The organism is Flavobacterium praedii (assembly GCF_026810365.1).
GTDB lineage: Bacteria > Bacteroidota > Bacteroidia > Flavobacteriales > Flavobacteriaceae > Flavobacterium > Flavobacterium praedii.
Window position 1 is genome coordinate 2,624,335 of record NZ_CP113948.1, and the last position, 115,343, is coordinate 2,739,677.

General features: G+C 33.3%; 106 protein-coding genes and 1 riboswitch (2 of these 107 only partly in view). Of the genes, 46 read left to right on the plus strand and 60 right to left on the minus strand.

The window, feature by feature from the left end; all coding sequences use genetic code 11:
* A protein-coding gene (locus tag OYT91_RS11300) for a LacI family DNA-binding transcriptional regulator (protein WP_281238038.1) crosses the window boundary here: on the minus strand, window positions 1-948 show its 5' portion. The gene continues 72 nt to the left of window position 1, outside the view; 948 of the gene's 1,020 nt are visible here — the first part of the coding sequence; the start codon lies at window positions 946-948; its stop codon lies beyond the left edge, outside the window.
* Window positions 949-1,297: 349 nt separating this feature from the next.
* Between OYT91_RS11300 and rplM the strand changes: the two genes are divergently transcribed.
* From rplM to tsf, 4 genes are all read left to right on the plus strand, one after another.
* Window positions 1,298-1,753, plus strand: coding sequence for a 50S ribosomal protein L13 (gene rplM / locus OYT91_RS11305; protein ID WP_111409710.1), 456 nt, complete (start codon window positions 1,298-1,300; stop codon window positions 1,751-1,753).
* Entirely contained in the window at window positions 1,753-2,139 is a 387-nt protein-coding gene (gene rpsI / locus OYT91_RS11310; RefSeq protein ID WP_281238039.1) for a 30S ribosomal protein S9, read from the plus strand. The genes rplM and rpsI overlap by 1 nt, the downstream gene beginning before the upstream one ends.
* 242 nt (window positions 2,140-2,381) lie before the next feature.
* The gene (gene rpsB / locus OYT91_RS11315) at window positions 2,382-3,176 is read left to right on the plus strand and encodes a 30S ribosomal protein S2 (RefSeq protein WP_269221705.1); all 795 of its coding nucleotides are present in this window, start codon (window positions 2,382-2,384) and stop codon (window positions 3,174-3,176) included.
* A 136-nt stretch (window positions 3,177-3,312) separates the two neighbouring features.
* Window positions 3,313-4,137, plus strand: a complete 825-nt coding sequence (gene tsf, locus OYT91_RS11320) for a translation elongation factor Ts (RefSeq protein WP_281238040.1) — start codon at window positions 3,313-3,315, stop codon at window positions 4,135-4,137.
* Between the two features lie 369 nt (window positions 4,138-4,506).
* Here tsf and OYT91_RS11325 read toward each other — a convergent pair whose 3' ends face one another.
* A complete protein-coding gene (locus tag OYT91_RS11325; protein ID WP_269221703.1) occupies window positions 4,507-5,748 on the minus strand; it encodes an MFS transporter in 1,242 nt (413 codons plus the stop codon).
* Window positions 5,749-5,984: 236 nt separating this feature from the next.
* On the opposite strand from OYT91_RS11325, the gene OYT91_RS11330 reads away from it, so the two are divergent.
* The 11 genes from OYT91_RS11330 (at window position 5,985) to OYT91_RS11380 (ending at window position 15,884) form a co-directional block, all read left to right on the plus strand.
* Window positions 5,985-7,043 carry a Ppx/GppA phosphatase family protein gene (locus tag OYT91_RS11330; RefSeq protein ID WP_281238041.1) on the plus strand — a complete coding sequence of 353 codons (1,059 nt, stop codon included), beginning with the start codon at window positions 5,985-5,987 and terminating at the stop codon, window positions 7,041-7,043.
* Window positions 7,044-7,302: 259 nt separating this feature from the next.
* Window positions 7,303-7,980 (plus strand): hypothetical protein, encoded by a 678-nt coding sequence (locus OYT91_RS11335; protein WP_269221701.1) that lies wholly within the window; start codon window positions 7,303-7,305, stop codon window positions 7,978-7,980.
* Window positions 7,980-8,552 carry a DNA-3-methyladenine glycosylase I gene (locus OYT91_RS11340; RefSeq protein WP_281238042.1) on the plus strand — a complete coding sequence of 191 codons (573 nt, stop codon included), beginning with the start codon at window positions 7,980-7,982 and terminating at the stop codon, window positions 8,550-8,552. Before OYT91_RS11335 ends, OYT91_RS11340 begins: the two co-directional genes overlap by 1 nt.
* A 71-nt stretch (window positions 8,553-8,623) precedes the next feature.
* Window positions 8,624-8,719: riboswitch (TPP riboswitch) on the plus strand.
* Window positions 8,720-8,782: 63 nt separating this feature from the next.
* A complete protein-coding gene (thiS, locus tag OYT91_RS11345) occupies window positions 8,783-8,989 on the plus strand; it encodes a sulfur carrier protein ThiS (protein WP_281238043.1) in 207 nt (68 codons plus the stop codon).
* Between the two features lie 240 nt (window positions 8,990-9,229).
* Window positions 9,230-11,053, plus strand: coding sequence for a phosphomethylpyrimidine synthase ThiC (gene thiC / locus OYT91_RS11350; protein ID WP_281238044.1), 1,824 nt, complete (start codon window positions 9,230-9,232; stop codon window positions 11,051-11,053).
* Window positions 11,054-11,124: 71 nt separating this feature from the next.
* A complete protein-coding gene (locus tag OYT91_RS11355; RefSeq protein ID WP_281238045.1) occupies window positions 11,125-11,736 on the plus strand; it encodes a thiamine phosphate synthase in 612 nt (203 codons plus the stop codon).
* A complete protein-coding gene (locus OYT91_RS11360; RefSeq protein ID WP_281238046.1) occupies window positions 11,709-12,464 on the plus strand; it encodes a hydroxymethylpyrimidine/phosphomethylpyrimidine kinase in 756 nt (251 codons plus the stop codon). Before OYT91_RS11355 ends, OYT91_RS11360 begins: the two co-directional genes overlap by 28 nt.
* Window positions 12,457-13,095 carry a thiamine phosphate synthase gene (locus OYT91_RS11365; RefSeq protein ID WP_281238047.1) on the plus strand — a complete coding sequence of 213 codons (639 nt, stop codon included), beginning with the start codon at window positions 12,457-12,459 and terminating at the stop codon, window positions 13,093-13,095. The genes OYT91_RS11360 and OYT91_RS11365 overlap by 8 nt, the downstream gene beginning before the upstream one ends.
* A complete protein-coding gene (locus tag OYT91_RS11370; protein WP_281238048.1) occupies window positions 13,082-13,852 on the plus strand; it encodes a thiazole synthase in 771 nt (256 codons plus the stop codon). Before OYT91_RS11365 ends, OYT91_RS11370 begins: the two co-directional genes overlap by 14 nt.
* A 118-nt stretch (window positions 13,853-13,970) precedes the next feature.
* Complete coding sequence (gene thiH, locus OYT91_RS11375; protein WP_281238049.1) at window positions 13,971-15,128, plus strand: 2-iminoacetate synthase ThiH; 1,158 nt, start codon at window positions 13,971-13,973, stop codon at window positions 15,126-15,128.
* A gap of 45 nt (window positions 15,129-15,173) precedes the next feature.
* On the plus strand, window positions 15,174-15,884 hold the full coding sequence (locus OYT91_RS11380; RefSeq protein WP_281238050.1) for a HesA/MoeB/ThiF family protein: 711 nt from the start codon (window positions 15,174-15,176) through the stop codon (window positions 15,882-15,884).
* Between the two features lie 137 nt (window positions 15,885-16,021).
* Here OYT91_RS11380 and aat read toward each other — a convergent pair whose 3' ends face one another.
* The 3 genes from aat to OYT91_RS11395 form a co-directional block, all read right to left on the minus strand.
* Entirely contained in the window at window positions 16,022-16,660 is a 639-nt protein-coding gene (aat, locus tag OYT91_RS11385) for a leucyl/phenylalanyl-tRNA--protein transferase (RefSeq protein WP_281238051.1), read from the minus strand.
* Window positions 16,661-16,765: 105 nt separating this feature from the next.
* Window positions 16,766-17,140, minus strand: a complete 375-nt coding sequence (locus OYT91_RS11390) for a DUF3127 domain-containing protein (RefSeq protein WP_269221690.1) — start codon at window positions 17,138-17,140, stop codon at window positions 16,766-16,768.
* Between the two features lie 32 nt (window positions 17,141-17,172).
* A complete protein-coding gene (locus OYT91_RS11395; protein ID WP_281238052.1) occupies window positions 17,173-18,048 on the minus strand; it encodes a flavin reductase family protein in 876 nt (291 codons plus the stop codon).
* A gap of 254 nt (window positions 18,049-18,302) precedes the next feature.
* Here OYT91_RS11395 and OYT91_RS11400 point away from each other — a divergent pair, with 254 nt between their 5' ends.
* Entirely contained in the window at window positions 18,303-19,448 is a 1,146-nt protein-coding gene (locus OYT91_RS11400; protein WP_281238053.1) for a sensor histidine kinase, read from the plus strand.
* A 4-nt stretch (window positions 19,449-19,452) separates the two neighbouring features.
* On the opposite strand, the gene OYT91_RS11405 is transcribed toward OYT91_RS11400, so the two are convergent.
* The 3 genes from OYT91_RS11405 to greA form a co-directional block, all read right to left on the minus strand.
* Window positions 19,453-20,619, minus strand: coding sequence for a transglutaminase domain-containing protein (locus OYT91_RS11405; protein ID WP_281238054.1), 1,167 nt, complete (start codon window positions 20,617-20,619; stop codon window positions 19,453-19,455).
* A 77-nt stretch (window positions 20,620-20,696) separates the two neighbouring features.
* Window positions 20,697-21,086, minus strand: a complete 390-nt coding sequence (locus OYT91_RS11410; protein WP_281238055.1) for an HIT family protein — start codon at window positions 21,084-21,086, stop codon at window positions 20,697-20,699.
* A 168-nt stretch (window positions 21,087-21,254) separates the two neighbouring features.
* Window positions 21,255-21,731, minus strand: a complete 477-nt coding sequence (greA, locus tag OYT91_RS11415) for a transcription elongation factor GreA (RefSeq protein WP_269221686.1) — start codon at window positions 21,729-21,731, stop codon at window positions 21,255-21,257.
* Window positions 21,732-22,008: 277 nt separating this feature from the next.
* On the opposite strand from greA, the gene OYT91_RS11420 reads away from it, so the two are divergent.
* Window positions 22,009-22,422 carry a Rieske (2Fe-2S) protein gene (locus OYT91_RS11420; RefSeq protein WP_281238056.1) on the plus strand — a complete coding sequence of 138 codons (414 nt, stop codon included), beginning with the start codon at window positions 22,009-22,011 and terminating at the stop codon, window positions 22,420-22,422.
* Window positions 22,423-22,678: 256 nt separating this feature from the next.
* Here the strand turns inward: OYT91_RS11420 and OYT91_RS11425 are convergent, their stop codons facing one another.
* The 8 genes from OYT91_RS11425 to OYT91_RS11460 form a co-directional block, all read right to left on the minus strand.
* Window positions 22,679-23,239, minus strand: a complete 561-nt coding sequence (locus tag OYT91_RS11425) for a hypothetical protein (RefSeq protein ID WP_281238057.1) — start codon at window positions 23,237-23,239, stop codon at window positions 22,679-22,681.
* A 43-nt stretch (window positions 23,240-23,282) separates the two neighbouring features.
* Complete coding sequence (locus OYT91_RS11430; protein ID WP_281238058.1) at window positions 23,283-23,813, minus strand: hypothetical protein; 531 nt, start codon at window positions 23,811-23,813, stop codon at window positions 23,283-23,285.
* 172 nt (window positions 23,814-23,985) lie between these two features.
* Window positions 23,986-26,268 (minus strand): TonB-dependent receptor, encoded by a 2,283-nt coding sequence (locus tag OYT91_RS11435; RefSeq protein ID WP_281238059.1) that lies wholly within the window; start codon window positions 26,266-26,268, stop codon window positions 23,986-23,988.
* A 234-nt stretch (window positions 26,269-26,502) separates the two neighbouring features.
* The gene (arfB, locus tag OYT91_RS11440; RefSeq protein WP_281238060.1) at window positions 26,503-26,904 is read right to left on the minus strand and encodes an alternative ribosome rescue aminoacyl-tRNA hydrolase ArfB; all 402 of its coding nucleotides are present in this window, start codon (window positions 26,902-26,904) and stop codon (window positions 26,503-26,505) included.
* Between the two features lies 1 nt (window position 26,905).
* A complete protein-coding gene (locus OYT91_RS11445; protein WP_281238061.1) occupies window positions 26,906-29,032 on the minus strand; it encodes a DUF4301 family protein in 2,127 nt (708 codons plus the stop codon).
* Window positions 28,981-29,616: a nicotinamide riboside transporter PnuC gene (gene pnuC / locus OYT91_RS11450; protein ID WP_281238062.1), complete on the minus strand. Its 636-nt coding sequence runs from the start codon at window positions 29,614-29,616 to the stop codon at window positions 28,981-28,983. The genes OYT91_RS11445 and pnuC overlap by 52 nt, the downstream gene beginning before the upstream one ends.
* A 21-nt stretch (window positions 29,617-29,637) precedes the next feature.
* Window positions 29,638-30,378, minus strand: a complete 741-nt coding sequence (locus OYT91_RS11455; RefSeq protein ID WP_281238063.1) for a phosphoglycerol geranylgeranyltransferase — start codon at window positions 30,376-30,378, stop codon at window positions 29,638-29,640.
* A 66-nt stretch (window positions 30,379-30,444) separates the two neighbouring features.
* On the minus strand, window positions 30,445-31,101 hold the full coding sequence (locus tag OYT91_RS11460) for a 4'-phosphopantetheinyl transferase family protein (RefSeq protein WP_281238064.1): 657 nt from the start codon (window positions 31,099-31,101) through the stop codon (window positions 30,445-30,447).
* A gap of 280 nt (window positions 31,102-31,381) precedes the next feature.
* Between OYT91_RS11460 and ahcY the strand changes: the two genes are divergently transcribed.
* Window positions 31,382-32,698, plus strand: coding sequence for an adenosylhomocysteinase (gene ahcY / locus OYT91_RS11465; RefSeq protein WP_281238065.1), 1,317 nt, complete (start codon window positions 31,382-31,384; stop codon window positions 32,696-32,698).
* A gap of 366 nt (window positions 32,699-33,064) precedes the next feature.
* A complete protein-coding gene (locus OYT91_RS11470) occupies window positions 33,065-35,389 on the plus strand; it encodes a patatin-like phospholipase family protein (RefSeq protein WP_281238066.1) in 2,325 nt (774 codons plus the stop codon).
* Between the two features lie 116 nt (window positions 35,390-35,505).
* On the opposite strand, the gene rpmA is transcribed toward OYT91_RS11470, so the two are convergent.
* Window positions 35,506-35,766, minus strand: a complete 261-nt coding sequence (gene rpmA, locus OYT91_RS11475) for a 50S ribosomal protein L27 (RefSeq protein ID WP_269221678.1) — start codon at window positions 35,764-35,766, stop codon at window positions 35,506-35,508.
* 22 nt (window positions 35,767-35,788) lie between these two features.
* Entirely contained in the window at window positions 35,789-36,217 is a 429-nt protein-coding gene (gene rplU, locus OYT91_RS11480; protein ID WP_269221677.1) for a 50S ribosomal protein L21, read from the minus strand.
* 260 nt (window positions 36,218-36,477) lie between these two features.
* On the opposite strand from rplU, the gene OYT91_RS11485 reads away from it, so the two are divergent.
* Both OYT91_RS11485 and OYT91_RS11490 read left to right on the plus strand, forming a co-directional pair.
* Window positions 36,478-37,803, plus strand: a complete 1,326-nt coding sequence (locus OYT91_RS11485; protein WP_281238067.1) for a M16 family metallopeptidase — start codon at window positions 36,478-36,480, stop codon at window positions 37,801-37,803.
* Between the two features lie 12 nt (window positions 37,804-37,815).
* Window positions 37,816-39,864 carry a M16 family metallopeptidase gene (locus OYT91_RS11490; protein WP_281238068.1) on the plus strand — a complete coding sequence of 683 codons (2,049 nt, stop codon included), beginning with the start codon at window positions 37,816-37,818 and terminating at the stop codon, window positions 39,862-39,864.
* 210 nt (window positions 39,865-40,074) lie between these two features.
* Here OYT91_RS11490 and OYT91_RS11495 read toward each other — a convergent pair whose 3' ends face one another.
* Window positions 40,075-40,941: a DMT family transporter gene (locus OYT91_RS11495; protein ID WP_281238069.1), complete on the minus strand. Its 867-nt coding sequence runs from the start codon at window positions 40,939-40,941 to the stop codon at window positions 40,075-40,077.
* A 108-nt stretch (window positions 40,942-41,049) separates the two neighbouring features.
* On the opposite strand from OYT91_RS11495, the gene OYT91_RS11500 reads away from it, so the two are divergent.
* On the plus strand, window positions 41,050-41,430 hold the full coding sequence (locus tag OYT91_RS11500) for a heavy-metal-associated domain-containing protein (protein WP_281238070.1): 381 nt from the start codon (window positions 41,050-41,052) through the stop codon (window positions 41,428-41,430).
* A gap of 72 nt (window positions 41,431-41,502) precedes the next feature.
* Here the strand turns inward: OYT91_RS11500 and gldD are convergent, their stop codons facing one another.
* The 5 genes from gldD to mutY all read right to left on the minus strand — a co-directional run bounded on the left by gldD (window position 41,503) and on the right by mutY (window position 46,480).
* Window positions 41,503-42,066 carry a gliding motility lipoprotein GldD gene (gldD, locus tag OYT91_RS11505; RefSeq protein WP_281238071.1) on the minus strand — a complete coding sequence of 188 codons (564 nt, stop codon included), beginning with the start codon at window positions 42,064-42,066 and terminating at the stop codon, window positions 41,503-41,505.
* Between the two features lie 7 nt (window positions 42,067-42,073).
* Entirely contained in the window at window positions 42,074-43,369 is a 1,296-nt protein-coding gene (locus tag OYT91_RS11510; RefSeq protein ID WP_281238072.1) for a gliding motility-associated protein GldE, read from the minus strand.
* A gap of 23 nt (window positions 43,370-43,392) precedes the next feature.
* Window positions 43,393-43,833, minus strand: a complete 441-nt coding sequence (locus OYT91_RS11515) for a single-stranded DNA-binding protein (RefSeq protein ID WP_281238073.1) — start codon at window positions 43,831-43,833, stop codon at window positions 43,393-43,395.
* Window positions 43,834-43,971: 138 nt separating this feature from the next.
* Entirely contained in the window at window positions 43,972-45,141 is a 1,170-nt protein-coding gene (locus OYT91_RS11520; RefSeq protein WP_281238074.1) for a hypothetical protein, read from the minus strand.
* 301 nt (window positions 45,142-45,442) lie between these two features.
* Complete coding sequence (mutY, locus tag OYT91_RS11525) at window positions 45,443-46,480, minus strand: A/G-specific adenine glycosylase (RefSeq protein ID WP_281238075.1); 1,038 nt, start codon at window positions 46,478-46,480, stop codon at window positions 45,443-45,445.
* Between the two features lie 133 nt (window positions 46,481-46,613).
* Here mutY and OYT91_RS11530 point away from each other — a divergent pair, with 133 nt between their 5' ends.
* The 5 genes from OYT91_RS11530 (at window position 46,614) to OYT91_RS11550 (ending at window position 51,739) form a co-directional block, all read left to right on the plus strand.
* Window positions 46,614-46,904 (plus strand): HU family DNA-binding protein, encoded by a 291-nt coding sequence (locus OYT91_RS11530; RefSeq protein WP_035634379.1) that lies wholly within the window; start codon window positions 46,614-46,616, stop codon window positions 46,902-46,904.
* Between the two features lie 391 nt (window positions 46,905-47,295).
* Window positions 47,296-48,840 (plus strand): Rne/Rng family ribonuclease, encoded by a 1,545-nt coding sequence (locus OYT91_RS11535; RefSeq protein WP_281238076.1) that lies wholly within the window; start codon window positions 47,296-47,298, stop codon window positions 48,838-48,840.
* Window positions 48,841-49,117: 277 nt separating this feature from the next.
* A complete protein-coding gene (locus OYT91_RS11540; protein ID WP_281238077.1) occupies window positions 49,118-49,840 on the plus strand; it encodes a phosphatase PAP2 family protein in 723 nt (240 codons plus the stop codon).
* Entirely contained in the window at window positions 49,827-50,204 is a 378-nt protein-coding gene (locus OYT91_RS11545) for a GtrA family protein (protein ID WP_269221669.1), read from the plus strand. Before OYT91_RS11540 ends, OYT91_RS11545 begins: the two co-directional genes overlap by 14 nt.
* Complete coding sequence (locus OYT91_RS11550; RefSeq protein ID WP_281238078.1) at window positions 50,204-51,739, plus strand: ArnT family glycosyltransferase; 1,536 nt, start codon at window positions 50,204-50,206, stop codon at window positions 51,737-51,739. Before OYT91_RS11545 ends, OYT91_RS11550 begins: the two co-directional genes overlap by 1 nt.
* Window positions 51,740-51,753: 14 nt before the next feature.
* On the opposite strand, the gene pbpC is transcribed toward OYT91_RS11550, so the two are convergent.
* From pbpC to OYT91_RS11570, 4 genes are all read right to left on the minus strand, one after another.
* Complete coding sequence (gene pbpC, locus OYT91_RS11555) at window positions 51,754-54,129, minus strand: penicillin-binding protein 1C (protein ID WP_281238079.1); 2,376 nt, start codon at window positions 54,127-54,129, stop codon at window positions 51,754-51,756.
* Between the two features lie 133 nt (window positions 54,130-54,262).
* Window positions 54,263-54,853 carry a transposase gene (locus OYT91_RS11560; protein ID WP_281238080.1) on the minus strand — a complete coding sequence of 197 codons (591 nt, stop codon included), beginning with the start codon at window positions 54,851-54,853 and terminating at the stop codon, window positions 54,263-54,265.
* Window positions 54,854-54,981: 128 nt separating this feature from the next.
* Window positions 54,982-60,648, minus strand: coding sequence for an alpha-2-macroglobulin family protein (locus tag OYT91_RS11565; RefSeq protein WP_281238081.1), 5,667 nt, complete (start codon window positions 60,646-60,648; stop codon window positions 54,982-54,984).
* Window positions 60,649-60,961: 313 nt separating this feature from the next.
* Complete coding sequence (locus tag OYT91_RS11570; protein ID WP_281238082.1) at window positions 60,962-61,405, minus strand: nucleoside deaminase; 444 nt, start codon at window positions 61,403-61,405, stop codon at window positions 60,962-60,964.
* An 84-nt stretch (window positions 61,406-61,489) separates the two neighbouring features.
* Here OYT91_RS11570 and OYT91_RS11575 point away from each other — a divergent pair, with 84 nt between their 5' ends.
* Together OYT91_RS11575 and OYT91_RS11580 are read left to right on the plus strand one after the other, a co-directional pair.
* Complete coding sequence (locus OYT91_RS11575) at window positions 61,490-63,271, plus strand: 1-deoxy-D-xylulose-5-phosphate synthase (RefSeq protein WP_281238083.1); 1,782 nt, start codon at window positions 61,490-61,492, stop codon at window positions 63,269-63,271.
* 42 nt (window positions 63,272-63,313) lie between these two features.
* On the plus strand, window positions 63,314-64,321 hold the full coding sequence (locus tag OYT91_RS11580; protein WP_269221662.1) for a DUF3078 domain-containing protein: 1,008 nt from the start codon (window positions 63,314-63,316) through the stop codon (window positions 64,319-64,321).
* 56 nt (window positions 64,322-64,377) lie between these two features.
* Here OYT91_RS11580 and OYT91_RS11585 read toward each other — a convergent pair whose 3' ends face one another.
* From OYT91_RS11585 to OYT91_RS11630, 10 genes are all read right to left on the minus strand, one after another.
* Window positions 64,378-67,038 (minus strand): T9SS-dependent M36 family metallopeptidase, encoded by a 2,661-nt coding sequence (locus OYT91_RS11585; protein WP_281238084.1) that lies wholly within the window; start codon window positions 67,036-67,038, stop codon window positions 64,378-64,380.
* 94 nt (window positions 67,039-67,132) lie between these two features.
* Window positions 67,133-68,476 (minus strand): dGTP triphosphohydrolase, encoded by a 1,344-nt coding sequence (dgt, locus tag OYT91_RS11590; RefSeq protein ID WP_281238085.1) that lies wholly within the window; start codon window positions 68,474-68,476, stop codon window positions 67,133-67,135.
* A gap of 149 nt (window positions 68,477-68,625) precedes the next feature.
* Entirely contained in the window at window positions 68,626-69,105 is a 480-nt protein-coding gene (locus OYT91_RS11595) for an RDD family protein (RefSeq protein ID WP_281238086.1), read from the minus strand.
* A 137-nt stretch (window positions 69,106-69,242) separates the two neighbouring features.
* The gene (locus OYT91_RS11600) at window positions 69,243-69,956 is read right to left on the minus strand and encodes an AAA family ATPase (RefSeq protein WP_281238087.1); all 714 of its coding nucleotides are present in this window, start codon (window positions 69,954-69,956) and stop codon (window positions 69,243-69,245) included.
* Between the two features lie 28 nt (window positions 69,957-69,984).
* Window positions 69,985-70,284 carry a hypothetical protein gene (locus tag OYT91_RS11605; RefSeq protein WP_281238088.1) on the minus strand — a complete coding sequence of 100 codons (300 nt, stop codon included), beginning with the start codon at window positions 70,282-70,284 and terminating at the stop codon, window positions 69,985-69,987.
* Window positions 70,284-70,490, minus strand: a complete 207-nt coding sequence (locus OYT91_RS11610) for an addiction module protein (RefSeq protein WP_269221657.1) — start codon at window positions 70,488-70,490, stop codon at window positions 70,284-70,286. Before OYT91_RS11610 ends, OYT91_RS11605 begins: the two co-directional genes overlap by 1 nt.
* A gap of 216 nt (window positions 70,491-70,706) precedes the next feature.
* Window positions 70,707-73,088, minus strand: coding sequence for a ribonucleoside-diphosphate reductase subunit alpha (locus OYT91_RS11615; RefSeq protein WP_281238089.1), 2,382 nt, complete (start codon window positions 73,086-73,088; stop codon window positions 70,707-70,709).
* 289 nt (window positions 73,089-73,377) lie between these two features.
* Window positions 73,378-74,355, minus strand: a complete 978-nt coding sequence (locus OYT91_RS11620; RefSeq protein ID WP_281238090.1) for a ribonucleotide-diphosphate reductase subunit beta — start codon at window positions 74,353-74,355, stop codon at window positions 73,378-73,380.
* A gap of 259 nt (window positions 74,356-74,614) precedes the next feature.
* Window positions 74,615-75,187, minus strand: a complete 573-nt coding sequence (locus OYT91_RS11625; RefSeq protein ID WP_269221655.1) for a DUF3109 family protein — start codon at window positions 75,185-75,187, stop codon at window positions 74,615-74,617.
* Window positions 75,188-75,279: 92 nt separating this feature from the next.
* Entirely contained in the window at window positions 75,280-76,080 is an 801-nt protein-coding gene (locus OYT91_RS11630; RefSeq protein WP_281238091.1) for a hypothetical protein, read from the minus strand.
* Window positions 76,081-76,292: 212 nt separating this feature from the next.
* On the opposite strand from OYT91_RS11630, the gene OYT91_RS11635 reads away from it, so the two are divergent.
* The 3 genes from OYT91_RS11635 (at window position 76,293) to OYT91_RS11645 (ending at window position 77,802) form a co-directional block, all read left to right on the plus strand.
* Entirely contained in the window at window positions 76,293-76,868 is a 576-nt protein-coding gene (locus OYT91_RS11635) for a MarC family protein (RefSeq protein WP_269221653.1), read from the plus strand.
* 122 nt (window positions 76,869-76,990) lie between these two features.
* Window positions 76,991-77,194: a hypothetical protein gene (locus OYT91_RS11640; protein WP_269221652.1), complete on the plus strand. Its 204-nt coding sequence runs from the start codon at window positions 76,991-76,993 to the stop codon at window positions 77,192-77,194.
* Window positions 77,195-77,196: 2 nt separating this feature from the next.
* On the plus strand, window positions 77,197-77,802 hold the full coding sequence (locus OYT91_RS11645) for an FAD-dependent oxidoreductase (protein WP_281238092.1): 606 nt from the start codon (window positions 77,197-77,199) through the stop codon (window positions 77,800-77,802).
* 31 nt (window positions 77,803-77,833) lie between these two features.
* Here the strand turns inward: OYT91_RS11645 and OYT91_RS11650 are convergent, their stop codons facing one another.
* From OYT91_RS11650 to OYT91_RS11660, 3 genes are all read right to left on the minus strand, one after another.
* Window positions 77,834-79,429 carry a S41 family peptidase gene (locus OYT91_RS11650; RefSeq protein ID WP_281238093.1) on the minus strand — a complete coding sequence of 532 codons (1,596 nt, stop codon included), beginning with the start codon at window positions 79,427-79,429 and terminating at the stop codon, window positions 77,834-77,836.
* A 152-nt stretch (window positions 79,430-79,581) separates the two neighbouring features.
* Window positions 79,582-80,013, minus strand: a complete 432-nt coding sequence (locus OYT91_RS11655) for a deoxycytidylate deaminase (protein WP_281238094.1) — start codon at window positions 80,011-80,013, stop codon at window positions 79,582-79,584.
* Window positions 80,014-80,016: 3 nt separating this feature from the next.
* Entirely contained in the window at window positions 80,017-80,610 is a 594-nt protein-coding gene (locus tag OYT91_RS11660) for a HupE/UreJ family protein (RefSeq protein WP_281238095.1), read from the minus strand.
* A gap of 187 nt (window positions 80,611-80,797) precedes the next feature.
* On the opposite strand from OYT91_RS11660, the gene OYT91_RS11665 reads away from it, so the two are divergent.
* Window positions 80,798-81,229, plus strand: coding sequence for a TerB family tellurite resistance protein (locus OYT91_RS11665; protein ID WP_281238096.1), 432 nt, complete (start codon window positions 80,798-80,800; stop codon window positions 81,227-81,229).
* Window positions 81,230-81,286: 57 nt separating this feature from the next.
* Here OYT91_RS11665 and fbp read toward each other — a convergent pair whose 3' ends face one another.
* The gene (fbp, locus tag OYT91_RS11670; RefSeq protein ID WP_281238097.1) at window positions 81,287-82,306 is read right to left on the minus strand and encodes a class 1 fructose-bisphosphatase; all 1,020 of its coding nucleotides are present in this window, start codon (window positions 82,304-82,306) and stop codon (window positions 81,287-81,289) included.
* A 170-nt stretch (window positions 82,307-82,476) separates the two neighbouring features.
* Here fbp and OYT91_RS11675 point away from each other — a divergent pair, with 170 nt between their 5' ends.
* From OYT91_RS11675 to OYT91_RS11695, 5 genes are all read left to right on the plus strand, one after another.
* Entirely contained in the window at window positions 82,477-82,986 is a 510-nt protein-coding gene (locus tag OYT91_RS11675; RefSeq protein ID WP_281238098.1) for a GNAT family N-acetyltransferase, read from the plus strand.
* A gap of 57 nt (window positions 82,987-83,043) precedes the next feature.
* Complete coding sequence (locus OYT91_RS11680) at window positions 83,044-84,300, plus strand: aspartate kinase (RefSeq protein ID WP_281238099.1); 1,257 nt, start codon at window positions 83,044-83,046, stop codon at window positions 84,298-84,300.
* 188 nt (window positions 84,301-84,488) lie between these two features.
* Entirely contained in the window at window positions 84,489-87,920 is a 3,432-nt protein-coding gene (locus OYT91_RS11685) for a DUF8818 domain-containing protein (protein ID WP_281238100.1), read from the plus strand.
* 52 nt (window positions 87,921-87,972) lie between these two features.
* The gene (locus tag OYT91_RS11690; RefSeq protein WP_281238101.1) at window positions 87,973-88,452 is read left to right on the plus strand and encodes a hypothetical protein; all 480 of its coding nucleotides are present in this window, start codon (window positions 87,973-87,975) and stop codon (window positions 88,450-88,452) included.
* 149 nt (window positions 88,453-88,601) lie between these two features.
* The gene (locus OYT91_RS11695; RefSeq protein WP_281238102.1) at window positions 88,602-89,663 is read left to right on the plus strand and encodes a glycosyltransferase; all 1,062 of its coding nucleotides are present in this window, start codon (window positions 88,602-88,604) and stop codon (window positions 89,661-89,663) included.
* Between the two features lie 65 nt (window positions 89,664-89,728).
* Here OYT91_RS11695 and phoU read toward each other — a convergent pair whose 3' ends face one another.
* The 4 genes from phoU to pstC all read right to left on the minus strand — a co-directional run bounded on the left by phoU (window position 89,729) and on the right by pstC (window position 93,336).
* On the minus strand, window positions 89,729-90,409 hold the full coding sequence (gene phoU / locus OYT91_RS11700) for a phosphate signaling complex protein PhoU (protein ID WP_281238103.1): 681 nt from the start codon (window positions 90,407-90,409) through the stop codon (window positions 89,729-89,731).
* Between the two features lie 98 nt (window positions 90,410-90,507).
* Window positions 90,508-91,266, minus strand: a complete 759-nt coding sequence (gene pstB / locus OYT91_RS11705) for a phosphate ABC transporter ATP-binding protein PstB (protein ID WP_281238104.1) — start codon at window positions 91,264-91,266, stop codon at window positions 90,508-90,510.
* A 49-nt stretch (window positions 91,267-91,315) separates the two neighbouring features.
* Window positions 91,316-92,260 (minus strand): phosphate ABC transporter permease PstA, encoded by a 945-nt coding sequence (gene pstA, locus OYT91_RS11710; RefSeq protein WP_281238105.1) that lies wholly within the window; start codon window positions 92,258-92,260, stop codon window positions 91,316-91,318.
* Window positions 92,261-92,262: 2 nt separating this feature from the next.
* Window positions 92,263-93,336 carry a phosphate ABC transporter permease subunit PstC gene (pstC, locus tag OYT91_RS11715; protein ID WP_269221642.1) on the minus strand — a complete coding sequence of 358 codons (1,074 nt, stop codon included), beginning with the start codon at window positions 93,334-93,336 and terminating at the stop codon, window positions 92,263-92,265.
* Here pstC and OYT91_RS11720 point away from each other — a divergent pair.
* The gene (locus tag OYT91_RS11720) at window positions 93,326-93,496 is read left to right on the plus strand and encodes a hypothetical protein (protein WP_281238106.1); all 171 of its coding nucleotides are present in this window, start codon (window positions 93,326-93,328) and stop codon (window positions 93,494-93,496) included. The two genes, pstC and OYT91_RS11720, sit on opposite strands and share 11 nt — an antisense overlap.
* A 50-nt stretch (window positions 93,497-93,546) precedes the next feature.
* Here OYT91_RS11720 and OYT91_RS11725 read toward each other — a convergent pair whose 3' ends face one another.
* The 5 genes from OYT91_RS11725 to OYT91_RS11745 form a co-directional block, all read right to left on the minus strand.
* Window positions 93,547-94,380, minus strand: coding sequence for a phosphate ABC transporter substrate-binding protein (locus tag OYT91_RS11725; RefSeq protein WP_269221640.1), 834 nt, complete (start codon window positions 94,378-94,380; stop codon window positions 93,547-93,549).
* A 32-nt stretch (window positions 94,381-94,412) separates the two neighbouring features.
* Window positions 94,413-95,795 (minus strand): putative porin, encoded by a 1,383-nt coding sequence (locus tag OYT91_RS11730; protein ID WP_281238107.1) that lies wholly within the window; start codon window positions 95,793-95,795, stop codon window positions 94,413-94,415.
* Between the two features lie 536 nt (window positions 95,796-96,331).
* A complete protein-coding gene (locus OYT91_RS11735; protein ID WP_281238108.1) occupies window positions 96,332-97,651 on the minus strand; it encodes a porin in 1,320 nt (439 codons plus the stop codon).
* A gap of 182 nt (window positions 97,652-97,833) precedes the next feature.
* A complete protein-coding gene (locus OYT91_RS11740; RefSeq protein ID WP_269221635.1) occupies window positions 97,834-98,925 on the minus strand; it encodes a sensor histidine kinase in 1,092 nt (363 codons plus the stop codon).
* A gap of 66 nt (window positions 98,926-98,991) precedes the next feature.
* Window positions 98,992-99,675: a response regulator transcription factor gene (locus tag OYT91_RS11745; RefSeq protein ID WP_269221634.1), complete on the minus strand. Its 684-nt coding sequence runs from the start codon at window positions 99,673-99,675 to the stop codon at window positions 98,992-98,994.
* A 238-nt stretch (window positions 99,676-99,913) separates the two neighbouring features.
* Here OYT91_RS11745 and OYT91_RS11750 point away from each other — a divergent pair, with 238 nt between their 5' ends.
* From OYT91_RS11750 to OYT91_RS11765, 4 genes are all read left to right on the plus strand, one after another.
* Entirely contained in the window at window positions 99,914-102,718 is a 2,805-nt protein-coding gene (locus tag OYT91_RS11750) for a TonB-dependent receptor (protein ID WP_281238109.1), read from the plus strand.
* A gap of 452 nt (window positions 102,719-103,170) precedes the next feature.
* Window positions 103,171-104,361 carry a beta-helix domain-containing protein gene (locus OYT91_RS11755; RefSeq protein WP_269221632.1) on the plus strand — a complete coding sequence of 397 codons (1,191 nt, stop codon included), beginning with the start codon at window positions 103,171-103,173 and terminating at the stop codon, window positions 104,359-104,361.
* 100 nt (window positions 104,362-104,461) lie between these two features.
* On the plus strand, window positions 104,462-104,800 hold the full coding sequence (locus tag OYT91_RS11760) for a T9SS type A sorting domain-containing protein (protein WP_269221631.1): 339 nt from the start codon (window positions 104,462-104,464) through the stop codon (window positions 104,798-104,800).
* Between the two features lie 131 nt (window positions 104,801-104,931).
* Window positions 104,932-105,945 (plus strand): LuxE/PaaK family acyltransferase, encoded by a 1,014-nt coding sequence (locus OYT91_RS11765; protein ID WP_281238110.1) that lies wholly within the window; start codon window positions 104,932-104,934, stop codon window positions 105,943-105,945.
* Here the strand turns inward: OYT91_RS11765 and OYT91_RS11770 are convergent.
* The 4 genes from OYT91_RS11770 to tyrS all read right to left on the minus strand — a co-directional run bounded on the left by OYT91_RS11770 (window position 105,942) and on the right by tyrS (window position 107,876).
* Window positions 105,942-106,034, minus strand: coding sequence for a type II toxin-antitoxin system RelE family toxin (locus tag OYT91_RS11770; RefSeq protein WP_281238111.1), 93 nt, complete (start codon window positions 106,032-106,034; stop codon window positions 105,942-105,944). The two genes, OYT91_RS11765 and OYT91_RS11770, sit on opposite strands and share 4 nt — an antisense overlap.
* A gap of 9 nt (window positions 106,035-106,043) precedes the next feature.
* Complete coding sequence (locus OYT91_RS11775; RefSeq protein WP_269221628.1) at window positions 106,044-106,196, minus strand: type II toxin-antitoxin system RelE family toxin; 153 nt, start codon at window positions 106,194-106,196, stop codon at window positions 106,044-106,046.
* Entirely contained in the window at window positions 106,196-106,402 is a 207-nt protein-coding gene (locus tag OYT91_RS11780) for a RelB antitoxin-like protein (RefSeq protein ID WP_281238112.1), read from the minus strand. Before OYT91_RS11780 ends, OYT91_RS11775 begins: the two co-directional genes overlap by 1 nt.
* 181 nt (window positions 106,403-106,583) lie before the next feature.
* Entirely contained in the window at window positions 106,584-107,876 is a 1,293-nt protein-coding gene (gene tyrS / locus OYT91_RS11785) for a tyrosine--tRNA ligase (RefSeq protein ID WP_281238113.1), read from the minus strand.
* Window positions 107,877-108,000: 124 nt separating this feature from the next.
* Here tyrS and OYT91_RS11790 point away from each other — a divergent pair, with 124 nt between their 5' ends.
* Window positions 108,001-108,990, plus strand: coding sequence for an NAD-dependent epimerase/dehydratase family protein (locus OYT91_RS11790; RefSeq protein ID WP_281238114.1), 990 nt, complete (start codon window positions 108,001-108,003; stop codon window positions 108,988-108,990).
* Here the strand turns inward: OYT91_RS11790 and OYT91_RS11795 are convergent, their stop codons facing one another.
* From OYT91_RS11795 to OYT91_RS11805, 3 genes are read right to left on the minus strand one after another with little or no spacing between them, the layout of a single operon-like run.
* Entirely contained in the window at window positions 108,991-109,488 is a 498-nt protein-coding gene (locus tag OYT91_RS11795; protein WP_281238115.1) for a DUF4296 domain-containing protein, read from the minus strand. It lies immediately after the preceding gene.
* Between the two features lie 9 nt (window positions 109,489-109,497).
* Window positions 109,498-110,838: a dihydroorotase gene (locus OYT91_RS11800; protein WP_281238116.1), complete on the minus strand. Its 1,341-nt coding sequence runs from the start codon at window positions 110,836-110,838 to the stop codon at window positions 109,498-109,500.
* Window positions 110,839-110,850: 12 nt separating this feature from the next.
* Complete coding sequence (locus OYT91_RS11805; protein ID WP_281238117.1) at window positions 110,851-111,576, minus strand: polyprenol monophosphomannose synthase; 726 nt, start codon at window positions 111,574-111,576, stop codon at window positions 110,851-110,853.
* Between the two features lie 101 nt (window positions 111,577-111,677).
* Here OYT91_RS11805 and OYT91_RS11810 point away from each other — a divergent pair, with 101 nt between their 5' ends.
* The gene (locus OYT91_RS11810; RefSeq protein ID WP_269224584.1) at window positions 111,678-112,349 is read left to right on the plus strand and encodes a DUF4271 domain-containing protein; all 672 of its coding nucleotides are present in this window, start codon (window positions 111,678-111,680) and stop codon (window positions 112,347-112,349) included.
* Between the two features lie 12 nt (window positions 112,350-112,361).
* On the plus strand, window positions 112,362-113,111 hold the full coding sequence (locus tag OYT91_RS11815; protein ID WP_269221622.1) for a uroporphyrinogen-III synthase: 750 nt from the start codon (window positions 112,362-112,364) through the stop codon (window positions 113,109-113,111).
* Window positions 113,112-113,212: 101 nt separating this feature from the next.
* Here OYT91_RS11815 and OYT91_RS11820 read toward each other — a convergent pair whose 3' ends face one another.
* Window positions 113,213-113,899, minus strand: a complete 687-nt coding sequence (locus OYT91_RS11820) for a zinc metallopeptidase (RefSeq protein WP_269221621.1) — start codon at window positions 113,897-113,899, stop codon at window positions 113,213-113,215.
* Window positions 113,900-114,133: 234 nt separating this feature from the next.
* Window positions 114,134-115,343: the 3' end of a leucine--tRNA ligase gene (locus OYT91_RS11825; protein ID WP_281238118.1), read on the minus strand. It continues 1,829 nt past the right edge of the window; 1,210 of the gene's 3,039 nt are visible here — the last part of the coding sequence; the start codon falls outside the window, past its right edge; the stop codon is at window positions 114,134-114,136.

Below are 115,343 nucleotides of genomic sequence, written 5' to 3' on the forward strand. Positions count from 1 at the left end.
TGATTCTAATCTATCAATTAACAATTTAACAGCTACTTCGCCAATTTCAATACCGTGTTGACTGACAGTAGTTAAACTTGGAGACAAACGTCTTGAAGCAAGAATACCATCTGCAAAACCAATTATTTTAAGATCTTTCGGGATTTTATACCCTTTTTTGACACCTGTTTTCAATGCACCTACTGAATCATTTTCATCTAAGGCAAAAACTCCATCAACAAGATTATTAGTATACAAGTCATTTATCTTTTCAATAAGATCTATTTCGGTATCCGTACGAATGATAATATTTTCATTTACTTCAATATTATTATTACTCAAAGCTATTAGATATCCTTCGGCTCTTAATTTACCCACACTTAAATTATCCACAGAAGAAATTAAAGCAATGTTTTTACATCCTAAATCAATTAGATTTTGAGTTGCATTAAGACCAGAGTCAAAATCATCAACTATAACTTTATCGCATTCTACTTCATCTGAAGTTCTATCAAACATAACAATTGGAGTTCCATCATTGATAATTTCTTTAAAATGATTGTACTCATGTAATTTTTGTGCTTCTTCAGAAATAGACAAAACAAAACCATCAATAGTACCATTACTTAACATCTCCAAAGTATGTGCTTCTTTTTCAATGGATTCATTTGAAATACACATAATAACGTTATACCCTTTTTCGTCGGCAGCTTTTTCAATACCACTAAAAACTTTAGCAAAAAATGAATTTAAAATATTAGGGATAATTACACCTATAGTTTTTGTTTTACGGTTTTTAAGATTTAAACCAATAACATTAGGTTTGTAGTTTTTAAGTTTGGCATACTCCTTTATTCTGATTTTTGTTTGTTCACTAATCTCTGGACTGTCATTAAGCGCCTTAGAAACAGTCGATACCGAAACATTAAGTTCTTTTGCAATTTGTTTTAATGTAGCTTTTGCTTTCATTGGATAATGGTATTTAGTACTTTTGAAGGTTCTTTAAAATAAATAAAAAGATAATGGATTAAACAAAAAATGCTTATTTTTTAATGATAATATAAAATTTTATAAGCATTTAAAAGAATAAAAGGGAAAATTACAAAAAATATATTAAATCAGAAAAATAAATTAAGCTTATTATTTAAAAAAACAAATCTCAAACTAAATACAAAACTACACATTTGAAATATACATTTGATTATCAGTATAAATCCATTAAAAAAATAATCAAATAAGCTATTTGTATTTAAAATAATTAATTGTACTTTTGCAACCCCTTTATTGGGGATGGAATGTTTAATTAAAATATATTATTGTGAACGCATTAAGCTACAAGACAATTTCAACAACAAAAGCCAATTCTACAAAAGAATGGATTGTTGTAGATGCTGACGGTCATAACTTAGGTCGTCTTGCTTCAAAAGTCGCTATGATTTTAAGAGGTAAGTACAAACCAAGTTATACGCCACACGTGGACTGTGGAGATAACGTAATTGTTATCAACTCAGAAAAAATCAACCTTACAGGTAACAAAATGGATGAAAAAACATACATCCGTCACACTGGTTACCCTGGAGGACAAAGAACTTTAACTGCTAAAGTATTGCAATCAAAAAATCCTGCATTACTAGTTGAGAAAGCTGTAAAAGGAATGTTACCTAAAAACAAATTAGGAGCTGAACTTTTTAGAAATTTAAATGTTGTTGTAGGATCTGAGCACAAACAAGGAGCTCAAAAACCTAGAACTGTTAACCTAAACGATCTTAAGTAATGGGAGTTATTCACAAAATCGGTAGAAGAAAAACCGCTGTTGCACGTGTGTATGTTTCTGAAGGAACAGGAGTTATCGTTGTAAACAAAAAACCATTCGCAACTTATTTCCCAACTGCTACTTTACAGTACAAAGTTATGCAACCAATGTCTATGACAGAAAATGCATCTAACTTTGACGTAAAAGTAAACGTTTATGGAGGTGGTTCAACTGGACAAGCAGAAGCTGTTAGAATGGCATTAGCACGCGTAATGTGTGAAGTAAATGCTGAAAACAGAGCAATCTTGAAACCAGAAGGTTTATTAACTAGAGATCCAAGAATGGTTGAACGTAAAAAATTCGGTCAGAAGAAAGCTCGTAAGAGATTCCAATTCTCTAAACGTTAATATTGCCCGTCTTGTGCAATATGTACAAGACATTCTAGAATGTATTAAAAATTTTAAAACAATGTTGTTGTTGTCCAACCGAGGTTGGAAATTAGTTTAGCATCTAAATGAAGCCGAATTAAAAGATTGAAAAATTAAAAGATTAAAAGAAACCACAACTTAATCTTTAAATCATTAAATATTTTAATTTTTAAATTATTACGGAACATTGCTAATCAACAGAACGTAAACTAGTACAAAAAATGTCAAACAAAGTAGAAGTAAAAGAATTACTAGAAGCAGGTGTTCATTTTGGACACATGACTAGAAAATGGGATCCAAACATGGCTCCTTACATTTATATGGAGCGTAATGGTATTCACATTATCAATCTATATAAAACTGCAGCAAAAATCGAAGAAGCAAATGATGCTTTGAAAAAAATTGCTGCTTCAGGTAGAAAAATATTATTTGTTGCTACCAAAAAACAAGCAAAAGACATCGTTGCTGATAAAGCAAAAGCTGCAAACATGCCTTACATCACTGAAAGATGGCCTGGTGGAATGCTAACTAACTTCGTAACTATCCGTAAAGCTGTTAAAAAAATGGCTACTATTGATAAAATGAAGAAAGATGGTACATTCATGACCCTTTCTAAAAAAGAGCGTTTGCAAGTTGATCGTCTTCGTGCTAAACTAGAGAAAAACTTAGGTTCAATCGCAGATATGTCTAGACTTCCTGCAGCATTGTTCGTAGTAGATATCAAAGCGGAACACATCGCAATAAAAGAAGCTCAAAAATTAAACATTCCAGTTTTTGCAATGGTTGATACTAATTCTGATCCACGTGAAGTAGATTATGTTATCCCTGCAAATGATGATGCTTCTAAATCAATTGATAAAATTTTATCTTTAGTAACTGCTTCAATTATCGATGGTCTTGCAAACAGAACATCTGACAAAGAAACAGATGCTACTGAAGTTGTTGCCGAAACTGAAGCTCCTGTAGCTGAAGTTCCTGCAGTTGAAGCTCCTGTAGCTCCAGCAACTGAAGAATAAATCAAATTTTAAATTCCAATTTTAAATTCCAAATTCCATAAAAAATTAGAAACATTATGTTGATAATTTAATAAAATTGGAATTTGGGATTTAAAAATTGGAATTTTTACTTTTATAACATTAAACACATTATATTATGGCAACAATTACTGCTGCAGACGTAAATAAATTAAGAACAATCACTGGTGCAGGTATGATGGACTGCAAAAAAGCTTTGGTTGAAGCAGACGGAGATTTTGATTTAGCTATCGAAAACTTACGTAAAAAAGGACAAAAAGTAGCCGCTAACCGTTCTGATAGAGAATCTACAGAAGGTGCTGCAATTGCTGTTGTTAATGCAGACAAAACTGCTGGAGTTGTTATCACATTAAACTGTGAAACTGACTTCGTAGGGATGAATGAAAACTTTGTTAAAATGGCTACTGAAATGGCTAATTTAGCATTGAACTACAACACAAAAGAAGAATTCTTAGCTGCTGATTTCAACGGAATCACTGTTGCTGAAAAATTAATCGAACAAACTGGAGTTATTGGTGAAAAATTAGAAATCAGAACTTTCGAGAAATTAGAAGGTGCTTTTATCGGTTCTTACATTCACTCTGGAAACAAAATCGCTACTTTGGTAGCTTTATCTGCAAACATTGCAGGAACTGACGAAGTTGCAAGAAACATCGCTATGCAAGCTGCAGCTATGTCTCCTATTGCTTTGGACGAACATGGAGTAGATGCTGACACTATCGCTAAAGAAATCGAAATTGCTAAAGATGTTTTACGTCAAGAAGGTAAACCAGAAGCAATGTTAGACAATATTGCTAAAGGAAAATTAGCTCGTTTCTTTAAAGACAACACTTTAGTTAACCAAGACTACATTAAAGACAATAAATTAAGTGTTGCTGCTTATGCTAAATCTTTAGACAAAGATCTTACTGTAACTGGCTTCAAGAGAGCTGCTTTAGGATAATCAAATTAAGAGTAAAGATTTTGTTTTTTATAAAATCTAACTTTATAAAATCCCATTTTGTTTGTTAACAAAATGGGTTTTTTTTTTAATTTGAAGTTTTACCATTTTTATAATAAAATCAAATCAATACTTCTTCGTAAATTAAAAAATTAAAGAATTAATTCAGTTTTACACAACGGATAAAAAAGCAATAAACAGTAAATCAAATAAGGACTTTTTTATACTTTGACAAAGTAAATCAAGAAATGAATTCTGTCAAAAAACAATTCCAATTAACGATAAACCATTTTACAACATTAGTTTTTCATATAAAAAAAGTGGATAATCATAAGAATATCCACTTTTTTAGCAATGCTTTATTTAGAAATATTATTCGTCAAGAAAAATAGCATCAACTTTTCTATCATTATTATTTAATTCTTCCTTCTCAACCATATGGAACAATTTAAATACCAGCAAAGAACCTGCTACACCTAATCCAGCCATAAATAACCAGTTTGTCTCATACCCATATACTTGAATTATCTCCATACCAGATTTAGCACTTAGAATATGAGCAAAACTATAACTCATAGTAAATGCAGCCATATACTTTCCTTCATGAGATTCGTACGATCTTCCCATTGCAAAAGAGTTTGCAAAAGGAAAAGTTAACATTACTCCAAATGTCATAAATAGCATCATTGGTATCAATGCACCCTCCCAAGGAAACAATAAGAGTAAAAAGCTAGTTGACATAAACAATAACCCAATAAAAATAACTCTGTGGTTGTTTATTTTATTTCTAATTACATAATTTACTATTGGAAGTTCAAAAAGCAAAATAAGCAATCCATTTAAACTTAAAAGCAATCCACTATCAAACTCAGACATATTAAATCTTTCCTTGTGATACAAAGGCAATGTTGTGAAAATTTGAAAAAACAAAATCCCCGTAATCATACATATCAACAAATGCAACATAAAAGGATGATCTCTTCTTATAGAAACTTTTTTAGGAGCACTATTACTTGCTTTTAACTTAACAGGTAAAGCCTTTTCCTTAACAAAAAGCATAAACACAATTATAGCTAAAATACAGGTTGCGCCATCAACATAAAATATATATCCATACCCCATTTGCATAATTATCAATCCTCCTAATACAGGTCCAAAAAGAAATCCTAAGTTAACAGCCGCACGAGTTAACGCAAAAGCACGAGCCCTATTTTCCTTTTTGGTATAAGTTTTTAGACAGACCAACATAGCAGGTCGAAACATATCAGCAATACTAGTCAGTACAAGTATACCTATACAAAGCTCTTCGAAAGTAGTTGCATATTGCAACAAAATAAAAACTATTCCGCTAGCAAATAAACTAAAAACCATCACCTTATAAAAGCCGATTTTGTCTGATAATTTACCACTAAGCCACGTCCCAATTATTGAACCAACTCCAAAGAAAACCATCACCCAGCCAATTTGACTATAACTGAATTGCAAATTTTCCTTCATGTACTTTGAGAGAAAGGGAACAACCATAGTTCCAGCTCTATTGATAAAAGTAATTAACGTAAGTATCCAAATTTCTTTTGGAAAATCTTTAAAATTGTTTAGGTATTTTTTTATCATAATTTAATTTTTTTGGGGCAAAAAATTTATTCATTTTGGCAAAAATAGATTTTTTTTTCAATCCTCCAACAATCAATAAGTTAAAAATACAAAACAATTTAAAAACAAATAATTAACAATTTGAAAACGAGCTAAACTTTTAATAAAAAAAACTTAAATAAAAAAACAATAAATAAAAGGAAATCATGGATTTTTAATTTAGATTTGCAAATGTCAAAACCCCAAAAACTTATAATATGAAAGAGAAATTACACTACTTAATTGTCTGCCTAATACTCTCCTATTCTGCTCAGGCACAACTATATGGTGGAATAGAAATAGGAAGTAAAGGAATAAAAATGACTGTTCTTGATGTAGAAAGTATCAAAAAAAACACTTACGATGTAAAGGAATTTTGGACTGAAAACGTTGGAATAGCCGCTGGTATTTCACAAGATGGTACCCTTTTTAAAGAAGATATTGAAAAAGCAGGAACTGTAGTTTATAACAATTACAAAAAAATGCTTAGCGAATACAAAATTGAAGATAAAAACATTTTCATTGTAGCCTCATCAGGAGTAGGTCTAGCTACTAATACAGCAGAATTAGTAGACAAAATCAAATCTTTAACTAATAAAAAAATAGAAATAATCTCCTCATCACTAGAAGCAAAATTGCTTTTAAGAGGTTGTATCCCTCCTAAAAATTATTTAAACTCAGTTATTATTGATATCGGAGGAGGAAACACTAAAGGAGGATATGCTAAAGACATTAATGGTTCCTCTGTATTTTTCCCAATATCTTGTGACTATGGAACAGTTACATTAACTGAGCTTATCAACAAAAAATGCAAACAAAAAACAGTTTTTGAATTTAGTGAAGTCTTATTCGATTACTTACCTACAGTAAGAGAGAGCTTTAAAAAAATGTATTCTAGTAGAGCTGAATCACAAGAAAAAAGCAATGTATACATTTCTGGAGGTGCTGCATGGGCATTTTACACACTTTCTACAGGAATTAAAGCAGAAGAAAATTTCACTCAAGTTCAGTATGATGACATCTTAAGCATTAGAGCAACCGCTGAAAACAGTTTCCAGAGATTTGAAGCTAATGGTAGAGAAAACGTAGAAATCCAAAGAGTATTAAACACTTACCAACGCAAGTATTTAATAGCCGCTTTTAATCTACTTGAAACCTCACTAGAAGTCCTTCCAAACATACAAAGTAAAAAAATATATTTTGCTAAACAAGGTCAAATTGCTTGGTTAGTGAGTTATGTATTTGATAATGCTAAAGGAGTTAAACAAGTCTTTTAAACTTACTAATAATATAATTTTTACATAAAATCCCATTCTTTTTATAGAATGGGATTTTTTTTACCAACTAATTTGATTTAATAAACTACACAACATAACTTTATTTTTGAAAGACTAAATTCTCATTATATCCAAATTATATTTCTTATAATCCAAAAAAAATAAAATTCTCAGATTTATAATATTTACAAATTCATCCCATTTAAATTTAAAAATAAATTAAATTTGAAATAAAATTCCAAACTACAAAACTATTATCATGTTGCAAATTAAAACAATTGTCTTTTTTATAATTTTGGCAGTACTTGTTAGTTGCGGACAAAATAATCTTGAAGAAAAAAATCAAAAAACAACTAGAATAACCAAAATCAAAAATTTGGCATTCGATAGTGTTTTTTCGGAGAAAAGAGACACTTTAAATAATTATGCAACAACAACTTCAAAAGAGAACGATATACAAAATAAAAAATATAAAAGCACAAAAAACGACAACTTAAAAACAAAAATAACAACACCACCTTCTCACCCTATCCATACTCACATAAACCCTATAAGCAAAAAAGAGGAAATGACATCGGAAACTCCAATTAGAAACTTATTAAAAAATGGAGAAGTTGGAAAAACCTATAATAAAAAAGAACTCATAGAAAACTTTAAATTCACAAAAGAAGCCGTTACCATAATAAAACAGATAACTTATCTAGGACCAAATAAATTACATTTCAAATGGGGTTCCACTTGGTTTATTGAAAAAGTTTCTGATGCAAAACTGCGAAATGGTACCATGACTTTTGTATTCAAACAAAATAAAACTTACATTTCTGGGGATGCCTTAGGCATCAAATACAACAAAAAAGTATTTACCGATTTAATCCTTGTAAATGGCGCTGCTTACATCCCCTCAGTTAAAGGGTACCACTGGGAAATAAAAAAATAATGAAAACACAACGTAAAAGATGCAGTTGGTGCACTTCCAGCGAATTATATCAAAAATACCATGACGAAGAATGGGGAGTCCCTGTATATGATGACAAAACCCTTTTCGAATTTTTAATTCTAGAAACCTTTCAAGCTGGATTGAGTTGGATTACCATTCTTAACAAAAGAGAAAATTTCAGAGCAGCTTTTGATGCATTTGATTATATAAAAATTGCAAACTATACCGAACCTAAAATACAAGATTTACTACAAGATCCGGGTATTATTCGCAACCAATTAAAAATACGTTCCGCTGTTTCAAATGCCATTTCCTTTATAAAAATTCAAGAAGAATTTGGCAGTTTCTCAAAGTACATTTGGGATTTTGTAGATGGAAAACCCATTATAAACAACCGCAAAAACATAAGTGAAGTACAAGCTACAACTCCCCTATCTGATGCAATAAGCAAAGATTTAAAAAAACGCGGATTTAAGTTTGTCGGCTCAACCGTTATTTATGCTCACATGCAAGCTACAGGCATGGTCAACGATCATACAGAAGATTGCTGGAAAGCACCTCAACATCAATAAGAAGAGTTACAGTTGTAACAACTTTTAACTTCCAAACGATTAAACTTTCAAACTTTTTTACATACATTTGTTTCCAACTTTAGGGGTGTCTACAATTGTAGGCTGAGATTTTACCCTCTGAACCTGATCTAGTTCATACTAGCGTAGGGAAAAGTAAGATGACTTCCGTGTACTATTACGTACCGTTTTGGCCATTCCTAAAGTATAATATATACTAAATCTTAAAAGGAATGGAGCTTAAAATCAACAATCAAAACAAACAATTCTCACTTGAAAGTCTAACTATTCAAGCACTTCTCGATTTGGAGATTCCCGAAAAACAAAACGGAATCGCCGTAGCCATCAACAATACCGTCATTCCAAAAACCAATTGGAATTCACACCAAATCAACGAAATCGACGATATACTTATTATTTCCGCTACACAAGGTGGATAAAAAATAACACCCTCTTGGTTAATAAAAACCATTAGGGCGTGCCACCATTAAGAAAAAGGGCCAACTTATCATACCTATTATTAGGCCCTTTTCCTTAATGCTGTCGAGCTATCCGTGCTACTTCGGTAGCTTACTTCTATCCCTCACGCAAAAACACAAACCAAGAACATCTCTTTTAAACATTGAATATCCATTTTCAAAACAGAAAACAAACATACCGTATTATAAAAAATTAAAATTATGACCAACGAAGAAAAAATATCCAGAAAACCATTTCCTAATTCGACAAAAATTTATGTTAAAGGTGAAATACATCCCATAAAAGTTGCTATGCGAGAAATTAAGTTAGCCAATACTAATTTATCGAATGGAAGAATAGAAGAAAACCCACCTATAACCGTCTATGATACTTCTGGACCCTATACAGATCCAAATATAGAAATCAACATTAGAAAAGGATTGCCTCGCATTCGAGAACAATGGATACTAGATCGTAATGATGTAGAAATATTAAGCGAAATCTCTTCTGATTATGGCAAGGAACGATTAAATAATGAAAAATTAAACGATTTACGTTTCGAATATTTACACCAACCGATGCGAGCCAAAAAAGGCGCAAATGTATCGCAATTGTATTATGCAAAACAAGGCATCATCACTCCCGAAATGGAGTACATCGCCATACGCGAAAACCAACGTATCGAACAATTGAATGCGCAAACCGAAGCGATGCAATGCCAACATCATGGAAACAGTTTTGGTGCCAATACCCCAAAAAGCAAAATTACCCCCGAATTTGTGCGCAGCGAAGTAGCCCGAGGACGCGCCATAATACCCAATAACATTAACCATCCCGAAAGCGAACCAATGATTGTAGGCCGCAACTTTTTGGTAAAAATTAATGCAAACATCGGTAATAGTGCTGTAACTTCAAGCATAGAGGAAGAAGTTGAAAAAGCAGTTTGGGCATGTCGCTGGGGAGCTGATACGATTATGGATTTATCAACCGGAAAAAACATACACGAAACCAGAGAATGGATTATTAGAAATTCTCCTGTACCCATTGGAACAGTACCCATTTACCAAGCTTTGGAAAAAGTAAACGGAATTGCAGAAGATTTAACTTGGGAAGTTTTCCGCGACACCCTTATCGAGCAAGCCGAACAAGGCGTTTCTTATTTCACCATACACGCTGGAGTTTTATTGCGCTACATTCATTTAACAGCCGAAAGGGCTACAGGCATAGTTTCCCGCGGTGGTTCTATAATGGCCAAATGGTGTTTATTTCATCATAAAGAAAATTTTCTGTTTACCCATTTCGAGGACATTTGCGAAATCATGAAACAATACGATGTAGCGTTCTCATTAGGAGACGGATTACGCCCCGGTTCTATTGCCGATGCCAATGACGCCGCACAATTTGCTGAACTTGAAACACTAGGAGAACTCACAAAGATTGCTTGGAAACACGATGTTCAAGTTTTTATTGAAGGTCCTGGTCACGTTCCCATGCACATGATCAAAGAAAATATGGAGAAACAATTGGAACATTGTGACGAAGCACCTTTTTATACTTTAGGGCCATTAACTACCGATATTGCCCCTGGTTACGACCATATCACCTCAGCAATAGGAGCAGCAATGATTGGATGGTATGGCTGTGCTATGCTATGTTATGTCACTCCAAAAGAACACCTAGGATTACCCAACAAAAAAGATGTAAAAGACGGAGTTATCACTTATAAAATTGCCGCACATGCCGCCGACTTAGCCAAAGGTCATCCTGGATCACAATACCGTGACAATGCTTTAAGTAAGGCGCGTTTTGAATTCCGTTGGGAAGACCAATTTAATTTGTCATTGGATCCAGACACTGCCCGAGAATTTCATGACGAAACTTTACCGGCAGAAGGAGCAAAAGTGGCTCATTTTTGTTCTATGTGTGGACCCAAATTTTGCTCCATGAAAATCTCCCAAGAAATACGTGATGTCGCTGAAGCCGAAAAAGGTATGCAAACAAAATCAGAGGAATTCATTGAACAAGGAAAAGAAATATACGTTTAACCAATTAAAAACCAACTGATAGCAGTTAGAAATTATTAACTAACTGCTATCCTATTAATCGTAAACCAACAATGATAGTAATCACAAATCCAATTCCGATCACCAATGAAATCGCCACCATACATGCTCTTTTTGAGAGCAATTTGGAGTTGTTACATATTCGAAAACCATATTTTTCGGATTCAGAAATGAAACAATTTCTATCAGGCATCCATCAAAATTATAGCTCCCGTTTGGTTATGCATAGTCATCATCATTTAGTAGAAGAGTTTAAAATAAAGCGCATCCACATTAGCGAAAGCAAACGAAAAGTTATACAATTACTACCAAAAAATACACCTTTTGACTCCTACAAAACAAAAGAATTTCATTTATCTACATCAGTTCACAGCATAGAAGACTTTAATACTTTGGATAAAATTTTTGAATATGCTTTTATTAGCCCCATTTACCCAAGTATTTCAAAAGAAAACTATTATTCAGAAATAAATTGGTTGGAAGCGATTAATCATAGAACCAATTACACAACAAAACTCATCGCTTTGGGTGGTATAGAATCGAACAAAGTTGAAAAAACATTAAAAATCGGATTTGACAATGTAGCCCTATTAGGAACTATATGGAACAGCAATAATCCCATAAAAAACTTTAAATCATGTCAGAAAATCGTCCAATCGTTTTAACAATAGCGGGATTTGATCCTTCTGGTGGTGCAGGGGTTTTGGCAGACATCAAAACTTTCGAACAGCACAAAGTATACGGTTTCGCTATCAACACCGCAAATACCATTCAAACTGATCAACTATTTTGTAAAATCGGATGGACCTCTCTTGATTTTATATTGGAATCCATAACAACTCTATTTGAAAATCATTCGATTGAAGTAGTGAAAATTGGAATTGTACCCTCTTTGGATTATTTGAATAAAATTATTTTTTGTCTTAAAAAAATTTCTCCAAGCATAAAAATAATATGGGACCCTATTTTAAAATCTTCAACTGAATTTGATTTTTTATTTTTAAAAAACCAAACTCTTTTAATAAAAATACTAGAACAAATAGATTTGATTACTCCGAATTACAATGAAATTATGCATTTTAATCCCGAAGCACAAAATATCAAAATGACAGTAAAATTGTATTCCATTTATTGTTCAATTCTATTAAAAGGCGGACACAACCCAACCGAAATTGGTGTTGATTATTTATATTCTAAAAATAGTACTTATAGATTTCCTCCCAAAACTAACAAATGCCATGAAAAACACGGTTCAGGTTGTATCCTTTCGGCAGCAATTACAGCCAACCTTGCATTAGGGCAAAACCTAAAAACAGCTTGTAAAAATGCAAAAAAATATACCGAAAACTATTTGCAATCAAACCCAACCAAACTAGGATTTCATTATGTTTAACAAACTACAATACATCTCACAAGGAGACACTGTCAAAGAACAATTATACAACATTCACCAAGCCTTAGACAATGGCTGTGACTGGATACAAATGCGATTCAAAAATCAAGATTCAAAAAAATCATTTGCTTTGGGAGAAGCCGTACATTTTTTATGCGAAGAATATCTCGCCAATTTTATAGTGAACGACAATGTACATTTAGCAGAACAAATTGCTGCAGACGGGGTTCATTTGGGACTCACAGACATGAGTATACAAGAAGCGCGAAGTATTTTAGGAAAAACAAAAATCATCGGAGCAACGGCAAATACTCTAGAGAATGTTATTAATCATATCCAAAATGAATGCGACTATATTGGTCTTGGTCCTTTTCAATTTACAAAAACCAAAGACAATTTAAGTCCAATATTGGGACTTGATGGATATCATTCAATAATTCAAAACTTAAATGAAATTCAAAAAGAAACACCAATATATGCCATTGGCGGAATTACATTAGAAGATGTAGAATCACTCATGGAAACAGGAATTCATGGTATTGCGGTTTCGGGTATTATTACAAATAGCGATCAAAAAAGAAAAATCATCACTCAACTTAACGAAAACTTATATAGCAATGTCATTATTTAAAATAGGAGACAAAGTACTTCAATCCCGATTGTTTTTAGGGACAGGCAAATTCGGATCTAATGTAGCAATGGAAGAAGCTATTCTAGCATCCCAAAGCGAATTGGTAACCGTCGCTCTCAAAAGAATTGATCTAGAAACTGATACCGATGCGATTTTAAATCATTTAAGACATCCTCGGATTAATTTATTACCCAACACATCTGGGGCTCGCAATGCCAAAGAAGCAGTTTTTGCGGCACAACTAGCCCGAGAAGCTTTAGAAACTAATTGGGTAAAACTTGAAATTCATCCCGATCCAAAATACTTAATGCCGGACGCTATCGAAACTTTGAAAGCGACAGAAGAATTGGCGAAACTGGGATTCATTGTTTTGCCCTATATCCATGCTGATCCCGTATTGTGTAAACATTTGGAAAATGCGGGGACGTCGGCTGTAATGCCATTAGGATCTCCTATTGGTAGCAACAAAGGATTGAAAACTATAGATTTTCTGGAAATAATTATAGAGCAAAGCAATGTTCCTGTCATTATCGATGCGGGAATTGGATCACCCTCAGATGCCGCAAAAGCAATGGAACTGGGTGCCGATGCTGTATTGGTCAACACCGCAATTGCCGTAGCTGGAAATCCAAAATTAATGGCCGAAGCCTTTAAGGAAGCCGTAATCGCCGGACGAAAAGCTTTTGAGGCAAAACTGGGACAGCAATATAAACAAGCCATTGCTTCAAGTCCTTTGACTATTTTTTTAAATGTGTAATTATCTAAAATTTAACCGCAAAGCGCGCAAGGATTTACGCAAAGTTTGTTAAGCTTTGCGAACTTAACTTTAGTTTCAAACCATAAAACTTTGCGAACCTTGCGGTAAAAAAAACATTATGAAGACATTCAAATCGGTTTTTGAGGGTTTTGATTGGGAAAGCATTCATACCAAAATATACCAAACAACCCCTAAACAAGTAGAACAGGCTTTAGCGAAAAGCAAAAGGAACCTAGAGGATTTCATGGCTTTAATTTCGCCTGCAGCGACAATTTATTTGGAGCAAATGGCACAGGAATGTCACGAATTGACCAAAAAACGCTTTGGAAAAACGATTCAGATGTATGCACCATTGTATTTGAGCAATGAATGTCAAAACATTTGCACGTATTGCGGATTCAGCCTAGACAATAAAATCAAACGTAAGACCTTAACCGATTCTGAAATAAGATTAGAAGTTGAAGCTTTGAAAACGACTGGTTTTGACAACGTGTTAATAGTAACAGGAGAAGCCAATTATACTGTAAACATTAATTATTTCCTAAATGCAATCGCACAAATAAAAGAGCGATTTTCGACAATTTCAGTTGAAGTACAGCCCCTTTCTACCGAAGAATACCTACAATTGCATCAAGCAGGTGTGTATTCAGTAATGGTATATCAAGAAACATACCATCAGGAAGTGTATAAAAAGTATCACACCAAAGGCAAAAAATCGAATTTTGATTTTCGCTTGGAAACTCCTGATCGAATAGGGAAAGCGGGTATACACAAAATTGGATTGGGCGTATTATTGGGTCTTGAAGATTGGCGTACGGATAGTTTTTTCAACGCTTTGCATCTGGATTATTTACAAAAAACCTATTGGCAAACTAAATATTCGGTTTCATTTCCGAGATTACGCCCTGCTGAGGGAATTATTGAACCCAACTTTATTATGGATGACAAAGATTTGACACAATTAATTTGCGCCTATCGTTTGTGGAATGAAGATTTGGAAATTTCCATATCAACCCGAGAAAATGAAAATTTCAGAAACAACATCATTCCAATTGGAGTTACCAGTATAAGTGCGGGGTCTAAAACAAATCCTGGAGGTTATGTCGTTGACCCACAATCTTTGGAACAATTTGAGATTAGCGATGAGCGCTCGGCAAAGGAAATTGCAACAATAATTAGAAACAAAGGATACGAGCCAGTTTGGAAAGATTGGGACAGAACATTTAGTCAAAGGTCGAAAGCCGAAAGTCTCAAAGACAATTCAATTCTTAGTTAATATTCCATTCAGCTTTATGACTTTCAAACAATAAGACTTAAAAAAATGAGTAAAATTCAAGATTATTTAAGATACAATCGCCAAATGATGTTACCAGAAATAGGCGACGAAGGGCAAGAAAAATTAAAAAAAGCTAAAGTTTTAGTCATCGGCGCTGGCGGATTGGGTTGTCCAATATTGCAGTACATTGCTACTGCTGGTGTGGGTACAATTGGAATCATTGATTTTGACAAAATTGAGATTCATAACTTACACCGCCAAATTTTATATACTGAAAATCAAGTAGGACAAGGAAAATCTTTAACAGCAAAAAAGACTTTAGAATTATTGAATCCTTTGATTTCTGTTCTCACATTCGAAGAAAAATTGACCTCAGAAAATGCCGCGCAAATTTTGCAGGATTTTGATTGTATTGTCGATGGCTCCGATAATTTTGCAACCCGTTATTTGGTTAACGACACTTGTGTGGCTTTAGGAAGACCATTGGTTTACGGAAGTATCTTGAAATTTGAAGGACAATTGGCTGTTTTTAACCATATCGGGAGTAAAAATCTTAGGGATTTGTTTCCGGAACCACCGAATCCGAAAGACGTACCCAATTGCAACATGAATGGTGTATTGGGGACATTACCTGGAATAATCGGTACCATGATGGCTCACGAGACCTTGAAACTAATAATGGATTTACCTACTATGAAAAATGAATTGATATTGTTCAGTACTTTGGATTGGGGTTTTAAGAAGCTTAAATTTTAGTTTTCAGGCTGATTTTTTCAGGCAACAGTAAAAAATAGCAACACTAATCTACTACTTTCATAATTGATTCCATCCAGTTTCAATTATCGAAATAAAAATCTACAACTGTTTTACTGTAAATGAAACTATGACAAGAATTACTTTTGTTTCAAAAGTGTCATAAAAGCATCTCGTTCTATTTCTCTACAGCCCAAACTTTCAAGATGTTCATTATACACTTGACAATCCAATAATTGATAATTGTCTTTTTTGAGTTGATTTACCAAGGCAATAAAAGCCACTTTAGAAGCATTGGAGACCAACGAAAACATACTTTCTCCACAAAAAACATGACCTAAATCTACTCCATATAATCCACCAACCAACACCTCATTTTGCCAAACCTCAATTGATTTTGCGATTCCCAATTCGTGAAGTTTGCAATAAGCATCAATCATTTCATTGGTAATCCATGTTCCTGTTTGACCATCGCGCTTTACTTGTTGGCAATTAGAAATAACATCCCTGAAATTTTGATTAAATGTAACCGTAAAAATATTTCTGTTCAGCATGTTTCTCATACTTTTAGAAACAATAAGTTCATCTAAGAACAAAACCATTCTAGGATTGGGTGACCACCAAATAATGGGTTCCCCAGCATTGAACCAAGGAAAAATTCCACTTTTGTATGCGAGTTGCAAACGTTCTGGAGACAAATCACCACCAACAGCAAGAATTCCATCGCTATCAGCAAAGGAAACAGGAGGAAAAAACAAATCTTGGGTTAAATAATACATTTTTAACAGCAAAATTAAATTACAATTAAAAAATAATTCGAAAAAAAAGTCAGAAATTCAAGTAAACTCAAATTTCTGACTTCTAACTTCTAATTTCTATATTTCTTAGAATGGCAAATCGTCTGCTTCTTCTTCATTCAAATTAGTTGCTGGTGCAAATGTAGCAGCTGCAGGCATTGGAGGAGCTTGTTGAGCAGGTGCATCAGTAGCTACTCTTTCGATTCTCCATCCTTTAATGCTATTGAAATATTTGGTTTCTCCTTGTGGATTAACCCATTCTCTTCCACCTAAATTGATAGAAACTTTTACATTTTCACCAATATTATAATTGTTCAACAAGTCCGTTTTGTCTTGAGTAAATTCAATCATTATAGATTGAGGATATTGTTCATCAGTAGTAACAACTAGTTCTCTTTTTTTGAATGACGCACTAATTTGTTGTTCTGCACTAATCACTTTAATTTTTCCTGTAACTTCCATCTTCGTTATTATTTATAATTGTTGTTTTGAATTTATTTTTTTGCTAAAAGCAATTTCCAAGACGAAAGCACATCGTTATTCAAAAGAAACCTTTTGGCTTCTAAATGTACTTTTTCGACATCATCTGAACTCAAAACTGCCTTTACAGCAAAATTTTGATTTACAAATATACTAACTTCTTCACTAGTAGGCAAGGCTTCAATATTACCCAACATTCCTAAATCATTCCCATCAAAAACGGGACTGTTTTTGATAAAATCAGGAATTGAATCTACTCCTATTCCAAGCGTTGTCAGTGGCTTTGGCACTTCAAATAAACCCTGATTGGATCTCGAATACCAATTCGCGCCTAATCTAGAAACCAAATCAATTTTATGTTGATCTATAGCCCCTTTTTCATTAAGAATCGTTTCACTTATATGCATACGCACCACTTCACATAAGATTAAATTTCCGGCACCACCTTCGGTTCCTAACGGAATAATTTGGGTCACCTTACATTCGAATTGAACTGGGGATTCTTTAACTCTATACGGTTTGACAATATCCGAAGGAATAGCAGTAAACCCAGATTTTAAAAATTCATCTACACCTTCAGCGTATTCGGTACTGGCCAAGGAGGTTTGTTGCACCATGTCGTAATTAACAACATTAATAACCACTTCACCAGTAGCTACAGCATTTATTAAAGTATGCTTAACCGTATTGTCCCTGACACGACGGGCGGGTGAAAAAATAAGTATGGGTGGATTGGCACTGAATACATTAAAAAAACTAAAAGGAGACAAATTAGGAATCCCATTTACCCCTAAAGTACTGGCAAAAGCAATTGGCCTAGGCCCTACTGAACTTTGTAAATACCCTTGTAATGTGACAGTGTCTATGCTTTTTGGATCAATACTAATCATAAAATTTTATTTGGACAAAAATAACAAAATAGTAGTATCTAAATAATTAAATCACAAAATATGTTATAACAACTAAAGCCCTAGCCCTGATGGAAGTGGCATCTCCCGATTTAAAAAAACAAGGCTTTTTGCCGTAGTTTTTGTTAATCGGGAATATAACGGACAGCAGGAATAAGCTCCAAAGAACAATGTTTTGGCTGGCACACAATCCATCATCTATTATTTCGTTATATTTATACCACAAATTTACTTTTATGAATTTTACTCAGAACAGCAACCCTATTCGTTGGATTATAATTATTATTTCGTTTTTGATAATTTCTATTATTCTTTGGAATACGTATACTTTTTTTCAAATATTCAAAAATGAGGAACGTATAAAAATGAATCTTTGGGCAACTGCTCAGAAGACTTTAATCAATGCGGAAGAGAATACCGAAGTTGATCTGCCATTGCAAATTTTCAACAACAACACTACCATACCCTTAATTTTAACAGAGAACGATAGTATTATAAATTATGTCAATATTGATGAGGAAATCATTAAAGACAAAACAAGTGCATTAGAATATTTGAATGAATTAAAGAAAGAAAATGAACCGATAAAGATTATTTACGCGCCAGGCAAATTTCAAAAATTATATTATGGAGATTCCTCCTTGATAGACAAACTCAAATATTATCCAATTGCGTTATCCCTAATTATTGTTCTCTGTGGCATATTAATTTACAATTTCTATCTCAGCCATAAAGTTGCATCACAAAATAAATTATGGGCAGGAATGGCCAAAGAAACAGCGCATCAAATTGGCACACCCCTTTCTTCTTTGATTGGATGGTTAGAGATCTTAAAAATGGAAAATATAGACGAATCCATAACTTTTGAAATTGAAAAAGATATCGAACGCCTGCAAACCATTACAGATCGATTTTCAAAAATTGGTTCAGAACCTAAACTAGAATTGAAGGATGTAGTAGAACTAACGAGCGAGTCCTATAATTATTTAATTTCAAGGCTTTCCAATCAAATTGAATTTAGTTTTAAGGCACCTTCAAAACCGATACCCATTTTATTAAACCCAACTTTGCATAGTTGGACCATAGAAAATCTAGTCAAAAATTCAGTAGATGCTATGAAAGGGAGAGGTAAATTACAATTAGAAATAGAAGAAGACAGTCATTATGTAAAAATAAAGGTAACCGACACTGGTGGTGGCATCCCAAAAAAGGAATTTCAGCGTATTTTTGAAACAGGTTTTACAACCAAAAAAAGAGGTTGGGGATTGGGACTTTCATTAACCAAAAGAATTGTAGAAGAATATCACAAAGGCACGATTAAAGTACTTCAATCCGAGATTGGTAAAGGTACTACAATGCAAATTAGCCTAAAGAAAACATAACTTTCTATCGTATAGGCATGCCAAAGAAAGTCACTTTATTGAACATTGCTTTTCTTCCCGATTTGCTTTTACTTAAATAGTCGTTCACAAATTTTTCATGAATTTCTATTTGCTTCAAAATATCGATAATTACAATTTTTAGTGATTTTACGTTTGCGACATTCGAATCATTATACTTTCCAATAGTATAAATTCGATTTTGACAATCCATAATTTTTTGATTTGGAGTTTCAATCATTGCTTTAATCGCTTCATCTGGTAATATTGGCATGAACCTATTATTACGATAATAAATAAAATCATTCAATAGTGTGATTGCTTGATTATAATCATCATTTATAGCGTTAAGTCGCGCCATTGCTTCGTTATTTTGAAGTGCATCAATTTCGCTCTTTTTGAAAAACACCATCTCTTGTATCAATTTATTTTTGACACCATTTTTCTCCATGCGAATTAAAGAAGTTCTTGCTTTATCCAAATCAGACATTTTATCATAATCTTCCATTTGAGATGCAAAATCAAAATGGGGTTTGGTTTTATTCAATTGTGTATTTCCATCCATAAACTCTTGATTGGTAATGGGAAAATTTAAAAATTGCCATAAATAATCAAAAGGCATGTGAGTGGCAATATATTGACTTGGTAAAACTTTATATTGAAGGTTGTTCATCTTTTTGAAAAATTTCCTTTTATCAACATAACCAGCACCCCAAGTAGGATCAAAAAACCACCAAACAGCATCAATTCTAGCTGCGCACCAAGCATGTGAGAGCACATCTATTTTTCCGTTTTGCTTGGTATATCCTGACACAATATAGGATTTGATTCCCACTTTTTTGAGAATATCATTAAAAACTTCGGCATAATGAATGCAAACTCCTTTTTTGGAAAGTACCGTATTTTTTATTTTATCTTGAGAAATTTCTTTGTAATCAATTGTCTCTACGTTCTCGATATCGTATCTGATATTTGATGCTGTCCAATAAAAAACGGCTCTAGTTTTACCATTCTCTGATGCAAAATTGGCATTGATATAATCTGCAATTCCAGTTGTAGACGTACTTAAATCTTTAGGAATTTTATCCATTTTAGCATCTACCAACGCATACGGATTTTTGGGTTGACCAAAACTATAAACTGTAAAAAACAGCAACAAAAATAAACGCTTCATATACTTTGATTTTGGGCATAAAAAAACACGAATCTTTTAAATTATAACTTAAAAGATTCGTGTTCATTGTCGTTTTATTACAAATTTGCTTGAATACTTTTGGCCAAAGATTCAAATTCTTCTTTTGACATAGTCACTTTGTGTCTAAAAGTCATTTCTCCCATTTCATTTAATGGAATTAAGTGTACATGTGCATGAGGGACTTCGAGACCTATTACTGCCATTCCAATTCTCTTGCAAGGAACTGTTTTTTCCAAAGCAATAGCCACTTTTTTGGAGAAGGCCATTAAGCCAAGATACAAATCATCTTCAATTTCAAAAAACTTATCAATTTCTTGCTTTGGGATACAAAGTGTATGTCCTTTAGCATTAGGATTTACATCCAAAAATGCTAAAAAATTATCATCCTCAGCTACTTTGTAACAAGGAATTTCACCATCAATTATTTTTTTAAAAATAGAACCCATTTAAAGTTAGAGGTTAGAAGTTAGAGGTTAGAAGTTAGAGGTTAGAAGTTAGAGGTTAGAGGTTAGAAGTTAGAAAAGGGATTAAAGATAAAATACGATTCCTCAACCTCAAAATACGCACCTGGTCATTAAAACATAATTTTAATTCCCCCGGGGGTTAGGGGGCTTTTATTCTCTTGAAATCTCCAAAATTTCAAATTTCAAAACACCGTTAGGCACAGTAATTTCGGCTACTTCGCCTACTTTTTTACCTAATAATCCTTTCCCAATTGGAGAAGTAACCGATATTTTACCTGTTTTCAAGTCCGCTTCACTTTCGGCAACAAGAGTGTATTTCATCTCCATTCCGTTCGTTTGGTTTTTGATTTTCACAATTGACAAAACCAACACTTTAGATAAATCCAAATGTGTTTCATCAATCAATCTCGCATTAGAGTGAATTTCTTCTAACTTAGCAATCCTCATTTCAAGCATTCCTTGAGCTTCTTTGGCTGCATCATATTCTGCATTTTCAGACAAATCGCCTTTATCCCTTGCTTCTGCTATATCTTGAGATGCTTTTGGACGCATCACACTTTTTAAATAATCTAATTCTTCTCTTAATTTTTTTAATCCTTCCGCTGTGTAATACGATATTGCGCTCATAATGTTATCATTTATATAAAATAGAAAAAATCCCATCAGGACGGGATTTCTTTCCACAAAGATAGTATAATTTTATTTTTAGTCTACAATTAAATGTTAATCATAACAAATTCAAAGTTAAATAAATTAAATTTGTTTCACTAATAGATTTTACTTAATTTTTGAGATTGAAATAAACGCATTAAACCGTTGATTATTACAACTATTTTTAGTGCCTGACACGATCAAAAACGAACAATCTAAACATCCAAAATTCGACAATAAAAATTGTTTTCATATGAAAAAACGCATTCTAATATTTATTACATCACTGTTTTTGGTTGGATGTAGCAATAGTGATACTTCAAATAAAAACCCTTATATTCCCAATACCAATTTCACGGTGGACCTCAACATGAATTTACCCACCTACTCTATTTTAAAATATGCAAGCAATGCTATTTATTATCCTAATGTTGGCGTTAGAGGCATCATTGTATTTTATACTGGCAGCACCTATAATGCATTTGACGCTGCTTGTCCAAACCAAGAACTTAGCGATTGCTCTACCATGACCATCAAAGGAATCAATGCTATTTGCGCTTGCGATAGCATAGAATACAATCTATTCACTGGCCAAGGAGGACAACAATACCCTATGAAACAATACCGAGTAGAAGTAAACGGAGATGTACTTCGAATTTACAATTAAAATTATCTACTCCGTCAATTCGCTTACCATCATGTGGGCGTGTCACCATAAAGAAAAGCGGCCAACATACATTCCGCTTATTGGGCCACTTCTCTTTATGCTGTCGGGCTATACGCGCTACTTCGGTAGCTAGCTGCTATCCCTCACACAAAAATCACACCATTATTATAAAAAAGAAAATCCTGAAAGTTATAAAACTCTCAGGATTCTTAATTTATACACCAGTCTAAACCAACTTATCATTAGTCTTCTTTAACTATAGCAAGGGTAGTAAACATCTTTTTATCATGGAGGTATCATCTCTCCAATTATTTCCTTTATTATCTTTCCAATTTGTAACTATTAACACTTTTCCTTGATTATTAAGCAATATATATTTAGAATAATCATCTATATTTTCATATTCTTTTGGTGTTACTTCTAAAACGAATTTTTTGTTTTTTCTATTTCTTTTAATTCCATAAATTTCGTCTTTAAGGATGACAATTTTAATTTCGTTGTTTAATTTTTTTATATAATCAAAAGCTTCCTTTGTTTTCAAGTCTTCCTCTGCTTCCACTAATAAAACATAAAAATCAACATTATTTTCTTGTGAAAATTTAATAGCATTTGGCAAATGCAAACGACAAGGTTCACACCAAACTCCAAAAGTAAAAAATAAAGTATTTTTTTTATTCGAATTTTTTGCTATACATCTTAAATCAGTAGTATCAATTGCATAAATTTCAGAATTTTTTGACAAATATAAATTACAATTTTCCTGCGAATGTGCTATTAATGTAATTAGGAAATTAAAAAATAATATTTTTTTTTTCATATTTTCAATATTAATATGGGCAAGATAGAACCTTGCCCATATTTTAGTTTAAATAAATCCTATAGCCTCCAAACTTCCCTAAAGAATCATTAAAAAAATAATTCCCTTTATGAAAAGTTAGATTACGTCCAACTGCTTGTTGGACATTCATTTCAAAATCTAAATCTATTTTAAAAGTAAGTGCGTCCTTAGGAATGTCAGTTGGTACAGTTTCTGCCAATAAAATATCTATATAATACTTGTTTTCCGTACTGTCAAACTCTAACAATGCTGCACTTCCTTTGTTATTCATTCTTTTTGTTAATGTTTTTTTACTGGAAGAAGGAAACCAATCGGCATTACATAGTCCCCAACCACCACAATTTTTACTCGCTCTTCCCCATTCGTCCCATTCAACTATTACAACTTCGAGTTTAGTTTTTGAAGTCAGTTTTTCCTCAATCCTTGTATTTACATCTACAAATTTGAGCCTTTTAGCTATTGTATTTTCGTCAAAAGGCATTTTTAAATTTTCTTCTTTGGAACAAGAAAACAAAGCTAACATTACGATAGCTGCGATTAATGTTCTTTTCATTTTAATTAATTTTATAATTTATAATAGTTTTTATGGCTAACCATAGCAAATATCAGAAAAAAAAACAATTTATAAGTATTAACTCTATATTTAACTTATCTTTAACAAGATATTACCATTCAGAAAAAACGTTAAATTTATAATTATAAGAATTTATAAACATTATAACAGTCTAAAACTTCAAGCTCATTCCTGTCAAGAAATTAACTCCCGCTTGTGGGTAATAAAAATTTTCGGTTACAGCAGCATCTGTTGAAGCTTGTGGGCGATAGTAATAACTGTAAGTATATCCATTTGAAACATATTTTTCATCAAAAACATTATTTACTAACAAGTTAAAACTTATTTCCTTAATCCATTTTGGTTTTAATTTATAAGAAATCGAAATATTATTTACAAAATAGGCTTTCATACTTCGGCTATCTGTAGAAGTATTATCTAAATATTGCTTACCCACATACTTCGATATCAATCCAAAATCCAGATTTTCAATTGGCGAAAAAGTCAAAGTACCCCCAACGATTGTTTCTGGAGAAAAAGCAATGTTTGTGTCTTTATATTCTGTTACTATAGGCGCATATGAAACCACATCGAAAGTATTTGGATCATACTGTGTATCATAAACTAAATAATCAAATGCTTTGATTTTATTTTCACTAAAAGTAGCATTTGCATCAATTCGCAATAGTTTTGAAATTTTATAACCAGCCTGAAGTTCTATTCCTGTTCTGTAACTTTTGGATACATTTTGACGAACCCCATTCCCTACATCATCTATTTCTCCTGTAAGAACCAATTGGTCATTGTAATCCATGTAATAGAAATTTGCAGAAGCTACTATTTTTTTAGATTTCATTTTATATCCCAGTTCATAATCTATAAGTTGCTCGGGTTTTGGTTCTGTTGGATTTTTAGTCAAATCGTCTCCGTTTGGCTCTCGATTCCCAACAGCTACGGACGTGTAAATTGTATTTTGTGAATTCAACAGATACGTCAATCCTGCTTTTGGATTAAAAAAAGAATATTTTTTGTCAACATTTATGGCAGCAACGCTTGATGACAATCCAGAAGATTTATAACTTACATCTCTAAACTGAATGTCAGCAAAACCAATAAAACTATCACTAAATTGATATTCTCCTTTTAAATAAATACTAGTATCTTCTTTTAATATACTGCTTTCATAATATTTTTCAGAATAAGGCAATGGAGTTTGAAATTGGCTCCAAATGATCTCACCAAAACGCGATCCGTCATATTTATTATATCCCCCACCAAAATTAAAACTAACCTTATCCTTATTGTAATTCAACGAATATACCAAAGCATAAAAATCACTTTTCGCCCATTTTCTTCGAATTACATCGCTTGTATCATCTCCATTTGGACTTGATGGAAAATATTTTTTAAACTTATCATTTGCTTTGAATTCTTCATAATACCCTTTTCCAGGCGTAAAATTTCCCGAAATTGTAGCCGATAAATTATCATTAAATTGATGCGAAAAATGCAATTGATAATGATATTGCTCATAATTATCTGTTTGATTATCATAGGTATAAAAATTATACGTTCTACCCGAATTCAACAGATTGTAGGCTTCTGATGCCGAGCTGTAATTTCGAGCTATAAAAGCATTAATTCCATCAACATCACCATTTACCACCGCTTCAGGAGTACCATACCAAGATTGATACGTTTTTTCTTTTCCTCCAAAAACAATTGCTTTTACCGAAGTGTTTTCACTTATAAAACCAGCTTCAGTGTAAAACGATTTTAAATCCGAAAAAGCTCGATCTATATAACCATCACTTGCAATTTTGGATAGTTTTCCTGTGGCATAAAAACCATTTTTTATACCCGAACCTACACTTAAAGTATGTTTTCTAGTACCAAATGACCCAAAAGAATTAGAAATAGTCGCAAACCCTTCTGCTGATGGCTTTAGTGTTTTTAGATTCAAACTTGCACCAAAAGCTCCCGATCCATTTGTAGAAGTTCCAACACCCCGTTGCAATTGAACATCTTCTAGAGAAGAAGCAAAATCTGGCAAGTCTACAAAATAGGTTCCTTGGCTCTCGGCATCATTATACGGAATTCCGTTGATAGTAACATTCACACGTGTAGCATCGCTTCCACGCACTCGGATACTGGTGTAACCAACACCTGCACCTGCGTCAGAAGTTGTAACTACAGATGGCAATTGATCTAATAAAACAGGTAAATCTTGTCCAAGATTATTTTTTTCGAGTTCTTTTTTGCTAACATTTGTAAACGGAAAAGGAGATTTATCTTTTACTCTGGTTGCGTTTAATAACACTTCATCGAGCTGATTGACCTTTAATGTGTCTTGTTGTTTTTCCTGCGAAAAAGAGAATAGAGAAAATAGAGAAAAGAAAATAGACATCAAAAGCTTTGTACTTTTAAGATCAATAAAATGAATTGAATTTTTCATCCGTAAAAAGATTACGAATAAAAGGGGGAATTATTCTTTTGTTTAAAATTAATAAATGAATGTTCTACGACAAATCGTTAGTGTGCACGCTAATTTTTGGTCGTATTTTCCCTTGGCAGCATTACCCGCCCAGGTTCTTTGGGTATGATCTCAGCTCGTTATTTAGAGCACCCCTTTGAGACAGCGCAAAACTAATTATAAATTGTGAATTATAAATTATGAATTGGAATAAATTTAAAAATCTGGTTTTCTACGATTGCGTTTTACCTCCGAAACATTTTTTTTATCCTTGATTCTTTTTCGAATCACTGATTTTGGAATTTTTGTAGGCTTACGTTCTTTGGGGACATACAGCCCTTTTTTTATAATCTCCAAAAACCGCTTTGTAACAATCTCTTTATTCTTGAGTTGGCTTCTATCTTCATCACAATTTAAAATCAACACCAAATCATCAGTCAATCTATTGTGTAAATTGGTTTTCAACAACAATTTTTCTTCCTCAGAGAATCCCTGAGAATTGGACAAATCAAAAGTCAACACCACTTTAGACGAAACTTTATTCACGTTTTGACCTCCAGCGCCGCTACTTCTAACCGCTTTATACTTTACCTCTGAGAGGATAATTTGAATTTCCATTTTATAACGGTTGATGGGCTTGTTTTAATAAATCATTTACCGTTTTTACTGGATTAAAAGTAAATAACGGAACTTCTACAAAAACTGTTAACCAATTCGCCATTGCTCCATTCCATAACCCAGGTAACTCGTATGCTTTCAAATCAATTCCTGCATGGTTTTTGTGTACAATAAAACCACTATTGGGATCAACAAAACGTTTTAGATCAAACGATTCACCTTTATAATTTTTCAATCCACAAACCAAATCCACTGGATTAAAATGAGTAGCATTGGCCAGTATTTTCAATTGTTGTTTGTTATTTAAATCAACTTGAGAGGTTTCCACAATTTGCAAAGTCAACCTGCCATCCGTTCCTCTTACCCAAAATGGTCCACCTCCAGGTTCGCCTTCATTTATGACCATTCCGCAAACTCGAATAGGCTTGTTTAGTATTTCTTTGAGTTTACTAATTTGATTCTTTAGCTTGAATTCATGAAAATCATCATTCCATTCAATATTCAATTGCTTTTTGAGAAATACCAAAATTTCATTTATGCTTATGGAATCTACTTCTTTATTATCCAAAGTTTTTAAAAACCCAAAAATTTGAAATTGTAATTCTATTAAAACTCCGGCTAAAGCTTTTTTATAAAAAGATATTTGCTGAATATTATTTTGAATTACATTGTCAATATTTTTAATAAAAACAACATCCGCATCGATTGCATTAAGATTCTCAATCAGAGCACCATGCCCACCAGGTCTAAAAACCAACATCCCTTTTTCATTGCGAAAAGGTTTATTTTTAGCATCTACAGCAATGGTATCCGTTTCCATTTTTTGATACGAATAACTTACCTCTATGTTGGTATTTGATTTTGCTTCAATTTTACCCTTTTCCTTTTTAATAATATCCTCAAATTGTGTTTGATGGTTTTCAGTAACTGTTAGATGCAAATTGGACTGATTATTCGATGCGGCGTAAAAAGCACATTCATACAGATGCTCTTCAATTGGAGTTGCTACATGAGTTTCGTATTTGTGAAACGGTAGAATTCCTTTTGGTTTATTAGCAAAATCAAAATATTTTGGTGACAAAAGCATCTTTATGAAATAATAGTTTTTATAATCTCTTTCCAATGCATTAAAATCAGGATAAATCTCCTTTAATTTTAAGTCTACGGCTTCAAAAAAGGAGAACTTATCCATCCCAACAATAAAAAGTGACAATTCAGTATCTTTTTTTCTATTGATATAAGCATTTATAGTTTCATTTCCGAAATCAAATTCATTCAAAAAAGTACTTAAAAACTTAAACATTCTGGATGCTGCCCCTGATGCAGGAACAAATTTCTTTATTTTAAAAGTATTTTTATTAGCATCAAAAAGATTTGCTTTTTGCTCAAATTCAGCTTCTGATAATTTTAGAATTCCATTATTTATAGTCGCAGGTTGAACCAAAATACTTTTTAGTATACCCTCATTAAATATAGCCAATTGATTTTTAATATTTTCCAATGAAATCCCATGCTCATAAATTTGCAAATAATCCAAAGATGTGAAACCCATTTGCAAAGCTAGAGTCAATTCTTCGATGATGGCAACTGCTTTTTTCAAACGAATTTCCTTATTGCCTGAAATGGTAATAAATGGTTTTTTATTATCAATTAAGGATTGTTTAAAAACTTCAAATACAGTTTCCCTACCCTCTGGACTGTCTCTTAGCCCATCATCTTCCCATGGCACATCAATATCAGTTAGAAAAAACAAATCATATTGATGAGCACGAGCTGCTTTATCCAATAAAGAATCACAATAATCATAATACAATTCAGAAAAAACCTTGGTTACCAATAAATTTGTATCGCAAAAAAGGTATTTATTGGCTATTAATGCGCTTTCATTTTCCAATTTAGTTTGGCCATAAGCAATGGGTAACATATCATCAATATCACAAATACCACGACCACTATCTAATTTTTCTTGTAGATAATCGCGAGCGAATTCGGGAACCCAAACCGTCTTGTAATATTCGGCGAGCTGTGTCGCCAAAGTAGTTTTACCAGTAGATTCTGGACCAAAAATGGCAACTTTTATAATTGGTGTAGCTCCTGATTTTGCGAGCTGTTCAAGATTTTCTTCCATTCTAAATAGCCATAAACGGCAATAATTGTAAATACTATATATTGAAAACTTGTAAAGGTATATCCTTTTGCAAAATAAAGCGGTATCGAAAGTAAATCTCCTACAATCCAAAAAATCCAATTTTCGATTTTTCTTTTGGCCATCAACCACATACCTACGAAAAATAGTGCTGTTAAAAGTGTATCTACATAGGAATACCAAGTAGTAAATTTATTAAAATAAAGATAAACCAAAATAACAAAAATAAGAGTTGCCACAAAAATGAATATTCCAATGATTTTCTCTTTACTAGTCATTAGTGAAATCGGAAATTCAGCAACATCTCCTTTTTTTCGAGTCCAGTGATACCAGCCATAAATACTCATTACAAAGTAATAAACATTGATCATGGAATCCCCCAACAAGCTCCACTGCCAAAGCAAATAAGCATAAATAAAAGTGCTAACTAATCCCGTAGGAAAAACCCAAATACTATCTTTTTTGGCACACCAAACACTCCAAAGCCCAAAAAAAACAGCTATAAGTTCCAAGTACACTTCATGAACAGGGTACTCTTTATATTGAGAAAAAAAATAATCGAACATTTATTTTTAAAGTTTAGGAATTTAATTACTGTGATTAAAAAAATCAGGATCATTTTCAAAAGCGGTTCCAATTACTACCAAATCGGCTCCAGCTTCATAAGCATTTTGAATCCCTTGCAAATCTATAATTCCGCCGCCTACAATTAGTGGAATTTCGATATTATTTGAAACTTTTTTTATCATTTCAATAGGGATAGCCTGTTTGGCACCACTACCCGCTTCGAGATAAATAAGTTTATGACCTAACATTTCCCCAGCTTGAGCGGTATGCATCACATAATCACTATTATTTCTATCTAATGGCTTGGTGTTACTAACTCTAGCAACAGCTGTTTCATCACCGCTTTCGATTAATAAATAACCAGTAGAAATAATTTCGAGTTGGGTTTTCTTTAAGATTGGAACCGCATTTATTTGATGGGTTATCAAATAATCCGAATTCCGGCCAGATATTAGGGAAAGAAACAAAATCGCGTCAGCATTGGCTGAAATTTGAGATGGATTTCCAGGGAAAAGTACAATTGGTAAAGCATCCTGCCCTATTAAGGTGGAATTTTGACGAATTGTCAGAATCAACTCGTCTAATATGTTATTTTGAACTTGACTTCCTCCAATAAAAATATGCGTTGCTGGCGATTGATAGATTTTTTGGATTAAATAATCCATTTTATTCAAGTCAATTTTATCGGGATCAAGTAGAATGGCGAGTAACTTACGGTTTTCGGTCTTAGCCTGAAGAATGGCATTATAAATATTGGTCATAGGCAATTACACAGAGATTCGCAAAGAGAAAGCAAAGCTACGCAAAGTTTTAAAATTATTTTTCTATTATTCAAAAGCGTACACAAGAGTGAAATTTTGCTTAATTCCTTTTTCATCATAAGAATCAAATTCCTCAAAACAAACCTTAAAATCTCTGATTATAGCATCAAAGTGAAGTTCTGCTTTGGCTTGCGTATCATTCATTTCAAAAGCATCGACTTTAATATGATCTTTGAAACTGATTCCTTTTTCGTTTCTGATTTTAAAAATCGCTTCTTTGGCGCCCCAAATCACGGTCAGTTTTCGAATATATTCCTCTTTTTGATCAGGATTCAAAAAAGAAAACTCCGTATCAGCAAATTTATCAGCGATGCGGATGATTTTCTCCCGTTGCAATTCAATGTCGATTCCAACGACTGCATCACTTAAAATAATAGCCGAAAATTGATGGGAATGCGTAATAGAAATGTGTTTGCCATCATGCAAATGTGGTTTTCCAAATTCATCATAATACAAATCAAAATCCGTATAATCTGCAACTTGAAATAATTTACGAACACTCAAGAAAGCGCGTTGGTGTATTTCGGATTTCATATTGTTCAAACGTTTCAGGTTGCTGTCATTGAGAACAACTGCTTCAAAAAGTTCTTGATACGATTCGGTTATTTCCCAAACGAGGATTTGGGTTGAGGAGTTTAATATAATGGTTTTGTATAATGGCATTATTGAAATATGAGTTTCGAATGATGAATTATGAATTATTAGCTCATAAACGTTGTCTGTATTTTTAGAGCCCCGATAGCAGTGGAAATCCTTTTTTGAGCCGATTTTTCTTCGGCTTAAAAAAGATTGTAACGAATAGCGGGATTAGCTCCTAAAAAATATTTATCTAATGTTCAAAAGATTAAGACATTAAACAAATCACAAATCTCGTATAAATTAGTTTATTTCTAAACTTATTGCCTAAATTTGCAAAAAATTTTACAATACAAATATACTATAAATGAGTACAACGACTATGCCTTTTGTGGCTTTCAAAGTAAAAGACATTTCTCTAGCAGCCTGGGGAAGAAAAGAAATTGAACTAGCTGAAGCTGAAATGCCAGGTTTAATGGCACTTCGTGCAGAATATAAAGACGAACAACCACTTAAAGGTGCTCGTATTGCTGGATGTTTGCACATGACGATTCAAACTGCTGTTTTGATCGAAACATTGATTGCTCTTGGTGCTGAAGTGACTTGGAGTTCTTGTAACATTTTCTCTACTCAAGATCAAGCTGCTGCTGCTATTGCTGCTGCTGGAATTCAAGTGTATGCTTGGAAAGGTTTGAATGAAGTAGATTTTGACTGGTGTATTGAGCAAACATTATTCTTTGGTGAAGACAGAAAACCATTGAACATGATTCTTGATGACGGTGGAGATTTGACTAATATGGTTATTGATCGTTACCCAGAATTGGTTGCTGGAATCAAAGGATTGTCTGAAGAAACTACAACAGGAGTTCATAGATTGTACGAAAGAGTAAAAGCTGGAACATTACCAATGCCTGCTATCAATGTAAATGACTCGGTTACTAAATCAAAATTCGACAACAAATACGGATGTAAAGAATCTGCTGTTGACGCGGTTCGTCGTGCTACTGATATTATGTTGGCTGGAAAAAGAGTAATCGTTTGTGGATATGGTGATGTTGGAAAAGGAACTGCAGCTTCTTTTAGAGGTGCAGGATCTATTGTAACGGTTACCGAAATTGATCCAATTTGTGCTTTGCAAGCTGCAATGGACGGTTTTGAAGTTAAAAAATTAGATACGGTTGTTGCTAATGCTGATATCATCATCACTACAACTGGAAATAAAGATATCGTTTTGGGTTCTCATTTCGAAAAAATGAAAGACAAAACAATTGTTTGTAACATCGGACACTTTGATAACGAAATTGACATGGCTTGGTTGAACAAAAACCACGGTGCTTCAAAAATCGAAATCAAACCACAAGTTGATAAATACACTATCGCTGGAAAAGACATTATTATCTTGGCAGAAGGTCGTTTGGTTAACCTTGGTTGCGCTACAGGTCACCCAAGTTTTGTAATGAGTAACTCGTTTACCAACCAAACTTTGGCTCAAATCGAATTATGGAAAAATAGTGCTGCTTACAATAATGAAGTGTATATGTTACCAAAACATTTGGATGAAAAAGTAGCGATGTTGCACTTAGCTAAATTAGGCGTTGAATTGGAAACTTTACGTGATGATCAAGCAGCTTACATTGGAGTTGAAGTTGAAGGTCCATTCAAACCAGAATATTACAGATACTAGTAATTTTTTTAGTTTGAAAATTTCAGTTCCGACAACTATCGGAATTCGATTTCTTCTAATATTCTAATATATAGATCAAGCCCGACAGATTTTAAAATCTGTCGGGCTTTCTTTTTTAATTTAAAATTTTACAATTAAAAAATACTGACATTAATAAAAACAATCAGCTCTCCCTTATACTTTTTTCATACTTAACCCACAACATCAAAGCTTATAGTCTATTAAAGATTAGTTTTTTTTCTAAATAACAGAAATTAAATTTAAACGCATTTTTTATTATTCAAAAAAAAAATCAATACCTTAGTGTCTATTATAAAATAAAAAAGACCGATTTACTCTTTAATTACCAACTCAAAACAAGATGCTTTGAAAAGAAAATCCCCCCTCTTCCTTTTATTTGTTTTTTTGATAATCTCTCAAATTAATTTTGCTCAAGAGAAAAAACCCAAAGTCGTATTGGTTTTGAGTGGTGGAGGAGCAAAAGGTATTGCACATATACCTCTTTTACAAACCTTAGACTCCTTACACATTGTTCCCGACCTTATAGTTGGAAACAGTATGGGAAGTGTTATTGGAGGCTTGTATGCTATGGGATATTCTGGTGACAGTATTGCAAATATTACCAAAAACATAGATTGGGACAAATTACTAGGAGGAGGAATGTCTTTAAAAAGTGTTAGCGTTGAAGAAAAAAGTGAGTTTCAACGCTATTTAGTCGGTATAGGAATAAAAGATGGAAAACCAAATAGTGTTAGTTCTATATTAAACGACCAAAATTTAAGAGAATATCTTTCTGAGTTAACCTTCCCTGTATACAATATTAAAGATTTCGACAATTTAGCAATCCCTTTTAGAGCAATGGCTACCGATTTAGTATATGGTAAAGAAATTGTTCTAAACAAAGGAAGCTTAGCCTATGCCATGCGCGCAAGCATGTCTTTACCCGCGGTATTCAAACCCATGCCTTACGATGAAACAATCTTGGTAGACGGCGGTGTAATGAATAATTTTCCGACTGATGTTGCCAAACAAATGGGAGCTGATATCATAATTGGTAGTGATGTTGGTGGCGGAATGGAACCCAAAGACAAACTGGACAGTTTTCTAACTGTATTAATGCAAACGAGTATGTTTCCTAGTAACATCAAAGATCCAGAAAATCGAAAACTCTGTAACATCTTAATAGACCACATGCCGAATTTGCGCTTTTCTACAGCAGATTTTGCAAAAAGCAATGAAATCTACAAAGATGGTAAGATAGCCACAAACCTTAATCTAAATGCATTAGTTACTTTATCCGAAAAATTAAAAGGATACAAACAACGAACACATGAATTACCAAAAGTCTCGAACGAATTTATCATCGATACCATTGTGTATAAAAATATTAGCAAGGAAAACATTCCACTTGTAATAGCGAGAACAAACATTAAAACACATACAAAATATACAACCAAAGATTTGATTGAAGGCATCAATAGAGCCATGGGTACCAATCTTTTCACTCAAATCACCTATAGCTACTTTTTAAAAAATGGAGACAAACTTGGGCTTCTATTAAATGGTTTTGAATATGCAAAAAATCAAATCAATGCATCACTTCATTTTGACACCTATAGAGGCGTTGGTTTAATTCTTAATTACACAGCAAGAAACGTTTTAGCAGAATCATCTCGGTTAATTATTACTGGAGACATTGCCGAACAACCAAAAGTTAGAATTGATTTTCAGAAAAATTTTGGGAAAAAGAAAGACTGGTGGTGGGGATCCGAACTGTATGGTGCTTTTCTAAATCAAGAAATTTTTATTGATGGAAAATCTGCAGACAATATGAAATACAATACATTCGAATTCAACAATGAAGCAAATCTGAATCTAAATTCTCTTAAAAGCTATGTTGGTTTTGGATTAAACTACTTGTATACTGAGGTAAAACCTAAAAATGACCCAAAATTAAATCCGAATATACTTTCCTTAAATAATTATAACTATGAAAACATTGAGATAAATGCTCATTATTCTTATAATGATATGGACAAAGTTTTTTTTGCTACTAATGGCACTATTCTAAAAGCAAACATAAACCATTCCCTTTTAAGCAATGCTAGCATTAATTTCACTGATCCCAATTATATAGATCCTTCAGGACCTACAAATGGATATACGAAAATGGGTTTTACATTTGAGAAAAGATTTAAACTAAAAAACAAAACAACTTACATAATGGGGTTTGACTCCAACTTTATTTTCCAAGATGATCTCAAAGAGAATGAAATTTCTTTCTCAGATTATGGCTATGCAGCAAAAAATTTCCTTGGGGGAATTATACCTTGTTCTGGAAGCAATCGCTATGCGTTACCTGGATTATATGAAGATGAACTGAGTGTAACTCAATTTATGGGAGTTCGCTTGGGAGTACAATTTAATCCGACTGGCAAAATCTATCTTACTCCTCATTTTAACATTGCTTCTGTTGGGTTTGATAATTTTAACGATTATATAGGCAATGCATTTTTCCCAAAAGGGAATTGGGATTATAACAAAGAAACTAGCTTTTTAATGTCAGGAGGAGGCACAATATCATATCAATCCATTTTAGGTCCAATTCACTTTGATACTTCATGGATTAGCAATATCGACAAAGTAAGATTGTTTTTTAGCGTTGGTTTTTCATTTAATACATCAAATTAAGCCAGATAATCTTAATAAAAACAGCTCCAATTACAATAATAAAAATTTATACCAGGTCTAACAAAAAAACCCGCTTCTTTCGAAACGGGTTTTGCAATGCTATTAAATCTTTATGATTATGCTTCAAATGGAAGTATAGAAACATAAGATTTATTATCTTTTTTCTTTTGGAAGGCAACAACACCATCAACTCTTGCATGTAAAGTATGATCTTTACTAATGTAAACGTTTTCACCTGGATTATGTTTTGAACCTCTTTGTCTTACGATGATGTTCCCAGCAATAGCAGCTTGACCACCAAAAATCTTAACGCCTAAACGTTTTGATTCTGATTCTCTACCATTCTTCGAACTACCGACACCTTTCTTGTGAGCCATGACGTATTAGTTTATTTTGTTATTATTCTTGTGTATCTTCTTTTTTAGCTTTAGGAGCTTTTTTTACTTTAGGAGCTACTGCTTCTTCTGTAGTTGCTTCAACAGCTGCTTTTTTTGGAGCTGCTTTTTTAGCTGATCCACCTGCAGTAATACCTTCAATTACAATTTGAGTAAGATATTGTCTGTGACCGTTTCTCTTTTTGTACCCTTTTCTTCTTTTCTTTTTGAAAACGATAACTTTATCTCCTTTTAAGTGTTGTAACACTTTAGCTTCTACTGAAGCACCTTCTATAGCTGGGGCGCCTATTGTGATTGAACCGTTATCGTCAACTAAATAAACTTTGTCAAAAGAAACTTTTGAACCTTCTTCATTTGCTAAACGGTGAACGTAAACCTTTAGGTCTTTGCTAACTTTAAACTGTTGCCCTGCTATCTCTACGATTGCATACATACTGAATTGTTTTAATAATTTTTAAGGTTGCAAATATACAATTAAATATTTACCCTGCAATCCTTTAATAAAAAAATATTACTAGTATGATTTAAAGCAACTTTATGCCTCTTTTGATCGAAATTAATCTCGATTCAGTAAAATAATGTTAATTCTTTATTAAAGTAGAATAACCTTACTTTTGTAGCACAAAAAAAAGTAATTTTGATGTAACTAAAATCTATTAAAACTACTAATAGAGAATAAAATTATTAATCTTTATGAAAAAATCAATAATGATGTTAAGTGCTGCATTAATGTTAGGCGGAGTTGCTTCGGCTCAAAAAGTAGCTTTCGAAGAATACGATTTAGATAATGGGCTACATGTTATATTACACCACGACGCATCTGCACCAGTCGTAATCACATCTGTAATGTACCATGTAGGCGCCAAGGACGAAAACCCAGACCGAACTGGCTTTGCTCATTTTTTTGAGCACTTACTGTTCGAAGGAACACAAAATATTAAAAGAGGGGAATGGTTTAAGATTGTAACTTCGAATGGAGGAACCAACAATGCCAATACCACAGACGATAGAACTTATTATTATGAAATATTCCCATCCAATAATTTAGAATTAGGCCTTTGGATGGAATCCGAAAGATTAATGCATCCGATCATTAACAAGATTGGAGTAGACACTCAAAATGAAGTTGTAAAAGAAGAAAAAAGAACAAGTTATGACAACCGCCCTTATGGAAACATCCTTTCGGCTGTTAAAGAAAATATGTTCAAAAACCACCCGTATCGCTGGACAACCATTGGCTCTATGAAAGATTTGGATGCCGCAACACTAGAAGAGTTTCAAGCTTTCAACAAAAAATTCTACTTACCCAACAACGCCGTTTTGGTAGTTGCAGGTGATTTTGAGAAAAAACAAGCCAAAGAATGGGTTCAAAAATATTTTGGCCCAATTGCTAAAGGCGAAGTAATTCCTAAGAAAACATTCTTAGAAGAACCAATTACACAAACCATAAAAGCTACTTACGAAGATCCAAACATTCAAATCCCAATGTTGGTGGCCAGTTACCGAACTCCTTCTATGAAAAGCAGAGATGCTCGAGTATTAGACTTAATTTCTTCCTACTTAAGCGATGGAAAAAGCTCTAAATTATACAAAAAAGTAGTAGATGAGAAAAAAATGGCCTTGCAAATTGGCGCAGTTGGTTTTAGTCAAGAAGATTATGGTATGTATATATTGTATGGCTTGCCAATGGGAAATTTTACCACTACGGACATTCTAAAAGAAATTGATGAAGAGATCGTAAAAATTCAAACCGATTTGATTTCTGAAAACGATTATCAAAAACTACAAAACAAGTTTGACAATAATTTTGTCAATACCAATTCAACGATCGAAGGTATTGCCAACAATCTTGCCTCTTTTTACTTACTGTATAAAGACGTAAACTTAATCAATACAGAAATCGAACTGTATCATTCCATTACACGTGAAGAGATAAGAGCCGTTGCACAAAAATACCTAAATCCAAATCAGCGTTTACTTTTAGATTATATACCTGCCAAAGCAAAACCTCTTAACTAAGAAACCGATATCATGAAAAAAACAAGTATACTATTCATCCTTTTATTTCTAACAGGAATCATGCAAGCACAAGATCGCACGCAACCCAAACCAGGAAAATCACCAATTATAAATATCAAAAAACCACAGACCTTTGTTTTGGCCAATGGCATGAAAGTACTGGTTGTAGAAAATCATAAATTACCAAGAGTTTCCTTTAATTTAACTTTGGATAATACTCCTTTTACTGAAGGCAACAAAAAAGGCGTTGATGAATTGACCAGTAATCTAATTGGCAATGGTAGTAAAAAAACAAACAAAGTAGCTTTCAATGAAGAAATTGACTTTCTGGGGGCAGATATCAGTTTCAGTTCTCATGGCGCTACCGCAAACTCTCTTTCTAAATATGGCGGCAGAGTATTAGAGCTAATGGCAGAAGGCGCATTACACCCAAACTTCACTCAAGAAGAATTTGACAAAGAAAAAGCCAAATTAATCGAAGGAATGAAATCAGAAGAAAAAAGTGTTCCTGCAATTGCCAATCGTGTAGTTGATGCTTTAGCATACGGTAAAAACCATCCATCCGGAGAATTTATGACCGAAGCAACCTTAAACAATGTTACTCTTGCAGATGTTGAAGCAAATTACAAATCCTACTTTGTTCCTGAAAATGCATATTTAATAATCATTGGAGATGTAAAATACAATAATGTAAAAGTTGCTGTAGAAAAATTATTTGGTACATGGGAGAAAAAAAACACTCCAAAAACGACTTATGACACTCCGATAAACGTATCAAATTTACAAATCAATTTAGTTGATGTGCCTAATGCAGTACAGTCTGAAATCACATTGGTAAACACTGTAGATTTAAAAATGGGAGATCCTGACTTTTTCCCGGCAGTAATCGCGAACCAAATATTAGGAGGCGATTTCAACAGTTATCTGAACATGAATCTACGCGAAAAACATGCTTGGACATATGGAGCAAGATCAAATGTAGGAGCTGGAAAATACACTTCAAAATTCTTTGCCAAATCTGCTGTAAGAAATGCAGTAACAGATAGCGCCGTAGTAGAATTTGTCAAAGAAATCAAAAGAATCCGTATCGAAAAAGTAAGCGATGAAGTCCTAGCAACCGTAAAAGCTGGTTATATTGGTAGATTTGTTATGCAAGTTGAAAAACCTCAAACTGTAGCACGATATGCCTTAAACATCGAAACCGAAAAACTTCCCGCAGATTTTTACGAAAAATACATTCAAACCATTAACGCAGTAACTGCTGACGATGTATTGCGTGTGGCCAACAAATATTTCCTTATTGACAACATCCGAATTGTAATTGCTGGAAAAGGATCCGAGATTGCTTCAGGATTGGAAAAACTAAAAATTCCGATGTTTTATTTTGACAAATACGGAACGCCTCTTGAAAAACCAGTTTTGAAAAAAGAAATTCCGGTTGGAGTTACAGCCAAAACCGTTTTTGAAAATTACATCAAAGCTATTGGTGGAGAGAAAGCAGTTACCGCTGTAAAAACTATCGCAATGGTTGGATCTACTTCAATACCACAAGCCCCGATGCCATTAACGTATACTTCCAAAACAGATACCAAAGGAAATTCAATGATAGAAATCGCAATGGGAGCCATGAGTATGATGAAACAAGTAGTTAATCAAAAGGGAGCCTATGCAATGCAACAAGGACAACGCAAAGATTTCACAGGTGCCGAATTGGCCGAAATGAAAGCAGCAGCAACTCCATTTGAAGAAGTACTGTTGTTAAAAAATCCTGCTTTGACCATCGACCGTATTGAAACCATCAACGGAAACGATGCTTTTGCCATAAAAAACGGGAAAAGTACTTATTTCTATGACACCAAAACTGGTTTAAAACTAGCGGAGTCCAAAACAGTAGAACAAGCTGGTCAAACAATGACAGTAACTACCAATTTTGAAGATTACAAAGAAGTAAAAAATGTAAAAGTACCTTTCAATATCATCCAAAATGTAGGTATCGAACTAGACATCAAAATGTCTGAAATCACTATCAACGAAGGAGTAAAAGATACCGATTTTCAATAATCAAAATCTCACTTAAATTACTAAAGACTGTCTTAATCGGCAGTCTTTTTTTTTGTAAAAAATTGGGGTGTGCCACCATTAAGCAAAGGGGGCAACTTATCGGACCGCTTATTCGCCCCCTTTGCTTAATGCTGTCGGGCTATTGCCGTTACTTCGGTAACTTGGCGCTATCCCTCACACGGCTTTACGGTATTAAAGACCAATTTTAAACTATTTCTTAGCAGACAAATAAACCCCAATCAAAATCACAAAAGCACCAACACTCTGAACAGGAGTTAACATTTCATGATCCAACAACCCCCAAAAGAAAGCCACTACAGGAATTAAATACGTTACCGATGTCGCAAAAACAGGCGATGAAACTTGAATTAATTTAAAGAAAATCACATTGGCAATACCGGTTCCAACCACACCAAGCACAAGAATAAACAATAAAGAATGTTGTACTTTTTCTACCTGAACTACATCAAAAAAACCAGTGAAAAACAAAATTCCCAAAGCTGGGAAAAGCAATATCAAAAAATTTCCTGTTGTGATGCTCAAAGGCGTCAAATCCGACAAATACTTTTTAAGCAAATTGACATTTAAAGCATAACAAATCGATGCAATCAAAACCAAAATTGCATAATAATAATTTTGTTCCGGATGATTTACAGCACCATTAAAAACCAAAAGCATACTTCCCAAAAGTCCAATAACAACTCCCCAAATCTGACTCCTTCTAAAAGTTATCCCAAAAAAGGCTGCTCCCAAAATCAAGGTATTCAGCGGAGTCAATGAATTTAAAATCGCCGTAATAGAACTGTCAATCTGTGTTTCGGCAATCGCAAAAAGATAAGCAGGAACAAATGTACCAAACACAGAAGTCAACGCTATATATTTCCATTGATGATGCGGAATTTTAATCAAACTCTTAAATCCAATGAGCAGCAAAAAAAGGGCTGCAAAAATAATTCGCAAAGAACCCAACTGAAAAGCAGTTAATCCTACTAATCCTTTTTTGATCAATATAAAAGAGCTTCCCCAAATTAGGGCAAGTACAAACAAATAAACCCACTTCAACTGCTTTGTCATCATAAACACTATTTTGATGCAAAATTGTAATAATTTTAGAAACTTCCACTCCTTTTTTTATTAATTTTGCAATCAATTACAAGAAACTAAATCAATTAAAAACTTATCATAATGAATTTCACAAAATCAATTGCAATCATAGCGCTTTCGAGTTTGCTTTTTGCTAGTTGCAAAGACAACAAAACAGAAGCAAAAACAGAAACTGCTGAAACAGAAACTGCCGCACCGAAAGTCAAAAAGGAAATTGCTGCAGCCAATTTACAAACAGCAAGTTTCACAATCGAAGGAATGACTTGTGCTGAAGGATGTGCAGCAACAATTCAGGACGAATTAAACGGATTAGACGGTGTTCAAACTGCAAAAGTTGATTTTGACAAAAAACTGGCTACAGTTACTTTTGACAAAACGGTTCAAACTCCAGAAAGTCTGACCAAAGTAGTTCAAGCTACAGGCGATGGAAAAACATACAAAGTTTTGAATATGAAATCATAAAAAGACTTGACTTTTACAAAAAAAGCATTCGTTATTGGCGAATGCTTTTTTTATTGATTTTAATATAGAATTTTATTTCCACTTCAAAGTTTCCATAAGGCGTTGCATGTCATTTTTGATATAACTTGCGGCTGGCATAATGGAATCAAAATTGGGTTTGGCATAAAAATAAACCGAACCCGTTACGAAATGCTTTATACTATCAGTAGCATAAAACTGTGAATTGGTAGCAGCGTTTCCATCGACTTGATAAAACATACCGTAGACTTTTTTGTCTGGATTTATATACGGTTGTTCCAATATATCATCGGCTTTGATAACGTGCTCATAAGTTAATTTCTGAGCGTCTCTAAGTAATTTATTCATATTATTACTTACGGGTTTATAAGTCAAATAAATAGTCGCTTTCATTTTTGGATAGGTAATCGAATAACCGCAATCTTTATCTTCCTTAACAATTGCTTTTGAATTCATATCAAATTCAAATGGACAATTTCCTTTATAAGTAATATAATCTGCTTCAGGATAATCCAGTCGTAAGTAACTGGAAGGTTTTGGCAAAACATCATTTTTACACCCTACTACAGAAAAGAAGAATACAAAGAGTAGTCCTATGACAGTAATTTTTTTAAGCATTTTTATTTTATTCAATTGTTACTTTAATTTGTTTAACTCGCTTTTGATCAACAGATTCAATCACAAACGTACAGTTTTCGAAAACCATTTTTTGCCCTTTTTTAGGGAAATTACCTAAAATCTCTAGAATAAAACCAGCCAAAGTTTCTGCTTCTCCTTTTTGTTCATCGAATAAATCTTCATCTACATCAATAATTCTGTAAAAATCCTTTAAATTTATTTTGCCTTCAAAAATATAATTTTTATCATCTATTTTTGAAAAATTAACAGGGGCATCGTCAAATTCATCGCTAATCTCACCAACTATCTCTTCTATTACATCTTCTAAGGAAACTAATCCTGAAGTTCCTCCATATTCATCGACAACAATAGCCAAATGGCTTTTCATACTCTGAAAGTCTTTGAGCAAATTATCCAGTTTTTTATTTTCGGGTACAAAAAACGGCTCTCGCAATAAGGTTGTCCATTCAAACGCTGCATCATTAATAAAAGGAAGCAAATCTTTAACAAATAAAACACCTTCTATTTGATCAATATTATCTCGATATACTGGAATTCTAGAGAATCCCTTTTCTATTATTTTGACACAAATTTCAGCAAATGGTTCCGTGATTTCCAAAGCAAAAACGTCAATTCTCGGGCTCATTACCTGCTTGGTATCGGTATTCCCAAAAGAGACAATCCCTTCCAATATTTTCTGCTCTTCGGTTGAAGTTTCATCAGTAGCGGTTAATTCTAAAGCTTGAGACAACTGGTCTATTGAAAAATTTGATTTTTGTTTACCCAATTTATTTTGCAAAAATAAAGTTACCGAACGCATTGGCGTACTTATAGGTGATAAGATTTTATCCAATCCAGAAATAGGGTAAGCAATTAGTTGAGCAAATTTTATATTATTACGACTGGCGTAAACTTTGGGTAAAACTTCACCAAAAAGCAATAACAAGAAAGTAACCAAAATCACTTCCGCTATAAATTTTAAAACTGGAGAATGTATCGTTGCAAAAACATCTTTTCCAACAAAAGAAAACAAAATAACAACTGCTATATTTATAAAATTGTTGGCTACTAGTAATGTCGCTAAGAGTTTTTTTGGTTTCTCCAAAAGGGCTGAAATTATTTTTCCTTTTGAATTATTTTCTAAAATAGCATCCTCTAAATCTTTTTGTGATAAGGAAAACAATGCAACTTCGGCACCTGAAACTAATGCAGAACAGAATAACAAAATTATGATTCCGATAAAACCGAAAACTAAAGTAAAATCAACTTGAGAAGCAATCTCTAAACTGGGCTCTGGGTCCAAATTAAAATGAATTAGTTAAACAATTAAAACGGCAAGTCATTGATAGGCAAACCGTTATTTTGAGGGTCAAAGTTAGTGTTTTTTGTGGATTCAGAAGAATTTATTGCTTTATTGCTTTCGGTATCTTTTTTGGTGGTCAAAAAAGTAAACTCGGTTACTTGAATTTCTATGGTATGTTTGGTAGAACCATCTTCAGCTTGCCATTGTCTGGATTTGATACGCCCCTCAACGTAAATCTTATCTCCCTTAGAAAGGTATTTTTCACATATTTCGGCGGCTTTATTACGCACTACTAGATTGTGCCACTCCGTAGAAGTGATTTTTTCATTGGTGGTTTTATTGACATACACTTCATTGGTAGCCAATTGAAATCTTCCAATGCAGTTTCCCCCGTCAAAATAATGCATTTTGACATCGTCACCAAGATGACCTATAAGCATTACTTTATTTAATGTTCCGTTCATGATTGAGTGGTATTTCTACCAAAGGTACATTATTTTTTGAAAAGTATTTTTATGCGATTTCTATAAAAAATCAGTTCCAATTCTATATTCCTAAAATACTTCGTCTTACAAATTTAGAATCACCCTTTATACAAAAAACTACTTCCCACTTTTTTTAATCAAAGCCCAAACACTTTCGTTAAAATTAGCTTTATTTATCCCTGTTAGTTTTTCCAATACTTTAAAATAGTTGTCATTGGTTTTTTCATATTTACCACAATTCAACAATTCAATAACAGCTGTAAAGCCTTTTTCTTTTTCGATTTTATCAACGATTAAAGCGTTAATCAAATAACTTACTATTAAATGTTTTTCTTTGCTTTCGCCAAAATTATAAAAACCATCGTACAAGTTTAACCAATCGGATTTGGGATTGGAAGCTACTTTTTCTTTAAATGTTTTGAGGATTTGCGACCAACTAATCCCCCAGCTTCCACCATAAAGATAAGCACAACCTTCATCTACGGGTTTGTTGATTGTATTTTTGGGAAAGGCATTTCGAACCCTTTCGTGCCATAAATCGTGTGGATCAAATCCGTTGAAATTGGTATTGTATGTTCCATTTACCAATAAAGTGGTGTTATTTTCATTGGCATTAATTGTACCAACAGAGCGTCCATTGTATTCTAATTTGTATAAAACCCCAATGTTTTGCATGACCTCTGGCATATCATTACAGCCATACCAAACAATATTACTTTGGGACGCGTTAAGCTTCTTATCAAAAAAAGCGATGTCTTTAACGTACTCTGTAGCTACTTTGGTATTTAGCTCTTTTTTGTAAAGAAAGGTAGAATTCCCAATTTTTTTAGTTTGCCAAGAAAGGGTATTTCTTTTTAATGGTGATAAAAAATAAAACTTATCATCCTTATATTTTGCTAAAAGTTCAAAACTGGCACACAATATTGGTGTGTTCTCATTTACACCTAAATAGGACAATTGCATAATAAAGTTGCTTAAGTCGATTTGAACCACATTGGTCAAATAGCCTTTGTAAAAATTATTATCTTTGAATTTCCCGCTTTTTTCGATTCCTTTCATTTCGTCCAAAAGGATAGAAGTTTCCAACAAATCTTCTTTCAAGATATAAGTATTCTCTTTGTTGGGACTTTCTTTTTGATTTAAAAAACCATTTAAGGATTCCACCAATTGTTTAGCAACCAAAGTATCTTTTGGCAAAACAATATTTGCAGGAACAATTAAAGGATTGGTTTGTGCGAATACTGCTAATCCTAGATGCAGACTTAATAGAATAAATATTTTTTTCAAAATGATTGTTTTATGCTTGAAAGTTAAAATATCCAATTTAACAATCAAAACAGTTTAGCTATTATTTAAAATTAATGAAAAAAATCTAGAACCGAAGACTAAAAGTAAAACTGTCTATTAAAATTAATTTCTAATTAAATAGGATATGGCTGACTCGAAAATCTCTCGTTTCACGTGTGGGTGAGGGATGGAAGCAAGTTACCGAAGTAACGCGGACAGCCCGACGCTATAAACCAATGGAGCCGAATGAGCGCCCCTATAATTTGGCTCCATTGGTTTATAGGGTCACCCCCAACTAACTTTACAATTCCTTTTCAATAAAATTATGAATCACAATAGGGAATGGAAATGTTTTGACGGTTTCAATGTCAATTCCATTTTCGATTGCACCTTTTAGACTTGCTTTCCAAAACTTGATATGCAAGTGCTGATGCGAAAGTTTATGAATAATACTTTCTTCATTATATTCTAATAGACTCAAAATTTCATTTTCCTGAAAAAAATATTGCTGAATTTGTTGTGCTATTGTGTCAAAATCTTCGACTTTATCAGTCTCAAACAAAGGGAATTCGTAGAGATTATGCCAGATTCCTTTGGCTGTTCTCTTTTGAATGATAGTGTTGCCAAAATCATCTGCTGCGACTATATAATTAAAGTAACGGTTTCGAACTTTGGTTTTCTTGGATTTTACAGGTAATTGATCGACTTTCTTTTTTTGCAAAGCGGCACAACTTGAATTGAAAACACAAATAGTACAATTAGGACTTTTGGGAACACATTGCAGAGCACCAAACTCCATAATGGCTTGGTTGAATTGTGCGGGATTGTCTTTTGGCATTAATTCAAGAGCCAAAGCGGCGAATTCTTTTTTGGCGGAAGCTTGAGCAATATCAGTTTCTATATCAAAATAACGCGAAAGTAACCGAAATACATTTCCGTCTACCACAGGAACGCATTCATTATAGGAGAAAGATGCTATTGCGGCTGCGGTATAATCTCCAATTCCTTTCAGTTTTAACAAATCGTTATAATTATCAGGGAAAATGCCTCCCATTTCGAAAGCGACTGTTTGAGCTGTTTTGTGCAAATTTCTAGCACGAGAATAATATCCTAATCCTTGCCAAAGTTTTAGAACTTGCTCTTCATTGGCTTTTGCCAAATCAAAAACGGTTGGAAAAGCTGTTGTAAAAGAGAGAAAATAAGGCATTCCTTGGGTGACTCTTGTTTGTTGCAACATGATTTCGGAGAGCCAAATAGGGTATGGATTGGTTGTTTTTCGCCAAGGCAAATCGCGCTTGTTTTGTAAGTACCACTTTATTAACGTATTATGAAATTTCATTGTAAAATATTAGAAAACAAAAGTAATTGTTTATGTAATTAAAATTTAACGAATTAGGTTGATTTATTGTTTTTTAAATTCATATATTTGCAAACTCAAAAAAATTATTACAACATAATAAAAAGGAAAGAAAATGACGAAAGCAGATATCGTAGCGAAGATTTCGGAAAAATTAGGTCTTGAAAAAGGAGACGTGCAAGCAACTGTAGAGACTTTTATGAACGAAGTAAAAAACTCACTTGAAACTGGTGACAATGTTTACTTAAGAGGTTTCGGAAGTTTTATCGTTAAAACAAGAGCTGAAAAAACTGGAAGAAATATTTCCAAAAATACCACTATCAAAATTCCAGCACACAACATTCCTGCTTTTAAACCTGCGAAAGTTTTTGTTGAAGGAGTTAAAGTAAACAACGAAGCAAAATAACACTATTAATTAATCATAAAATCTATTAGATATGCCAAGTGGTAAAAAAAGAAAGAGACATAAGGTAGCGACGCACAAACGTAAAAAAAGAGCGAGAGCTAACCGTCACAAAAAGAAAAAGTAGTTTTAAACTACTTTTTTCTTTTTTAAGTTCATTGAAATTTGGGAAAACAGTTTGCAGAATCCAGTTTTTAGAAAGCAGTCAAAAATTGCAATCTAAGATCCTGATTCTGCAATCTAAAATCCCTCCCGGGTACAATACCTGTTAAATTATTGTTTAATCCATCTGTAAATAAGATTTCAGATTGCAGATTGTAGGTTGCAGATTTCATAAAATCCAAACTCTATTATTTAAACTCTATTATCTAAAAATACAGATAAAAATTTACAAATGAATAAAGAATTAATCATTCGATCTAGTTCTGATTTCGTAGATTTTGCCTTATTAAAAGATGGAAAACTAATTGAATTACACAAGGAAGAAGAGAAAAGCAATTTTCAAGTAGGCGATATTTTTATTGCCAAAATAAGAAAACCCGTTGCTGGACTTAACGCTGCTTTTGTAAATGTAGGCTTCGAAAAAGATGCTTTTTTACATTATCACGATTTAGGTCCAAACCTAGCTTCCCAACTGAAATTCATAAAACTTGTAAGCGCAGGTAAAATAAAAGATTTCTCCCTAAAAACCTTTCAGTTTGAAAAAGAAATAGACAAAAATGGCACGATTACAGATGTAATTAGTGCTAATCAGTCTGTTTTGGTACAAGTTGTCAAAGAACCAATATCAACCAAAGGGCCAAGAATAAGCGCAGAGCTTTCTCTAGCCGGAAGATTTATTGTTTTGGTTCCGTTTTCTGACCGCGTTTCTATTTCACAAAAAATAGAAGACAAAAAAGAAAAGGAACGTTTGAAACGTCTTGTACAATCTGTCAAACCAAAAGGATTTGGTGTTATTGTTCGCACAGTAGCCGAAGGCAAAAGTACAGTAGAATTAGAAAAAGATTTGCAGAACCTGCTTAGCAGATGGAATGCAATGTGTAAAAAATTACCAACTGCTCATCATCCTTCCAAAGTATTAGGAGAGCTCAACAGAGCTTCTTCGATATTAAGAGATGTATTTAATGATACCTTCAGTGGTATTCAGATCGATGATGAAGAGTTGTACAACCAAACAAAGGATTACCTGCAAGAAATTGCACCATCCAAACAATCAATTGTTAAGTTCTATCAGTCCAAAGACACCCCGATTTTTGAGAAATACAATATAGAGAGACAAATCAAAACTTCATTTGGAAAAACCGTTTCCATGAGTAAAGGGGCTTACCTTATCATAGAACACACCGAAGCTCTGCACGTTATAGACGTAAACAGCGGAAACCGTTCTAACAAAGCTACCAACCAAGAGGACACAGCAATGGAAGTAAATATGATTGCAGCCGCCGAAATAGCAAGACAATTACGTCTTCGTGATATGGGCGGAATCATAGTTGTCGATTTTATCGATATGTCTAATCCAGAAAATCGTAAAGTCTTGTTCGACTTCTTGAGAGAAGAAATGAGCGACGATAAAGCAAAACATAAAATCTTACCACCGAGTAAATTTGGGTTGGTCCAAATTACCAGACAACGCGTAAGACCAGAAGTAAACATTAAAACTAGAGAAGAAGATCCAAACAATGAACATGGCGAAATTGAAGCGCCAATTTTAATCATTGACAAAATTGCTTCTGATTTGGAAAGAGTTTTAAAAATCCACAAAAACGTGGTACTCAACGTACACCCGTTTGTGGCTGCATACCTCAGTAAAGGTTTTCCATCAATACGTTCAAAATGGTTTTTTGAACATAAAAAATGGGTAAAAATCATACCACGTGACGCTTACACGTATTTAGAATATCATTTCTACGACAAAAAAGGAAATGTTATCAAAGAATAAATTAAAAACCGTCTCATTTTTTTAATGAGACGGTTTTTTTGTGCCTTATTGTGAAGGAAGCAAAGTAACTAGGAATAATTTCATCTGTTCGTTACAATGTCATGTGCAGAACACTGCCACATAAGGATTTTTACTGCCATCTGGGCTAGAAACATTCGCTATCAAAACAGCATGTTTCTTTACACTATATTTACGATTTCATCGAATTTTAATAATCTCATTTTAATCAAGTAAAAACAGTAAGAGCTTACTTTTACCGTAATTAATTTCACGGAAAATGAAGACACTTTTAGAAATAATAAACAAAAACAACTTTTTTTATATTGGCAGTTTACTATTAATTATTGTTTGCTGTTTGTTTTTATCCATTTATTCAAGAGCCGACGGTTTTATGTTTATGAATGGTTTTCATACCACTTTCTTAACAATCTTTTTTCAAAACATTACACTCTGCGGTGATGGTGCATTTAGTTTAATAGTGTTTACTATTATTTTAATTTCGTTTAAAAAGCACCGCGAATTAGCTATACTTTTATTACTTAGTTATGTAAGTTCTGGTATTTTATCTCAAATAATAAAGCTTTTTGTGACTTCGCCAAGACCGAGTGTTTATTTTGAATCCCATCATTATGCCTACTATTTGGATACTTTTTCAAATTGCAGAATCGGATTTCGCAGTTTTCCGTCAGGCCATACTGCTTCTGCATTTGCAATGGTCACCGTTTTTACAAATTATTTAAAAAAAAGACACATTTGGGCTTTTTCATTATTATTTGCAATAGTAGTAGGATACTCGCGTATTTATTTGGCACATCATTTTTTAATTGATGTTCTGGCCGGAGCAATATTAGGCATTTTGTCAGGAACTTTCAGCATTTTATGGTTCAAGAAAAATCAAATAAAAATCAAAAAAAGGACAAGACAATTCACAAGAAAATTCAACTTAGTGATGCAAAATATAAAAACACAACATAAACCAAACATAAATGGATCTTATTAAATTTTTAAAATTTGGGTTGGTTGGCTTTTCTGGTTTAGTCATTGATTTTGCTATTACTTGGATTTGCAAAGAAAAATTATTATTCAACAAATACCTTTCCAACTCATTTGGATTCTTATTTGGCGTTGTTAACAACTATATTTTGAATAAATATTTTACTTTTCACAATAACGATAACCACGTTGCTACACAATTTTTGAGCTTTTTGATTATTTCCATAATTGGTTTTTTATTAAACACTTCTTTCCTTTATTTACTTCAAAAAAATACCAAAATCAATTTTTATGTTTGCAAAGCGATTGTAACTATAATTGTTTTCTTTTGGAATTTTACAGCTAACTCATTGTATACTTTTAAACTATAATGCAAGAAAAACAACAATTAGTTTTAATTATAACTATTGCAACATTTGTTCGATGTATTATTGCATTATCCATTGGTCTAGGCAATGATGAAGTATATTACCTCACATACGCCCAACACCTGCAATGGAACTATTTTGATCATCCGCCAATGGTTGCCTTATTGATCCGTCTAACTACTTTCAATCTCCATTTCACCAATGAGCTATTTGTTCGTTTGGGGGCGATTATTTTCGGAGCTATTAATACTTACCTAATTTATGATATATGCAAAGGAATCAAAAATAAAAAGGCCGGTATAATAGCCTCTCTACTGTATACTGGTTCTTTATATTCTAGTATAATTGCTGGGGTGTTTATTCTTCCAGATTCACCTCAATTGTTTTTTTGGTTGATTAGCGTTTACTTTCTAATTCAAATTGTTTCAGAGCAAGCCAATCAAACAAAAATAAACTACTCTCTTATTTCATTCGGTTTGTTTAGTGGATTATGCATCATGAGTAAAATTCATGGTGTATTTTTATGGGGAGGTTTTGGATTGTATATTTTATGCTACAAAAGAGATTTACTAAAGAATGGTTATCTTTATTTAGGACTTGTAATCACTTTGCTCCTTATTTCACCAATCTTAATTTGGAACGTCGAGAACCATTTTATAACCTATACGTATCACAGTCAAAGAGTCACCATTAGTAGAGGAATTAACCCCTCAAGCTTTTTTAGAGAGTTTTTGGGAGGCGTTTTTTACAACAATCCTATCAATTACTTTTTGATACTTATTTCTTTAATTGCAGTTTGGAAAAACAAAATTGATGTTGAAAAATCCATAAAGAGACTGCTTCTTTTCTTGAGTTTGCCTTTAATTACGTTATTGCTTATCCTCTCATTGTTCAGAGACACACTACCACATTGGTCTGGACCCGCTTTTGTAACGCTGTTGACACTTGCTTCCTGCCACATTTCAGATGAAATAGAAAAAGTGAAGAAAACAAATTCCAGAATGAAAAAACTAGTATATTCCTCTTGTATATTGATTTTAACAATTGCACTTTCCGGAATTCTAATCATCAATTTTTATCCTGGAACCATTGGAAAAAAGGATGAAAAATCTTTAGGCAAAAAAGACTTTACACTTGATATGTACGATTGGAAATTCTTCAAAACTGAATTTAAAAAAATTCGCGATAAAGATCTACAATCAGGTTTAACAAAAACTACTTTCATCCTAAATAACAAATGGTTTCCGGGAGCACACATTGACAATTATATTGCACAACCTTTGGGTTTTGATTTTATTGCTTTAGGAAAACTGGAAGACATTCACACCTATGCTTGGTTGAATGCCTATAGAAAACAGCTTAAAATTGGAGATGATGCCTATTTTATAACCGTTTCGAATAGTTTTAGCGACCCAAAAGAACTTTATCTAAAGAGTTTTAATAAAATCAATACTCCTGTAGTCATCAAACAATTTAGAAATAAAAAACCAACACGAAATATGCTGGTTTATTTACTTCAGAATTATACCGGAGAATAATTTTTAATTAAAATTTACTCTTTTACAATTTCTATTTTTCTTCGAATTTCGTTTCCAAATTCATCCACCACAGTGATGTAATGAAATCCTGTCGTTGCCGAAATAGGCATTTCGTGAAAGGTTTTGGTACTCCCTTTGAATACATTGTCAACATACCAAAAAAGTTTACTATCCCTTTGAGAATGGGCTACTTTTAAAATCACAGGCTGAACTTCGCTATTGAAATTCTTCGTAAGATAGATTTTGGTGTTTGTTTTCGGATAAATAAAATCCATTGTAGCCGTTTGTGTTCCCATACAATCATTTCGAAAGGGTGGCAATGCCAAATATTCAATATGCTGACTTTTGTAATACCAAGCCATTACTGGCGGCAAAATGAACCAGTTTTTGGTCACTATATTTTCAATGTTTTCGCAACTGCTGTTGACTTGAAATTGTAATGATTTATCCAAATGCACCGTTTTGTGATACGGACAAATAGAAGTGTTTTTTCCTTTCTTCGGAACGAGTTGCTTTATTGTTGGGCAACCGTCTTTCGCCAAATGACCGCTTAAATTGCATACTTCCACTTCTTCTAAATCTTTAAACGGAGTATCAAACCATCGTTGTCTTGGCAATAAATTAAAAACATCAAATAAAATGGGTGCCGCACTGGTGACCCCAGTCAAGGTAGGCCTACCCTCGCCTGTTGCATTTCCTACCCACACGCCCACTACATATCTGGAATTTGTCCCAATGGCCCACGCATCACGATTCCCGAAACTTGTTCCCGTTTTCCAAGCAATCTTGAGTGAACTGTCATAGAATTTCCAAGCCTCATCTCCTTCGGGGCGATTGACTTGTTCCATTGCGTTATACGTCAACCAAATCGATCCTGCTCCCAAGATGTTCTTTTGCTTGGTTTCGTCTCCAAAATCAACTTGAAAATCATCCTGATAGTTTAATTCAGCAAATTCATTGGTTCTGTAGTTTCCTTGATTTTTACTGAAAAAATTTAAAGTTGAAGACAAACCGGCATAGGTTCGGCACAAATCCCATAAATTACTTTCGGCACCACCTAAAATAAGCGACAAGCCATAATGATCGGGCGGTTTTGAAATATCCCGTAATTTGAATCGCTGTAATTCTTCATAAAATTTATTCACCCCAAAATCCTGCAACATCAATACGGCAGGAATATTCAACGAACGCGATAACGCCCGATGTGCTGGAACTGCTCCGTCAAATGTCAAATTGAAATTTTGAGGCGTATAGCCCGAAATTTGCGTCGGGATGTCTGCCACTAGCGTATTGGGTAATAACTCTCCATCGTCGAGCATACCAGCGTATAAGAGCGGTTTCAAAATACTTCCTGTACTTCTTGGCGCATCAATAATATCAACATCTTTTTGATGATTAACGTCCGTAGGTGAATTTCCAACATAGCTCATCACTTTTCTATTGGGCACATCGATAACCAAAATAGCCAAATTATGAACCTCGTTTTGCTTGTACTGATTGTAATAATACTTTGCAATTTGATTGACTCTGTTTTGCAACCCAATTTCTATAGTCGTTTTCACCCGAGTTCCTTCTTGATTCTTAGCAACACGTTGCAATAAATGCGGAGCAATTTGAGGTAAATCATACGGTTTTTGGGGCAAAGGTTCGGCTATCGAAAGTTCGTAAGTCTGCTGATCAATTATTCCTTCTTGATTTAATTTCAACAAAAGTCGGTTGCGCTTGCTTAATAATTTGATTTGGTTCTTTCCTGGATAAATCAAACTAGGTGCATTGGGCAAAACGGCCAAAGTAGCGCTTTCTGCCCAAGACAATTGATGGGACTGCACGCCAAAATACCGCCAAGAAGCCATCTCCAACCCTACCACATTTCCTCCAAACGGAGCATGAGCAGCATATAATTCTAAGATTTCGCTTTTAGAATAACCTAATTCTAATCGGGTGGCGAGAATGAGTTCGATTATTTTTTCGAAATAGGTTCGGCCTTTGCCATTTCTAGACAACCGAATGACTTGCTGGGTCAAGGTGCTTCCCCCGCGAACAACTTTGCCTGCTTTCCTATTTTGCTGAAAAGCATTGATCATCGCCACAGGATTGAATCCAGGATGGTTGTAGAAATATTCGTCTTCAAAATAGACAATACATTTCTTGAATTTATCGGGAACGCTGTCCTGTGCAGGAAATCGCCATTGTCCATCGAGAGCAATTTTAGCGCCAAGCAATTCTCCTTCTTTACTTTCAATCACTGTAGAATAAGGCTCTTGAAACAAAGTTCGTGGCAACGAAAAATAATAAACCACCAACAGCAAAAAAGCTATTGATGATTTAATTTTATTTGTTTTTATCCAATTGATGATGCGTTGCAGGAACGCTATTAGTTTATTTTTCAAAATGAATTTTGTTTGTTTCTCTTCCTAACAGGTTTCTTTTAACCTGTTAGGTATGCTTTTACACCCCTAAAATAAAAACTAGTTTAACATAATAATACCTAACAGGTTTTGGAAACCTGTTAGGATAAGCAATCTAGTCATCCATTTTATCAATAGAATCAATTACACCCCCATAAATCAATCTTCTTTCATCGTGATAAAACTTAAAATTCTCTAAACCTCCAAATAGTCCAAGAATAAAATCCCTATCAATACTTGTTTCTTTATTTGACAAATAAGAACGGTAAGATGAATGCAGATATGTTTCGAATGATTCCGTAAATTTATGCTTTACAGGATTTAAATGAACATACACTATTAATTGTTTCAAATACTCTTCATTTTCAATTCTATTTCTTTGCAAATGCTCTTGAAATAAACTTCCTGTTCGATTATAAGCGGTATTTATACTTTTGGCATACGAATTAAAAAAGTTAGAAAAAGGCAAATGAATTCTCTCTTTAAATTTTTCTGGCAACTCTTCTTTGTCTTTAATTCTTAAAACAATATGAAAATGATTCTTGAGCAAGCAGTAGGCATAAACATCCACAATTGGTAAAAGATATTTCTTCATTTTCTCTAGAAAATAATTATAATTTTTCTCTCCAATGAAAATATTTTCTTTGTTATTGCCTCTATTGTATATGTGATAATAATGACCTGATTCAAAAATATCTTTTTCCATATCTGATATGCTTTTTTACTATCCTAACAGGTTTCTAAAACCTGTTAGGTATAATTTCATCCCTAAAATAAAATTAATTCGCCCTAAATAAATACCTAACAGGTTTTGCAAACCTGTTAGGATACGTGCTACTTCACGACCTGAATCCAAAATCCTTTAGTTCTAGCCAAAAATGTATTGTCATACATTGCTTCACATTGCAGTCCCGGCAGATAATAGGTTCCTAAATAAGAGGCATTCAGTAATATTCTAAAGGTTTTTACTTCTCCTGCTTTCATTCCAAAATAGAAATTAGTTCTGTCATCACGAATATCAATATAATCAGCAACATTATTGGTTGCGTCTCCATAATCTGTGAAACGCGTATTTACAATTTCGAAACCAGAAGGCAAAATTTGTGACAACGCCACATTTTCTACGTGCTCATTTTTCTGGTTTTCAACGGTTACCTCAGCAACAAATTCCGTTCCTTGATTGATTTTAGACACATTGATTACGCTTCCTTTTCTGTTTTTGAAAACAATCGAAGCCGAAACATTACTTTGAATTGCTTTTTCTTGTCCAATAGGAAGAATTCCTGTATTCAGCACACGAACGTACAATCTATTCTTTCTGTTGTTTTTTAGAGTCACACTATTCGAACCCGTTTTGACCACCAGACTTCGGTCTGCGATGGTTTTCATCGTTTTAATTGATTGTGCTTTTCCGTCTTTACTGAACTGGACATCGATTCCTTTTGGACCATTACTAACGGAAAATTTAGCCATAGCATACAAACAATAGGCCGTAGTTTGCGTACTCATCCATTGGTCACTAGACATATCTTTAGCCAATTTTGTTGCCATTGCAAATGCTTTTTGCTTTTGTCCAAGCAATAACAATGTTTCGAGGGACATGGCACGATTCCTATCATTAGAACCATAATAGTAATAATTATAATTCGAATTATCATCTATAGAAGTATTCAGCAACAACGTCAAACCTGCTGATTTTTGTCCTGCCAATACATAAGCCGAAGCCAAACGTAATTTACTTTCGTTCGAAATTCCTTTGGTTTCACGCAATCTGTTCATCGAAGATAAATCGGGTGCTCCCGCCAATGCTAATGTGTACAAGCGATACGATTGCGCCAAATCATTTCCATAACTCGGCATAAATCGCCATTGTTTGGCTTCTTTTTGCTGATACGAAATCCATTTGGTTTTGAAATTGATTGGCAAGAAATACCCTTTTTTCTCAGCTTCAATCATAAAATGTCCAGCATACGAAGAACCCCAATCATCGGCAACGGTTCCTCCTTGCCAGTATGACATTCCCCCATTCGATAATTGAAAACCTCCTAATCGAGTAATTCCTGCGGTCACATTTTTTTGAATTAATTGCTGACGCGTAGCATCCAAATCGGCAATATCATTTAAGTACAATTGCGGAAAAACAGACGAAGTCGTTTGCTCCACACAGCCATGCGGATATTGAATCAGATATTGTAATCGCCCATTTAAATTAATAGTTGGCATTGAGGAAACCTCTAATTTTGCTTTATTACTTCCCGAAACACCAAATGTTTTCCAAGAAATAGTTTTAGTACTATTTGGTTCCAAAATCACATCAGTGAACGTATTGGTCACTGGATTCGGATTCGTCATATCGATCTCTACATCGTACACTGATTTTTCCTTGCCTGAAGTCGCTACAATCTGCACTTTTCCGATTCCTGTTATAGAACCCACAGCCAAATTAAAATAAGCCATTTTTTCGTCAGGCTGAGCGAATGACAATTTTTGAGTGGCACTGCCAATAACTTTTAATCCATTATTCGTTTTAATCTGAACCGTAACATTTTTTATGTTTTTTTCCATTGCAAAAACAGTAACAGGAATCGTCACTTTCTCAGATGGAGAAATTTTTCTCGGCAACGAAGCCAAAACCATTAGCGGACTGCGAACTGGTGTTGCTTTTTCGACACTTCCATACGCACTTGTAGTTGCATCGCCAGCTACAATCATTGTTTTTACAGAACCAATGTATTTCGGTAATTTCACTTGATGGGTTTTGGCTTGTCCTTTCTCCAATTTAAAAGGCCCCATATAAATCACAACTGGTTTAAAGCGATTGGCTTTTTTGGCTTTTCCACCACCTAAATCTTGGTCACCACCGATGCTGAAAATCTGATTCACTTTTCCGCCATACGCTCCAATCACATCGTCATAAATATCCCAAGTTTTTACACCCAAAGCTTCCCGAACATAGAAACTATCCCAAGCATTTGGCGCTTTAAAACGGGTTAAATCCAATAATCCTTCATCTACAATGGCAATTGTGTATGTCATTGCTTTTCCGGATTGTTCACTCACTTTTATTGCAAATGACTGTTCAGGACGCAACACATCCGGCATTACCAATTTGGGTGTCAAAATCGTATTCTTGTCAATCACTTCGATTGGTACAATTCCATACATACGGATTGGTAAATCATTCTTGGTTGTAGCATGTGGTTGCAACAACGTAATATTGAAATACACATTCGGCGCCATTGCAGCAGTAATCGGAATAGTCACTTTGGTTTCTCCTTTTTGGGTCTTAGCCCAAAGCGTTTGCAATACTTTCGATCCATTTTCGATTGATATAAAAGCACGCCCCCCTTCACTCGACGGGAACGAAATTTGAGCATTTTCACCGACGGCATAATTTTGTTTATCAGTAGAAAAAACCAACATATTCGCCGTTGAAGCATCGGTATTTCTAGTTTTTCCAGACCACATTGGCCAATCGATATTTACCGTCAATGCCGTTGCGTGTCCACCAACTTCATCTGAAACCCGAATTAAATAACGTCCCCACTCTTCATCGGTCAAAGCAAATCTCACACTTCCTTTTCCGTTGGCATCGGTGTTTATTGTAAAAGTTTTGTATGAAGTCGTCGCATTATCCGAATTATAATTCGACAAATTATCACTGGATTCATCCCACCACCAACGCCATTCTACTTTGTACACCTTTACTTCCAGATTTTTAACTGCTTTCGGTCTTCCATTTTCATCCACCGTAACCACATCAAATTGATTCACTTTACGGGTTTCCAGCATCCCGTATTTATTAGGCTCGGGTGATTTTATACCCACATAAGTGTTATATGGAGAATAGGTTGTTGCGATAACATCGGTGCTGAAATCACCGCCTTCTTCATACACTTTGGTAATAAATGACGCTTTCAGCATGCCTGGTGCTTCTCCTTGAATTTTTGGCTCTATCGTTGCATTCGCTTTTCCATTAGCGTCTAATTTTCCGGAGAAAACCGTAACTTCTTCTGTACTGAATTTTCGAACTAAATCATCAAAAACATACTTTTCATAATTCTTGAAAGTCGTTGCTTGTTGTGAAAATTTGGCTTGCATTTCAACATTCAAATTTTTGGCCACAGCGCCATGAAGCCATGTCACTTCGAGATTGCTGGTATTTGGATACGAAGATGAAAGCACCGCTCTTTTGAAACTGTTTTTTATTTTTAAACGATTGGGTTTAATGGTTTCGATTTTTATACTTTTATAAAACTTCGCACCACCCACGCTAACCATTGCTTCCCAATTTCCGGTAGGTGCATCACTTTCAGTTGGAACAGTAAACGCATAATGATTCCAGTCATTCGATTTTTGAACCGTTTGATAGGTTACTTTCCCATTTGGATCGGCTAATCTAAATTTAATAGGATGTCCCAACGGTATTTTATTTGAAGCATCATTCAAAATGAAAGACAAATACAGATTATCCCCAGGTCGCCAAACGCCACGTTCCCCATATATAAATCCTTTAAGTCCTTTTTGCAAGGTTTCACCAGATACATTAAAATTACTTACCGATAAAGAGTGACCGTCATCAAGTTTTACATAAGTGGATTGTGTTCCGTAAGTTACAATCGCAAAATAGGCAAAAGTATCCAACTGAAAACTAGCAATACCTTCACTGCTTGTTGCTGCTGTGCCTAATTTTTGTTGTTGAAAACTGTACAAGTCCACTCTGGCATTTGCAATGGGTTCGGTTGTAATAATATTGCTTACGGCAAATAAATAGGATTTATTATCTCCTCTTTTGGCAATTACTCCAACATCCGAGGCCAAAATATTCGTTCCAATCTTAGCATTGTAATAATAGGAACTCGTACAAGGATCTTGGCTTTCTCTCCATTCGTAATCGTCATAATAATACTCATCATAAGAGTTTTCACTATAATTCACATCTTTTTCATCCACCTCTTCGGTTTCCTCATTATCAGTGTCACCAGCTTCTGAGTTTTCGCATTTGTATAAAGAGTACGCTTTTTTATAGGAGAACTCTATTCTGTAAATAGCACCTGGTTCAGGTGTAATAATTTTGGACAAATCCAATGCGAAAGTGTTCCATTTGCTTAAATTAACCAAACTACTTTCCTTTAAATTCAGCGTTGATTTAGCAATAGGTTGCGATACCTTTTTTAGATTTTGCGTGCCATTCAACTCATTATCCTGCAAAAACTGAAGAATGTTATTTTTGTAAATTTTATATATTTTGACATCAACCGCACTTAGATTTACGGCTTCAAAATTGAGTTTTAAATTACTGGAACTTGGTAAAATCGTTCCATTTTTGATAAAGCGAACGTTGGGTTTTATCTCATCAAACGAAATTTTCTCTGAGTAATTCTCATTCAGCTTTTTGCCATATTCGCTTTCAATTCCTTGAAAAACTTCCAACAGCAATTCTCCTGTGAGTTTTTGCGAATCCACAATTGGCTCAGGCTCGACAACGGCAACTTCTTCTGGTTCTTCTGCCACGACGGTATCTGTAGCAACAGCTGTAGAATCAGAAAAAACAACTTCTGAAACCGCTTCAGGAACTACTTCAACCGTTTTTTCAATGGCTCTCTCATTATTGAAATACACTTTTAACAAATTACCTTGAGTAGAAAATTTTAAATTGTTGGTGTTCTGAATTGCCACCAAACCTTTAAAATCTTGACCTTTTTCCAATGGTTCCGAAAAATTGATAGTCAAGGATTGATTGTTTCCTTCACTCATTTCGGTTTTAATGACTTTGAACTCATTCAGCGCCGTAATCGGAAAATCAATGGTCCCGTTTTGGTCCATTTCAAAATCGTTTCCGTCGTACTTTATCTCAAGATTACTTTTGGAATCCAATCGCTGAATACTATCAATTCTAAATTTGAATTCTTTCCCAACCGCTGCTGATTTTTCAAAAATAATTTTCAAGTCGTTTCCATTATGCTCAGCTTCCACTAACTTCTTGGCCGACTCAAAATCCATATTGTCTGCGGTTTTCAGTACACAATTCAAATATTGGTAATCTTTACTGTATGATTGCAAATCAAGAGTATTGACAACAAAATCCTGTTTGATGGTCTTCACTGTAAAATTGAAATTGGAAAGTGTTTTATCCTTTTCGGCAACCTTTGGATTTAGCTTATCCAAGTGCAAAGTCACCTGATATTCGGTGCCCGATTCTAATTTTTTCTCAGGAATAAAAGCAATGGTATTACTAGAAAGCGCAATCACTTTTCCATCGACACTTGGAGAAATATCGAATAAATCATCGTCCAAAACCTCATTGACTTTCCAATTATTGTCATCGAAAGCCAAAACCACCCGAATGTCCGATTGTGCCGAGACTATTCCCCCCGTAAAACTGACTATATACTCTTTAAACAATGAAAAATCGGAATTAAAATCGGCAGCTGATTTTTTACCGCACGCTTGAAACAAAAAAAACACACAAAACACGTAAATTAATCCTTTTGTTTTCACTTTTATCTAGAGTTAATGGGTTACAAATTAAAATTATAGCAACATTTTACAATTAAAACGATAACTGCAAAAGCACTCATTATATTGTAGTAAAAGTATAGTATTTTAATTAATTCTTTAAGAAGAAAATTCTTTGGAGGTAAATTATTTTGTAGGAGGTATTTTTTAGGAGCTAATCCAGCTATCCGTTACAATCTTATATGCCGAACACCGGCACATAAGGATTTCCACTTCAAACGAAGTTCACTGAATTCCTATGAAAAATAAATATTAAATGAAGTAATCTGGGCTAGGGATTTTCAGTTTAACAAGACTATTTCCTTCTCTCAGCAAAAAAACGCTTCATCAATTCCGAAGCTTCATTCGCCATAATCCCTCGAACGACAACTGTTTTGGGATGCAATTGTGTTCCCATTTTTACAAAACCACGGTGGTCATCGCTGGCGCCATAAACAATTTTAGTAATCTGACTCCAATACAAAGCACCAGCACACATCTGACAAGGTTCGAGCGTAACGTAAAGCGTGCAATCCTTCAGATATTTTCCGCCAAGGAAATTGGCTGCGGCGGTTATGGCTTGCATTTCGGCGTGGGCGGTCACATCATTCAACAATTCGGTTAAATTATGGCTTCTGGCAATTACTGTGTCATTGACCACAATAACAGCTCCCACAGGAATTTCGCCTTTATCAAAAGCCATTTCAGCTTCCTGCAAAGCTTTTTTCATAAAGTACTCGTCCGTAAAAATGTTTTCCATAAGTCCCCAAGTCCCAGAAAGGGAATTATTAAGTTGCCGTACAAAAATAGAAAACAAAACCGTAAATTCGCTTTTTAAACTACAATGAAAAGCAACTTACTCGAACAGATTTATTCCCCGATTGATTTACGCCAGCTTGACGAAGCACAACTTCCACAATTGGCACAAGAATTACGTGATTTCATCATCAATATTGTTGCCACCAAAGAAGGGCATCTTGGCGCTAGTCTTGGTGTAGTTGAACTCACGATCGCTTTGCATTATGTTTTCAATACACCCGAAGATTTATTGGTTTGGGATGTCGGTCATCAAGCCTATGGACATAAAATCCTGACCGAACGAAGAACCATTTTTCATACCAATCGACAATTGGGAGGGATTTCAGGTTTTCCAAAAAGAAGCGAAAGCATTTACGATACTTTTGGCGTAGGCCACTCCTCCACATCTATTTCGGCGGCGCTAGGAATGGCGATTGCTTCTAATTTAAAAGGGGATTTCAACAAACAACACATTGCAGTAATTGGTGACGCCTCAATTGCTTCAGGAATGGCGTTTGAAGGTTTGAATCATGCTGGAGTAACTGATGCTAATTTATTGGTTATCCTAAATGACAACGCTATTGGAATTGATCCGAGTGTAGGCGCTCTCAAAAAATACCTCACTTCCGTAAAAGAGGGAAAAAACCCGAGACAGAATAATATGATTCGCTCACTGAATTTTGATTATTCGGGACCAATTGATGGCAATGATATTTTTGCAGTCCTAAAAGAATTGAAGCGTTTGCAAAAAACAAAAGGGCCTAAATTTTTACATCTAATCACCACCAAAGGCAAAGGGCTCCAACAAGCCGAAGACAATCAAGTAATATATCACGCTCCCGGTAAATTTGACGCCTCAACTGGAGAAATCATTCCAAAACAAGAAGAAAATTTACCTCCAAAATACCAAGACGTTTTTGGACTGACCCTTTTGGATTTGGCCCAAAAGAATGAAAAAATTGTTGGAATTACACCCGCAATGCCATCCGGAAGCTCGTTGAAATTTATGATGGATGCATTTCCAAAACGCGCATTTGATGTGGGCATTGCTGAACAACATGCCGTAACTTTGGCTGCTGGAATGGCTACACAAGGAATGATTGTGTACTGCAATATTTATTCTACTTTTTTACAACGCGCTTATGACCAAGTGATCCACGATGTGGCTTTGCAAAATTTGCCTGTCATTTTTTGTCTAGACAGAGCTGGTCTCGTTGGCGAAGACGGAGCTACACATCACGGTGTTTTTGACTTAGCTTATTTACGCTGTATTCCAAACATGATTATTTACGCTCCTTTAAATGAAATTGACTTACAAAACATTTTATATACAGCCCAATTGGGTGTAAATCATCCTATTGCCATTCGTTATCCTCGAGGTAGAGGTGTTATCAGAGATTGGGAAACATCCTATCTTGGGAAATACGAAAAAATAGAAATTGGAAAAGCAAAATTACTCCAAAGTGGGGCAAAAGTTGCTATTTTATCAACTGGCGCAATTGGAAATAATGTCACTTTGGCCTTGTCTAAAATAGCACATCCAGAAAATTTTGCCCATTATGATTTTCCATTTGTAAAACCTTTGGATGAAAACGAACTACATACTATTTTTAGCCAATTTGAATCCATAATAACTATTGAAGATGGCGTCATAAAAGGAGGTTTCGGAACTGGAATTCTGGAATTTGCAGCGACCTATCATTACAATTCAAAAATGCAACTTTTAGGAATACCTGATGAATTTATTGAGCAGGGTTCGATTGATGAATTACAACAATATTGCGAAATTTCCGTTGATAGTTTGAAAATCATTTTCTCAAGTTACTGAAATTAATTAATTTGCGTCTTTAAAATACCACAGCTCCACGCCATGACCTTTTTAACCAAACCGATTGCAATTCTATTTCTATTCTTTTCAATTAGCAGTATCGCTCAAATAAGAATAATCACAAGTAAAATGGATACCATTTCTATAAAAACTGGTCAACCCATTACTACCATAATAACCTCCAAACCAGATAGTATTTCAAATTGGACAAATAAAAACACTTTAGGAATTGATATTTCTGAGATTGCTTTTGTCAACTGGAGCGCAGGGGGAACAAGTGCTGTTACAGGACTAGTAAAAGGACATCTTAAGCGAGATTATAAGGATGATTATCAAGTTTGGGCAAACGAACTTATTTTTAGATATGGATTAAACAAACAAGAAGGTACTGAACTCCGAAAAACAGATGATGTTTTTAGAATCAACTCTACTTATGGTTTTAGAAAAGATTCTTTATCCAATTGGTATCATTCCGCTAAATTCAACTTCAATACCCAATTCACTAACGGATATAACTATCCCGATACCGACAATCCAATTTCTAAACCTTTTGCTCCTGCCTACACTTTCTTAGGAATTGGTTCTGAGTATATTTATAAACCAGAAAAACTAAATGTCTATTTATCACCTTTAACATTAAAAAACACAGCAGTTCTGGATCAAACTTTAGCCAATGCTGGAGCTTATGGTGTTAGAAAAGCAATTTATGATGCACAAGGAAATTTAATATCAAAGGGTAAAAAATCTAAAACGGAGCTGGGTATTTTAGTAACTAGCTCTTTTGAGAAAGAGATTTTTACGAATATTACAATTAAAAACCGCTTGAGTTTATACACCGATTATCTACATAATTTTGGCAATATTGATGTCGATTGGCAATTTCATGCCGATTTAAAAGTTAACCAGTATGTAAAAGCAAATATTGGATGGAATTTAATTTATGACGAAGACATTGATGTCATCAAAGAAGAAAATGGAATAAAAATAAACGAAGGTCCAAAAGTACAATTAAAACAAGTATTGGGAATTGGACTCGAATATACTTTTTAAACCAAAAAAAAAGAGCCTATTTCTAGACTCTTTTTTTGTATTATAAATTAAAAGTATTAGTTAACAATTACTTTTTCAACATAATTCAAACCATCACCTTTAACGGTAACAACATAAATCCCTTTAGACAAAGCACTTAAATCCAAAGATTTGTTGCCTTCAAAATCGATATCTTTTTGGTCGTAAACAACTCTGCCTGTTAAGTCACAAATTTGTATAGTAACTTTCCCAACAAATTGACTTATTTTGATAGTAATACTTCCAGTAGTAGGATTTGGATACATTTTCATTACTGATTCATTCTCAAAATCTTTTACTGCTAATACACAATTAGGACCTGCAGTTGGCATAGTAAAATCTTCCACCTGGTCATTTCCAATATTCTCGTCTCCAGCAGAAGCATTTTTTCCTAATCCTCTAGCTGCAAAAACTTCCCAAATCATACAATAATCTGCTCCACCAGTCAGAGCTTGATCTGCTGCTAAAATGGCATCTCTACCGCTAACAAAAGTTGGACTACAGGGTTGTAATTTTATACCATCAAGTACCACACGCATCAATTTATTATTCCCTCCGGTTCCAGCATATTTATTATCATCATAACCATATTTATTGATATAAGCCCAAGACAAATCCCATAAAATAGTAGCCCAAACAGCTCCAGTTCCGTGCTCTTCTGTTTGCTCTATTCCATCAGTATCAACATATTGATATTTGTTTGTATTGGCATAAGTTAATGGATTTATTGTTTTATCTGTAGAATATGGATAATCTCTTATACCAAGCCCATCTGTAGATTGACTTGACACATAAGTCCCAATACCTCTTTTAGTAGTACCAACATCCCCTGGTTTTAATTGCATCATTAATGCTATCCAATCAGACCATCCCTCTCCCATTTGATCTGTATTATCCAAACAACTTGAATTATTACGTCCACCTGCCAAACGAGTTGAAATTCCATGTCCATATTCATGTGCGATAATTCCATTATCAAAATCCCCATCCGTATTAACAAATGGACTAGTCTCTAACTGTAGTTTAACATTAACGGCCTGTGTTTGCATTTGAGTAATTAAAGCTTCGCCAACTTCTTGTGTCACGCTAATAGAAGGTATTGTAATGGTTGCTTCAGCACCGGACATGGTTATTTCTCCTGCTTTATTATTCACTACAATTACGGCAATTGCACCAGCATCTTGAGCAAATTTGACTTTTACTGTAAAATTACATCCTCCTCTTCTCAAAATGACAATTTTGCCATTTAGTGCTGCTGCATTCACTGGCGCATAACAACCTTCATCAGCTACATTTGTTGCATTTACATACAAAACTAAGTCAGATTGCAAAAAAGAAGGGGCAATTGGCAAATCAATATGACTGGGGTCAAATCCATTCTGCCTAGCAAAATAGCTACCTGCTATAGAAGAAGGTGCTGTAACAATTAATGGTTTTATTGCTGGTGAATAATTCCACAAAAACATTTGCATTCTTCCATTTTGACCATCAACCCCCGATGAAAAATTTGCATTATTTATACTTTGTGGACTAGCAGATGATCCGTCTTGTGCATCTGCATATACAAAATCATTTCCTGCAGCTCCTTTTCCATAATTATTTTTCTGAAAATTACCATTAGTCTCATCAAAACCATACTGATACCATATATCATGCATCACATTATTCATATAAAACAAATTGGTAGTCGCTGCATTTAATGAACTAGAAGCTGAAACATTAGTTCCCATATACGGAAAATCAAACAACAATGAAGCTCCTCCATCTGGACTATTCCCAGCAAGATTATCCCCATCCATATCTTCTTTAGCCCATACATTATTTCCTCTGGTTATGGTGTAATCAGCACCTAAAATACCATTAGTGTCGTGCCAGCCAAAAGGTGATGCTTTAGCATTAGCAGGGTTTGAAATTAATTTTCTGGAAGAGTGATTTGGACTTTCATAATTAAACGGAACTACATTGTAAGTCCCTTCATTGGCCATACTAGTCTTTTTAGTATACAATTGTTTATATGTTAAAGGACTTGCGTTTACAAACACATCTGCATTTATTAGAGAATTTTGCTTTTTTATATCAAAATTACAAGAAATAATACGATCCTTTTTTTCTAATATTTTTCCTGTTTGTGCATCAATACGAAGACTCCACTCATGATTTGGAGCAGTTGTACTTATGGTAAAATCCCAAGCCAAAACCAACGATTTATCTTTTGTCAAATAGTAAACTAAATTAGCAGAGACTGGCTCGCCTTTCCCAAAACCATTACTAATTGAATACTTATTTTTACTTATGGTTTCTAAAACAGCAAATGGTTCTGTTGGTATAATTTTCAATTGCTCATAGGTTTTGGATAATGCTTGTAAAACAGAAAGAGAAGGAGTCGATGTATTTGCTTTTTTGGATACATTGGCTACAAATTTCTTCTCAGCTCTCATAACTTGTCCATTCTTTATAGAAAAAGCGGAAACTAATCTAAAAACTTCAATGCCATTATATCTTTGAACTACATAACAACTGGTGATTGTCGAATTTGATGTAGTTCCTTCACTTTCTATAAACCAATCACTAACATCTTTTGCAGATAAACCAGACTTAGCTGAATTAGAATTTAAATATTTTTGAATTATTTCTTTATTGGATTGAGAAAACACAAGAAAAGGAATTAAAGAAAAGAGTAAAAGAGTAATTTTTTTCATAAATTAATTAAGTTTATTCAAATATTAGTTATTACGTACAAACTTGAACATTTTTTACAATATTAAAACTTTTACTTCTTTTAAAGTTAATAATTTAACTTTTTCCTGCTGTAATTGTTTTATAAAACAACAAAGCATTCCCATCTGTAAGCATCGATACAAAATGACAGATATGAAGTAATCTTTCATAAAGATTTTCTTTCTCTAAATGATGCTTTTCAGGTAACATTTTCAAAATTAAACCATCATAATTAGACATACTTCCTTCGTATTTATTATTAAAAGCAGTAATGAATTTATCTAATATGGTTTGAATAATTTGATACCCCACAATTTCCTTCTCCACCACTTCACGACTTTGATAGATATTTTTGACACTAATCTTAATAATATCGTCCATTTGAGCTTTGTACTTGCTTTTATCCGTTAAAGCAAAAGGAAACTTTCCTTGTAAAATCAATTCCTCATTTTCGATAAAAACTTTGACGGCATCATTGATTAAACTCCCGATTGCCAGCGCTCGCAAATAACTGATTCTGTCCTCTTTGGTTTCTAAAGTTTTGTATTTTGAAGTATCTATACTGTCTTTCACCAATTTAATTAAATACTCCAAAGCAAAATCTTCGGAGACCAATCCTAAATTGATTCCGTCTTCAAAATCAATTATGGTGTAACAAATGTCATCGGCAGCTTCAACCAAATAAGCGAGTGGATGTCTTTCGAAACCAATATCGTTTCCTGTTTTATTGGCAATCATGCCCATATCAGTTGCGACTTCCTGAAAGAAAACTTTATCCGTTTGAAAAAAACCATATTTTTTATCTGCGATATTTTGAGTTGGTTTTTTGGGCAAACTTTCTTTTGGGTATTTCATAAAAGCCCCCAGAGTGGCGTAAGAAAGTCTGACTCCCCCTTCCACACCGGGACGTGAACTATTTAAAACCGAAAATCCATTGGCATTACCCTCAAAATCAATTAAATCTTGCCATTCTTTGGCTGATAATTGATCCTTGTATTTTGAACCTTTTCCTATCGAAAAATATTCTCCAATGGCTTTTTCACCCGAATGCCCAAAAGGAGGGTTTCCTATATCATGCGCCAAAGAGGCGGCGGCTACGATCGCACCAAAATCATTCATTTGGTATCCATGAACTTCCTGCAAATACGGATATTTCTCCAATATTTTTTTACCAACCAATCGTCCCAAGGAACGCCCAACAACGGAAACTTCCAAACTGTGCGTTAAACGAGTGTGTACAAAATCGGTTTTGGAAAGCGGAATTACTTGTGTTTTGTCCTGCAAACTTCTAAAAGCGGAGGAAAATATGATTCGGTCATAATCGACTTCAAAGCCCAAACGGGTTTCGTCCTGCTCGATTCTTAATCTTTTGCCTGTGTCTCCTTGTCTTTTTAGTGATAATAGTTGTTCCCAGTTCATTCTGATTTTAGATTATAATCTCGAAAATAGTCGAGAATTGATTTTAGAATAGCTCCAAAGATAAAGTAAATATCGAATCTGATTATTCTATTAAAACAAAAAGCCGCCAAAATTGACCGCTTTTTGATTACTATTCTATTTTTTACCTATCAAGGCAAAATAATAATTTTCTTTTGTTTTTCAAATTCCTGTTTTTTTACGACATAGGTTTCCGACATTGAATCATGCCAGCCTCCTGCCTCACCGCCTAAAAAAGAAAAAATCTCAAACGGAATGTATCTACAAAGGGTTCGTTTCAAAATGCTTTTGTAATTGGGTTTTGAGCCATTTTTCAAAATTACATACGTTTGGGTTAAGAATTTCGCAAGAGAACGAGAGAAATACAGTTCGGTCAAATAATAATAAAACCCAGCAATGATGGCAAAAGAAATCCCTTTTTCGAACACGCCCATATTGCTAATCCATGCCTTTAGTACACTGCTATTGGCAACATCGGCAAATATAGCTATGGTTGCCCCAACACTAATCCAAATCACATATACGAAGACTAAATCAATTAGTAAATTTAAGAAACGCTGCTGTCTTGATGCTAATAAATCATCTGTAACTGTAAATTTTTTATTTTCCATGTTTTCCGTTATTTAATACTACAAACAAAACATACTAGAACTATAACTTACTCAAATATAAGGAATTATTTCTACAATTATGAATTAAGAAACCTCCAATTCTCTTGTTATTTATTAATCAAAAAACTATGATTTTTTTAATCTAAAGTCTTTTGTTTTTGAATCTCTGCCTCAATAATATTATTTTTCACTTCCTTGAGTAAATGATTTTTTGCTTCTGCAAAAGTAATATCATAAATACGAGTCAATTTTTGAAATTCTACAGGATATTTGGTAAGCAACTTTGTATAATAGCTATCCAAAACTTCATTGGAAGGAGCTGTAAATTCCAATTGCATTTCAAAACGGCGCACCAAGGCTTCGTCTATCATCTGGATTTGATTGGTGGCAGCAATTAATACCGAACGATTGGGGAAATTATCTATTAGTTGAATAATCGAGTTCACTACCCGTTTCATCTCGGAACTGTCTTTGTTATCATAATCCCGAATTTGACCTAAGGAATCAAATTCATCAAAGAATAAAACCGAACTTTCGTATTGCACTTCCTTGAACAATCCTTCGATATTCTTGGAGGTTTCGCCTAATTTGGAAGAAACAATTCTCGAAAGATTGACTATGATAAGTTTTTTGTCTAGTTTTCTGGCAATGGCTTTGGCCGTCATGGTTTTACCACAGCCTGTTTTGCCGTGCAACAATATTTTATTAACCACAGGCAGCTCGTATTGCTCCAAAACGCAACGAAATTGGTATTCCTTTAAAAACTGATTGATTTGCGCTGAAACGACTTCATTGAATACGACATCTTCGAGATGAACAATGCTTCGGTCTGTAAAATATAATAAACTCAAGGGGATTGGATTTTAAAAAAATTATTACTCAAAACCCTAGCCTTTTAGACCAGTTTTTAGGAGAGCGGGAGGTATGAAAAACACCAATACCAATAATTTCATTTTTTTCAAACTTATAATGTATTCCATAAGGGAATCTTGTAATAAATCTAACTTTTATATTTTTATACTTTTTTTGAAATGATTCTGGATTTCTTAAAACAGTATCAATTCCAGCTTCCAAGCAAAGTTCAAAATCATAGGAAAGCCCTATTCTCTGCTCTTCATACCAAAGAACAATATCTTCAACATCAAATAACGCTTCTTTTACGAAATGAATTTTATACACTATCGAATAGATTTTAAATGACTTTTAACCTCATCCCATGTATATAATTCGGTTTTCCCTTCTTCTAAATTTTTAATTCTAATATCTAATTCTCTTTTCACATCATCAGAAATTTCTAAATCATTTTTAGAAACACTGTCCCACAATTGCTCAGCTAGAACAATTTTTTCTGCATTGCTGTATTTAGATAAATTTTTAATTTCCATAATCCCTTTTATTAGTATTGAATACTACAAATTTACACAAATTTAATTATGAAAACGAAAGTGTTTTAGCCCCGATTGAAGTGAAAATCCTTTTATCTCGTTTCTTTAACGAGATAAAAGATTGAAACGGAAAGCGGGATTAGCTCCTAAAATAAAAACAGCTACCATTACGATAGCTGTTTCTCTTAATTCTTTATTCTTTAATCTATTTTCTGCTTATGAACCACACATTTCACAATCTTCTGGATCTCCGGATTGAGCTTTGAGCAACATTGCTTTGAAATCCTCAACATCTATTGACTCTGTTATTGGAAGGTCCTCTTGTTTTTTATCGTTATTTAAGGTAAACTTGATTGCATCAACTGCTGCTTTTGTTCTCAAATAATACATTCCGGTTTTCAAACCAGATTGCCAAGCGTAGAAGTGCATTGAAGTCAATTTTGAATAATTGGCATCTTGCATAAACAAGTTCAATGATTGTGATTGATCCACAAAATACCCTCTTTGACGAGACATATCGATGATGTCTTTCATGGACATTTCCCAAACGGTTTTGTACAATTCTTTTATGTCTTGCGGAATCACATCGATGTTTTGAACCGATCCGTTGTGACGCATGATTTCTTGTTTCAAGTTGTCATTCCACAACCCTAGTCTTACTAAATCATGCAATAAATGCTTGTTCACCACGATAAATTCACCAGACAATACACGTCTTGTATAAATATTGGAAGTATATGGTTCGAATGCTTCGTTGTTACCCAAAATTTGAGAAGTCGAAGCCGTTGGCATTGGAGCAACCAATAACGAGTTACGCACTCCATTTTTCACCACTTCTTTTCTAAGTGAGGCCCAGTCCCATCTTCCTGATAATTCTTCGTCTTTCATTCCCCACAAATTGTGTTGGAATTCTCCGTTTGACATTGGAGAACCTTTGAAAGTAGAATAAGGACCTTCTTCAATTGCCATTTCCATAGAAGCGGTACAAGCTGCAAAGTAAAGGGTTTCGAATATTTCTTGGTTTAATTTTTTGGCTTCATCCGATGTAAAAGGCAAACGCAACATAATGAATGCATCTGCTAGTCCTTGCACACCAAGACCAATTGGTCTGTGACGCATATTGGAATTTTCGGCTTCTTTTACAGGATAATAATTTCGGTCAATTACTCGGTTTAAGTTACGGGTTACACGTTTGGTAACATCATACAATAATTGATGGTTAAAAGCTCCATTCTCTACAAACATTGGCAAAGAGATAGAAGCCAAATTACAAACAGCCACCTCATCACTTGATGTGAATTCCATAATTTCGGTACACAAATTCGAAGAACGAATCGTACCTAGATTTTTTTGGTTTGATTTTCTATTGGCTGCATCTTTGTACAACATATAAGGAGTACCCGTCTCAATTTGAGATTCCAGGATTTTCTCCCATAACTCACGTGCTTTGATAGTTTTTCTACCTTTTCCTCTAAATTCATAATCCGTGTACATGGCTTCGAATTCTTCACCATATACATCATACAAACCAGGACATTCGTTAGGACACATTAAAGTCCAAGTCGAATCTTCCTGAACGCGTTTCATGAACAAATCGGATGTCCACATGGCGAAGAACAAATCTCTGGCACGCATTTCCTCTTTTCCAGTATTCTTTTTTAGATCTAAAAATTCAAAAATATCGGCATGCCAAGTTTCGATATAAATAGCAAAACTTCCTTTGCGTTTTCCACCGCCTTGATCTACGTAACGAGCAGTATCATTAAATACCCTCAACATTGGAACGATACCATTTGAAGTTCCGTTTGTACCACGAATATATGAACCTGTAGCACGAACATTATGAATAGAAAGCCCTACTCCACCTGCAGATTGCGAAATTTTAGCTGTTTGTTTCAACGTATCATAAATTCCATCAATACTATCGTCTTGCATAGCCAAAAGGAAACAAGATGACATTTGAGGTTTAGGCGTACCCGCATTAAACAAAGTCGGTGTTGCATGTGTAAAGAACTTTTTAGACATTAAATCGTATGTTTCCAATACCGATTCTAAATCTCCAAGGTGTATCCCTACTGAAACTCGCATCAACATATGTTGTGGACGCTCTACAATTTTACCGTTTATTTTTAATAAATACGAACGTTCTAATGTTTTAAAACCAAAATAATCGTAATTAAAATCTCTATTATAAATAATGTGCGAATCCAAAAATTCAGCATTTTCCATAATCACTTTATGCACCTCTTCGGCCAATAAAGGTGATTCTTGGTTGGTTCTTGGATTGATGTAATGAAACATTTCATTCATCGTTTCTGAGAACGATTTTTTAGTATTTGAATGTAGATTTGATATTGCAATACGAGCAGCCAATTGCGCATAATCAGGATGGGCAATGGTCATTGAAGCAGCAGTTTCGGCAGCAAGATTGTCAAGTTCGGATGTAGAAACCCCATCATACAAGCCCTCAATAACGCGCATCGCAACTTTTACTGGATCTACCAAATCATTCAAACCATAGCAAAGTTTTTTAATTCTTTCAGTAATTTTATCAAACATTACAGGTTCTTTGTGGCCGTCTCTTTTTACTACATACATACTTTTACTATTTTTTTTGATTAATGAATTGTGATTTACGAACAGTAGGAATTCATAATTCATTTATTTACTCTTAAGTTAATGCAATACAAAACCCGATCCTTTGTTTCATCGCATAAAATGAGATGAAACAAAACTCCGATTTTTGTCCTGAAATGGTTCAGGGCAGAATTAACTTGGTTTTCAGATTTGGGGAATCTTATGAAAACAATTTAATTACAATTACTTTATATTATATTTTTTGGTGTTTTGAAAATGAATTCAAAATAGTTTAACAAGGTATTATATTCTAAAAATCAGCATCGAAACTAATTTTTTGAGAATCACCTTCACTTACTTTAACACCTGCTTTTTGATATTCGGCAACTTTTTTCTCGAAGAAATTAGTTTTACCTTGAAGAGAAATCATATCCATAAAGTCAAATGGATTGGTAACATTATATTCTCTATCACAACCTAGTTCGACCAACAATCTATCGGCAACAAATTCTAAATATTGAGTCATTAATCCTGCATTCATTCCAATTAAACTTACTGGAAGCGATTCAGTAATAAATTCTCTTTCGATATTTAAAGCATCAACAATGATACTTCTTATTCTTTCTTTTGGAACTTTATTAATCAAATGATGGTTGTGTAAATGTACCGCGAAGTCACAATGAACACCTTCATCACGAGAAATCAACTCATTAGAGAAAGTTAATCCAGGCATTAATCCTCTTTTTTTCAACCAATAAATAGAACAAAAAGCGCCTGAAAAGAAAATACCTTCAACAGCTGCAAATGCAATCAGTCTTTCAGCAAATGAATCAGATTCAATCCATTTTAATGCCCAATCTGCTTTTTTTCGAATAGCAGGAAAAACATCTAATGCATTAAACAGTTCATCTTTTTCAGCCTCATCTTTTACATAAGTATCAATCAAAAGGGAATATGTTTCACTATGAATATTTTCCATCATAATTTGAAACCCATAGAAAAATTTTGCTTCGGCATATTGTACCTCATTAACAAAATTCTCTGCTAAATTTTCATTAACAATTCCATCTGAAGCCGCAAAAAAAGCAAGAATGTGTTTTATAAAATAACGCTCATCTTCATTCAATTTATTATTCCAATCATTTAAATCTTGTGATAGATCAATTTCTTCAGCAGTCCAAAAACTAGCTTCCATCATTTTATACCATTCCCAGATATCGTGATGTTTTATAGGAAAAATCACGAAACGATTTTTATTTTCTTGTAGAATTGGTTCTAATTGTGACATTGGATTGTAATTATTTTTTTGATTTTTATACTAAATATAAGTGCGAAAAGCGAGTTACAAAGATTGTGAATTAATGCGGTTATAAAAAGTCAAACTTATTCACAATAGCTTTGAGTTTTTAACAAATAATAAAAATGGGAATATTTTTCATACAAACAACAATGAATTGACTATTAATATGTTATAAGCTTAAAAAAGACCTAAAGTCCCGTAAAATATGAGTTTTTGAAACAACGAACAGTAAACAGAAGTTTAAAAATTATAAACCATTTTTTAAATCAGTTGCGACTTTTTCGAGTTCCATATACCAGTCTTCACCAAAGCGACGAATGAGCGCTTCTTTGACAAATTTATAGACAGGAACCTCCAATTCTTGACCCAAAGAACAAGCAGCATCACAAATATCCCATTTGTCATAATTAACAGCTGCAAATTCGGTAAAATCTTTGACACGAATAGGATATAGATGACAGGAAACTGGTTTTTTCCATTCTATTATACCTTGATTATAGGCTTGTTCAATTCCGCAAAGAGCGGTTTTACCGTCAAATATAACGTATGCACAATCTTTATTATCTATTAAAGGTGTTTCAAGATCACCATCAGCTCCATTTACCCAAGTCCCTTGAGCTTCTATAGCTTCGATTCCTTGTTTTCTCAAAAATGGTTTTACTTTTGGATATATCTCTTCCATTATTTTTGTTTCAGCCAAACTTAATGGTGCTCCAGCATCGCCATCGACGCAACAAGCCCCTTTGCAAGCTGATAAATTACAAACAAATTCTTTTTCGAGTATATCCTCTGAGACGATGGTTTTTCCTAGTTGAAACATTTTGCAAAGGTAACCAAAGATTCAAGAAATAAAAAACTCTCCTGAACTTAAGTCCACAAAGCAGACAAATTAACACATTGCAACAATTTTACTTACATAAATTTATAGTCACTTTTAAGAAAAGTATAAGCACTTTTTTCTAAACTTACACATTTCATAGTAGTCACTTTCCCTTTATTTTTCAAGTCCGTCATCGTCATATCCATCATCAAGGGTTTATCCTCAGGCTTAAAATACTTGGTAAAGGCATCAGGCATTTTTTGATTTTTTTGGTTTTTAAATAAATCAGAAAAACTTACTTTAGCATCATTTGTAAAATAAAAAACAATATCAAATTCTTCATTTGTAGCCTGAATTCCTTTGCAATTGTATCCAAGAAAAGTTTTATTGGGCAAGTTTTTATATGTAAATTTAGTTTTATCACCCTCTTTTTGTGCTATTTCAGAATAATCAGGCATTTTTGAAGCTGAAGCCATCTTTTCTTTTCCATTTTCGAAACAGGTTACTATAAGTTTATTTTTGGCATCCATAATCAGGAACATATTTTGTTCTTCTCCCTGTCTCATTTTAAAACCAAAATAAAAAGCATTAGGCTCTAAATAATAATCAACTACCATAGATTTACCTTCATCACTATTAATTTCCATGCTGTACTTCCAATTAAAAACATAGGAAACAGGAACTGCTGAAGCATCAATTTTGTTAGCCCCAAGTCCAAACAATTGCCCTTGATTGACTTGATTGTTCGCAAATGAAGTATCAATTTGTTTTTGCACTTTTTGGTTTACTTTTTTCTGAGCTGCATTTTGAATCTGTTTCCAAATTTGAGCTTGTAAATTACCAAAAGAAAGCAATAGTGCTATAAAAACGAGAATAAAACGTATCTTTTTCATTTTCAGGACATTTAGAATTATATACAAATTTAATATATGATTTTCAAGTAGTTACACTATTTAACTTTTGATTTTATGCAGCACAAAAAAAACATAAAACTTAAAATCGATAATTTTATTCATTTAATACAATCAAATCCAAAAATGTAAAAAAATAATGTATTTTTGATACTAAAAATATATTTTGACTTATAATAGATAAAAAAAAGACAATGGATTTTGATATAAAAGAGGTAATAACCGTTGGAATGGTACTTTTTGCTGTAATCGATATTGTAGGATCTATTCCTATTATAGTAGGACTCAGAGCCAAACACGGCCATATTGAATCAGAAAAAGCTGCAATAGTAGCAGGACTTATTATGATTCTTTTTTTGTTTGTAGGTGAAGAATTTTTAAATTTAATAGGAATTGATGTTCATTCATTTGCAGTAGCAGGTTCGTTTGTATTGTTCTTTTTGGCCTTAGAAATGATTTTAGGCATTCATCTTTACAGAGACGAAGAAGCAAGTTCAGCATCTATTGTACCACTGGCATTCCCACTAATTGCAGGTGCTGGAACAATGACTACCTTACTTTCTTTACGATCACAATTTCACACCTTAAATATTGTAATTGCTATTGTCCTCAACATTATTTTGGTCTATATCGTTTTAAAATCATCCGGTAAAATTGAACGAATGCTCGGAAAAAATGGACTTGGTGTAATTAGAAAGACTTTTGGAGTAGTACTTTTAGCTATTGCTGTTAAATTATTTGCTGCTAATGTTAAAGGTTTGTTTGTGTAGAAAAAAAAATTATACTTTTATCCCCTAATATTTAATCTGTTTAAGTTTATCTCTTTTTGATTTAAAATCTACAACAAATTATTTTAAAGAAACTTCAAACAGTTAAACAATATAATAAACCTATGAAACTTTTTACTAATGTTTTAGTGCTTATTGCCATCGCACTTCTTATTTTTAATGTTACTTTAATTGATTTTAAAAATCCATTTTCAGGAGACAGTGCAATAGCTTTTATTGGTATAGTAGCTTCTTTTTGTGCGGTATTAATTCTATTAATTTTTAGAATATCAAAAAAAATTGTAGAAAAAATGGACGATAATTCGTAGCTATGTTTGACACTTTAATAATTGGTGGTGGCGTATCTGGAATTTCATGTGCCATGGTATTGGCTTCAGCAAAAAACAAAAATTTTGTTTCCAATAAAAAAATTGGGATTCTAACCCATCAAAAGAATTCTGCGTTACAAGAAGCAGTATTTAACAATGCATACGGAATTGCTCCAGGCAAACTAGGTTCGGAATTACTCATCGAAAGTATTGAGCAACTAACCCATACATATCCTCATATTATTCAAATTCCTGAAGAGAAAGTATTGAAAATTACGGGATACTATCCGGAATTTACTGTTACCACTAATAGGAATTCATACAAAGCAAAGACTGTCGTTATTGGCATTGGGTCTGCTAATACATTTGCTATTGAAGGTTTAATGCAGTTTGTTGAAGCCCACAAAAAAGCACTTCCCGAAAAACAGAGAATTCAACTTAAAAATATCGACCATAAAGTAACCGAAGGTATTTTTGCTATAGGAACACTTGCAGGATGGAGAAGCCAACTGGCAATTGCAGCTGGAAGTGGAGCTGCTGTGGCAACTGATATACTTACGTTATGGAATGATGGGATACAAACACATTCTCATGATAGTATTCGATAATATACTTAAAAAAAGTCCAGTCTAAATACTTTTACTTTGTCAATTGAGGTCTTGAACTGCGTTTCAAAACTTCTTTAACCATAGGATCTTCTTTTAACATCAATTCATAAAACTTTTTGTCACCATACAATTGACGAGCAAACTCAGCATTCACGAATCGTTTCACTAAAAGTTTATAATTACTTAAATCCACTTCCAACCCGTTTTGAAAAAGATATTTTTGAAAACTAATAAAATAAGCATCCGTAGCATTTACTTTTTCTGAAAATTGTTCGAAAGTCAATTTCGTAAATGCATTTCTATTTTTATCTAATTGTTCAAAAACAAAATGCCCTACTATCCCAGATTGCAATAGATAAGAAACATTTTCTGCTCCATGTTCTGCTTCCAAAGGCACGAATACATCGGGAACAATTCCTCCACCGCCGTAAACAATTTTACCTTTTTTAGTTTTAAACTTCAAAGAATCAACCACTTTGATACTGTCTTTTTTAAACAATTCACCATGCAAAAACCTACTATTCGACTCTTTAAAATATTCGTCATTCCCTTTGGAGTAGGGTTTTTGAATAGATCTTCCGGTTGGTGTATAATATCGGGCAATGGTTAGCCTAACCGCCGAGCCATCATTAAAATCCATTTCACGCTGTACTAATCCTTTTCCGAAAGAACGACGACCTACAATTGTTCCTCGATCATTATCCTGAATGGCTCCAGCTAGAATCTCACTTGCTGATGCACTATTTTCATTAATTAATACAAATACATCACCGGTTTCAAAACTACCCTGCTCGGTAGCGTATGTTTTTTCAGTTGGCTCTTTTTTGCTTTTGGTAAAAACAATCAAATCCTTGTTTTTTAAGAACTCATCAGCAATTGCAATCGCAATTTCCATATACCCACCTCCATTATCACGAACGTCAACAACAAGCGTTTTAATACCTTGCTGTTTTAAAGATGTCAAGGCTGTTTTAAACTCGTCATAAGTAGTTTCGGCAAAACGATTAATTTTGATATAGCCGGTAGTTTTATTTAAAAGCAGTGCAACATCAACACTTTTTAAAGGAATAACATCACGTTGAATAGAAAACTTAAGTTTCTTTTGTTCTGATTTTCTGTAAACTGTCAATTCAATTTCTGAACCTTTTTCACCTTTTAAAGTAGCAAATAAACTATCATTGGGCAATTTTCGTCCAAATAATTTTGTTTTATTGGCAAATAAAATCCGATCACCTGCTTTGATTCCTGCTTTTGCAGAAGGGCCATTTTTGACTGGATTAATCACTGCAACCGAGTCTTTATACATATAAAAATTGATACCGATCCCAACAAAATCGCCCTTCATCGTTTCTGCAATTTCTGCTTGCTCGCTTGCTGGAATGTATACCGAATGCGGATCTAATTTGGCTAAAATATTATCAACTGTTAGACTTACAATGGAATCGGTATTGACATCATCTACATATTCATTGTCGATAAAATCGATTAGTTTATTAAGTTTTTCTTTTGTGTTTTTTTTAGCCAAAAATGTTTTAGAAGAAGGTGAACCTGACAAACTCCCAATAAAAATACCAAGGGCAAAAATGCCCCCAATAAAAATGGGTAAATATTTGTTGTCAAATTTCATATGTAGATACTATTTGTTTTTTATAGGATTCCGTTAGCTATCGGGAGGTATCGCCAGATCTTAATTGGTACTTATCTCATCGTTTACTATTTTGTTTTGGTATTCGATGATTTTCGATTGCGACAGCTTCTGTCATGGCGCTTTCATTTCTATTATTCTTCTAAATCTGGAATATGCTCAACTTCTATTCCTGCTTTTATTAAAAACTGAACACCCGAATCATCACGATATCCATTATGATATACAACTCTTTTTATCCCCGATTGGTGAATTAATTTACTGCATTCTTTACAAGGCGAAAGCGTAATATACAGAGTTGCTCCTTCGCAAGACTGAGTTGATCTAGCCACTTTAAGTATAGCATTTGCTTCCGCGTGCAAAACATCCCAACGGGTCAATCCGTCTTCATCTTCACAACAGTTTTCGAATCCGGATGGCGTTCCATTATATCCATCCGAAATAATCATTCTATCTCTTACTATAATGGCACCAACTTGTTTTCTCTTACAATAAGACAACAAACCCCATTCGGTAGCAATTCTCAAGTAGGCTTTATCGTATTTATTTAATTTCTTTTTTTCCATTTTTTATCTTTTCCAGAATTCACTTTCTAAAATCATAGGTAAAACTACACCAATTATAAATGCAGACATCACTAATGTCCAATCTCTTTTTGAAAATCGGAATACTGTTTGTACAATGTACGACAATAGTAATACTACGATAACCACAACAATTTGAGCAGCTTCAATCCCCAGAGCAAATTCGGCCATTGGCAATAGCTTTGAACTTGGGCTACCTCCCAAAATGGTTTTAAAATAATTAGAAAAACCCAGACCATGAATGATTCCAAAGAAAAGCGTTACTATAAAAATCAAATTGACACTGCCGTTTTTGCTAGTCTTTCCTGCTGTAAACAAATTATATAAAGCGGTTATTAAAATAGTAATCGGAATGAGCATCTCAACCACATTTACTTTAATTGCAATAATTCCAAAGACCGACAGAAACAAAGCTGTTGTATGACCTAAAGTAAACACTGTAACCAAAAGCAAAATTCTTTTCCAATCATTAAAAGTGAAAGGAACAGATAACGCAATTAAAAACAAAACATGATCATAAGAATGTACATCTAATACATGTTTTAACCCTATTTGAAAGTAAATCAAAAAATCTGACATCGACATAAATAAATAAAATTGATATGGGGTTGTAAACTTACGATTAATTTTGAAAACGGAATATTTGATTGAAAAATCATTCTATAAAAAATAAAATACCGAAGTCAATTTATACAAAAAAACACCAAAAATAAAATCATTAGCAAAAAATTAATTATCTTTATGTCAAACCTAAAACCCGATTATTATGTCAATTTCAGATTTATTTAGCAGCGAATTTAATCAAAGAAATCGTGGACATTTTGCAGCCATCGTTCGAATAGCTTATGCAGATGGACATATAACTGAACCAGAACAAAAATTCTTGGATAAATTAGCCGTGGATCTTGAAATTTCTAACGAAGAGTACAAAGAGATTTTAAAAGACCCTAACAAATTCCCAATCAATGCACCTTATTTGTATGTCGAAAGACTTGAAAACCTCTATAATCTAGCTAGAATTGTACACAAAGACCATCAACTGGGAGATTTGCAAGAACATCTAATGGTTAAATTTGCTTTGGCATTAGGATTTACGCCAGGTAATGCAAATTATATTGTAAACAAAGCTTTAAAATTAGTAGATCTCAATGTAGATTTAGACACTTTTATTTATGAAATGAAGAACATGAACAAATAAAAAACAGCTCCAAATTACGGAGCTGTTTTCGGTTTATTCTTTGGTTTATTCTTTGGTTTAATATTTACTCAATTTTGCTTTATACATAAATTCTTCTGCTTTTTTGACCATTTTTAAACTTCCGCAAAAGAAAGGCACTCTTTCATGCAGCTCTGTTGGTTGCAATTCCATTATTCGATCAAAACCATCTGAGGCCTTCCCTCCAGCTTGCTCTACTATAAAAGCCATTGGATTACATTCGTACAATAATCGCAACTTCCCTTTTGGTGCCTTTTTACTGGTTGGATAAATATAAATCCCCCCTTTGATCATATTTCGATGAATATCAGCCACTAAACTCCCAATATATCTTGAAGTATAAGGACGATCTTCCTCCTCCAATTGACAATATTTTATATAATCTTTCACACCTTGAGGAAAATGAACATAATTCCCTTCATTGATAGAATAGATATTTCCATCCTCGGAAAACTTCATATTGGGATGTGAAAGATAAAAAGTACCTATGGCTGGATTCAAAGTAAATCCGTTTACCCCATGGCCTGTGGTATATACCAACATAGTCGATGTGCCATAAATAACATATCCTGCAGCAACTTGATTAATTCCAGGCTGCAAAAAATCTTCTAAAGTTACTGGTGTACCAATTGGAGTTACTCGTCTATAAACAGAAAATATGGTACCCACTGTAACATTTACATCAATATTTGAAGATCCATCCAGAGGATCCATCAAAACCACATATTTATTGTTATGACTACTATCACTTCCTTCTACTGTTATAAAATCATCATTTTCTTCAGATGCAATACCACAGACAATTTCACGATTAATCAATGTTTGAATAAAAATCTCATTAGCATACACATCCAGTTTTTGTTGGTCTTCCCCCTGAATATTTTGTTCACCTGCCGCACCAATAATATCCACTAGCCCAGCTTTATTCACTTTATAATTGACCACTTTGGCTGCCAACCGAATAGAATTGATAATTCTGGATAATTCACCCGAGGAATACTGAAAGGCTTTTTGGTTTTCTATGATAAATTCACCTAGTGTTTTGTTTTGTTCTTCCATTACGAAATCGATGTAGTTAGTTTGAAGTCACAAATATCGTTTTTTTTGTGAAAATGAAAAGAATAATAGTAAGATAGTTTATCAGTATTGTATATTTGCTACATATATCACAAAAACAAGTTCCTAATTAACTGTTTTTTAATAGAATTCAAGAATAATAATACGAAATCATGAAAATACGCAAAGGAAAAAAAGAAGACATGAAAGGCGTTTTGGCTTTAATTCAAGAGTTAGCAGTATTCGAAAAAGAACCTGATGCTGTTTTGATCACTGAAGAAGACCTTATTAATGATGGTTTTGGAAAAAATCCCTTATTCGAAGTATTTGTTGCAGAGGCAGAAATTGACCCTAACGAGAGCAATCATACAAAGGAAATTGTTGGAATAGCATTGTATTATTATCGGTATTCTACGTGGAAAGGCAAAACAATTCACCTAGAAGATTTAGTTGTAAAAGAAAGTATGCGTGGAACTGGTTTGGGGTATGCTTTATATTCTGAAATCATAAAACAAGCAAAAAAAGACAAGGTGCGAAGAATTGATTGGAATGTTTTGGACTGGAATTCTTCGGCAATAGATTTTTATAAAAAATCGGGAGCAAATGTTCTGGATGAATGGCGAGTTGCTCAGATGGATGAAGTAGGAATTAACAATTTTATAGAAAATAAATTAAGAAAATAAAATATGATTTCTCTTTAGAATAAATCTAAAATTTGAAATCTAAAATCAAAATTAAAAATGAGGGTATTTAAATTTGGAGGTGCCTCTGTAAAAGATGCAGCCGGTATCAAAAACGTTTATGACGTTTTACAACAAGTAGGTTATGAAGATGTATTAGTAATTGTTTCCGCAATGGGAAAAACAACTAATGCTCTTGAAGATGTTATTAAAAATTATTTTGACAAATCCCCTGAACTAAGTTCATCGGTACAAGAAGTAAAAAAATACCACAATCAAATTTTATTGGATTTGTTTGAGGATGAAAAAATTGAAGTTTTTTCGGCAGTAAATGCACTTTTTACTGATTTAGAATATTTCTTGGCCCATAATAAATCCCCTAATTATAATTTTGTTTACGATCAGATTGTAAGTTACGGAGAATTAATATCGACTACTATTTTGAGTCATTTCATGTCTTTCAAAGGAATTCAGACTCAGTGGTTGGATGTACGAAACTTTATAAAAACAGATTCAACGTATAGAGATGCAGAAGTTGATTGGGAATTGACACAAAAAAATATTGCCAACAACATAAAACGCAAAATCCTGAATATTACTCAAGGTTTCTTGGGTTCCGACGAAAATAACTTTACGACTACTTTGGGTCGTGAAGGATCGGATTATAGTGCCGCTATTTTTGCTTATTGCTTAAATGCCGAAAGCGTAACGATCTGGAAAGACGTTCCTGGGGTTATGAATGCCGATCCAAGATATTTTGAAAATGCTAGTCTGCTAAATCAAATTTCTTATCGTGAAGCCATCGAATTGGCTTTTTATGGAGCATCTGTTATTCACCCAAAAACGTTACAACCATTACAGAAAAAAGAAATTCCTTTATATGTAAAATCATTTATCAATCCTTTGTTGCCGGGAACTCGCGTTTCCAAAGGAGCTGATCTGGAACCTTATTTACCTTGTTTTATCGTAAAGAGAAACCAACTGTTGATTTCATTATCATCGATTGATTTCTCATTTATCATGGAAGAAAACATCAGTGAAATATTTGGTTTGTTTCACCAATTCAAACTTAAAGTAAATTTGATTCAGAATTCAGCAATTAGTTTCTCTGTTTGTGTAGAAGATAAATTTGGTAATTTCAACGAACTGAATGCCATTCTTTCTAAAAAATTCAAAGTAGATTTCACCGAAAATGTGACATTATACACCATCAGACATTTTAATGAAAATGCAGCTCAAACGGTTGAAGAAAACAAAACGGTACTGCTAAAACAAGTGAGTAGAGAAACCATGCAAATTGTAACGAAAGAAAATTAAAGTTTCTCCGTTTAAAACACAAAAAATGGAAGTCAAGTATTTGGCTTCCATTTTTTTTTGTACAAAACTGTTCTTCATTTCATTAAATAAGAAAAAACCATCATAACCAATCAATATTCTGAAGTCTTTAAATTAACAAATCATAAAATAATAAACACTATTTTTGACGCTTTGGAGTTATACTATTTATGTTTAAAAAAGTATTATTTTGGATTGTCCTTTTTTCTATTTCTGAGCTTCAAGCACAAGAAATAAATTCAGGCTATACCACAAAAAAAATTGCTTTTACAACTGACACGATTTATCTGGAATCGGTAAGTATCAATTCTAAATATTTTAAAATATTGGATAACAAAAACCATGTTATTGATAGTTCTTTATACCAAATAAACTCCCCAAAAAGTTTCCTTTTATTAAATGCTCAGACACAATCTCCTACAGATACAATTACAGTATTCTACCATAAATATCCTGAAGAATTAACAAAAGAATACACTATTTACGACACAAGTAAAATAATTGACAACGAGGCCAGTAATCAAAATTTATATAAAATAGAGCGCTTTTCTACTCCAAAAGCCATACCGTTTGATGGTCTTATAGCAACGGGAAGTCTTTCAAGAGGAGTTACAGTTGGCAACAATCAGAATGCTGTGGTCAATTCGAAATTAGACTTCCAAATAACAGGCAAAATATCCGAAAAAATTACGATTCGGGCATCCATTCAAGATACAAATATTCCCATTCAGGATGGCAGTTATTCGCAGCGTCTGAATCAATATGATAATATTTTCATGGAACTCTTTACAGATCGCTGGAACCTTCGTGCCGGTGATGTCTTCATAGGCAACAAAACCACACGATTTCTTGCATTCGACAAAAAAATTCAAGGTTTATCTGCTACAATTAATTTGGGCAGCGATGACAGCAAAACAAATTTATTTGCTTCTGCCGGACTTGTTACCGGAACTTATGCCAGCAGCAATTTCAACGGACAAGAAGGCAATCAAGGCCCTTATAAATTAATTGGAAAAAAAGGCGAATTGTACGTCTTAGTTATCATAGGATCGGAGAGAGTTTATGTCAATGGTGTTTTATTAGGCAGAGGTGAAGACAAAGACTACACAATCGATTATAATTCGGGTGAAATACAATTTAACGCTCAATTTCCAATTACATCAGAAATGAGAATCGTAGTAGAATACCAATATTCCGAAAACAACTATACTCGATTTGTCACCTATGATGGAGGCAGTTTTACCGATAAAAAATGGAATTTTGGAGCAGCAATCTATTCAGAAACTGATTTAAAAAACCAACCTATTCAGCAAAACTTAACAACTGAACAAGCACAAATTTTAAAAGATGCCGGGGACAATCCTGATTTAATGATTGCACCTTCCGCTGTACAGGATACCTATGACGAAAAAAAAATACAGTACAAACAAACAACAATTGGCACAGCAATCATTTACGAATATTCTAAAAATTCCACAGATGTACTTTACAATGTAACATTTACGCTAATTGGCAAAAACAAAGGGAATTATATTTTGACTAATCCAGCAAGTGTGGATAAAATATTTGAATATGTTGCACCAATAAATGGAATTCTACAGGGAAATTATGAGTCAATTATACAATTAGTAGCACCTGAAAAAGCACAAGTGGCAACTTTCTTTGGCAAATACAATCCTTCTGAGAAAACCGCTGTTGATTTTGAGTTGGCTATTAGCAATAATGATAAAAATTTATTTTCAACCGATGACGACAAAAACAATCAAGGTCTAGCAGGTATAATTAACGCAAAACAGCGACTGTACTCAAAAAAATGGACGGTAGATGCATTTGTTAACTTTCAAGCAATACAAGCCAATTTCAAAACAGTAGAACGCATTTACAGCATCGAGTTTTACCGAGATTGGAATGTCAATACAACAATAATTGGTGATCAAAGTTTGTTGGGAACAGGAGTTAATTTTAATTTAATTCCAAATAAAGAATCAAAAGACTTGGCTACTCTAACATATTCGTTTGAAAAACTAGCCCTTTCCGATTCCTATTCGGGTATAAAGAATACTATAAATGCTGGATTTGAACTTAAAAATTGGACTATTAAAAACGATGGAAGTTATCTAAAAAGTGACGATGCAACCAATGCAACAACGTTCTTGAGAAACTATTCACACATACGTTATAATCATAAAAAAAACTGGGTAGGAAACACACTCAAGTTTGAGGACAACCAAGAGAAAAATAAAATAACCAACCAATTTTCACTACTGAGCCAGCGATTTTCGGAATATGGTCTGTATGCAGGTCATGGTGACAGCACCAAAGTCTATGTACAATTAGGGTACTCAAAAAGAATAAATGATAGTGTTCAAAATGGATTGCTACAAAGAGTAAACACATCAAACAGCTATAATTTGCAATCCAAATTATTCAAGACCGAAAATCGTGATTTGTCTGTCTATATAAATTACAGAACCCTGAATTTTAATGATCCAACCCTAAAAATGACACCTTCACTGAATTCAAAAATAATGTACAGTGATCAATTTTTCAATAAATTAATTCAAAGCAACACTCTCTATCAAACTAATTCTGGAACTATGCCATTTCAGGATTATACTTATGTTGAAGTTCCTGCAGGACAAGGAAAATATACTTGGAATGATTACAATGGAGATGGAATAAAAGATTTAGAGGAATTTGAAATAGCCCCTTTTTTAGATTTGGCAAAATACACTAGAATCTTTTTACCCAATCAAATTTATATAAAAACCAATCAAAACAGATTTTCTCAATCTATTATAATTAACCCAATTGTTTGGCAAAACAGTAAGGCATTCCAGAAAAAAATGTCGCATTTTTATATGCAAACCACTTTCACTTTAGATCGAAAGATCAAAAATAATGGAGCTCATTTAGCGCTAAATCCATTTGAATCTTCAGTTGAGGCCCCATTAGGATTACTAAAATTTTTCACAAATAGTCTGTCTTTCAATCGTGGAAAAAGAGAACATTCGGCAACTTATACTTATACAAAAAATGAATCACAAAATTTATTGTCTATTGGCACCATCAAAAACAGCAATAGTTTTCATCAACTTCAATACCAACATTTACTAAATAAGAGTTGGTTAATTGACATTCAAGCCAAAACAATTCAAACTAAAACGGAATCCGAAACATTTACCGAAAAAAATTACACCATTAAAGGCTATTTATGGAATCCAAAAATTAGTTACTTGTATTCTAAAGACATCAGTTTAGACCTTTTTTACGAATATAGCGACAAGAAAAATACGATTGGAAACCTAGACTTATTAACTCAAAATCGATTTGGAACAGCTTTTAGTTTCATTGGCAATTCCAAATTTAATGTAAACGGAGAAATCGCATTGTATAAAAATAAATTTATCGGTAATGAGTTTTCATCAGCAGGATATCAAATGCTGGAAGGATTACAAAAAGGGCAAAATATAACTTGGAGAACACTATTTCAGATGAATTTGACGAAATTCCTAGATTTAAATTTTGTTTACCAAGGTAGAAAAAGTGAAACTAGTCATGCAATTCACAACGGAAGCGTTGAATTAAGGGCTTATTTTTAGAGAGTTATAAAAATATATACTAACTTTATATTCAATTTTAAAACAATTAGACATGAAAAAACTACTATTATTAAGCCTCTTCTTTATCGTTACAACTTCTTTTTACGGACAAACCACTAAAGCTGTAGCAAAAACCACTAAAGAAAAAGCTATTAAAGAAACCAAAAAAACTACTGATAAAGTAACCAAGGATTCAAAAGAAACTGTAAGCAAAACTACTAAAGACTCAAAAAAAACTACTGAGAAAGCAACCAAAGATTCAAAAGAAACTGTTAATAAAACGACAAAAGAAACAAAAAAATCAGCTGACAAAGTAACAAAAGACGCCAAATCAAGTATTGAAAAAACTACAAAACCAACAACAAAAGAAGTTAAAAAAGAAACTGCCAAAACCATAGAAAAATCAAAATCTGGTATAAAAACTGCCGATAAAGTAACAGGAGAATACAATGGCAAAAAAGTATATACAGGCCCACAAGGTGGTAAATACTACATCAATTCCAATGGAAATAAAACATATATTAAGCAATAAACATAAAACTTTTAAGCGATCTGAAGGCTACCCTAATTGGTTAGCCTTTTTTTTATAGTAATTAAATAATCTTTTAGTAATATATTGCAAACATAAAACGGTGAAGCAACAAGTATCTTTATACTTACAACTAAACGGTAAGACTCTCAATGAATTTAAACTCCGAAAATAAAACCATTTTAATTGCGCCTTTGAACTGGGGATTGGGTCATGCTACTCGCTGTATCCCGATAATCAAAGCCTTACAAGAAAACAATTTTACTCCAATTATTGCCTCCGATGGAATTGCACTTGAATTACTTCGAAAAGAGTTTCCTTATTTAAAAACCTTAGAATTACCTTCCTACCAAATTGAATATGCTAAAAATGGTAAAAATTTTAAATGGAAATTGATTAAAAGTTTACCCAAAATGTTAGAAGCCATTCGGGAAGAAAAAAACATTGTTAAAAAATGGATTAAAAAATATGAAATAAACGGAATCATTTCTGACAATCGTTTAGGTGTTTTTAGCAAAAATATTCCATCCGTATTTATAACGCACCAATTGAATGTTATGACTGGCAATACCACATGGATTACCAGTAAATTACACCAACATATCATAAAAAAATACAAGGCTTGCTGGGTCCCTGACATCAATGCACAATTAAATTTGACAGGGAAATTGGGCCATATAGAAAATAACACTCTAAAAGTTCAATATTTAGGCCCATTGAGTCGTATGCACAAAATGGCACTTCCCGTTCAATATGACTTGATGGTTATTTTATCAGGTCCCGAGCCGCAAAGAGGCTTATTAGAAACCCACCTCAAAGAAGAAGTTAAACGATTTCAAGGAAAAGTAGTATTCATAAAAGGCATTATCGAATCGGAACAAATAAAGGAACAAATAGAAAATGTAACTTTTTATAATTTTATGAAAACCAGACAATTGGAACAAACATTTAACGAAAGTAAAAAAGTACTTTGTCGATCTGGATACACTACGATTATGGACTTGGTTAAATTAAATAAAAAAGCTTTTTTCATACCTACTCCGGGACAATATGAACAAATTTATTTGGCCGAAAAATTACAAAAAGAGGGTTTAGTACCTTACTCAACCCAAGAAGATTTCAAAATTGAAGATCTTTCCCAAATTGACCAATTTAAAGGATTACCAGAATTGGACACTACAGTAAATTGGGAAGAACTTTTCAAAGTGTTTTAAAAAACAAAAGTCGAAACAATTAACTGTTTCGACTTTTGTTTTACTGATACAAATTTATATTGCTATTATCCTTCAGACATTAAACCTTCTAGATTTTCATGTTTAATAATTTTAGCATTTATCATAAAATAAACATACTCCGCTATATTCGTACAATGTTCTGAAATACGTTCCAAATGTTTTAATACTATAACCAAATTGGTTCCAGAAACAACAGCTTTAGAATTCACTTTCATTTCATTAATAATGTCATGAATAGCATCTTCACAATGGTTTTTAATATCTTTATTCAATACAAATATTTCACCAATTGTATTTTCATCACGAGTGATAAAACAATTATTAGTTTTTACGGTTACCAATTCTACTTGTTTAGCAATTTCAGCAATATTAAACTTCACAATTAAATCGTGTTTCTCTTTAATGTTTTTTGCTTTTTTTACAATACTAATGGATAAATCCCCAATACGTTCAATCTCATTACTAATTTGCATTGCTGACATAATAAAACGCAAATCAGAGGCTACAGGCTGTTGTAAAGCAAAAATACTTTGACAAATTTCATCTATTTTGATGTCTAATTTATCGATTTTTGTTTCTGTTTTTTTTATGCTTTTCCCTTCAGCAGCTTCCGGTTCTTGCAAAAGTATTTTCACGGATTCACTCACTTGACTTTCTGCCAACTGACCGATTTTTTCAATAATACTTTTTAATTTATCTAATTCTAATTCTAAATATGATGCCATTTTTTTTAATTTAAAAATTAAAGGACTGTGTGATTACAAATAAATAATTGAAAGTTTCAAAAACTTTGAACGATTTAAATGTTTAATTTATAAAAAAATTAACCAAATCTTCCTGTAATATAATCTTCCGTTTGTTTTTGAGATGGTTTTGTAAATATAGAATTAGTTTTCCCCATTTCTATTAAATTCCCCATATAAAAAAAAGCGGTATAATCACTTGTTCTTGCAGCTTGTTGCATATTGTGTGTTACAATAATGATGGTATACTGCTCTTTTAACTCATGAACCAATTCTTCAATTTTAGAAGTTGAAATAGGATCTAATGCACTTGCCGGCTCATCCATCAATATAATATCTGGGCTAACTGCAAGTGTTCTACCAATACACAAACGTTGTTGTTGACCTCCAGAGAGTCCTAAAGCAGAATCATCCAAACGATCTTTTAATTCATCCCAAATAGCAGCTTTACGCAAAGAAGTTTCAACAATCTCATCCAACTCCGTTTTATCTTTTATTCCATTAATACGGGGACCGTAAGCAATATTTTCATAAATAGATTTCGGAAAAGGATTTGATTTTTGAAAAACCATTCCAATTTTTTTTCGAATATTAACAACATCAACATTTTTATCGTAGATATCAACCCCTTCTACGAGCATCTTTCCAGTAATGGAAACACTCGGAATCAAGTCATTCATTCTATTAATACATCTCAAAAAAGTAGATTTTCCACAACCAGAAGGTCCAATTAGAGCGGTTACCTTATTTGCTGGAATATCCATTGTAATGTCATTCAATGCTTGCTTTTCACCGTAGTATAATGATAAATCATTAACTTTTATTTTTATGTCTTTCATTTTTTATTTGTTAAATCTAAAATAATAAATTATTTAGTTAAACTGAATGTTATTTTGCTTTTCTTCTGATTCTTGATCTAATAATTACTGCCACTACATTCAAAGATAAAGTTAAAATTAACAATACCAAAGTGGTAGCAAATTGTATAGGCATTGTTTTCTCTACATCAGAAGATTGAGTTGACATGATGTAAATATGGTATCCTAAGTTCATAAATTGATCACTTAACGAACCTGGCAAAGTTGCTAGATAGTAAGCGGCACCGGTAAATAAAATCGGTGCTACTTCACCTGCTCCTCTACTTACCGCAAGAATTGTACCAGTCATTATACCAGATACGGAACCAGGAAGGACTACTTTTTTAATCGTTTGCCATTTGGTAGCGCCAAGCGCTAAACTTGCTTCTCTTAATTCTCGAGGTATAGTTTTTAATGCTTCTTCAACAGAAACAATAATTACAGGCAAGGTCAACAAAGACATTGTTAAACTAGCCCAAAGGATATTAGGCTGTCCCCAACGCAATTCTCCACCGTTAAAAGCAGTATCTGCACCAGCGCCTAAAAATTGAATAAAGAAACCAAGCCCAAAAAGCCCAAATATTATCGAAGGTACAACCGCTAAAGTTCGAACTGAGAATCGTACGGCTGCAGCAAACTTAGAATTTTCACTAGCATATTCTGTTAAGTAAAGAGCGGTAATTGTTCCGAAAGGAACTGCAGCAATTGACATTATAATTACCAAAATAAATGTCCCAATTAATGCTGGAAATATTCCTCCTTCGGTCATACCATTCGTTGGAAAAGAAGAAATAAATTCCCAAGAAAATTTAGTTCTACCTTCATAAACAATGATTCCTAAAATGATAAAAAGAATTGCAATAATAAGTACAACTGCTAATTGAGTTGCACCAACAAAAATCTTCCCTTTAATATCTGAAGCACTTTTTTTACTTGAAAAAAAATGTACGTCTGTATCTTTTAAAACTTTATCCATAATTATTTACCTTGGAATTTTTTCAACAATTTACCTTTTACATAAAACTCTGCAATTGCATTTAAAGCAAATGAGAAAATAAAAAGCAATGAACCTATAAAAAACAACACACTATAATGTGTATCACCAAAAACAGTTTCGGACATTTCTGAACCAATAGTTGCAGCAAAAGTTCGAACACTTTCAAATGGATTTGCCGAAACTAAAGCAGCATTACCTGTGGCCATCAATGCAATCATCGTTTCACCAAAAACTCTACCAACACCTAATAAGAGTGCAGCAAAAATACCTGGGGTTGCAGCAGGTAGAACAACAAAAAATGCAGTTTGCCACTTACTTGCACCTAATGCTAAACTTGCCTCGGTATACGTTTTTGGAACAGCTGCCAAAGCATCTTCAGAAATAGTATAAATAATAGGAATTGCGGCTAATGCCATCGCAACACCACCGACAAAAGCATTCAATCTAGAATCGTAACCAAATACATTTTGAAAAAAACTTGCCAAAACCATTAAGGCAAAAAAACCAATTACTACCGAAGGAAAAGCAGCAAGCATTTCAATAATAGGTTTGATTATTTCTTTGACTCTTTTGGAAGCAAAACAAGAAGTGAATAATGCCGCAAGAACTGCCAAAGGTCCGGCAATAAGCATTGCGATTATGGTCACCTTTAAAGTCCCTATTAACAATCCTAACAATCCAAATCTAGGATTATCAGAAACAGGAACCCATTCTGTAGTAAAAAAAGTACTCCAAGTTCTATCAGCTCCTTCTTTATTTTCGGAAACAGCATCCATAGTTTCATCAGGAGTAGGCACACTTAAATCTTCTTTTGGAGTATCTCCATACGATTCTGGTTTCAAATCATCTGTTGAAACTGGTTCAGATCCGTATGTTTCTGGTTTTAATTCCTCTGTTGGCTCAGCGCTGTAAGATTCTGGCTTTAATTCCTCTGCAGGTGTACCATACGTTTCTGGTTTATTGGCAGAATTAGATTGAATTTCGGTCTTTGCTTTATCAGAATTACCAAAACTAAATAATGGCAATGATTCTTTGAAAACAAAAATGAAAATCAAAAAAATTATCGCAATTGACAAAAAAGCAATTGTTGAAATGATTTTCTCGGCAAGAAATTCAGAAAGCCGGAATTGTTTCTTTAAACTTTCTTTGGTAAAAGTTTGTTTGATTGGAGATTGGGAATTCATCCTTTTCTATTTAGGAATTGATATTGTTTAAACACAAATATCCCCCACTTAAAAAAATGAGGGATATTTTCTTTATCATTATTATTTTAAAGGAAAATAACCTACCTCTTCAATCATTCCTTGACCTGCAGGGCTCAAAATCCAATCGATAAAAGCTTTAGTTTCACCTGTTGGTTTTGATTTCAAATACATATACAAGTATCTTGAAATTGGGTATGTATGATTTTTAATTGTTGCACCTGTTGGCAAAATTGCTGGGCTTTTATCATCTTTTTTAACCGCACAATCTTTTACCCCTTCTGCATAAGCAGCTCCACCATAACCGATTGAGTTTTTGTCTTTTTTAACTGCATTTACAATAGCTGCTGTTCCTGGTAATGTTTGACAAGCTGGTGAAAAATCAGTTCTAACTACATTGTCTTTAAAGAATGTAAAAGTACCTGAACTACTTTCTCTACCGTATAATTTGATAGGAGCATCTGCACCACCAACTTCTTTCCAGTTTGTAATTTTTCCAGCAAAAATTTGTCCAATTTGTTTTATGGTCAATGTTGATACAGCATTAGATTTATTCAAATAAATAGACAAACCATCTTTTGCACAAGGAATTTCAACTCCCATAGAGTTGTATCTTGCTTTCAATTTTTCTACTTCAGAAGGTTTGATCGGACGACTTGAATTTGCAATGTCTGTTGAACCATTGATTAAGGCAGCTAAGCCAACTCCAGATCCACCACCGGTAACTTGAATCGAAGTTCCAGGATTTTTCTTCATGTAAACTTCAGCCCATTTTTGAGATAAAATAACCATGGTATCTGAACCTTTAACCGTTACTTTATTAATTGTAGTAAAAGAAAAACCAATTCCCATTACAACTAGTACAATTAATGCTACTTTTAATTTTGTTGTTTTCATTTTGATATAAATTATTATTTTTTTTTTAAAATTTAGAAACTTGCTTGAAATCTTAATGTCGCTGTATTATTTGTAATATCCTTATTATAAATACCACCAACGGTTGAACTAGTTTCGTTTATTGGTAATGTATAACCCAATCCTATTTTAGTATTTGTTGTAAAGAAGTAATGTACTGCAAAACCCCAAGTATGCACTTTTAAATCTGGAGCAACAGTTACTTCATTTCCTGATAATTTATTATTTGGATCCCATGAATCATATCGAACTCCACCTTGGAACTTTGTACCAAAATTTTTCTCTACTGTTACATAATATCCAGTAAAGTCTCTCTCACCACTAAAATTAAAAGAAGGGTTATTGTTTACAATTGCAGCTCCTGCTGTTCCAGAAATCACCCCTTTATTAAATTCAGATTTAAAAGCAATCCCACCTAACAAATCACTAAAAACTTGTATTTCAGCCCCAAACCATTGTTTCTTTAATTTATCTCCAACTGCTGCTGTAAAAGGTTTATTATTTACATCACTATAAGTACCTGCTGCGAAAACAGTATTTTTACCGTAATATCCACTGGCACCAAAATCAATCCCTAGACCTTGTTTTGGGAATTGTAAAGAATATGTTGTTCTTAAAACAAAATCTTTTTCACTATCAACATCTGTAACTTGATTAGCAATTGGTCCTTCTCCAAAGTTTCCATTAAATGCAGCTAAATCAATTTTCAAAGGGATCTCATATTGCGTTGCAAGATTCATACTGATTTTTGCTCCTAAATCTCTTTCTTGTGGATATAATATTCCAGACATTCTAGTTCTTTCCATTAATATTCTATCTCTTGATGAAAATTCAACTTCATAATCAGGTCTATTGAACTGACCTATCCATAATTGAAACGAATTAATCCAAGGATCATTTAATTGCACATAAGCATCTTTCAGAGTTACAGCACTAAATGAAAAATTGGGTTGCAAAACGAAAATCACTCCTTCTAAAGGTTGATATGTAAATTTTATTCTTGCTCTTCTAATATTAAAAGAATTGTTAATATCAACAGGATTAGTAGACAAAGGTATATTGGTCTCTGATGAATTTGGCTTAAGTTGGTAATACGTGGTTTTTGCAGGAGTTGTCCCGCTTGCCGGTGTTACCACAGGAACATCTTGATAATTATACATTTCAAATTGAACCTGCATATATCCAGATATTTTTAACTTAGTCATTCTGTCTACTTGCTCTTGCATAGGCGACAATTGTTCGTTAAGAGCATCAAATTTCATCTGATGTTCGTTTATCGATTGTTGTAAGGAATCTATACTAATGGAACCCATTGACTTAATAGAATCATTTTCAACCTCTTGAGCATTTGCTATTCCAAATCCAAATGCTAATACAGCAACTATAATTTTTTTCATATTCACTTTGAACAAGTATTAATTTTGCGCAAAGGTGATACTGCAATGTTAAGTTAAAGTTAACACAACGTTATTTAGATGATAATTTAATGTTAATAAGTTTTTTCTCAAATATTTAAAATGCTTTTTTTTGTTTTTTATTTTCATAAAAACCTGTTTTTATGCGTGTTAGGTCAAAATTAGAAATATTAACAAATGTTTAATTTAATTTAAATTAATTCCGTTTTGATCAAATTTTAAAGTTTTTTAAAGTGTAAAAGCAAACTTAGCTCCTAATTTAAATTAACATTCTAGTTAATATACTTTTATTAGTTATACAATATCCTCATTATTAACCTTTTAAAAATAACTTTACAAAAATAATCTAAATAAAAAGACACCTTTTTTTTTGTAGTGTTAAGTCTTTATGAAAAATATCACTTTCTTATTTTTAGACTATTAATAAGAAATAATGTAAAATTTAAGGCCCTCTTTTTTGCAATAAAAATGCTAACGCTTAGCTATTATTCGCAACTAATATTAATAATTTCTCTATACTAAAAATTAAATTGCACCTGTAATCTTAGTAAATTCCCTTGTTGTCTATTATCTTTTTTGGCACTATCTTCAAACGTTCGATCGGCTATGACCCATTCTGCAACAATTTCAAAAGCTTTAAATGGTTGCCATTCTAATCCAAATTCATAATCTCTTACAATATAACTTCTTGCGTCCTTTTCGAATTTCTTCCCACCATCATAATATTGAAATTTAGCAAAAGGATAAAGAAATTGATTTTTAGGCAAATCCCATTTATAATTCAAAGTCACATATCCGCCCTGTAAATCATCAGACTTTACTGAATTCGTGATTTTATCATAACGTGGTCCTTTACCAATATTATATTCCGTTTGAATACCAAAAGGTTTTGGATAAAGAACAAAACTAACTGCAGCACGCTTATCAACAACATAATCTTTGTTTAACAATGTAGTAACGCCAGATGAAATTTCATTTGTAAAAGACCATTTACCAGTATACGCTTGCAGACCTGGCTCGATAATTTGATTACCAACTACAAATGGATACGTTACCCTAGCTACAACATGTAAATCTCTGTTGGCTTCTGTCTTGTTAAGTGTTTGCCCATTATAAGCTCCAAATGCAAAAACACCATAATCTCCAGAACCTTTGTAACCATCTTTCACTAACATTGCAAAACGTTCTCTAATTTTACTAGGGGCCCAATAAAAGAAAATCCCTAAGTCACGCTCATTAGCTACGGCGCTATTCAAAGCATCATTCCGATCTAAAGTCAATCTATTTTGACTGGATTGTAAATTCTCAAAACCATAAGGAACTTTACTTTGACCAATACGAACTCTATATTCTTTTTTCTTATCAAATGACAAATCAAAATAAGCATCTCTCAGTTGAACAAAATTATTAACACCAGAACCTGGAGAACTGGCAAAATCAGGTTGTATATAAAAAAAAACATTTGAATTTATTTGACCTGAAAAAACCAAACGTGCTCTCCTAATAAAAAAACCATTATTTGATTTTGCACCTTCCTCTGAAGATGTTGTTCCCCAAGACTTATCACATTGGTCACAAGAAACTTTATCATTAGTAGAGAACAAACCATTATATCTTACTTGTGCATATCCTCGAATCGAGAATTTATCGTACCAATTTTCTTTTTTCTCCTCTGTTTTAGTCTCACTATCGTATAATAACTTATCATTATTGGCTTTCGTTCTGTTAATGGAGTCCATATAACGGGCAACCGCTTTTGTGATTTGATCATTCGTAACTTCTTGAGCATCAACTAAACCAAAAGTCAACACCATAATTGCAACTATAAATTTTTTCATTTCTATAATATGAATATTAATTTAGTGCAAAGTTGACACTCCAATGTTAAGTTAACGTTAACTCAATGTTATGTGGGTGATAATTTAATAGTAACAGATTTTCAATTTATGCTTTTTTTAAAAAAATATAGATTTAACATTCATATTATCAATACCTTATTAAATGATAATAAAAGAAATAATTATTTTACATTACTCTTTAAACCATATTGATCTGTAATAAATGTCTTTTCAAGTGTAAAAGAAAATTCAGAGCCAATTCCAAATTCACTCTCCACATATATTTTTTCTTTATGTGCTTCAATAATATGTTTTACAATCGAAAGTCCTAATCCAGAACCTCCTTCTGATCGAGAACCACTTTTATCCACTCTGTAAAAACGTTCAAAAAGTCTAGGTATATTTTGAGATTCTATACCTTCTCCATTATCCGTAACTCGAATTAATACTTTTTTATTAGTCAAATTCACAATAGAGACTTCCGTTAACCCACCTTCTTTTCCGTACTTTATAGAATTAACAATTAGATTCTCTATAACTTGTTGAATTTTATCTTTGTCACCATTTACCGCAATTGGTCGTATGTTATCATTTTCAAAGGCTAATGTTATTTTCTTCTTATCAGCTTTCATTTCCAACAAATCAAAAACATTTTGAATTAATTTTACAATGTCAAATTGTACGATATCAAGATTCAAATCTCCGGATTCTAATTTGGTGATCATATCCAAATCCTCAACTATATAGATTAATCGTTCAACTCCTTTTTCGGCACGTTTCAAGTATTTTTTTCGAATGGATTTATCGTCCATAGCGCCGTCAATAAGTGTTGATAAATAACCTTGAACAGTAAATAATGGAGTTTTTAGTTCGTGGGAAACATTTCCAAGAAATTCTCTACGGTATTCTTCACGCACTTGGAGCATTTCGATCTCAAGCTTTTTGTCAGTAGCAAACTTTTTAACTTCGCGTGTTAAAGTTTCCATATCTGTAGTGATCGGTTTATTGATAAAAGTACTTGATTCTAACAACGCAACATCATCGTAAATCTTTTTAACCCTTCGATAAATAAATCGTTCTACTCGATATTGCAAAACAAAGAAAGAAAAAACATAAACAAAAAATAGGCAAATAAAACCAAATAAAATAACTCTACTAAAAGACGATTTGAATAGAATCGCTGAAAGTATCATACAAAACCCTGCCACAAATAAACTGATATACAAAGATGATTTTATAGCAAACTTGTAACTTTTTTTAAAATTGACTTTCATTGGTGTTTATTCATGCGAAACTATAAAATTAAAAGAGTTTTAATTTCTTTCAAAATTACTATTTTATTATACTTCAAATTTATAACCTACTCCTTTTATTGTTTTAAAAAAATCATCTCCAATTTTCTCTCTTAATTTCCTAATGTGCACATCAATAGTACGCCCACCTACAACAACATCATTACCCCAAACTTTATCTAAAATCTCTTCCCTTTTGAAAACTTTACCAGGTTTTGAAGCTAATAAGTAAAACAATTCAAACTCTTTTCTTGGTAAAGCAATTTCTAGATTATCTTTTACAATTTTATATTCTTCGCGATTAATTTCTATACCGCCCACATTGATGGTTTCACTATTTTGATCTTGCTCTTTTAATCTTCGCAACAAAGCTTTCACTTTACTGACCAATAATTTAGGCTTAATCGGTTTGGTTATATAGTCATCGGCACCAGCGTCAAATCCTGCAACTTGCGAATAATCTTCGCTTCTTGCGGTCAAAAAAGTAATGATAACATTATTTAGTTCAGGAATTCTCCTTATGTTTTCGCATGCCTCCATTCCGTCCATTTCAGGCATCATGACATCCATTATTATAAGATCGGGCAATTCTTTTTTGGCTTTTTCAATTGCATCTTTACCATTTATAGCAGTAAAAATTTGATATCCTTCTTGTGCTAAATTATAGCCAACAATTTCTAAAATATCTGGTTCATCATCAACCAGAAGAATCTTGGTGTTTCTTTTCTTCATAAAAATAGCAAAAATTAAGTTTTTGTATTGTATCGCATACGCAAAATAGGATACAATGACTTTTATTGCATGGTAAAAGTAATAATAAACTAGTTGCATTAATATAAAAAAATCGGACTTAACTATAATTTAATATGTTAACAATTTCATAATGATTTTGACATGGATTCATAACTAATTGTTAACACTAGGACTAGATTGCTGCCTTTAATTTGCAGAAAATTAAATACTACACAAAATGAAATTAAAATTTCTATTCATTACACTATTTATTTGCGCTCTTGGAATAGCTCAAAACAAAGGCACTATATCGGGAGTTTTATTAGACAAAGATTCTGGAAATCAGTCCTTGCCTTTTGCTAATGTACTTATTAAAGGAACAAAAATTGGCGCTAATACTGATATCGATGGAAAATATACAATTACAATCGCTCCAGGAAATTATACCGTACAATTTAGCTTTCTAGGTTATGAATCAGCAGAAGCTCAAGTAACGGTAATAGCTAACGAAACCGTAACATTGAACAATTCAATAGGTTCTGGAAGTTACAAACTAAAAGACGTAGTTATTAAATCTAGCGGTGGTCGCGAAAAAGAAACGGCTTTATTATTAGAACAAAAAAACGCAATTGTAATCAAACAAAGTATTGGTGCTCAAGAAATGTCTAGAAAAGGAGTTAGCGATGTTGAGGAAGGACTAACCAAAATAACTGGAATTACAAAAGTAGGCTCAAGAGGACTTTTTGTACGTGGATTGGAAGATCGTTACAATAATTTATTAATCAATGATTTGGCAGCACCTACTAATAATCCTTTTTCAAAAATTGTCCCTTTGGATTTATTTCCGACAAATATTGTCGGGGTAATTGATGTGTACAAAACATTTAATCCAAATATCTATGGAGATTTTGCTGGAGGAACTTTCAACATTCAAACATCAAAAGTAAACAAGAGCGTTACAAAACTGAATCTTGGTTTTGGATACACAACTGGAAACAGCCTTACCGATTTCTTGCTTTCACAAGATGCTCAAACTACAAAAGGATTTATGGGTTTCAATGGAAACGAAAGAGCAATTCCTGGATTTCTTGGAGGAACAGCCACACGAAAAACATTTACAACAGATCAAGCATTAAATTCAGTAAACAATAACAAAGGTTTTAGTGTTAGTGAAGGTAAAAGCCCTCTAAACACGAGTATTAATCTTTTTCATGCTGAGAAATTCAACTTGAATAATAGCAACGTTTTCTCGTATTTACTTTCATTAAATTACGATAATAATTTTTCAATAAGAGAAGGTGTTGATAGAACTATTGATCTAGCGACAACAGGCTCAGAATATATTAATAATTTCATAACTACAGACTATCGTTTCAAAACTACCAATTCAGCATTGATTGGATTGAACTTTAGTACAGATAGATTGAAATTATCATTCAACACCATGTATATTAGAACTACTTTAAACTCTATAAAAGATCAATATGGCCAAAACGGTGTTAATACCCCACAAAACACATTTATCCGTACCAATCAATTGGACAAAAGTGATTATCTAAATACACAATTAATAGGTGATTATGCATTAACAAAAGATAAAAATCAAACTATTAAAGCGGGAGTTTCATTCGCTGTTACAAAGTTTGAGCAACCGGATCGTAAATTTTTCTCAGGATATAAAACAGGTAATGATGTGATTAGCACTTCATACGGTGGGAATAATTTCTTACGTCAGTATTTAACCGTTGATGGTAATTCATTTTACTCAACTTTAGTGGAGTATAATTTAAAATTTGGAAACAACGACAAGCAAAATAAATTAACAGTTGGATACAATGGGAATGGGAATACGATGGAATCTTCATACCGATTCGTTGCAAGTGCAGGAAATATTTTTTCTTCAAACATAAATAATGTAGATACTCAAATAACCAGCGACATTTTAGCAAATAATGTGGTTTTTAGCGAAAACTCTAATGCTACTTACAAAGTTAAACTTAACGAAATGGCAAATTCGGGTTATGCAAATGTATTTTTGAAATTTGGAGAAAAATTTGAAGTGAATGGAGGAATCCGATTTGAAAGTGCTATTAAAGAAACACATTACAGAGCATTGGGTTCGTTTGATTCTCCTTTCAAAATATTAAAATATGATAACGCCTATTTTTTACCTTCATTAAATCTAAAGTATTTACTAACTGAAAGCAGCAACATTCGCTTTGCAGCAAGTAAAACATATACTAAACCAGTTATCATGGAATCCTTTCCAATATCGTTCATCAATGCTGACGGAACTTCAACTCAAGGAAATTCAATTTTAAAAAACAGCGACAATTACAATGCTGACTTAAAATATGAGTTATTCCCAACAGCCAAAGAAATGGTAACTATTGGATTATTTGGAAAACACCTGATCAATCCAATCGAAAAAACGTTCATCTCAAACGCAACAACAGGAACGGTTACTACATTTCTAAATTCTGATAGTGCTAACTTATTTGGAGTAGAAGCTGAATTACTTATTGGATTAGATCGAATTAACGATAACTTAGCGAATTTTTCATGGGGATTAAACGCTACTTTGATGTCGTCAAAAGTTACTGTAAGTCCTATATTTGAATCCATAGATGAAGACGGAAATGTTACTGTAAAACCTTCTATCGAAACACACCAATCAAGATCATTACAGGGAGCATCGGATTGGTTGGTTAATTCGGATTTGAAATACGAATTTAGTTTCAGCAACGACTGGACCAATACTATGTCACTAGTGTATGGTGTTTTTGGAAAAAGAATATATGCAGTAGGTACTAATGGACAAGATAACACTTACGAATTACCTGTTCAACAATTAGATTTTGTTTGGGGAAGTAAAGTATCCGAGCATTTTGATGTGAAATTTACCGCAGATAACTTATTAAATCCATTACGTAAATTAGAATTTGGAAATGATGGCACATTAAAAGTGGCCGAAGCATCATTATTAGCTAATAGTTATAAAAAAGGAATTGGTTTCTCATTAAAACTAGGATACACTTTTTAAATCCAATACCACAATAAATAATCTAAGCTCCGTTTATCGGAGCTTTTTTTATTATATCTATAATCCATTTCTATTAAAAATTAAAATGACTATCCGTTAAGCAGACCATGATTGATTTTCTTGATACAGATTATTACAAATTCACATAAATTAATCTGTACCAATTTGTGATTTAAAAATCAGCGAATCCGAAAATAAATAATTAGAATTAAGCTAAATCTGTGTCAAATTAATACATTTAAGCTTTTACCTTTATTTAATGATTCGTGTAAAAACCTTATTGAGATTAGTAGATAACAGTCATAAAAATTAATGACTAAAAAAATGCATTAGTAGATAACATTCTCTTGACATTAACCTCATTTTTTGATAACCGTAAAGTAATATTCACATAACTCCCAACTTGAATTTAGCCTATACATTTGTCAAAAATAAAATCAAATAACAAACTTATGAAAACAAAATTTTTAGCTTTAGCACTTGTAACAGGGTTATTCTTAAATTCATGCTCAAGCAGCGACGATCCAACTCCAGTTACACCTCCTGCTACTGGTGAAATTACTGGTCCAATAACTAAGGACGTTACCTATGCTTATGGAAACTATACTTTGAAAGGAATTGTAAAAATCAACGCTGGTGTTACTGTAACTATTGAAGCAGGATCTACAATCACGATAGACAAAGCAACGGGAGACAATGCTCTAGTTGTTCTAAACGGAGGGAAATTAATCACAAAAGGAACTGCTGATAAACCAGTCGTATTTACAGAAAAATCAAAAATCCCAGGATCTTGGGGAGGAATCATTATGTATGGTGATGCTCCTGCAAAAGTAGCTGGTGGTACTACTACATCTACATCAGAAGATGGGAATAACATCTCTTACGGAGGAACAAATGCTACTCACAATGGTGGATCATTAGTCTATACAAGAGTTGAGTATGCTGGTTCAAAATTGGCTGATGGTCAAAAAGAAAACAATGGTTTTACTTTCTATTCAGTAGGTACAGGAACAACTCTGGATCACTTAGTATCATACAAAGGTGCTGATGATGGATACGAATTCTTTGGAGGAACTGTAAGTATGACAAATGCTATTTCTTACGGAAACTACGATGATGCTTTTGACTGGCAAGATGGATGGCAAGGTGCTACCAATACTAACTGGTATGCTTACCAAACTGGTAAAGGTAACTTCGGAATGGAAATCGAAGCTTCTGGAAATGACAACGCATTTGGACCAAAAATCACTAACATTACTCTAAAAAGAGAAGCTACTAATGTACCTGAAGTTGGAGACAACCAAGTTGATGCTTTCCAATTCAAAAAAGAAGGAAACGGAGAGTACAGCAATATCATCATAGATGGTTACGGTAACTTCACAGATGCAACTAGTAAAATTTTCTATGGAAGTGCAGTAAGAATTCAAGATGATGCTACAAATTTACACCAAGTAAATACATCTAAAATAAAAATTCTAAATGTAAAAATAACAAACACAACAAACTTATTGCCAATCGGAGCAACATCTGCAATAGTTGTAGCATTCCCAGCTGGTACATTTACACAAAGTACTACAGCAACTGGTGCTGCTTTAACAGCTGGCGCTTGGTGTACAGTAGACGGAGTTAATTTGTTGAAATAAAATTAAAACATTGAATTAGTTAAAAATACCTCTCATTTTTGAGAGGTATTTTTTTTTGAATCATTTTTTTTACTACATTTACTGTGAACTTACAAAGCCAATGACAAAAAACTACTTTTATATTACTCTTTTACTGGCCATTTTCTTTATAACTAGTGCAAGTGCACAAGAAAATAAACAACAGCCAAAAACGCAAGAAAACGCTTCAATTGAAGGCTTAAACTTGTACCCTAATCCTGTGACTAATGGCAAAGTATACATTACTTCAAAAAATGATTTAGAAAAAGAAATCATAATTTTTGATGTATTAGGTAAAAAAGTATTACAAACAGTACTAAGCTCAAAAGAATTAAACGTTTCCAATCTTTCCCCTGGAGTTTACATCATAAAGATTATAGAAGAAGGCGCTACAAGCAGTAGAAAACTAATAATAAGGTAATTCATCTAATACAAATCATAAAAGTTTCAATTCCGATTGAAACTTTTTTTTTGTTCTTTGATTTCAAAGCTACAAACATCAAAAAACAAAAAAAGGTTCCAAAATAATAATACCTTTGCATAAAAAAGATCTTGATTACAGTTAGCGACATATTTACGATTTCTAGTCAGAAACAATTTGAAAAAATAGCCTTGAAAGTATTCCGTTTTCAATATGAAAACAATTTGGTATACCAAGAATTTTGTGATTTATTAAAAACGAATCCTCAAAAAGTAAAGTCGTTGCATCAAATTCCTTTTTTACCCATCCAATTTTTCAAAAGCCACAATGTTGTTTCAAACAACAACCCAATTGAAGCCACTTTTACCAGTAGCGGAACTACAAGCCCCCTAACCCCCGAAGGGGGAATACATACAGAAATTGTTAGAAGCAAACATTTAGTAACCGATATTTCCCTTTATGAGGAAAGCTATCGCAGAGGTTTTTCACAGTTTTATGGCAACATTGAAGATTATGTAGTTTTAGCATTGCTTCCCTCCTATCTAGAAAGAGAAGGCTCTTCCTTGATTTATATGGTGGAAGATTTGATACAACTAACCAACAATAGCAATAGCGGTTTCTACCTCAACAATCACGAGGAACTCATTCAAAAACTAATAGAATTAGAGCAAGCAGGACAAAATGTAATTCTGATTGGAGTTACTTATGCCTTATTGGATTTAATTGAGAAAAGGTCTTTCAATCTACAGCACACCATTATTATGGAAACGGGTGGTATGAAAGGAAAGCGTAAAGAAATGATTCGTGAAGAATTGCACGAGCAACTTTGTAATTGTTTTGGAGTAACAGCAATCCATTCTGAATATGGAATGACCGAATTACTTTCTCAAGCTTATTCGCTAGGAAACGGCGTATTTGAATGCCCTTCTTGGATGCAAATACACATTCGCGACACCGAAGATGCTATTTCATATTTAAACGATGGCAAAACAGGTGGAATTAACGTCATTGACTTGGCCAACATAAATTCCTGTTCGTTTATTGCCACGCAGGATTTGGGCAAAAAATATCCCAATACCACTTTTGAAGTATTGGGACGTTTTGATAATTCGGATATTCGGGGTTGTAATTTGATGGTGGTTTAATCGTAAATGTCTTTTCTGTGGCCTAAATCAACAACTTCTATTAAAAGAACATCGTCAAATATCTCGTAAATTACTCTATAATCACCCACTCTGATACGTTACCCTTTTCTACCTTTTAGTTTTTTACACCCTTGTGGACGAGGATTTTGGGCTAAATCATAAATTTGCTTTTTAATTAAAGAATAATAAGGCTCGTTAATTTTAATCAAAGCTTTCAAAACTTTGCTTCTAAATTCAATACTATATGCCATTATTTTACTGCTTTCCGCTTTTCTTCAATTATTTTAAAAGCTTCATCAATAGAAATACTAGTACCATCATCATCTCTTTTCGCTTCATCATACAATTTTATATCATGCAAATCTTCCAATTGCTCAATCATCTTATTGTATTTCTTTATAGGCAACAAAACTGCGGTCTTGTTCCCTTTTTCGTCTGTCAAAAATTGTGTCCCCATACTATTATTTATTTAAGTGAAGTTAGAATACTTTCGAGTTACTAACATAAAAACCAATTGAATTTTAGATTTTTTTAAACCATTAAGGCATTAAGGTATGTTAAGTTTTGAGTCTTAATGTACCTTAATGCCTTAATGTTTTTTTTCGAGCTTAAAATCTGATTAATTTAACTCTATAAAATTATTTAACCCTAATCACAAAATAATTTTTCTTACCGCTTTGCAACAATACGAATTGATTGTTAATCATATCTTTTGTTGTAAGCACAAATGTTTCATTTACTTTTTCTCTGTTCACAGAAATAGAATTAGCAGTCAAAGCTCTTCTTGCTTCTCCATTCGATTTAAAAAAACCTGTTTTTTCGTTCAAAACAGTAACAATATCCAGTCCAGCTTCAACTTCACTACTTGAAATTTCTGCTTGAGGAACTCCATCAAAAACATCTAAAAAAGTAGCTTCATCCAATTGTTTCAAATCATCCGAAGTTGAATTACCAAATAATATATTCGAAGCTTTAATTGCATTTTCTAAATCATCAGTAGAATGTACCATAACCGTAATTTCTTCAGCCAAACGTTTTTGCAACAAACGCAAATGGGGAGCTTCTCTATGTTGATCCGTTAGAACCTCAATTTCCTCTTTTGATAAAAAAGTAAAAATTTTAATGTATTTCTCTGCATCAACATCAGACGTATTTAACCAATATTGGTAAAATTTATACGGTGAGGTTCTGGCTGAATCCAACCATATATTCCCACCTTCTGATTTGCCAAATTTAGTTCCATCTGCTTTAGTAATTAACGGACAAGTCAACGCATACGCTTTTCCACCTGCTATTCTACGTACTAATTCAGTTCCCGTAGTAATGTTCCCCCACTGATCACTTCCACCCATTTGTAGCGTACAATTTTTGTTTTTGTACAAATGCAAAAAGTCGTATCCTTGAACCAATTGATAAGTGAATTCCGTAAATGACATTCCTTCGGCAGACTCAGAAGACAAACGTTTCTTTACTGAATCTTTAGACATCATATAATTTACCGTAATATGCTTTCCAATATCACGAATAAAATCAAGAAAAGAAAAATTCTTCATCCAGTCATAATTATTCACAAGTTCGGCAGCATTAGGCGCATTAGACGTAAAATCTAAAAAACGTGCCAATTGTCCTTTTATAGCTTCTTGATTATGGCGTAAAGTCACTTCATCAAGTAAATTTCTTTCGTTCGATTTTCCCGAAGGATCCCCTATCATTCCTGTTGCACCACCTACTAATGCTAACGGTTTGTGTCCTGAAAGTTGAAAATGCTTTAACATCATCACACCTACTAAATGTCCAATATGCAAAGAATCGGCAGTTGGGTCAATCCCCACATACGCCACACGCATTTGTTCCATCAAATGTTCTTCGGTATTAGGCATAACATCATGGAGCATACCTCTCCACGTCACTTCTTCAATAAAATTCTTCATCTTTTTAATCAATTTTCACAAAGATAGCAATTTCAATGGCAATGGCAATTTCAACTACAATTTCAATACTAATTTCAATGGGAATAAATTTTATGGTTTGCACCAAAATGCTATATTTGTAAATATGGTATTAGTAACAGGAGGAACCGGTTTAGTAGGCGCGCATCTTTTAATTCACCTATTAGAAAAGGGAGAAAATGTTCGTGCCATTTATCGAAATTTAGAAAGTATTCAAAAAACAGAAGCATTATTTTCTTTGTATAAAAAGGAAGCACTTTATCAATCCATACAATGGCAACAAGCCGACATATTAGATATCCCCTCCTTAGAAAATGCTTTTGACAATATAGTCCAAGTATATCATTGCGCAGCATTAATTTCTTTTGACCCAAAAGAGGAAGACCTAGTTCGAAAAACCAACATCGAAGGCACAGCCAATATTGTCAATTTTTGCTTGCACAAGAATATCAAAAAACTTTGTCATGTAAGTTCGATTGCAGCTTTAGGGGACTTAGCAGAACACGAGCACATCATTACAGAAGAGACTGAATGGAATCCTGAAAAACCCCATAGCGATTATGCCATTTCGAAATATGGTGCCGAAATGGAAATATGGCGTGGACAACAAGAAGGCCTTGAAGTTGTTATTGTTAATCCTGGTGTTATTATTGGTCCTGGATTTTGGAACCAAGGAAGCGGTGCACTTTTTACGAAAGTAAAAAAAGGAATACCGTTTTACACAAAAGGATCAACTGGTTTTATTGCTGTTGCTGACGTAGTCTCAATACTATATCAATTGATGGAAAGCCCTATTCACGGAGAACGCTTTACGCTTATTAGTCAGAATATCATTTTTAAAGATTTGCTTTTTTCTATTGCTGATGCCTTAAAAGTCAAAAAACCAAAATACCATGCTACACCATTTATGATAAATACCTTATCAAAATTGGACTGGATTAGCTCAATGCTTTTTGGCCAAAAAAGACAACTTAGCAAAGCTTCGGCCAGATCATCGTATTCAACCGACTTGTATTCTAATGAAAAAATAAAAAACGCCTTGAATATTGAATTCATAGACGTTCCTAATTATATTAAATACATTACAGATTTGTAATTATTTTTCTTTTGCAATCCTTAAATTTGCTTTGGCTTTCAATTTGGCAATAGAATCTTTTACTTTTTTCAATTTAAATTCCTTAGCCTTTTTAATAGAATCCTGAGTTTTTTTGAGTTTAGCTTTTTTAATGGCAACCCCCTTTTTTAATTCTTTTTTGATTGCCAAATCAACTATATCTTTTTCTTTTTTCAGACGATCATTCAGTTCATCAAACATTTTTTTGTATTCCCTATAATCCGCGGCATAAAAGGCATTGCTTTTGGCAAACTGCAAACTATCAACCTTGTATTTTTCAAAAATATAGGTTTTAGGATTTATTCCTTTTTGATATAACACCTCTGAATTTTGATATTTTAAAGCTTCTAAAAGTGCCATATCATAAAGAATATTTCCCATCACTTTTTTGTCAATAAGATTATCCGGTTTTTCGACCAAATCCTTATTACAACTAAAACAGAAGGCAACTAAAGTAAAAAGAAATACTATTTTTTTCATCCAATACAATTATCTATTAAACAACATTCTTTGACCCGCACGAATGTCTTTCACTTTAAAACCAGAATAAACCAGTTTACCATTGACAAATGTATGCGTAATTCTAGATTTAAAGGTAAAACCTTCAAATGGAGACCAACCACATTTTGACAATATATTTTCTTTTTTAACACTCCAAGGCAAACCCGCATTAATTATTACCAAATCGGCATAATATCCTTCTTTGACAAAACCTCTTTTTTCTATTTTGAAAAGTTTAGCTGGATTATGACACATCTTTTCGACAATTTTCTCTACAGAAATCTTTCCTTGATGATGTGCTTCAAACATAGCCACAAGAGCATGTTGCACTAATGGACCACCAGAAGGAGCTTGCAAGTATTTTTGCTTTTTCTCTTCGAGTGTATGAGGCGCATGATCCGTAGCAATTACATCAATACGACCATCGTTGAGCGCTTCCCATAATACTTTTCTGTCATTGGCGGTTTTTACAGCAGGATTCCATTTTATAAAATTACCTTTGGTATCATAATCTTCATTTGTAAACCACAAATGATGAATACAAACTTCGGCAGTAATTTTCTTTTCTTCTAAAGGAATTTTATTGGTAAACAATTCCATTTCTTTGGCGGTAGAAAGATGAAAAACATGCAATCTTGCACCAGTTTTCTTAGCCAAAGCTACTGCTTTTGAAGAAGAAATATAACAAGCTTCTTCACTTCTAATGAGATGGTGAGCGGTTACAGGAATGTCTTCACCATACTCGTCTTTATATTTTTCTAAATTCTTTTTAATCGTAGTTTCATCTTCACAATGCACTGCAATTAACATCGAAGTACATGAAAATATTTTTTCTAAAACTGCTTCATTGTCCACCAACATATTTCCAGTAGAGGAACCCAAAAATATTTTTATTCCAGCGACATTCTTCGGATTTGTTTTCAACACTTCCTCCAGATTGTCATTGGTAGCCCCCATCATAAAAGAATAATTGGCAAAAGACTTTTTCTCAGCTATTTTGTATTTCTCTTCTAAAATTTCTTGGGTAACCGCATTTGGAACCGTATTGGGTTGCTCAATATAAGAAGTAATCCCACCTGCAACAGCTGCACGAGACTCGGATTCTATATCCCCTTTATGAGTAAGGCCCGGTTCTCTAAAATGTACTTGATCATCAATGACTCCAGGCATAAGATAATTCCCTTCGGCATCAATAATCATACAATCAGATGATTTTAAACTAATATTTTCAGAAACCTCAACAATGAGATCATTCTCTATCAGCACGTCCCCTTCAAAAATAACCCCTTCATTTACTATTTTAGCATTCTTAATCAAATATCTATTCATAGCTTTTTCATTTTACAAACTGTTAAATAACTTTTTTAATCGCAGTGATATTACTCCAAATACAGCTTCAATTATAATTGAATTACTCATCTTCGACTGTCCTTTTGTTCGATCTGTAAATATAATTGGAACCTCAGAGATGGCAAATTTTTTACAAAATGTTCGGTATTTCATTTCAATCTGAAAAGCATAACCAACAAATTTAATTTTATCCAAATCAATGGCTTCCAGCACTTCTCTTTTGTAACATACAAATCCTGCAGTAGCATCATGAATTTTCATCCCTGTGATCATACGAACATATACTGATGCAAAATACGACATTAAAACCCTACTCAAAGGCCAATTTACAACATTTACCCCAGTTACATAACGAGAACCAATTGCAAGATCAGCATCTCCAAAATGACAGGCATCATATAATTTTTCTAAATCATTTGGATTATGGGAGAAATCGGCGTCCATTTCAAAAATAAAATCATATTTATTTATCATTGCCCATTTAAAACCATGAACATAAGCGGTGCCGAGACCCGATTTTTTTGCTCTTTTCTCCAAAAATAATTTACCCTCAAACTCAGACTGTAACATAACTACTTTATCTGCAGTACGGTCTGGAGAGTTATCATCAATAATCAATACATGGAAAGATTTGTGCTGAGAGAGCACTGCTCTAACAATGCTTTCAATGTTTTCAATTTCGTTATAGGTAGGAATTATAACAATGCAATTGTTCATGTTTAGTGTAATTTCGGTGCAAAAGTAACGCTTTTATGCCATTTCATTATTATAAAATTATAATAAATGATGTTATAAAAATTAGTAATTTTGCTGTAATTATGACTGAACATGTACTTCATCCTAGAATAACAGACACAAACGATTGGGTAAACCTCGTTTTTATATTAGCTTTTGGCATTATTGCACTGACTAAATCAGTCAATGAAAATCGATTTGAAGATTTTACAAAATTGATTTTCTCTGACAAGTACGCTCGAATTTACCGTGACAGCAGTCACTTGATGAGTATTTTTACAATCTCCTTATTTTTTGTTCAGATCATTTCATTCTCCTTTTTTATACAAATTTTATTGAGTCGATTTGGATATGGATCAAAAACAGATTGGGTATTATTCATTCAAATATTCACTTTTGTCATTTACTTTATTTTATCCAAATATTTAATCGAAAAAATCATAGCCACATCTTTCAACATAGAAGAACTTGCAGAACAGTTTAATTTACAAAAAGTAACTTATAGAACATATGTAGGCCTATTATTACTACCAATTGACATAATTTTATTCTATTATGATTCAATTTTAAAAAATATACCACTGCTGGTTTTATATACTATATTCATTCTAAACGTTTTACTTTATACATACTCAATAAAAAATTACAGAAAAGAAATTTTCGGTAAGTTGTTTTATTTTATTTTATATCTTTGCACTCTTGAAATAGCACCCTATTATTTTATGTATTATTGGTTTACAAAAGGTAGCGTTTAGAAAATAATTAATATGAAAGTGAAAACAATTTTGGTATCACAACCAGAACCTAAAGTGGAAAATTCTCCATACTTTGAGCTTCAACAAAAGCATAAAGTAAAAATTGATTTCAGACCTTTTATTCACGTAGAAGGAGTAAGCGCAAAAGAAATTAGACTACAAAAAATAGATCTAAATAACTACACAGCTATAATTTTAACAAGCAAGAATGGTGTAGATCACTTTTTCAGAGTAGCTGAAGAAATGCGATACAAAGTTCCTGAAGGACTAAAATATTTCTGTCAATCTGAAGCTATTGCTTTTTACCTTCAAAAATACGTAGTATACAGAAAACGTAAAATTTATGTTGGCCCAAAAGATTTTGCAGATTTATCGCCTTTAATCAAAAAATACAAAGACGAAAAATTCTTACTTCCAGCATCAGACCAATTAAATGCAGACATCCCTGTAACATTAAACGCTTTAAAAGTGGATTGGACTCCAGCAACTTTTTATAAAACGGTAATGAGCGACTTATCGGATTTAGCAGATGTTTATTATGATGTTTTGGCTTTCTTTAGTCCTACTGGAATTAAATCTTTATACAAAAACTTCCCAGACTTCGAACAAAACAACACTCGCATTGCCGTTTTTGGAAGTACGACTCAAAAGGAAGCTTTGGATTGTGGATTACGTGTAGACATTATGGCTCCAACACCTGGAACTCCGTCTATGACAATGGCTTTAGAGAAATACATCATCGAAGCCAACAAAGGAAAATAGATTAATTTGAAATAGCAATTGCAATTTCACAACCATAAAAAAAATTCCAAATCCCAATCATAAAATTGGTATTTGGAATTTTTTATTTAATACTGTCTTCATTAGTTTCTTCTGCCTCCCATATAAATAGAAACGTAATACAACAAAGTTGCTATTGACCCCAAAGCGGCCACAACATAAGTTCTAGCAGCCCATTTTAGAGAATCTTTAGCCCCGGCATGTTCTTGTTGTGTCAACATATTTTTGTTCTCCAGCCAAGCCAAAGCACGATTACTTGCATCGTATTCTACCGGCAAAGTTACAATAGAAAACAAAGTCGTTGCAGCAAAAATAATAATCCCGATTAAAAGCAATTGTGGAAAAGTACGCAACATTAAGATTCCTGCCAATAAAATCCATTGCATATAGGTCGAAGCCACATTTACAATTGGCACCAATTGAGAACGCATCGACAGCCATTGATACCCCACAGCATGTTGTACTGCATGACCACATTCATGAGCCGCAACAGCTGCTGCTGCTGCATTCCTTTGATTAAAAACCGCTTCACTCAAATTAACCGTTTTATCCACTGGATTATAATGATCCGTTAATTGACCAGGTGTTGAAATTACTCGTACATCACGAATTCCGTTATCTGCGAGCATTTTCTCTGCGATTTCGGCACCCGACATGCCGTTTTGCAAATGCAATTTCGAATAAAATTCAAATTTATTCTTTAGTGTAGAACTCACTAACCAACTTGCCAGCATGATCGCGCCCGCAAGAATTAAATAACTCATTCCCATATTTTTGTTTTTTATTTAAAGTTTAAAATCTATATATCAAACATCAAATTCTGAACCAAATTTAGAAAATGCCAATTTGACATCCGTTAAAAATTCATTAAAAAAAATATTTCAATGACAATGACAATAAAAAATCCAAACTCCAATTAACAGATTGTTATTGGAATTTGGATTTTTAAATATTTAATGGATCAGTTGCATTTACAATTCACAGCTAACCATTCACAATTAAGCTTACCCCACCAAGTTGATAATTTTCCCCGGAACGATAATTACCTTGTTTGGCGTTTTACCATCTAGTTGTTTGATGGTTCTTTCGTCTTTCATTACGATTTCCTCGATTTGTTCCTTGGTTAAATCCAAAGGCAAAACCATAGTAAAACGCATTTTTCCGTTGAAAGAAACTGGATATTCTTTATCACTTTCTACCAAATGTTTTTCGACCAAAACAGGAAAAGGAACCGTTGCAATAGAACCTGTATTCCCTAGCAACGACCATAATTCTTCGGCGATGTGCGGCGCATAAGGAGAAATTACAATAGCTAATGGTTCCAAAATGGCACGAGAATGACAATTTTGAGCTGACAATTCATTCACACAAATCATAAACTGCGAAACCGAAGTATTGAAAGAGAAACTCTCGATATCCTCAGCCACTTTTTTGATGGTTTTGTGCAATGATTTTAGGTTGTCTTTCGTTGGTTCATCATTGGTTACAATCAAACCGTTTTCGTCAAAATACAAACGGCACAGTTTTTTCAAGAAACCAAAAACTCCAGAAATTCCAGCCGTATTCCAAGGTTTCGCTTGTTCCAATGGTCCTAAGAACATTTCATACAAACGCAACGTATCGGCTCCATATTCATTACAAATATCATCAGGAGTTACCACATTGTATTTTGATTTCGACATTTTTTCTACTTCGCGACCTACTATGTATTTTCCGTTGTCTTCACAGATGAATTGAGAATTTGCGTAATCTTCTCTCCAAGATTTGAATTTCACTTCATCTAATTCATCAGAAGAATTTACGATTGAAACATCAACATGGATTGGAGTTAATTGCATAGACAGTTGCCCTCCTAAACCTATTCCTCCTGCATTAGGAAAAACACTATTTAAAGTATCTAAATATATTTTTTTAGCTTTCGCTATTTCTTCCTCATCACCTTTAACAATTTTTTCATATTTAGATTTAGTTATGAAAAAACTTGGCATTTTTGGATCTAAAATATCAAATGGCTTATCAGCATCAGGACTGGTTATTTTCATCCAAGAAATTCTATAAACAAAAGCACTCGTCCCTAAAATCATTCCTTGATTAATCAGTTTCTTGAATGGTTCTTCGGTTGGCGCAAAACCTTTGTCTTTTAAGAATTTGTTCCAAAAACGGGAATACAATAAGTGACCTGTTGCGTGTTCGCTTCCGCCAATATATAAATCC

What these genes read in the sequence shown, in the direction of transcription:
- arfB (WP_281238060.1), bottom strand. Translation starts at nt 26,904, where the DNA reads ATGGAAATTCAAATTATCCTCTCAGAGGTAAAGTATAAAGCGGTTAGA.
- ahcY (WP_281238065.1), top strand. Translation starts at nt 31,382, where the DNA reads ATGAGTACAACGACTATGCCTTTTGTGGCTTTCAAAGTAAAAGACATT.
- OYT91_RS11500 (WP_281238070.1), top strand. Translation starts at nt 41,050, where the DNA reads ATGAATTTCACAAAATCAATTGCAATCATAGCGCTTTCGAGTTTGCTT.
- OYT91_RS11570 (WP_281238082.1), bottom strand. Translation starts at nt 61,405, where the DNA reads ATGGAAAACATTTTTACGGACGAGTACTTTATGAAAAAAGCTTTGCAG.
- OYT91_RS11610 (WP_269221657.1), bottom strand. Translation starts at nt 70,490, where the DNA reads ATGGAAATTAAAAATTTATCTAAATACAGCAATGCAGAAAAAATTGTT.
- OYT91_RS11635 (WP_269221653.1), top strand. Translation starts at nt 76,293, where the DNA reads ATGGATTTTGATATAAAAGAGGTAATAACCGTTGGAATGGTACTTTTT.
- rpmA (WP_269221678.1), bottom strand. Translation starts at nt 35,766, where the DNA reads ATGGCTCACAAGAAAGGTGTCGGTAGTTCGAAGAATGGTAGAGAATCA.
- OYT91_RS11595 (WP_281238086.1), bottom strand. Translation starts at nt 69,105, where the DNA reads ATGGAAAATAAAAAATTTACAGTTACAGATGATTTATTAGCATCAAGA.
- OYT91_RS11640 (WP_269221652.1), top strand. Translation starts at nt 76,991, where the DNA reads ATGAAACTTTTTACTAATGTTTTAGTGCTTATTGCCATCGCACTTCTT.
- OYT91_RS11330 (WP_281238041.1), top strand. Translation starts at nt 5,985, where the DNA reads ATGAAAGAGAAATTACACTACTTAATTGTCTGCCTAATACTCTCCTAT.
- OYT91_RS11485 (WP_281238067.1), top strand. Translation starts at nt 36,478, where the DNA reads ATGAAAAAATCAATAATGATGTTAAGTGCTGCATTAATGTTAGGCGGA.
- OYT91_RS11460 (WP_281238064.1), bottom strand. Translation starts at nt 31,101, where the DNA reads ATGCCATTATACAAAACCATTATATTAAACTCCTCAACCCAAATCCTC.
- OYT91_RS11735 (WP_281238108.1), bottom strand. Translation starts at nt 97,651, where the DNA reads ATGAAAAAATTTATAGTTGCAATTATGGTGTTGACTTTTGGTTTAGTT.
- phoU (WP_281238103.1), bottom strand. Translation starts at nt 90,409, where the DNA reads ATGGCATCATATTTAGAATTAGAATTAGATAAATTAAAAAGTATTATT.
- OYT91_RS11400 (WP_281238053.1), top strand. Translation starts at nt 18,303, where the DNA reads ATGAATTTTACTCAGAACAGCAACCCTATTCGTTGGATTATAATTATT.
- thiC (WP_281238044.1), top strand. Translation starts at nt 9,230, where the DNA reads ATGACCAACGAAGAAAAAATATCCAGAAAACCATTTCCTAATTCGACA.
- OYT91_RS11725 (WP_269221640.1), bottom strand. Translation starts at nt 94,380, where the DNA reads ATGAAAACAACAAAATTAAAAGTAGCATTAATTGTACTAGTTGTAATG.
- OYT91_RS11435 (WP_281238059.1), bottom strand. Translation starts at nt 26,268, where the DNA reads ATGAAAAATTCAATTCATTTTATTGATCTTAAAAGTACAAAGCTTTTG.
- OYT91_RS11795 (WP_281238115.1), bottom strand. Translation starts at nt 109,488, where the DNA reads ATGAAAAAAATAGTATTTCTTTTTACTTTAGTTGCCTTCTGTTTTAGT.
- mutY (WP_281238075.1), bottom strand. Translation starts at nt 46,480, where the DNA reads ATGAAATTTCATAATACGTTAATAAAGTGGTACTTACAAAACAAGCGC.
- OYT91_RS11340 (WP_281238042.1), top strand. Translation starts at nt 7,980, where the DNA reads ATGAAAACACAACGTAAAAGATGCAGTTGGTGCACTTCCAGCGAATTA.
- OYT91_RS11695 (WP_281238102.1), top strand. Translation starts at nt 88,602, where the DNA reads ATGAATTTAAACTCCGAAAATAAAACCATTTTAATTGCGCCTTTGAAC.
- OYT91_RS11335 (WP_269221701.1), top strand. Translation starts at nt 7,303, where the DNA reads ATGTTGCAAATTAAAACAATTGTCTTTTTTATAATTTTGGCAGTACTT.
- pnuC (WP_281238062.1), bottom strand. Translation starts at nt 29,616, where the DNA reads ATGTTCGATTATTTTTTTTCTCAATATAAAGAGTACCCTGTTCATGAA.
- pstB (WP_281238104.1), bottom strand. Translation starts at nt 91,266, where the DNA reads ATGAAAGACATAAAAATAAAAGTTAATGATTTATCATTATACTACGGT.
- OYT91_RS11490 (WP_281238068.1), top strand. Translation starts at nt 37,816, where the DNA reads ATGAAAAAAACAAGTATACTATTCATCCTTTTATTTCTAACAGGAATC.
- OYT91_RS11585 (WP_281238084.1), bottom strand. Translation starts at nt 67,038, where the DNA reads ATGAAAAAAATTACTCTTTTACTCTTTTCTTTAATTCCTTTTCTTGTG.
- OYT91_RS11355 (WP_281238045.1), top strand. Translation starts at nt 11,125, where the DNA reads ATGATAGTAATCACAAATCCAATTCCGATCACCAATGAAATCGCCACC.
- tsf (WP_281238040.1), top strand. Translation starts at nt 3,313, where the DNA reads ATGGCAACAATTACTGCTGCAGACGTAAATAAATTAAGAACAATCACT.
- OYT91_RS11420 (WP_281238056.1), top strand. Translation starts at nt 22,009, where the DNA reads ATGAAAAAACGCATTCTAATATTTATTACATCACTGTTTTTGGTTGGA.
- OYT91_RS11645 (WP_281238092.1), top strand. Translation starts at nt 77,197, where the DNA reads ATGTTTGACACTTTAATAATTGGTGGTGGCGTATCTGGAATTTCATGT.
- OYT91_RS11750 (WP_281238109.1), top strand. Translation starts at nt 99,914, where the DNA reads ATGAAATTAAAATTTCTATTCATTACACTATTTATTTGCGCTCTTGGA.
- OYT91_RS11755 (WP_269221632.1), top strand. Translation starts at nt 103,171, where the DNA reads ATGAAAACAAAATTTTTAGCTTTAGCACTTGTAACAGGGTTATTCTTA.
- rpsB (WP_269221705.1), top strand. Translation starts at nt 2,382, where the DNA reads ATGTCAAACAAAGTAGAAGTAAAAGAATTACTAGAAGCAGGTGTTCAT.
- OYT91_RS11630 (WP_281238091.1), bottom strand. Translation starts at nt 76,080, where the DNA reads ATGAAAAAGATACGTTTTATTCTCGTTTTTATAGCACTATTGCTTTCT.
- OYT91_RS11560 (WP_281238080.1), bottom strand. Translation starts at nt 54,853, where the DNA reads ATGGAAAAAGATATTTTTGAATCAGGTCATTATTATCACATATACAAT.
- OYT91_RS11620 (WP_281238090.1), bottom strand. Translation starts at nt 74,355, where the DNA reads ATGTCACAATTAGAACCAATTCTACAAGAAAATAAAAATCGTTTCGTG.
- fbp (WP_281238097.1), bottom strand. Translation starts at nt 82,306, where the DNA reads ATGGAAGAACAAAACAAAACACTAGGTGAATTTATCATAGAAAACCAA.
- OYT91_RS11745 (WP_269221634.1), bottom strand. Translation starts at nt 99,675, where the DNA reads ATGAAGAAAAGAAACACCAAGATTCTTCTGGTTGATGATGAACCAGAT.
- thiH (WP_281238049.1), top strand. Translation starts at nt 13,971, where the DNA reads ATGAAGACATTCAAATCGGTTTTTGAGGGTTTTGATTGGGAAAGCATT.
- OYT91_RS11820 (WP_269221621.1), bottom strand. Translation starts at nt 113,899, where the DNA reads ATGGGAATGAGTTATTTAATTCTTGCGGGCGCGATCATGCTGGCAAGT.
- OYT91_RS11580 (WP_269221662.1), top strand. Translation starts at nt 63,314, where the DNA reads ATGACCTTTTTAACCAAACCGATTGCAATTCTATTTCTATTCTTTTCA.
- OYT91_RS11535 (WP_281238076.1), top strand. Translation starts at nt 47,296, where the DNA reads ATGAATAAAGAATTAATCATTCGATCTAGTTCTGATTTCGTAGATTTT.
- OYT91_RS11760 (WP_269221631.1), top strand. Translation starts at nt 104,462, where the DNA reads ATGACAAAAAACTACTTTTATATTACTCTTTTACTGGCCATTTTCTTT.
- OYT91_RS11720 (WP_281238106.1), top strand. Translation starts at nt 93,326, where the DNA reads ATGAAAATCAAAAAAATTATCGCAATTGACAAAAAAGCAATTGTTGAA.
- OYT91_RS11805 (WP_281238117.1), bottom strand. Translation starts at nt 111,576, where the DNA reads ATGAACAATTGCATTGTTATAATTCCTACCTATAACGAAATTGAAAAC.
- OYT91_RS11405 (WP_281238054.1), bottom strand. Translation starts at nt 20,619, where the DNA reads ATGAAGCGTTTATTTTTGTTGCTGTTTTTTACAGTTTATAGTTTTGGT.
- OYT91_RS11730 (WP_281238107.1), bottom strand. Translation starts at nt 95,795, where the DNA reads ATGAAAAAAATTATAGTTGCTGTATTAGCATTTGGATTTGGAATAGCA.
- greA (WP_269221686.1), bottom strand. Translation starts at nt 21,731, where the DNA reads ATGAGCGCAATATCGTATTACACAGCGGAAGGATTAAAAAAATTAAGA.
- OYT91_RS11430 (WP_281238058.1), bottom strand. Translation starts at nt 23,813, where the DNA reads ATGAAAAGAACATTAATCGCAGCTATCGTAATGTTAGCTTTGTTTTCT.
- OYT91_RS11455 (WP_281238063.1), bottom strand. Translation starts at nt 30,378, where the DNA reads ATGACCAATATTTATAATGCCATTCTTCAGGCTAAGACCGAAAACCGT.
- OYT91_RS11550 (WP_281238078.1), top strand. Translation starts at nt 50,204, where the DNA reads ATGCAAGAAAAACAACAATTAGTTTTAATTATAACTATTGCAACATTT.
- OYT91_RS11655 (WP_281238094.1), bottom strand. Translation starts at nt 80,013, where the DNA reads ATGGAAAAAAAGAAATTAAATAAATACGATAAAGCCTACTTGAGAATT.
- OYT91_RS11365 (WP_281238047.1), top strand. Translation starts at nt 12,457, where the DNA reads ATGTTTAACAAACTACAATACATCTCACAAGGAGACACTGTCAAAGAA.
- OYT91_RS11445 (WP_281238061.1), bottom strand. Translation starts at nt 29,032, where the DNA reads ATGGAAGAAAATCTTGAACAGCTCGCAAAATCAGGAGCTACACCAATT.
- rpsI (WP_281238039.1), top strand. Translation starts at nt 1,753, where the DNA reads ATGGGAGTTATTCACAAAATCGGTAGAAGAAAAACCGCTGTTGCACGT.
- OYT91_RS11690 (WP_281238101.1), top strand. Translation starts at nt 87,973, where the DNA reads ATGAAAAAACTACTATTATTAAGCCTCTTCTTTATCGTTACAACTTCT.
- OYT91_RS11545 (WP_269221669.1), top strand. Translation starts at nt 49,827, where the DNA reads ATGGATCTTATTAAATTTTTAAAATTTGGGTTGGTTGGCTTTTCTGGT.
- OYT91_RS11660 (WP_281238095.1), bottom strand. Translation starts at nt 80,610, where the DNA reads ATGTCAGATTTTTTGATTTACTTTCAAATAGGGTTAAAACATGTATTA.
- pstA (WP_281238105.1), bottom strand. Translation starts at nt 92,260, where the DNA reads ATGGATAAAGTTTTAAAAGATACAGACGTACATTTTTTTTCAAGTAAA.
- OYT91_RS11540 (WP_281238077.1), top strand. Translation starts at nt 49,118, where the DNA reads ATGAAGACACTTTTAGAAATAATAAACAAAAACAACTTTTTTTATATT.
- OYT91_RS11680 (WP_281238099.1), top strand. Translation starts at nt 83,044, where the DNA reads ATGAGGGTATTTAAATTTGGAGGTGCCTCTGTAAAAGATGCAGCCGGT.
- OYT91_RS11495 (WP_281238069.1), bottom strand. Translation starts at nt 40,941, where the DNA reads ATGATGACAAAGCAGTTGAAGTGGGTTTATTTGTTTGTACTTGCCCTA.
- OYT91_RS11740 (WP_269221635.1), bottom strand. Translation starts at nt 98,925, where the DNA reads ATGAAAGTCAATTTTAAAAAAAGTTACAAGTTTGCTATAAAATCATCT.
- OYT91_RS11360 (WP_281238046.1), top strand. Translation starts at nt 11,709, where the DNA reads ATGTCAGAAAATCGTCCAATCGTTTTAACAATAGCGGGATTTGATCCT.
- aat (WP_281238051.1), bottom strand. Translation starts at nt 16,660, where the DNA reads ATGTATTATTTAACCCAAGATTTGTTTTTTCCTCCTGTTTCCTTTGCT.
- OYT91_RS11675 (WP_281238098.1), top strand. Translation starts at nt 82,477, where the DNA reads ATGAAAATACGCAAAGGAAAAAAAGAAGACATGAAAGGCGTTTTGGCT.
- OYT91_RS11395 (WP_281238052.1), bottom strand. Translation starts at nt 18,048, where the DNA reads ATGATTAGTATTGATCCAAAAAGCATAGACACTGTCACATTACAAGGG.
- OYT91_RS11650 (WP_281238093.1), bottom strand. Translation starts at nt 79,429, where the DNA reads ATGAAATTTGACAACAAATATTTACCCATTTTTATTGGGGGCATTTTT.
- rplU (WP_269221677.1), bottom strand. Translation starts at nt 36,217, where the DNA reads ATGTATGCAATCGTAGAGATAGCAGGGCAACAGTTTAAAGTTAGCAAA.
- OYT91_RS11625 (WP_269221655.1), bottom strand. Translation starts at nt 75,187, where the DNA reads ATGTTTCAACTAGGAAAAACCATCGTCTCAGAGGATATACTCGAAAAA.
- dgt (WP_281238085.1), bottom strand. Translation starts at nt 68,476, where the DNA reads ATGAACTGGGAACAACTATTATCACTAAAAAGACAAGGAGACACAGGC.
- OYT91_RS11615 (WP_281238089.1), bottom strand. Translation starts at nt 73,088, where the DNA reads ATGTATGTAGTAAAAAGAGACGGCCACAAAGAACCTGTAATGTTTGAT.
- OYT91_RS11530 (WP_035634379.1), top strand. Translation starts at nt 46,614, where the DNA reads ATGACGAAAGCAGATATCGTAGCGAAGATTTCGGAAAAATTAGGTCTT.
- OYT91_RS11410 (WP_281238055.1), bottom strand. Translation starts at nt 21,086, where the DNA reads ATGGGTTCTATTTTTAAAAAAATAATTGATGGTGAAATTCCTTGTTAC.
- OYT91_RS11370 (WP_281238048.1), top strand. Translation starts at nt 13,082, where the DNA reads ATGTCATTATTTAAAATAGGAGACAAAGTACTTCAATCCCGATTGTTT.
- OYT91_RS11790 (WP_281238114.1), top strand. Translation starts at nt 108,001, where the DNA reads ATGGTATTAGTAACAGGAGGAACCGGTTTAGTAGGCGCGCATCTTTTA.
- OYT91_RS11390 (WP_269221690.1), bottom strand. Translation starts at nt 17,140, where the DNA reads ATGGAAGTTACAGGAAAAATTAAAGTGATTAGTGCAGAACAACAAATT.
- OYT91_RS11810 (WP_269224584.1), top strand. Translation starts at nt 111,678, where the DNA reads ATGACTGAACATGTACTTCATCCTAGAATAACAGACACAAACGATTGG.
- gldD (WP_281238071.1), bottom strand. Translation starts at nt 42,066, where the DNA reads ATGCTTAAAAAAATTACTGTCATAGGACTACTCTTTGTATTCTTCTTT.
- OYT91_RS11325 (WP_269221703.1), bottom strand. Translation starts at nt 5,748, where the DNA reads ATGATAAAAAAATACCTAAACAATTTTAAAGATTTTCCAAAAGAAATT.
- OYT91_RS11815 (WP_269221622.1), top strand. Translation starts at nt 112,362, where the DNA reads ATGAAAGTGAAAACAATTTTGGTATCACAACCAGAACCTAAAGTGGAA.
- OYT91_RS11685 (WP_281238100.1), top strand. Translation starts at nt 84,489, where the DNA reads ATGTTTAAAAAAGTATTATTTTGGATTGTCCTTTTTTCTATTTCTGAG.
- OYT91_RS11575 (WP_281238083.1), top strand. Translation starts at nt 61,490, where the DNA reads ATGAAAAGCAACTTACTCGAACAGATTTATTCCCCGATTGATTTACGC.
- OYT91_RS11780 (WP_281238112.1), bottom strand. Translation starts at nt 106,402, where the DNA reads ATGGGGACACAATTTTTGACAGACGAAAAAGGGAACAAGACCGCAGTT.
- OYT91_RS11775 (WP_269221628.1), bottom strand. Translation starts at nt 106,196, where the DNA reads ATGGCATATAGTATTGAATTTAGAAGCAAAGTTTTGAAAGCTTTGATT.
- thiS (WP_281238043.1), top strand. Translation starts at nt 8,783, where the DNA reads ATGGAGCTTAAAATCAACAATCAAAACAAACAATTCTCACTTGAAAGT.
- tyrS (WP_281238113.1), bottom strand. Translation starts at nt 107,876, where the DNA reads ATGAAGAATTTTATTGAAGAAGTGACGTGGAGAGGTATGCTCCATGAT.
- OYT91_RS11425 (WP_281238057.1), bottom strand. Translation starts at nt 23,239, where the DNA reads ATGAAAAAAAAAATATTATTTTTTAATTTCCTAATTACATTAATAGCA.
- OYT91_RS11380 (WP_281238050.1), top strand. Translation starts at nt 15,174, where the DNA reads ATGAGTAAAATTCAAGATTATTTAAGATACAATCGCCAAATGATGTTA.
- OYT91_RS11800 (WP_281238116.1), bottom strand. Translation starts at nt 110,838, where the DNA reads ATGAATAGATATTTGATTAAGAATGCTAAAATAGTAAATGAAGGGGTT.
- OYT91_RS11665 (WP_281238096.1), top strand. Translation starts at nt 80,798, where the DNA reads ATGTCAATTTCAGATTTATTTAGCAGCGAATTTAATCAAAGAAATCGT.
- OYT91_RS11515 (WP_281238073.1), bottom strand. Translation starts at nt 43,833, where the DNA reads ATGAACGGAACATTAAATAAAGTAATGCTTATAGGTCATCTTGGTGAC.